Origin of the sequence: Borrelia sp. A-FGy1, assembly GCF_014084025.1 — a bacterium.
GTDB lineage: Bacteria > Spirochaetota > Spirochaetia > Borreliales > Borreliaceae > Borrelia.
In genome coordinates this window covers 570,267-685,609 of sequence record NZ_CP043682.1, presented here as the reverse complement: position 1 = coordinate 685,609, position 115,343 = coordinate 570,267, and the positions used below count along the sequence as shown (strand labels likewise).

At 27.1% G+C, this 115,343-nt stretch carries 80 protein-coding genes, 9 tRNA genes and 3 pseudogenes (2 of these 92 cut by a window edge); 33 read left to right on the top strand and 59 right to left on the bottom strand.

All coding sequences use genetic code 11. The features are described from left to right. The 3 genes in view from F0310_RS03170 to F0310_RS03160 are tightly spaced (at most 28 nt apart) and all read left to right on the top strand, a layout consistent with a single transcriptional unit that may run on beyond the window. Positions 1–110 carry the end of an ABC transporter permease gene (locus F0310_RS03170; protein WP_476577977.1) on the top strand. 697 nt of this gene lie to the left of the window's left edge, so the window shows 110 of its 807 coding nt (coding positions 698–807); its start codon lies beyond the left edge, outside the window; its stop codon occupies positions 108–110. A 10-nt stretch (positions 111–120) separates the two neighbouring features. Next, on the top strand, positions 121–912 hold the full coding sequence (locus F0310_RS03165; RefSeq protein WP_182117495.1) for an ABC transporter permease: 792 nt from the start codon (positions 121–123) through the stop codon (positions 910–912). 28 nt (positions 913–940) lie between these two features. Continuing rightward, complete coding sequence (locus F0310_RS03160) at positions 941–1,978, top strand: ABC transporter substrate-binding protein (protein WP_476577991.1); 1,038 nt, start codon at positions 941–943, stop codon at positions 1,976–1,978. Positions 1,979–2,023: 45 nt separating this feature from the next. Here the strand turns inward: F0310_RS03160 and F0310_RS03155 are convergent, their stop codons facing one another. The 3 genes from F0310_RS03155 to zwf all read right to left on the bottom strand — a co-directional run bounded on the left by F0310_RS03155 (position 2,024) and on the right by zwf (position 6,389). Next, positions 2,024–3,376 (bottom strand): Na+/H+ antiporter NhaC family protein, encoded by a 1,353-nt coding sequence (locus F0310_RS03155; RefSeq protein WP_182117493.1) that lies wholly within the window; start codon positions 3,374–3,376, stop codon positions 2,024–2,026. 27 nt (positions 3,377–3,403) lie between these two features. Beyond that, positions 3,404–4,744, bottom strand: coding sequence for a Na+/H+ antiporter NhaC family protein (locus F0310_RS03150; RefSeq protein ID WP_182117492.1), 1,341 nt, complete (start codon positions 4,742–4,744; stop codon positions 3,404–3,406). Positions 4,745–4,955: 211 nt separating this feature from the next. Then, positions 4,956–6,389 carry a glucose-6-phosphate dehydrogenase gene (gene zwf, locus F0310_RS03145; protein WP_182117491.1) on the bottom strand — a complete coding sequence of 478 codons (1,434 nt, stop codon included), beginning with the start codon at positions 6,387–6,389 and terminating at the stop codon, positions 4,956–4,958. 162 nt (positions 6,390–6,551) lie between these two features. On the opposite strand from zwf, the gene F0310_RS03140 reads away from it, so the two are divergent. From F0310_RS03140 to F0310_RS03120, 5 genes are all read left to right on the top strand, one after another. Then, a complete protein-coding gene (locus F0310_RS03140; protein WP_182117490.1) occupies positions 6,552–7,997 on the top strand; it encodes a nicotinate phosphoribosyltransferase in 1,446 nt (481 codons plus the stop codon). A gap of 8 nt (positions 7,998–8,005) precedes the next feature. Continuing rightward, on the top strand, positions 8,006–11,224 hold the full coding sequence (locus F0310_RS03135) for a PD-(D/E)XK nuclease family protein (protein WP_182117489.1): 3,219 nt from the start codon (positions 8,006–8,008) through the stop codon (positions 11,222–11,224). Positions 11,225–11,234: 10 nt separating this feature from the next. Beyond that, a complete protein-coding gene (gene recB / locus F0310_RS03130) occupies positions 11,235–14,696 on the top strand; it encodes an exodeoxyribonuclease V subunit beta (RefSeq protein WP_182117488.1) in 3,462 nt (1,153 codons plus the stop codon). Between the two features lie 16 nt (positions 14,697–14,712). Then, positions 14,713–16,539, top strand: coding sequence for an exodeoxyribonuclease V subunit alpha (recD, locus tag F0310_RS03125; protein WP_182117487.1), 1,827 nt, complete (start codon positions 14,713–14,715; stop codon positions 16,537–16,539). A gap of 47 nt (positions 16,540–16,586) precedes the next feature. Then, positions 16,587–16,660: transfer RNA gene (locus F0310_RS03120), tRNA-Asp, on the top strand. Positions 16,661–18,938: 2,278 nt separating this feature from the next. Here the strand turns inward: F0310_RS03120 and F0310_RS03115 are convergent. Further along, a complete protein-coding gene (locus F0310_RS03115; protein ID WP_182117486.1) occupies positions 18,939–19,664 on the bottom strand; it encodes a hypothetical protein in 726 nt (241 codons plus the stop codon). Positions 19,665–19,755: 91 nt separating this feature from the next. Here F0310_RS03115 and F0310_RS03110 point away from each other — a divergent pair, with 91 nt between their 5' ends. Next, complete coding sequence (locus F0310_RS03110) at positions 19,756–21,027, top strand: M18 family aminopeptidase (RefSeq protein WP_182117704.1); 1,272 nt, start codon at positions 19,756–19,758, stop codon at positions 21,025–21,027. 552 nt (positions 21,028–21,579) lie between these two features. Here the strand turns inward: F0310_RS03110 and F0310_RS03105 are convergent. From F0310_RS03105 to F0310_RS03095, 3 genes are all read right to left on the bottom strand, one after another. Next, positions 21,580–21,651 (bottom strand) — tRNA-Asn (locus tag F0310_RS03105). A gap of 81 nt (positions 21,652–21,732) precedes the next feature. Then, complete coding sequence (locus F0310_RS03100; protein WP_182117485.1) at positions 21,733–23,802, bottom strand: LysM peptidoglycan-binding domain-containing protein; 2,070 nt, start codon at positions 23,800–23,802, stop codon at positions 21,733–21,735. After that, positions 23,759–24,730 (bottom strand): hypothetical protein, encoded by a 972-nt coding sequence (locus F0310_RS03095; RefSeq protein WP_182117484.1) that lies wholly within the window; start codon positions 24,728–24,730, stop codon positions 23,759–23,761. Before F0310_RS03095 ends, F0310_RS03100 begins: the two co-directional genes overlap by 44 nt. 95 nt (positions 24,731–24,825) lie before the next feature. Here F0310_RS03095 and mfd point away from each other — a divergent pair. Continuing rightward, positions 24,826–28,174 (top strand): annotated as a pseudogene (mfd, locus tag F0310_RS03090) (transcription-repair coupling factor). A 13-nt stretch (positions 28,175–28,187) separates the two neighbouring features. Continuing rightward, the gene (locus F0310_RS03085; RefSeq protein WP_182117483.1) at positions 28,188–29,402 is read left to right on the top strand and encodes an acetate kinase; all 1,215 of its coding nucleotides are present in this window, start codon (positions 28,188–28,190) and stop codon (positions 29,400–29,402) included. A gap of 57 nt (positions 29,403–29,459) precedes the next feature. Here F0310_RS03085 and F0310_RS03080 read toward each other — a convergent pair whose 3' ends face one another. Both F0310_RS03080 and F0310_RS03075 read right to left on the bottom strand, forming a co-directional pair. Then, a complete protein-coding gene (locus F0310_RS03080; protein WP_182117482.1) occupies positions 29,460–30,005 on the bottom strand; it encodes a DJ-1 family glyoxalase III in 546 nt (181 codons plus the stop codon). A gap of 16 nt (positions 30,006–30,021) precedes the next feature. Then, positions 30,022–30,095 (bottom strand) — tRNA-Met (locus F0310_RS03075). A 497-nt stretch (positions 30,096–30,592) separates the two neighbouring features. Between F0310_RS03075 and F0310_RS03070 the strand changes: the two genes are divergently transcribed. After that, the gene (locus F0310_RS03070; RefSeq protein ID WP_232535959.1) at positions 30,593–32,137 is read left to right on the top strand and encodes a glycoside hydrolase family 3 N-terminal domain-containing protein; all 1,545 of its coding nucleotides are present in this window, start codon (positions 30,593–30,595) and stop codon (positions 32,135–32,137) included. On the opposite strand, the gene F0310_RS03065 is transcribed toward F0310_RS03070, so the two are convergent. Further along, positions 32,127–33,086 carry a DHH family phosphoesterase gene (locus tag F0310_RS03065; RefSeq protein WP_182117480.1) on the bottom strand — a complete coding sequence of 320 codons (960 nt, stop codon included), beginning with the start codon at positions 33,084–33,086 and terminating at the stop codon, positions 32,127–32,129. The two genes, F0310_RS03070 and F0310_RS03065, sit on opposite strands and share 11 nt — an antisense overlap. Positions 33,087–33,193: 107 nt before the next feature. On the opposite strand from F0310_RS03065, the gene cdd reads away from it, so the two are divergent. Then, positions 33,194–33,661 carry a cytidine deaminase gene (gene cdd / locus F0310_RS03060; protein ID WP_182117479.1) on the top strand — a complete coding sequence of 156 codons (468 nt, stop codon included), beginning with the start codon at positions 33,194–33,196 and terminating at the stop codon, positions 33,659–33,661. Between the two features lie 11 nt (positions 33,662–33,672). Here cdd and F0310_RS03055 read toward each other — a convergent pair whose 3' ends face one another. Next, positions 33,673–34,041 (bottom strand): hypothetical protein, encoded by a 369-nt coding sequence (locus F0310_RS03055; protein ID WP_182117478.1) that lies wholly within the window; start codon positions 34,039–34,041, stop codon positions 33,673–33,675. A gap of 103 nt (positions 34,042–34,144) precedes the next feature. Here F0310_RS03055 and F0310_RS03050 point away from each other — a divergent pair, with 103 nt between their 5' ends. The 3 genes from F0310_RS03050 (at position 34,145) to rpsD (ending at position 36,297) form a co-directional block, all read left to right on the top strand. Then, positions 34,145–35,509, top strand: a complete 1,365-nt coding sequence (locus tag F0310_RS03050) for a cation efflux transmembrane domain-containing protein (protein WP_182117477.1) — start codon at positions 34,145–34,147, stop codon at positions 35,507–35,509. 63 nt (positions 35,510–35,572) lie between these two features. Beyond that, positions 35,573–35,645, top strand: a tRNA-Met gene (locus tag F0310_RS03045). Positions 35,646–35,670: 25 nt separating this feature from the next. Then, positions 35,671–36,297: a 30S ribosomal protein S4 gene (gene rpsD, locus F0310_RS03040; RefSeq protein WP_182117476.1), complete on the top strand. Its 627-nt coding sequence runs from the start codon at positions 35,671–35,673 to the stop codon at positions 36,295–36,297. A 25-nt stretch (positions 36,298–36,322) separates the two neighbouring features. On the opposite strand, the gene F0310_RS03035 is transcribed toward rpsD, so the two are convergent. From F0310_RS03035 to F0310_RS02975, 13 genes and pseudogenes are all read right to left on the bottom strand, one after another. Beyond that, positions 36,323–36,472 (bottom strand): hypothetical protein, encoded by a 150-nt coding sequence (locus F0310_RS03035; protein ID WP_182117475.1) that lies wholly within the window; start codon positions 36,470–36,472, stop codon positions 36,323–36,325. Between the two features lie 42 nt (positions 36,473–36,514). Next, positions 36,515–38,923 (bottom strand): endopeptidase La, encoded by a 2,409-nt coding sequence (gene lon / locus F0310_RS03030; protein ID WP_182117474.1) that lies wholly within the window; start codon positions 38,921–38,923, stop codon positions 36,515–36,517. After that, positions 38,898–40,194, bottom strand: a pseudogene (gene clpX / locus F0310_RS03025) (ATP-dependent protease ATP-binding subunit ClpX). The gene lon and the pseudogene clpX overlap by 26 nt, the downstream one beginning before the upstream one ends. A 23-nt stretch (positions 40,195–40,217) precedes the next feature. Continuing rightward, a complete protein-coding gene (gene clpP / locus F0310_RS03020) occupies positions 40,218–40,802 on the bottom strand; it encodes an ATP-dependent Clp endopeptidase proteolytic subunit ClpP (protein ID WP_182117703.1) in 585 nt (194 codons plus the stop codon). 14 nt (positions 40,803–40,816) lie between these two features. Continuing rightward, positions 40,817–42,166, bottom strand: a complete 1,350-nt coding sequence (gene tig, locus F0310_RS03015) for a trigger factor (protein ID WP_182117472.1) — start codon at positions 42,164–42,166, stop codon at positions 40,817–40,819. A 47-nt stretch (positions 42,167–42,213) separates the two neighbouring features. Next, positions 42,214–42,285 (bottom strand) — tRNA-Gly (locus tag F0310_RS03010). Positions 42,286–42,291: 6 nt separating this feature from the next. Continuing rightward, positions 42,292–42,372, bottom strand: a tRNA-Leu gene (locus F0310_RS03005). Positions 42,373–42,434: 62 nt separating this feature from the next. Further along, positions 42,435–42,508, bottom strand: a tRNA-Arg gene (locus F0310_RS03000). 15 nt (positions 42,509–42,523) lie between these two features. Then, a tRNA-His gene (locus tag F0310_RS02995) sits at positions 42,524–42,598 on the bottom strand. Positions 42,599–42,694: 96 nt separating this feature from the next. Beyond that, complete coding sequence (gene pepD / locus F0310_RS02990; protein WP_182117471.1) at positions 42,695–44,116, bottom strand: beta-Ala-His dipeptidase; 1,422 nt, start codon at positions 44,114–44,116, stop codon at positions 42,695–42,697. 562 nt (positions 44,117–44,678) lie between these two features. Beyond that, a complete protein-coding gene (locus tag F0310_RS02985) occupies positions 44,679–44,858 on the bottom strand; it encodes a hypothetical protein (RefSeq protein WP_182117470.1) in 180 nt (59 codons plus the stop codon). Positions 44,859–45,591: 733 nt separating this feature from the next. After that, a complete protein-coding gene (locus F0310_RS02980) occupies positions 45,592–46,083 on the bottom strand; it encodes a chemotaxis protein CheD (protein ID WP_182117469.1) in 492 nt (163 codons plus the stop codon). A gap of 8 nt (positions 46,084–46,091) precedes the next feature. Then, entirely contained in the window at positions 46,092–47,285 is a 1,194-nt protein-coding gene (locus F0310_RS02975) for a D-alanyl-D-alanine carboxypeptidase family protein (RefSeq protein ID WP_182117468.1), read from the bottom strand. Between the two features lie 90 nt (positions 47,286–47,375). Here F0310_RS02975 and F0310_RS02970 point away from each other — a divergent pair, with 90 nt between their 5' ends. Continuing rightward, complete coding sequence (locus F0310_RS02970) at positions 47,376–48,866, top strand: lactate permease LctP family transporter (protein WP_182117467.1); 1,491 nt, start codon at positions 47,376–47,378, stop codon at positions 48,864–48,866. 237 nt (positions 48,867–49,103) lie between these two features. Next, positions 49,104–50,912 (top strand): integrin-binding adhesin P66 family protein, encoded by a 1,809-nt coding sequence (locus tag F0310_RS02965; protein ID WP_182117466.1) that lies wholly within the window; start codon positions 49,104–49,106, stop codon positions 50,910–50,912. A gap of 103 nt (positions 50,913–51,015) precedes the next feature. On the opposite strand, the gene F0310_RS02960 is transcribed toward F0310_RS02965, so the two are convergent. From F0310_RS02960 to F0310_RS02945, 4 genes are read right to left on the bottom strand one after another with little or no spacing between them, the layout of a single operon-like run. Continuing rightward, positions 51,016–51,768 (bottom strand): J domain-containing protein, encoded by a 753-nt coding sequence (locus F0310_RS02960; protein ID WP_346010447.1) that lies wholly within the window; start codon positions 51,766–51,768, stop codon positions 51,016–51,018. A 23-nt stretch (positions 51,769–51,791) separates the two neighbouring features. Beyond that, complete coding sequence (glyA, locus tag F0310_RS02955; protein ID WP_182117464.1) at positions 51,792–53,045, bottom strand: serine hydroxymethyltransferase; 1,254 nt, start codon at positions 53,043–53,045, stop codon at positions 51,792–51,794. Then, a complete protein-coding gene (locus F0310_RS02950) occupies positions 53,035–54,594 on the bottom strand; it encodes a DNA-binding protein (RefSeq protein WP_182117463.1) in 1,560 nt (519 codons plus the stop codon). The genes glyA and F0310_RS02950 overlap by 11 nt, the downstream gene beginning before the upstream one ends. A 3-nt stretch (positions 54,595–54,597) precedes the next feature. Continuing rightward, positions 54,598–56,031, bottom strand: coding sequence for a cysteine--tRNA ligase (locus F0310_RS02945; RefSeq protein ID WP_182117462.1), 1,434 nt, complete (start codon positions 56,029–56,031; stop codon positions 54,598–54,600). A gap of 229 nt (positions 56,032–56,260) precedes the next feature. On the opposite strand from F0310_RS02945, the gene murB reads away from it, so the two are divergent. Then, entirely contained in the window at positions 56,261–57,178 is a 918-nt protein-coding gene (gene murB, locus F0310_RS02940) for a UDP-N-acetylmuramate dehydrogenase (protein ID WP_182117461.1), read from the top strand. Position 57,179: 1 nt separating this feature from the next. Here the strand turns inward: murB and F0310_RS02935 are convergent, their stop codons facing one another. After that, on the bottom strand, positions 57,180–59,381 hold the full coding sequence (locus F0310_RS02935; RefSeq protein ID WP_182117460.1) for a methyl-accepting chemotaxis protein: 2,202 nt from the start codon (positions 59,379–59,381) through the stop codon (positions 57,180–57,182). A 176-nt stretch (positions 59,382–59,557) separates the two neighbouring features. Between F0310_RS02935 and F0310_RS02930 the strand changes: the two genes are divergently transcribed. The 3 genes from F0310_RS02930 to argS are packed head-to-tail and all read left to right on the top strand — an operon-like array spanning position 59,558 to position 64,120. Continuing rightward, positions 59,558–61,744 carry a methyl-accepting chemotaxis protein gene (locus tag F0310_RS02930; protein WP_182117459.1) on the top strand — a complete coding sequence of 729 codons (2,187 nt, stop codon included), beginning with the start codon at positions 59,558–59,560 and terminating at the stop codon, positions 61,742–61,744. A gap of 20 nt (positions 61,745–61,764) precedes the next feature. After that, positions 61,765–62,358 (top strand): hypothetical protein, encoded by a 594-nt coding sequence (locus F0310_RS02925; protein WP_182117458.1) that lies wholly within the window; start codon positions 61,765–61,767, stop codon positions 62,356–62,358. Then, a complete protein-coding gene (gene argS, locus F0310_RS02920; RefSeq protein ID WP_182117457.1) occupies positions 62,348–64,120 on the top strand; it encodes an arginine--tRNA ligase in 1,773 nt (590 codons plus the stop codon). Before F0310_RS02925 ends, argS begins: the two co-directional genes overlap by 11 nt. Before the next feature lie 22 nt (positions 64,121–64,142). Here the strand turns inward: argS and F0310_RS02915 are convergent, their stop codons facing one another. Together F0310_RS02915 and F0310_RS02910 are read right to left on the bottom strand one after the other, a co-directional pair. Continuing rightward, positions 64,143–66,074 (bottom strand): AMP-binding protein, encoded by a 1,932-nt coding sequence (locus F0310_RS02915; RefSeq protein ID WP_182117456.1) that lies wholly within the window; start codon positions 66,072–66,074, stop codon positions 64,143–64,145. A gap of 13 nt (positions 66,075–66,087) precedes the next feature. Continuing rightward, on the bottom strand, positions 66,088–66,798 hold the full coding sequence (locus F0310_RS02910; protein ID WP_182117455.1) for a CPBP family intramembrane glutamic endopeptidase: 711 nt from the start codon (positions 66,796–66,798) through the stop codon (positions 66,088–66,090). A gap of 1,250 nt (positions 66,799–68,048) precedes the next feature. Between F0310_RS02910 and rsmA the strand changes: the two genes are divergently transcribed. After that, positions 68,049–68,885, top strand: a complete 837-nt coding sequence (rsmA, locus tag F0310_RS02905; RefSeq protein WP_182117454.1) for a 16S rRNA (adenine(1518)-N(6)/adenine(1519)-N(6))-dimethyltransferase RsmA — start codon at positions 68,049–68,051, stop codon at positions 68,883–68,885. On the opposite strand, the gene pta is transcribed toward rsmA, so the two are convergent. Further along, a complete protein-coding gene (gene pta / locus F0310_RS02900; RefSeq protein WP_476577976.1) occupies positions 68,856–69,917 on the bottom strand; it encodes a phosphate acetyltransferase in 1,062 nt (353 codons plus the stop codon). The two genes, rsmA and pta, sit on opposite strands and share 30 nt — an antisense overlap. 101 nt (positions 69,918–70,018) lie before the next feature. On the opposite strand from pta, the gene metG reads away from it, so the two are divergent. Next, entirely contained in the window at positions 70,019–72,199 is a 2,181-nt protein-coding gene (metG, locus tag F0310_RS02895; RefSeq protein ID WP_182117452.1) for a methionine--tRNA ligase, read from the top strand. 19 nt (positions 72,200–72,218) lie between these two features. Then, positions 72,219–73,268, top strand: coding sequence for a lipid II:glycine glycyltransferase FemX (locus F0310_RS02890; RefSeq protein ID WP_182117451.1), 1,050 nt, complete (start codon positions 72,219–72,221; stop codon positions 73,266–73,268). Here F0310_RS02890 and murD read toward each other — a convergent pair. The 3 genes from murD to F0310_RS02875 form a co-directional block, all read right to left on the bottom strand. After that, positions 73,265–74,620 (bottom strand): UDP-N-acetylmuramoyl-L-alanine--D-glutamate ligase, encoded by a 1,356-nt coding sequence (gene murD, locus F0310_RS02885; RefSeq protein WP_182117450.1) that lies wholly within the window; start codon positions 74,618–74,620, stop codon positions 73,265–73,267. The two genes, F0310_RS02890 and murD, sit on opposite strands and share 4 nt — an antisense overlap. A gap of 24 nt (positions 74,621–74,644) precedes the next feature. Then, positions 74,645–75,988 (bottom strand): MATE family efflux transporter, encoded by a 1,344-nt coding sequence (locus tag F0310_RS02880; RefSeq protein WP_182117449.1) that lies wholly within the window; start codon positions 75,986–75,988, stop codon positions 74,645–74,647. Between the two features lie 185 nt (positions 75,989–76,173). Then, positions 76,174–77,514 (bottom strand): MATE family efflux transporter, encoded by a 1,341-nt coding sequence (locus tag F0310_RS02875; RefSeq protein WP_182117448.1) that lies wholly within the window; start codon positions 77,512–77,514, stop codon positions 76,174–76,176. Positions 77,515–77,631: 117 nt separating this feature from the next. Here F0310_RS02875 and F0310_RS02870 point away from each other — a divergent pair, with 117 nt between their 5' ends. Continuing rightward, positions 77,632–78,426: a M15 family metallopeptidase gene (locus F0310_RS02870; protein ID WP_182117447.1), complete on the top strand. Its 795-nt coding sequence runs from the start codon at positions 77,632–77,634 to the stop codon at positions 78,424–78,426. A 3-nt stretch (positions 78,427–78,429) separates the two neighbouring features. On the opposite strand, the gene recG is transcribed toward F0310_RS02870, so the two are convergent. The 9 genes and pseudogenes from recG to F0310_RS02825 form a co-directional block, all read right to left on the bottom strand. Next, positions 78,430–80,490, bottom strand: a complete 2,061-nt coding sequence (recG, locus tag F0310_RS02865) for an ATP-dependent DNA helicase RecG (protein WP_182117446.1) — start codon at positions 80,488–80,490, stop codon at positions 78,430–78,432. Positions 80,491–80,498: 8 nt separating this feature from the next. After that, positions 80,499–81,077, bottom strand: a complete 579-nt coding sequence (locus F0310_RS02860; RefSeq protein WP_182117445.1) for a YggT family protein — start codon at positions 81,075–81,077, stop codon at positions 80,499–80,501. 5 nt (positions 81,078–81,082) lie between these two features. After that, entirely contained in the window at positions 81,083–84,526 is a 3,444-nt protein-coding gene (dnaE, locus tag F0310_RS02855; protein ID WP_182117444.1) for a DNA polymerase III subunit alpha, read from the bottom strand. A 129-nt stretch (positions 84,527–84,655) separates the two neighbouring features. Then, a complete protein-coding gene (locus F0310_RS02850) occupies positions 84,656–85,831 on the bottom strand; it encodes a methyl-accepting chemotaxis protein (RefSeq protein ID WP_182117443.1) in 1,176 nt (391 codons plus the stop codon). A 196-nt stretch (positions 85,832–86,027) separates the two neighbouring features. Beyond that, complete coding sequence (locus F0310_RS02845; protein ID WP_182117442.1) at positions 86,028–86,615, bottom strand: hypothetical protein; 588 nt, start codon at positions 86,613–86,615, stop codon at positions 86,028–86,030. Between the two features lie 149 nt (positions 86,616–86,764). Continuing rightward, on the bottom strand, positions 86,765–88,363 hold the full coding sequence (gene pyrG / locus F0310_RS02840; RefSeq protein ID WP_182117441.1) for a glutamine hydrolyzing CTP synthase: 1,599 nt from the start codon (positions 88,361–88,363) through the stop codon (positions 86,765–86,767). 862 nt (positions 88,364–89,225) lie between these two features. Continuing rightward, positions 89,226–89,441: a hypothetical protein gene (locus F0310_RS02835; protein ID WP_182117440.1), complete on the bottom strand. Its 216-nt coding sequence runs from the start codon at positions 89,439–89,441 to the stop codon at positions 89,226–89,228. After that, positions 89,434–90,232 (bottom strand): annotated as a pseudogene (locus F0310_RS02830) (ATP-binding cassette domain-containing protein). The gene F0310_RS02835 and the pseudogene F0310_RS02830 overlap by 8 nt, the downstream one beginning before the upstream one ends. A gap of 58 nt (positions 90,233–90,290) precedes the next feature. Beyond that, the gene (locus tag F0310_RS02825) at positions 90,291–91,370 is read right to left on the bottom strand and encodes a glycosyltransferase family 2 protein (RefSeq protein WP_182117439.1); all 1,080 of its coding nucleotides are present in this window, start codon (positions 91,368–91,370) and stop codon (positions 90,291–90,293) included. A 205-nt stretch (positions 91,371–91,575) separates the two neighbouring features. On the opposite strand from F0310_RS02825, the gene pyrH reads away from it, so the two are divergent. Continuing rightward, the gene (gene pyrH, locus F0310_RS02820) at positions 91,576–92,265 is read left to right on the top strand and encodes a UMP kinase (protein ID WP_182117438.1); all 690 of its coding nucleotides are present in this window, start codon (positions 91,576–91,578) and stop codon (positions 92,263–92,265) included. An 8-nt stretch (positions 92,266–92,273) separates the two neighbouring features. Next, positions 92,274–92,357, top strand: a tRNA-Leu gene (locus F0310_RS02815). A gap of 131 nt (positions 92,358–92,488) precedes the next feature. On the opposite strand, the gene F0310_RS02810 is transcribed toward F0310_RS02815, so the two are convergent. The 7 genes from F0310_RS02810 to F0310_RS02780 form a co-directional block, all read right to left on the bottom strand. Further along, positions 92,489–93,832, bottom strand: a complete 1,344-nt coding sequence (locus tag F0310_RS02810) for a Sapep family Mn(2+)-dependent dipeptidase (RefSeq protein ID WP_182117437.1) — start codon at positions 93,830–93,832, stop codon at positions 92,489–92,491. Positions 93,833–93,941: 109 nt separating this feature from the next. Further along, entirely contained in the window at positions 93,942–94,316 is a 375-nt protein-coding gene (locus F0310_RS02805) for a response regulator (protein ID WP_182117436.1), read from the bottom strand. A gap of 37 nt (positions 94,317–94,353) precedes the next feature. Further along, positions 94,354–96,123 (bottom strand): BB0569 family chemotaxis protein, encoded by a 1,770-nt coding sequence (locus F0310_RS02800; RefSeq protein WP_182117435.1) that lies wholly within the window; start codon positions 96,121–96,123, stop codon positions 94,354–94,356. Next, positions 96,123–97,274 carry a chemotaxis protein CheB gene (locus tag F0310_RS02795; RefSeq protein WP_182117434.1) on the bottom strand — a complete coding sequence of 384 codons (1,152 nt, stop codon included), beginning with the start codon at positions 97,272–97,274 and terminating at the stop codon, positions 96,123–96,125. Before F0310_RS02795 ends, F0310_RS02800 begins: the two co-directional genes overlap by 1 nt. A 55-nt stretch (positions 97,275–97,329) precedes the next feature. Continuing rightward, positions 97,330–99,513, bottom strand: a complete 2,184-nt coding sequence (locus tag F0310_RS02790) for a chemotaxis protein CheA (protein WP_182117433.1) — start codon at positions 99,511–99,513, stop codon at positions 97,330–97,332. A gap of 26 nt (positions 99,514–99,539) precedes the next feature. After that, positions 99,540–99,851 (bottom strand): STAS domain-containing protein, encoded by a 312-nt coding sequence (locus F0310_RS02785; protein ID WP_182117432.1) that lies wholly within the window; start codon positions 99,849–99,851, stop codon positions 99,540–99,542. A 14-nt stretch (positions 99,852–99,865) separates the two neighbouring features. Further along, positions 99,866–100,405 (bottom strand): chemotaxis protein CheW, encoded by a 540-nt coding sequence (locus F0310_RS02780; RefSeq protein WP_182117431.1) that lies wholly within the window; start codon positions 100,403–100,405, stop codon positions 99,866–99,868. Positions 100,406–100,627: 222 nt separating this feature from the next. On the opposite strand from F0310_RS02780, the gene F0310_RS02775 reads away from it, so the two are divergent. The 3 genes from F0310_RS02775 to F0310_RS02765 all read left to right on the top strand — a co-directional run bounded on the left by F0310_RS02775 (position 100,628) and on the right by F0310_RS02765 (position 103,148). Continuing rightward, on the top strand, positions 100,628–101,206 hold the full coding sequence (locus F0310_RS02775) for a BAPKO_0422 family outer member beta-barrel protein (protein WP_182117430.1): 579 nt from the start codon (positions 100,628–100,630) through the stop codon (positions 101,204–101,206). 747 nt (positions 101,207–101,953) lie between these two features. Continuing rightward, positions 101,954–102,469: a BAPKO_0422 family outer member beta-barrel protein gene (locus tag F0310_RS02770; RefSeq protein WP_182117429.1), complete on the top strand. Its 516-nt coding sequence runs from the start codon at positions 101,954–101,956 to the stop codon at positions 102,467–102,469. Positions 102,470–102,629: 160 nt separating this feature from the next. After that, positions 102,630–103,148 carry a BAPKO_0422 family outer member beta-barrel protein gene (locus tag F0310_RS02765; RefSeq protein WP_476577990.1) on the top strand — a complete coding sequence of 173 codons (519 nt, stop codon included), beginning with the start codon at positions 102,630–102,632 and terminating at the stop codon, positions 103,146–103,148. Positions 103,149–103,150: 2 nt separating this feature from the next. Here the strand turns inward: F0310_RS02765 and gnd are convergent, their stop codons facing one another. Then, positions 103,151–104,545, bottom strand: coding sequence for a decarboxylating NADP(+)-dependent phosphogluconate dehydrogenase (gene gnd / locus F0310_RS02760; RefSeq protein ID WP_182117427.1), 1,395 nt, complete (start codon positions 104,543–104,545; stop codon positions 103,151–103,153). A gap of 130 nt (positions 104,546–104,675) precedes the next feature. Here gnd and htpG point away from each other — a divergent pair, with 130 nt between their 5' ends. After that, positions 104,676–106,523, top strand: a complete 1,848-nt coding sequence (htpG, locus tag F0310_RS02755) for a molecular chaperone HtpG (RefSeq protein WP_182117426.1) — start codon at positions 104,676–104,678, stop codon at positions 106,521–106,523. Between the two features lie 41 nt (positions 106,524–106,564). Here htpG and crr read toward each other — a convergent pair whose 3' ends face one another. The 6 genes from crr to F0310_RS02725 form a co-directional block, all read right to left on the bottom strand. After that, a complete protein-coding gene (crr, locus tag F0310_RS02750) occupies positions 106,565–107,134 on the bottom strand; it encodes a PTS glucose transporter subunit IIA (protein WP_182117425.1) in 570 nt (189 codons plus the stop codon). 2 nt (positions 107,135–107,136) lie between these two features. After that, entirely contained in the window at positions 107,137–108,858 is a 1,722-nt protein-coding gene (gene ptsP / locus F0310_RS02745) for a phosphoenolpyruvate--protein phosphotransferase (protein ID WP_182117424.1), read from the bottom strand. Positions 108,859–108,875: 17 nt separating this feature from the next. Continuing rightward, positions 108,876–109,136, bottom strand: a complete 261-nt coding sequence (locus tag F0310_RS02740) for an HPr family phosphocarrier protein (protein ID WP_182117423.1) — start codon at positions 109,134–109,136, stop codon at positions 108,876–108,878. A 156-nt stretch (positions 109,137–109,292) separates the two neighbouring features. Then, positions 109,293–110,156: an FAD binding domain-containing protein gene (locus F0310_RS02735; RefSeq protein ID WP_182117422.1), complete on the bottom strand. Its 864-nt coding sequence runs from the start codon at positions 110,154–110,156 to the stop codon at positions 109,293–109,295. Further along, positions 110,153–110,614 carry a hypothetical protein gene (locus F0310_RS02730; RefSeq protein ID WP_182117421.1) on the bottom strand — a complete coding sequence of 154 codons (462 nt, stop codon included), beginning with the start codon at positions 110,612–110,614 and terminating at the stop codon, positions 110,153–110,155. The genes F0310_RS02735 and F0310_RS02730 overlap by 4 nt, the downstream gene beginning before the upstream one ends. Next, on the bottom strand, positions 110,601–112,451 hold the full coding sequence (locus tag F0310_RS02725) for a hypothetical protein (RefSeq protein WP_182117420.1): 1,851 nt from the start codon (positions 112,449–112,451) through the stop codon (positions 110,601–110,603). The genes F0310_RS02730 and F0310_RS02725 overlap by 14 nt, the downstream gene beginning before the upstream one ends. A gap of 232 nt (positions 112,452–112,683) precedes the next feature. Here F0310_RS02725 and F0310_RS02720 point away from each other — a divergent pair, with 232 nt between their 5' ends. Further along, on the top strand, positions 112,684–114,432 hold the full coding sequence (locus tag F0310_RS02720) for a coiled-coil domain-containing protein (RefSeq protein WP_182117419.1): 1,749 nt from the start codon (positions 112,684–112,686) through the stop codon (positions 114,430–114,432). A 2-nt stretch (positions 114,433–114,434) separates the two neighbouring features. Here F0310_RS02720 and ligA read toward each other — a convergent pair whose 3' ends face one another. Further along, positions 114,435–115,343, bottom strand: partial view of an NAD-dependent DNA ligase LigA gene (ligA, locus tag F0310_RS02715; protein WP_182117418.1) — the end only. Its footprint extends 1,107 nt past the window's final position; 909 of the gene's 2,016 nt are visible here — the last part of the coding sequence; the start codon falls outside the window, past its right edge — the gene reads right to left on this strand; its stop codon occupies positions 114,435–114,437.

Sequence of the window (115,343 nt, the reverse complement as noted above, 5' to 3'; positions counted from 1 at the left end):
TTGTAGAAGACTGGAATACTGGAGCTGCAATTTCATTTATTGTAATGATAGTAATATTAATATTTAATCTTACAATACTTAAATTAATGCAAAAAAACAATGTAGAATAAGGACATCAATATGCTTAATATTTTAAAAAACACTTTTTTATTCTTTACATTTGGATTTATTTATTCACCCATAATAATTCTAATAATTTACTCTTTTAATGCAGGCGATCATGGATTTTTTTGGCAAGGATTTAGCTTAAAATGGTATAAAGAAGTTTTTGTATCACAGCAAATAAAAACCGTAATATATAATACTCTAACCGTAGCAATAATATCATCCCTAATATCTGTTATAATTGGCATTCTAGGAGCTTATAGTATCTATAAAACCAAAAATAAAAGAATCAAAATAATTTTGTTATCAATTAACAAAATACCAATAATTAACCCTGACATCGTAACAGGTATTAGTTTAATGACATTTTATTCAGCTATAAAAATACAATTAGGATTCACTACAATGTTAATGTCCCACATAATGTTCTCAACGCCTTACATAGTAATAACTATTCTACCCAAGCTATATTCACTTCCGGAAAATATTATTGATGCAGCTCGTGACCTCGGAGCATCAGAAAGTCAAATATTTAAAAACATAATATTTCCAGAAATAATTGGAAGTGTGATAACAAGTGGTCTTATTGCATTTACATTATCTGTTGATGATTTTTTAATATCTTTTTTTACAACAGGACAAGGCTTCAACAATTTATCAATACTTATAAATTCTTTAACAAAAAGAGGAATAAAGCCCATCATAAATGCAATTTCTTCTATGTTATTCTTTGTAATACTTATTCTTTTATTCATAATTAATAAATTTGTAGGAATTAAAAAATTAACAGCAGACACAGAAATTTAAACAAAAGGAGTTTAAAATTTTGAAAAAGATACTATCAGTACTAATTTTAATAGTTATATCTTGTTCTTCTAGAGAGAAAAAAGATACTCTTAATATTCTCAATTGGGCAGAATATATCGATGAAAACTTATTAGTTCAATTTGAAAGAGAAAATGATATAAAAATAAATTATGAAATTTTTAATAATAACGAAGAAATGATGGCTAAATTTAACAATATAAAAGGTTATTACGATATAATAGTGCCCTCAGAATATTTGATTGGTGAATTAGCAAGTGAAAATAGAATTGAAAAAATAGATCACTCAAAATTACCAAATGTAAGAGATAATATCTTAGAAGAGTTCACAAACTTAGAATATGATCCTGGCAATACTTATTCAATACCTATGTTTTGGGGAGTAATGGGAATACTTTACAACAAATCAAAAGTCAATATAAAAGATATGAAGGGATTCGACATATTATTTAATGAAAAATATAGCAAAGAAATTGCAATGTTAGACTCTCCAAAAGAAAACATTGGAGTTGCTCTCAAACAACTTGGTTATTCCTTCAATGAACATGATATATCTAAAATAAAAGAAGCTGGAAAGATTTTAAAAAAACAAAATTCCTTATTAGTAGGCTATTTCTCAGATATTGCTGCAAAATCACTCATACTTAATGGTGAAGTGTCTATCCAACTAACATGGAGCGGAGAAGCACAAGATGCAATCATAAAAAACCCAAATCTAGATTTTTATGCCCCTGCAGACACAAATCTTTGGATTGATGCAATAGCAATTCCATCAGATGCTCCTCATAAAGAACTTGCCTATAAATTTATTAACTTTCTTTATGAAAATGAAGCATCTTATTCAAATTTTCAAGAAACAAGATATAATTCGCCAAACAAAAATGTATTTATTCGATTAAAAGAAGAAGCAAAAAATAATAATAAAATAAAACTGTATTTGGAAGAAAAATTTCTTCCAAAAGATTTTTCAAAATTAGAAGTATTTAAACAGATCCCTAAAGAAGTAAAAGAAGAACAACTAAAAATATACATAGAATTAGCTTCATAAGCACCAATACCCAAAAAGGGGAACAAATTTTTTTAAGGTTATTTCTTACACTTTAGAAAAACGCAAAAATAATTCTCTAATCCCAAATCCAAATATAGATAAAATAATTATAATACCTAAAAATGTCTGATAAAATAAAAATGAAATTATATCAATTGGAGATATAGTCCCCTTTGCAAATTTTATTATACTTATCATGTGCATGCTGTACGGCAAAGCTCCTATTAAAGCACAAGAAGAAGCCGAAAGCAAGGCAGCACATCTCTTAGGACAAACTGAATTATTTTCAGATATATCTTTAGTAAAAGCCCCATTAACCAAAATAGCAAGACCACTATTCGCAAGAAATCCTGTTATCATAATTATTAGAAAAGTAACTGTAAATTCAGCACTCCTTTTACACCTAGCAAAACGCTTTAACTTATTTAAAACCCATTCAAAACCTCCATGTCTAATAGTCATATAGGAAACTCCTCCTGTAAAAATGACAAGAATAAGCATATCACTCAAATCTAAAAGACCCTTATTAATATTTTTAGCCATTGAAAGTAAGGTTAAATTACCATAAAAAATACCAATGCCGCCAGCAATCAATATTCCAAGAAATAAAACTAAAAATACATCCACACCTAAAAACGCAAAAGTTATAACAAAAAGATAAGGAAGAACCTTTAAATAATTAATTTCACTAAGCTCACCTACAAAATTAATATTTTCAACAGATGAGCCTACAATAGCAAAAGCTATTGTTGATAAAACGGCAGCAGGAATTGTCAAATAAGCTCCACTTTTAAAAACATCTTTAACTTTAACTCCTTGAGTACGACTTGCAATAATAATTGTATCTGATATCAAAGACATGCTATCACCAAAGGCACCTCCTCCAAGCACAGCACCTGCAACAATCGGTAATGGAATTCCACTTTTATTTGCTACCTCGAGTCCTATCGGAGTAATAGCTACAACAGTACCCATAAAACTACCAGTTGAAGTAGAAAGAAAAAGGCATATTAAAAATATGCCTGCTACCAATAAATTAGAAGGTATATATTTAAGTCCAATATTAGCTACCGTCTCAATACTACCTATCTCATTACAAAGATTAGAAAAAACACCAGAAATCATAAATATTAAAGAAATAAATATAATATCAAACTGAGCACATCCTTTAATAAATTCATTTATCTTATATGTAAATGAACCCTTAAAGAGAAGAAAAGCTACAATAACACCTAACAACATAGCAACTATTGGTGGCATATGATAAAAAGCCATTTTAACACCTTGAATTTTTAAAATTACTCCCGTTCCAATATATATAAAAATAAAAACAAGAAAGGGAATAAGACCTAAAAAATTTGGCTTTATATAAACATTAGTAGTATCCGTAGTATCCATTTAACCTCCTACGCTAATCAAATAAATCTAATTCTTAGTAAAAGCCCAAGAAAAATTTTTAATATCAAGACCAAACATAGATAAAATTACAAAAATTAATAAAAATAATTGATAAATTAAGAATGATATAACACCTATAGGAGAAACAAGACCATCAAAAATTCCTATTAAAACAATCATTTGTGCTCCATAAGGAATAAAACTCTGAAAAACACAAGAAAATATATCCAAAAGAGAAGAACTTCTATAAGAAGGTATTTTATTCTTAACAGATATCTCTTTTACAACCCTACCACAAATAAGAATAGCTATAGTATTATTAGCTAAAAAAATATCAAAAATAGAAACAAGTAAAGCAATCGCAAATTCTGCAGAACGTCTGCCTCGTATTAAAGTCATAAGCTTAACTAAAATCCACTTAAATCCTCCATTTTTAATGACAATAAAAGAAACTCCTCCCGTCAGCATTGATAGAAAAATTAAATCACTCATGCCTATAAACCCCTCACTAATTTTTTTCATCACATATAAAAATTGCAAATTTTCATAAAAAATACTAATAACACTTACAAATACAATACCCATAAATAAAACAAAAAAAACATTTAAGCCTAAAAGAGACAAAATAATAATAACAAGATAGGGCACTACTCTAATCAAATCTACTGAACTACTAAACAAAGATTCTATATTAGATAAATTATTTGAAAGAAAATAAAATCCAAAAAAAGTAAGTATAGCTGAAGGAAAAGCATATATAGAACTAGTCTTAAAAAGATCTATAATTTTACTGCCCTGAGTACGACTTGAAACAATAGTTGTATCTGATATCAAAGAAAGATTATCTCCAAATACAGAACCACACATAACAGCAGCAGCCATTAGATTTAAATTAATACTGACCTTACTTGCAATCTCAAAAGCAATAGGAGCAATAGCTACAATTGCTCCTACAGAAGTTCCTGATGAGAAAGAAATAAAACAAGTAACTAAAAATATCCCCGAAATAATCCACCTAGAGCCTATATATTTAAGCCCAATATTAGCAGCCGACTCAACACTACCTATTTCTTTACAAAGAGTAGAAAAAGCACCTGCCAATAAAAAGATAAGACACATCAAAATAATGTCATACTGAGAAGCACCTTCAACAAAACTATGAATTTTATCTTCAAATTTTCCTTTAAAACCAAAAAATCCTGTAATAGATGCAATAAGCATTGCAACACTTGCAGGAAGCTGATAAAAAGCCATTTCTATACCTATAAATTCTAAGTAAATTCCAGTTCCTAAATAAATTACAACAAAAACAATAAAAGGCAATAGCCCTAAAAAACTCAGTTTAACATTAACATCAAAATTCTTCATACAAAACATCCTTTAAATCCAAAATAGTAAATCAAATAAATTAATTACTTACAATCTAACAAATATATTTTCATAATTGTATAACAATTAAATCAATATTTTAGTATTTATTAAAAATAACGAATTTTGATTCAAAACAAATTAACAAACTGCATTACAATTATCATTTAAAAACTCTTTTATTTTTACATTAAATATTTAAATTTATTATTTACATACTGCGCCAAAAATGACCCTTTCCCAAAATCATATTTGCCTGTGGTGGTCCCTCAGATCCATAAAAATAATTCCAATTCTTAACATTTTCCCATTTATTAAGAATGTCTGATACAAATTCCCAAGAACTATCAATCTCATCATTACGAGCATACAAAGTTTTATCTCCTAAAAATGCATCAAGAAGCAAACGCTCATAAGATTCTCCAAAAAATTTACTAAATGAAGAATGATAAGAAAATTCCATATTGGCTTCCTGCATTTCATAATTATATCCTGGTCGCTTAGTATTAAACTTAATTTCAATTCCATCTCTTGGTTGAATTCTAAAAATCAAAGCATTTGACATATTATTTAAGCTAGTGTTAAAGAGAGTAAAATCAGGTTTTTTAAATTGAATATATACTTCTGAAAATTTTCTTACAAGTGCTTTTCCAGTTCTAATATAAAATGGTGTTCCAGACCAACGCCAATTATTAATAAATACTTTCATTGCTAAATAAGTTTCAGTATTTGAAGCTTTTAAAAATTCTGCTTCTTCTCTATACCCTTTCTTTAAAAATCCCTGTACTCGAGAACTCACGTACTGTCCTCTAATAATATGATTTTCAATTTCATCTTTTTTGAATTTTTTCAAGCTTTTTAAAACCTTAACCTTCTCATCATGAATAAAATTCGCACTAAATCCAATAGGTGATTCCATTGCAATAAGACTTAAAAGTTGCAAAATATGATTTTGAAACATATCTTTCAAAGCACCTGAAGAGTCATAATACTCAAATCTACCATCAACTCCTACTTCTTCAGCTACTGTGATTTGGACAAAATCTATATAGCGATTGTTCCAAATATTCTCAAAAATGGAATTCCCAAATCTAAATGTAAAAATATTTTGAACCGTCTCCTTACCCAAATAATGATCTATCCTATATATTTGATCTTCTTTAAAAACAGAATAAAGAAGTGAGTTTAAATACCTAGCTGCATCAAGACTGTTACCAAAAGGCTTTTCAAGAATAATCTTAGAATATGAACCAGTACCATTTAATGAATAAGGCTTTAAATTTTCAATTATTACACCATAAAATTCAGGAGAAGTTGAAAGATAATATACTATATCTTTTTTCTCCCCCAAAAGATTAAACAATCTAGAATAAGCCTCATCTTCTTTAAAATCTCCTGATAAATAAATAAAAAACTTCAAAAAATTATCTACTAAAGCTATTTCCTCTTCTTGCCACAAAGAATCTTTAACATAAAGTCTAAATTCATCATCAGTAAAAGTTGTACGTGAAAATCCAATAATCCTAAAATTGCTAATATAGCCATCCTTATATAAGCTAAAAAGAGAAGGAATAAGTTTCCTTCTTGATAAATTTCCAGTAATTCCAAATATTACAATATCAAAATCAGATATATTCTTTACCATCGCAAAATATCTCCAATAAAAATTATACTATTATCATCAAGCCAAAAACTATAGACTGATTTTAAATAAAAAATTATATATTATTTAATATTCAATTTAAGGGATATTTAAGCAAGACTATATATTAAAAAGCAAATATTAGCATGGTGTATAATGTAGAAAATGAATAACATGTCCTTATTTACAGACTTTTATGAACTTTCAATGATGAATGCTTATTTTGTAAAAAATATCAATCCAAAATCAAAATTTGAAATGTTTTTTAGAAAAACTCCATTTAAAAATGGATACATAATTCTAGCAGGAATGCAAACATTAGTTAATATTCTAAAAGAACTTCATTTTAAAGAAGAAGAGATTGAATATTTAAAAACACTAAACCACTTTGATAAGAAATTCCTAAACTACTTAAAAACACTTAAGTTAAACATAAAAATAACCTCAATAAAAGAAGGAAGAATTGTTTTTCCTTATGAACCCATACTAATTGTTGAAGGAAACTTAATAGAGCTTTTACTTATAGAAGGACTTATTTTAAACATCATAAACTTTGAAAGCCTTATCGCAACTAAAACATCAAGGATTAAAGAAGCTGGAGCTCAAATTTTAGCTGAGTTTGGTCTTAGACGAGCCCAAGGAATTAATGGGGCCCTTTCTGCAAGTAAAGCTGCCTATATAGGAGGTGCTAATTTTACAAGCAACGTGCTTGCAGGATATAAATATAATATTCCTGTTGCTGGAACAATGGCTCACAGCTGGGTAATGAGCTTTAAAAGCGAAGAAGAAGCTTTTTGGGAATATGCAAAAATATATCCACATAATGTAAGTTTGCTTATTGACACTTATGATACACTTAATAGCGGGCTTAAAAATGCAATAAAAGTATTTAAGTCTCTAAAGACAAAGGAAAGCCAAAATTTCTCTGTCAGAATTGATAGCGGAGACCTTGAATACTTAAGTAAAAAAGTAAGAAGAGAACTTAATGAGAACGGATTATATGAAGTCAAAATAATTGTATCTAACGAACTAGATGAAGAGATTATTATGTATCTAAACTCAATTAATGCTCCCATTGATTTTTGGGGAGTAGGTACCCATTTAGTGACTGCAAAAGGAGATCCAAATCTCTCAGGAGTGTATAAAATGATATCAATTAATCAAAATGGTGAATTTATACCCAAAATGAAAATATCAAATAATATCGAAAAATCAACACTACCCTCCACGAAAGGAATTGCTAGGGTATACTCTAATGAACAAATGATTTTTGACTTAATCTTTTTAAAAGAAGAAGAAGAAGAGATAAAAGAAATATTATCTTCTAAAAAAAAATTAACAATTTATCACCCCTTACAAGAAAATATGTTCAAAGAAATAAAAACATATGAAAACTTTGAATTTTTAATAAATACTAGCTTTGAAATTAATAAAATGAATCAAATATCAGAAATAAGTCTAGAACATCTAAGGCATAGAGCTCAAAATGATCTTAATCAAATTGATCATACATATAAAAGAATAATAAATCCTCACATATATAAAGTAAGTATTACAGAAAACTTAAAAAATTTAAGAAATAAACTAATTAAAGAAAGTAAAACTATATAAACTAATTTATGTACAAGATATACAAGACAAACAAAGTTAACGTAATTTATAACAAAATTCAAGAATTAATTAGGAAGGATGATATATTTAAAAAAGAAACCATTATTATTTTAAAAAGCAATATTTTAGAGGATGAAATTAAAAAATATTTAGCAACTTTAAATGAAGTTTCATATAATCTCAATATAAAAAAAAACATAATGAAAACAATATACAAGCTTTTAATAGAAAACCAAAATATTAAACATTTTCTTGAAAACAATACCCTACTTCTTTATTCAGAAACAGAAAAATTTATTCTATACAATATTTTAAAAGAAAATAAAATAAAAAGTATTAACCAATTCAAATCAACAAAAAATAGATATATTTTTGCCTCAAGAATTATACTCCTATTTCACAAATACTATGCTAAATTTTCTAAAATAATTGAAGTTTGGAGAAAAGATGAACTCTTATTTAAAGACAAAATCAATTCCAAATATGAATTAATACAAAAGGAAATGTTTCAAAAACTATTTGAAAACCAAATCAACATATTTGATTTATATAAACAAATAGAAAATGAAACAAAAAGCACACCAAAAAGCATTGAAACAAAAAAAATAATAATTATTGGAGAAACCAGAGAAATTGACAGAAAAATCTTATTTCAATTGCAAAAAATTTTCAAACTTGAAATACACGAATTAATCTTAAAAGATACATCATCTTACGAATCACCTTTAATAGAAGCACTGATTCCAATAAAAATAGAGAAACACAACTTAAAACTACAAATAGAAGAAGAAATTGAAACTAAATTATTTGAAGAGAATACCTTCTTGGCAAGCTTTAAAAATAACATTATAGCAGGAAAATCTCTATCAAATATAGATAGCAGCTTTAAAATAATAGAGGCAACAACACAAAAAAGAGAAGTAGAAATCCTTGTAAACAATATCATACATTCAACACAAAATCATAATTTAAAACTAAATGATATCGTAATAACTTGTCTTCCAAAAGAAATCGACAAATACCTTCCATACATAGAAGAATTTTTAAACAAATATGAAATTGACTTTGATATATTAAACTCTAAAGATATTTCAAAAAGCAAAAGTGTAAAAGCCTTAAAAAAATTAATGGAACTATTCATTTCAAATAGAGGTACTATCAGTAACTTTAACAGAAAAGAAATAATTGAATTTTTAAGCAATACTAAGGTCATGAGTAAATTCAATATATCAACAAATGAATTGCAACACTTAATAACTTTTAGCGACATAATGAATATTAATTTTGGAATGAATGATACCCATAAAGAAAACTTATCTTATGACAAAACCTTTCTAAATTCATGGGAAGATGGTTTTAACAGATTCTTAATGTCTGATATTTTTAATGAAAAATATGAAAATGAAAACTTTCAAGAAGATATAAGCTTTCAAGACCCAACTTCGATAATACAACTAATAACAATAATAAGAAGCCTATATGAAGATATACTCTACTTTAAAGGAAGAAAATACACAATATATGAATGGGCAGAAATAATAGAATTATTTATAAATAAATACATTAAACTCGAAGATAATGATAAAATTGATGAATACATAATCACAAGAATACAATACCTCAAAAATTTTTCAAGAGATTTTAATGAAAATCTTTATAAAGATTACATGGAAAAAGTCAAAGATAAAAAAGTTGAATTTGCCCTCTTTAAAATAATGTTTGAGGATAGTTTAGAACAAAAACCATATAAATCACTCAATCAAAATGTAGGCATAATTGTTGCAAGCTCTGATAAAATTGAGTATTTACAAAAATCTGAAATCCATTTTTTAGGAGGTGAAAAATTAAATTCAAACATAACCTTTGATAACATGAATTTATTAAATGAATATTATAATTATGCTAATGTGGAACAATATAATATCTCAAATTTAATTAATATAATTTTTGCAGCATCAAAAAAATTTTACCTCTATTATTCATTAAGCAAATCTCTAAATCCAGACATTAATAAACCCAAAGTAATACAAAAGATAATAAATTACATAAAAGACATGGGACAAGAATTAGAGATTGAAATACATCCAAAAGAAAACTATGATTTTGAATATTTTAAAGAAAAAAAAACTAATAACTTAATAAATTATGACATAAATGCCTTCAGTATTGCAGAATCATTAAAGAAAGGTAATTATAGAAAATTAATACAGAAAAGAATTAAGTTTAAAAAACAAATCTCATTAAAAATAAAGGATATCAATAAAGCTATAACTAACCCATACAAATACTTTTACGAAAAAATATTAAATGTACATATTAATGACATAAGTAAAATTAATGAAATCAAAAAAAAACAAGAAGAACAAATTATAGATATTCTTAGTTTTAACTACAAGTTAATGGAAAATTTTATGCCAATTTATGAATATATAAAAGATGAAACTAATGAACATCAAATACTTAAAAAAATAGATAGTACTATCAATCATCAAATACAGAAAGGCATAGTTCCTTTAAATTTCAAAAAAGAAACAATTAAAGAAGAGTTCATATCAAAATTCAAAAAGATAAAAAATAATATTGAAATAAACTTCCAAGAATTTTTTAAAGTGAAACCTATCAATATCAAATTAAATAAAATAATACCTATTAAAATAAAAGATGAAATACTAGAATTCAAATTAAATGGAACTCTTAAAAACATATGCAAAATTGACAATAGATATTATCACTTTTTTTTAGAAAAAAAAAGAAATAGCAGCGATTCAATTATTAGAAAAATAGACCTATATATAATAGGACTCCTCTTAAAAAGCAATATAGAGAATATGGATTCAATTCAAGAAATAAAAATCTCTTACGAAACTGCTAAGTTATCGATTGATAATAAATATGAAAATACAGAAATAAACATCCTAGATCTTGAAAATCTGCTAAAACAAATAGCATATATTTCAAGTTATCCTACTCCCATTTACAGAAATTTAATACATAAAAGCTTAACTAAAATAAAAGACATAAATGAACTTTACAATACCATAAAAGCACAAATAGAATATCCTCAAAAAAGTATTGCTCTTACAAAAAAGATGGAATATGTATTCCCTCAAAAAGATATATCATGGTGTCCTTATTATAATAGATTCCAAGATACTCATGATTTAAAGATAAATGGAAGTTTAGAAAAATTACTAAAAGACTTTTATATCAAATTTATGAAGACATAAAGTTAATTTTATGCAAGAAATATTAGATAAAATCAAATACAATCAAAAAATACTAATTGAAGCTTCAGCAGGAACTGGAAAAACCTATACACTTGAAAACACTATTACAAGTTTACTCATAAACAAAATATACTCTCCAAACGAAGTATTGGTGCTGACATTTACAAAAAAAGCAACAGAAGAAATGTATATTAGAATATTAAAATCAATTGAAAATGCATACAATAATTCAAAAACAGATAAATTACTAAAAGAAATTTATGAACAATCAAATAAAATTTTTATTTCAACTATACACAAATTTGCATTACATTCTCTAAATAATTTTCAAATTGAAACAGGAAACTTCTATCAATATAGAATAAAAGAAAATTTAACATCAGAAATAGATGAAATAGTCTATGAATTTTTAAGAAAAGAAGAACTACTTAAAAAAGAATTAGCAATAAATCATTATGAATTTGAAACCTTCAAGTCTTATTTTGCAAACACAGAAGAGATGATTAGATACATAAAAAAAATTTATAAAAGAGACAAAACAAAAGAACTTGGAGACTGGATAGAAAAGCAAACCATTTTTCAAAACATACTCATAAATAAAGACAAACTAATCTACGAATATAACTCAATAATAGAAGAATTAAACACAATGACTATAGAAGAAAAAAGAATTTTTCTTAATAAACATAATCAAGGATCTAAAATATCAGAAATAAAATATAAAAATGAACAGGACATAGTAAAAATAACAGAAACACTCATAAATAATCAATTCTTACACAAAATAATCACATCTAATATTAATAAAAGTACTACTCTTTCAGAAAAGGAAATATGGATTAAAAAATCCTTAATAAACCTTAACCACAAAACAAATATAGATATGAAAGAAAATCCAGATACAAAAACTCCCCAAAGAAGCAACCTCAGAAAATACATTAAGTTAAATTTTGAATATAAAATACTTAAATATATAGAAAGAGAGCTTGTAAATACCATTAATGTAACAAATACAATAGACCAAAAACACATAATGCTAAATTTTAAATCACACCTTGAATCTCCCAGCAAAAGCCTATTAAATTCAATAAAAAGTAAATATAAAATAATACTAATAGATGAATCACAAGATCTAGATCTTATTCAAATAGAAATATTTAAAATTCTTAACTCTTGTGGTATCAAGTTAATATTTATAGCAGATCCTAAACAAATAATTTATGGATTCAGAAATGCGGATGTTTCATTTTATAACCAAAGAATAAAGGACAAAATAAAGGAAGATGCAAAAATAACTTTAGGGATAAACTACAGATCAAATAAAAAGTTAGTTGAACCCTTAAATATTATGTTTAGCAACATATATAATAAAACAAAAACATCAAAAATTGAACAAATTGAATTTATTAGCTCTAAAACAAACCCTAAAAATGATAACAATAACATTTTTATAAATGATAAAGAAATAGAAGGAATAAACATAATAGAAACTGATAAGGGAGAGAATACCATACAAAAGACAGCCCTTACAATAAAATATTTGCTAACAAATGGAAAAATATACGATAATGAAAAACTTAGGAAAATTAAAAAGTGCGATATTGCAGTACTTTGTAGAACATCAAAAGAAATAAATTTAATAGACAAAGCACTTCAAAAACAAGGTATAAAAACAAATAAAACTGAAAAATCATTCTTTAATACAAAAGAGTTTAATGAAATATTCTATTTAATAAAATGTCTAGATAGAAAACAAGAATTTAAAACCCTAAGCTACGTATTGACCAGCAAAATAATAAATCTTCCATGGGAATTATATCTAAATTTTGTTGAAAGAGATGAAATCCACTACATAGAAGAATTCATTAGTGAAATAATATATTTACTTGAAAACAAACAAATAACAATAATAAAGGCAATAGATACAATTATATCAAACAAAGATTCTTGGATAAACCTGGCAAGAATTTTTAATAATCCATCTTTTACCGAATTTGCAATCACAAAAAAAAGCTATAGAGAAACACTCATAAACGAAGAAAAATTTGAAGAACTTAATAACTACGAAGCAAGCATAGACTTTATTTCTAAAATTTACCACCAAGAAAAAGATGTAGAATCATTAATATCTACCTTAGAAACACTTATAACTAATAAAGATTTTGAAGAAGACGAAGACAACACAAATATAAAAGACAGTAATTCTATAGAAATACTCACGATTCATAAATCAAAAGGATTAAGTCTTAATATTGTATTTTTAATAGGAGATATTCAAGACAATAAAAGTCAAACTTTGCTCAAATCATCTGAAACATTCTATAAGTTTTGTTCAGAAGACAAAATAGAATATGATTTTTTAAAATTAAAAAAAAATCAAGCATTTGCTAGCCTCAAATTCTTAAATGAAGAAAAAAATCTTTTTTACGTAGGAACAACTAGAGCTCGATTTGCTCTCTTTATCATCAATAAAGGCAAAATAATAAACATAATGCTAACACTATCAGAAATAAAAAAAATTGAAGGCATAAATTTAGACTTCAATGTATATAATTTAATTAAAACTTATCAATTAAATCAATTAGACATGAAACATAATACAAATATAAAATTAATTAAGCCAACACCAATAAATAAAAATTTATTTAGAAAAGAATATACACACAGTTACACAAGCCTTTCCTCACTGAATAAGTCTTCACACAATATAAACAAAGAAATAATAGATGATGCAGATTATAATAATGATGCTTCTTTTGTCAAAGAAATACTCCCAAAAGGCAAAGATACAGGGAATATTTTTCATGCTATTATGGAAGAAATAAATTTCAAAGATGCAAAAGGTACTTTTGTATCTTTTCAAAAAAAAAATATCAGTCTTATACAAAAAAAAATAAAACATTTCAACTCAAATCTAAACACATATGAGATACAAGAAACATTCACACAAATGATCTACAATATATTAAACACAAAAATTAAGCTTATTAATGCAAGACTATGTGATATTCAAGAATTACAAAAAGAAATGGAATTTTTAATAAGAATTAGCAACAAAACCAATAAACAAAAAAAGCTCTTTATAAGCTACAAAGATCTTGACTTAAATTTAAATGAAGGCTATATTAAAGGAATAATCGATTTGATATTTAAAATCAATAATAAAGTATACATTTTAGACTATAAAACAAATTACCTTGGACAAAGCATAAAAGATTATAATCTTAGAAACTTAAAAAAAATAATGATACAAGAACAATATGACTTGCAATACAAAATTTATGCACTAGGAATAAAAAAAATTCTTTTTAAGAATATAGAAAAATATAATAAAAACTTCGGGGGAATAATATATCTATTTACAAGAGCATTTAAAGAAAGAAAGAAAAATCAATCTAGAAATCAACACGGAATCTATACAGTTATACCAAATTTTAAAGAATTAGATCTAGAATACATACTTAAAACTTAAAGAATAAAATAAAAATATGAGAAATTATTTAGTCTTAAGAGAATTTTTAAAAGATAATAAGAGAAATTATTTAAATCCCGAGCTCAAAATTTATGAATTAATTGAAATATTAAATATAAAAATAGAAAATTACTACAAATCACATTTACTTATAGGTAAAATAAAAGACGAAAAACAAGAACATCTTACTATATTTCTAATATTTTTATTTAATTACCTCTCTAAAGGTCACCTTCGAGCTAATATTAATTTACTAATTGAAAACATTAAAAACACAATAGAGAATGCCTACTTTAGGTTAGACAAAGATGACAAATTTTATAAAAAATCAATAAAAATACTAAAAAAGCTTAACGAATTTACAAAAATAAACAAAATTAAAGAAACAATATTAAATTTAAAACAAAATAACATAATAAGAGACTTTAATCCATATGAAAAAATAAAAACTCCTTTAATAATAGAAAATAACATCAATATATACACTCAAAAAAATTTCAGAGAAGAAGAAGAATTAATTAAAAAAATAGATATAAGACTTAAAAATAGCAAAAGTAAAATCAGCAAAGAAAATATACAAAATATTATGAATAATTTAAATACTAAAGAATTAAGCGAAGAACAGATAAGCTCAATTCAAAAATCTTTAAAAAGTAACTTTTTTATACTAAGCGGTGGTCCTGGCACAGGAAAAACAACAACTATCAATTATATTCTAAAAGCAATTGATATCAATTTAAAAAATAAGCAAAAAGTAGCTCTCATAGCGCCAACAGGAAAAGCAAGCCAAAAGCTAAAATCAAGTTTAAAAGAAATATTTAAAAATCTTGAAACAGAATATGGTACAATTCAAAAATTATTAAAAATATCATTCATCAATAAAAATGATAAATACAATGAAAAGAATCCTTTAGAATATGACATAATCATAATTGATGAAACATCTATGATAGATGCAAGCAATTTATTAAAATTATTAAAGGCAATCAACATAAATACAAAACTTATCCTAGCAGGAGACAAAAATCAACTTCAATCAATATCTGGAGGCAACATATATGCAAGTCTCGTCAAAATAAAAGACATAAGTAATGAAAATGTAGAAATATTAAAAAAAAATTTTAGAAGCAATAATTCTATTAATTTATTAGCAGAAGCAATACACAAAGAAAATGAAGATTTAATTTTTAGCCAAATTAATAATAGCAGAAAAATAATTTTAAAGGAAATAAACAAAATAAACATAGAAAATGAATTATTCAATTACACAAAAAGTCTATACAAAAATTCCTATAATTTTAATCTTAAATTATTAACAGATGAAAAAATAGAGCATACTATTAATCTTCTTCTTAAGAAGATAATTCTATGCTCAAGAAACTTTGGGAAAGTTGGTACAAAAAGAATAAATGAAAGCATAAAAATGCACTTAAAAAAAATTTATGGTAACCTAATTGGGCAAATCATTCTTATTACTCAAAATGACTATAAAAATGATTTATATAACGGAGAGAGGGGTGTTATTTTTAAAGAAAATTCCAAATTTTACGTTTTATTTAAAAGAGAAAATGAAAAATATAAAAAGATAAATTTTAACTTAATAAACAAGTATGAACTTAGCTTTGCTACAACAATACATAAAAGCCAAGGCTCTGAATATGAAAATGTAATAATCATAATAGAAGACCATCCATTCTTAACAAAAGAACTACTCTATACCGCAATAACAAGAGCCAAGGAAAGCATAGAAATAATATCAAGTAAAGATATAATTAAAAACGTTAGTCGAAAAACAGTAGATAGAGATTCAAAAATATGGGAATACATAAACGCATTAAAATAAATTGACAAAGAAAAGCAAAAACAATATACTTTTAAAGTATTATGTTTGGGGGTGTAGTTCAGATGGTTAGAACGCCTGCCTGTCACGCAGGAGGTCGCGGGTTCGAGACCCGTCGCTCCCGATAGTTTAAAAACCAGAAATTTATCTTCTCTCAGAATAAGCCTTAACTGACAAAAATGGTTTGTATCTTAATTACTTTTTCTTGTCATGAGAATCACTACACAATAAATACTTAAATTAATCCTAGATAGGACTGTTAAAGGTTAAACTTTATTAAACATATCCTTTGGCATTTAATATTATAAAAATAATAAAATATCATGTTACTGAAGCAAGTGCATGATACAACACCCGCCCCCCCCCCAATTTAAAAAATGATGTAATAAAACTCCATTGCAACAAAATAACATACAAATTCACCAATCACAAATTCTTCCGGCCAAGGCCAATAGTATCAAGTGGATCAAATTTTAGAATAAAACTATACAAATGTTTCGTGCTCCTTTTCTACAAAAATAACTCTAACAATTCTATTAAGAGCATAATTAAATAAACCTTGCTAGCCAATATGATTACCTACGTTATATGCCAATTATCCAAATAAGCTTGGCTTAATACCAAAAAATAATTAATATATCATTATATAATTGCTTTATTTTACCAATCAAAAATAAAATCAAGCTCAATAATTATAGTTAAGTTCTTGTTAATCCCCCCCCCCTCACTTTTTTTAGATATATTTTACACCATAAATCATGCTTTATTTATCTTAAAATCAATAGAATATTCTACATGATTACAAGTAAATCAATCAACAAATTCAAAAGCTATACCGACTATATTAAAATTCTTTAAGGACCATTACTTACATTTATTCCCTTTCCCACCATCAAAAAAACTAATAATTAAGATAACATTTTTTATGAAACCCATCGTATACAACTATTTTACAATCAATAACAGGATTAAAAGTTAGATTATATATAAAATCATTTTTCTTATAATTTAGATAAAATAGATAAAATCATAAAATGAAATAATTCATATCCATGTACTATAACATAATATCTGCGGCAAGGAGCCTTTTGTGAAACATTCGTTATCTCAAAAAATGACATTATCAACTATCAATTTAAAAAAGACAATATAATTAAAAAATTACAACTATACCTAATAAAAATGATATCTAAAAGATAAAAAACTTCTATAAAAAATAGAAAAGAAAAAATAAACAGAACAAGGGCTTGAAAAACACATTAAAATGACACATACAAAAGAAAATTTAGTTAACAACTATAGAATAGCTAAATTGGCAAATCAAGGATAATAGATTTGATTTTAATAATTCTGATGCATAACTTTAAATTATTCCTTATAATATATACCAAAAGAGATTACAGGTAACACTCTTATTAAAGAATAATATCCTTAATAAAACATATTCAAAAATAAAAAATTAAAAGAAAAATTATAAAAACAAATGATTGATAAAACAGATTTTAGAAATTCCTTTAAACAGTAATACGAATAAGGTAAATAATAAATCTAACTATAAGAATTTTATCTTATCCTTAATAGTTTATCTCGTAGGAATACATGTAAGGATTGTATATATGCAGAGAGAATCAATCAAGCATCTAAAATTCACTCATATTGACTAAATTTAGAAATAAAATTAGAAACTAAGAGTCCCTATGACATTGAAAACCTAATAACAAAAAAAAGAAATAAAAAACAAAAATATACCCATTATATCTGGCAAAACTGTCTAGAAGGAAAGTTCTAATGTACATAAGCGATTAACTGAAATTCTTATGAAAGAAGGATACATAAGACAAAAAAGCTTATAAGCATTTAATCAACGGTTTCTAATTGATGCATAAATTTATAGTCTAAAAAGATAATAATTACAATATTATTCACGTTTTGAATTAAAGCATTTATTTAATTGATTCAATCTAAAATAAAACTGCAAATTGAAGATAATATCTCTGTTGTTGACCCTGAAACAATTATAAAATTCACGACAAGTAAAAGAAAAAAGCAGATATTATTAGGTGGAACACTAACAGGATTCACTCCCCTCCCCAAATATATAACCTTATGTATGTATAAAATCAATAAGACATACATCAGATTCAATCGGCATAAATACTATTTCAATTTATCCTTTTTCTACGCTCTAATATCAGATCTTAGAGAATCAGACCTTTAAAAGATAATACCTGCGCTGTAGCATTATTGGATTTTTCTCATTAGGAAAGCTTTGTTTGTATACCATACTTAGGATTAAATCTCTACTAAACTAATAGTAAGAGTATAATAATAGCTATAAATATTAGAGTTCATAAAAGAAGATATGAATTAATTCATATCTTCTTCATCAATATAATTTGACCTCAATAAACCAATCTTAATCTTATTGGGTTCTCTAGACTTAACCCTTTAACCATATCTAACTCAAATTCTAAAGTATTCAAATTAATTTGCCTAAATCCAAACTGATCATGTATTTTCCTTGAAGTCTTAATTTGAACTCTAATATTAGAATTATCAATAAGCTCATTTGCCCTGCTAGTAAAATCTGATAAAAAATAAACTAGAACATCTCTATATTCCTTTCCTGACATCTTAACTTCTTCTGAAGGAAGCAGCGCTGCAAGAGCATCATTTATATATTCTTTATTCTCATTAACAATCCTTGTAACATTTTTTATATTAATATCAATATCAATAATATTTTTGCCGTCTTTATTTTCCGCCCTTAACATTGGAATTTTATCTTTTTCTAAATAATCTTTGAAAATTTCACCCAAATTATCAAATTCAATAACTAACTTAATAGAATCCCCTTTTTCCTTAATCTCTAAAAGTTTTAGACCTGATTCTTGTCCTATATCTTTAAAATATTTTTTTATGTCATCTACAGGGAAAAGAGGCATATTAGCCACCTCTTCTCCTCCAAGAGTAGCCAAAAGCTCTTTCCTTATTCTTTCAAATTCTGACTTAACATTAAATACCACTGAAATTGTTCCGCTCATATTGTCTCTTAAATAAACTGCTGTATTTGCAGTACAAGAAATCAACATTAAAGATATGAACAACAATTTACAAAATTCTTTCATCTAATCTCCTTAACTATATATACATATATTAACTATTATAATAATATATAAGTTATAAAAAAATAAAATCAAAAATAATAGGAGATAACTAATAATGAATGATCAAACTCTAGATATATCATATTTTCAGAATTTATTAGATAAAAGTTTAACTCCTTATCATTTAGTAAAATATATTGAGGAAAAACTATTATACCACCTTAATGCTAGAGAATTAAGACTTGATGATAAATGGAAATTAGAAACAGGATATTACTATATTAAAAAAGAAGGCACTACTCTTATTGCGTTTAGCATTAACACCGACAAAATATATGAACCATTCTTAATAGCAGGAGCACACTCTGACAGTCCTGGGTTAAAACTTAAAATAGAGTCTACAGAAAATAAAGGAAATGTAGTTTCAAATCACATCGAAGTTTATGGAAATCCTATCATTTCCACCTGGACTGACAGAGATTTAACTTTAGCAGGAATTGTATACTTCAATAAAGATGAAATAATTAATTCTAATCTAATAACAATTGAAAACATTGGGATTATACCAAATGTTGCAATTCACTTAAACCGAAAAACTAACGAAGGATTTTCATATGACACCCATGAAAATATTATAATTATTACAAGTCTTAAAAAAAGTATCAAAGAAATAATTCTAGAAAAACTCAACATATTAGAAAAGGATTTATTGTCTTGCGACTTAATCTTCACATCATCTGAGAATTCTAAAATTATAGGTAGCGATGGTGAATTTTTAGCATCAAAAAATCTTGACAACAAATCTGGATGTCACGCCATCATGAATGCGTTCATTCATACAAACAATAGTCGAAATAAAGTAGCTGTATTTTTCGATAATGAAGAAATTGGATCATTAACTTCAAGAGGAGCTAACTCACAACTATTAACAGAAATATTAGAAAGAATTGATTGTGCTTTAAATTTGAAAAGAGAAGAACACTTGATAAAATTAAATAAATCATTCCATATTTCAATGGATGGTGCACATGGAATTCATCCAGGATATATAGACAAACATGATCCAAAATATGCAGTAGGCTTAGGAAAAGGTGTAGCTATTAAAAGCAATGCTAACTTTAAATATGCAACAACAGCAAATGGATGCTCAAAACTTAAATCATTAGCTATAAAGAATAACATTAGAATTCAAGAAATAATATTAAAAGCAAACATTAATGCTGGAAGTACAATTGGCCCTATTGCAAATGCCCAAACAGGCATTGAAACAATAGATATTGGAACTCCAATGTGGGCAATGCACTCTTTAAGAGAAACAATTGCGATATCAGACCACATAGAGGCAATCAAATTAATTAGAGCATTTTTTAAAAATTGGAATTAAATTCTAAAAATAATAAAATAAACGGTTGTAGTTGGTAGTTGAGAGAAAAAATGATATCAAGAGATAAAAGTAATATTTTAATTGTACTGAGCTGATACTGATAGTTTCTATCCTAAAATCCTAAAACAGAGACTATCAACATGATAAAGCCAGCAATAAAAGCAAATAGAATAACTATTCTTATTGATATCGATAAGGCTGATAGGTCGAAAAGGCCAGAGATTTAATTATAAAACAAATATAAAACAAAATAATAAAAGAATAAAAAATTCAAATAAAGATAATATCAAGCAAGCATGCATATCTTGAAATTAAAAATAAAGAAATTCAAAAATCTTCTATAATTGAAATAAAAAATCCCAATAAAGTTAAATAATTTTTCTAATAAAACACTTAAATAAGATTTAACATTATAAAAGTTAGCCTTAATGAAGCTAATCTAAAGAGATAACAAAAATACAAAACCATTTTCAACTAGAAGATGAAAATAACAAAAATAATTGAGGCGATCAAATACTTCAAAAGCAAAAGAAATAATCTACTCAATTAAAACTCCCCCAGAAGGATTTGAACCTCCGACCTAGTGGTTAACAGCCACCCGCTCTACCACTGAGCTATAGGGGAATAAACACTAAGAACATTATCCTAAATTGATTTTTTTTTGTCAATCAAATCTCAATTTTTCCATAAAATAATGAATTTACTTTAAGATAAAACCTTTAAAATAGCATCAGCAAGTATCCTAGAATCTTGGTCTCTAAGCTTAGCAGACCTAATTGCCCATGCTTCCTCATCAAACGCTAAATTCCTAACTTCAACCAAAAATCTAGTTTTAACCATATTATTTTTTAGCACATAAAGGTTTTGCCCCTTAATGTAAAAACTTCTCTTAAACCCCTTTGTCATTTTTTCAACAACAGCCTTAGAATGAGAATCTATACTCTTTCCTTCTTCATACTGATAATAAAACCCCATACTACGAGGAGCCCCAATACTATTATCGGCATGCAAGCTAATATAGAGAATGTCTTTTTCTTGAATATCTTTATATTTATTTACAAATTTATGCACAACAAACAGCCTTTTTTTTAAACCATCTTGAGTGCCACTGATCCAAGAATCAACTGTATCATTCTTATTTAAATCATAGTCATTATAAATTTCATTCTTTACATTAACAAATGTATTATTAGCAGATACACTATCTCTAATTAAATGATCGGGAGCTAAAATAGTAAGTTCAACATTAGCTCCATACTCTTTAAGATATACATAAAGCCTTAAGGCAATATCATAGACATATTCATCTTCAACAACAAAAATTTCATTACCAAGTCCATCTCTAGCCTTAACAATAGCACCAGGATCAAGTCCTCCATGACCAGGATCAATAATTATTAGCTTTTCTTTAAGATTATTATTCTTAACAGGCCTAGTTTTTACAAGATTTTCAAAACTCTTAAAAAGCTGCCTTGCTCTCTTATATGCATTAAGAGGCGATCGCCAATCTTCTGAATAAAATTCACTTGGTTGACTTATTTTTCTAGGCTTATACCAATAATAAAAATCTCCATTAACTTCAAATATAGGTATTTTAGGGTCTAAAACAACTAAAGAACTAATATCAAAAGAATCTCTCTTGCTTAAAAAATTAGAAAAGCTTAAATCTAATTTTTTATTCTTAACAGAAGGAATATTTGAAAGCATTCTAATTTTATTATCAGATTCATTATCTCTCTCTGAAGATTTTATTAAATCTTCTTCATTAAAAATATTAGATTCATTTCGATTATCACAAATCTTAAGTTTTTGTTTATAAGAAATATTATTACCACTTAAATTATTCCATTTTTTAAGTTCTTCAATCAAAACGCCATATTTACGGGCAATGCTATACAATGTCTCTCCAACAGATACCTTATGTAATATAAAATCTGGACTACTTCTCTTTTCTATCTTTAATTTTGAATCTCTAGAGCTCAATAAACTTTCTTCAACAAATCTTGAAACTTCTAAAATTGAATCCGCCTTTAAATTTATTGCCTTTTCCCCATTAAGATTAACAAGATGCTTAGAAGTAACACCATAAATGTATGAAATCTTACCAAGAGTTTCACCCCTCTTTACATAATGAAAATTAACATCACTTAAAGCCCTCTTTAAATATAATTTCTGTCCAATTATTAAATTTTGATTCTCCAAGGAATTGAGCCTTATAATATCTTCAATACTAACATTAAAATCCAAAGCTAATTTGGAAAGGGAATCACCCTTTTTAACCACATATGGCTTTAAAAAATCAGGTTCATCTACAATTAGTTTAGAAGCGACTTTAAGTTGTTTTAATTTCAAATTATTCCAAGCAAGCAACTCTTTTTCTTTAATTCCATATTTCTTTGCTATACTCTCAATGGTATCACCTTCTTTAACGATATGAATTTTTGATTTGCTAGGATTATTATTATTCATATTATATATTTCAACTTTCTTCTCCCTAACAATTTTATTATCATTGTAAGAAGTTGGAATAATTAACACATTCCCTAATTTAATACTATCAGAGCCAAGATTGTTTATCCTTTTAAGTTCTTTTATCGGAACTCTATATCTAAGAGAAATAGAATATAAGGTATCTCCTTTAACCACTTCATGTCTAAAATTAGCATATAAAACTAAAGAACTTATTATCCACAAAAAAATACTAAGTCCTTTAATTTCAAAAATTAAGTTCTTAATATTTCTCCTTAATACCAGTATTTTGAACGGCATAATCATAAATTATCCAATAATAATCATACTTCTTAAAGAAAAAAGTATAGCGTTTGGTTATATAGAAATGTCCATCATCAAAATATAAATCAGAAGTAACTTTCCCTGTAGAGTCTGTATAAGTTGTTTCAACAATAGAAAATTTACTAGGAATTTTTGAAATATCAGCACCAGTTCCACTCCACAAATATTCTTTATATTCTTCTAACATATTACTATAACCTGACTTTAATTCTTGCTTATAAAGATATGCTTTATTTTTGTCATTCAAAATCAGGCTCTCAATATCAATATATAAGAAAAATTTTTCTTTCTCTCCAAGACGTAATGCTTCAAATAAATATTCAACAATCTTATCAGGAGATAAGTTTACTCTCTTTAAAACACCCTGTATATTATGATCGGAGGACAAATTAGAAAAATCCAATTTCTCAGCTTTTTCATTCATATCATCTCTTTTAGGCTTCAAAAATAACGTAATAACATTAGATTCTATTCGTTTTTGCAAATCTGATATATCTGGGAAAAATACACCCTTTACAAAATAAACTCCATCTTTATCAAATTGTACAAATTGATTTAAACTCATCACCACAGAAAATTTTTCATTAGGCCTTAAAGTTAGTGTTCTAACAGGAATAGCAACATTCTTTGATCTATCCTTAACATACTCAATAGGCCTTTTAACTCTTATATTAGTAGTATCAGTAACATCAAAATCGAAACCAAAAGTATTAATATCTCCCATCTCAAGAGTAACCAAATCATTAGATGCATTAGCAAGCGAAACCTCAACAGAAATATTACTATTAATACGATAAATAGACTGATTGAAAAACTTCACCTTAAAATCAAGACCCTTGTAATCTCTAGAAAAAAGAATAAAAGGAACATAAGCAAGAAACAAAAACAAAAATAACTTTCTAAATTCCATAAACTCCTCAAGACTTATTACATTATATATAAAGAACCCGATAATAACTATAATATATAATATTACACTAAACTACAGAAACAAAAAGGTAAAATATGAATGCAGAAAAAGAATTAAGTCCTAGACTAAAAAATAACCATGATTTTAAAAAAAAAGAAAATTCATAGAACAAAAATACCATTTACATTAATAGGATGTGAAGGATTTTTAAGGCTTTCTTGATAAATAAAATAAAAGAATACAGTAAGAGCCATAGTGCCTTTTTAATAGCTAAAAACGAAAACATATCTAATGAAATTAAAGCTGATTTAACACAAATAACAGATAAAATCTATGAGCTAAGTTATTTCAATTCGATTACATACAAAGAAACTTGCTCAAAAAATAAAATCTTTAGTGAACAATTAAAATTCTTAATCAATTTTTATAAAAATAATCCTGGAATTTATATTGTTTCAATAAATTTTCTCCTTAGCAAAATTCCTAATAAAGAGAATCTATTTAAAAAAAATTTGTAAAATTTAGAAAGAAAAGAAAATAAACATAAAAACACTTGAAAAAAACTAATAAAATTAGGATATAAAAAAACAAAAAGAGTTACACTACCTAGAGAATTTAAAATAAAAGGGTGAGAAATAATAGATATATATATTCATTCGACAAAACAAAACCAATAAGAATTTATATAAATCTTGACAAAATAAAAGAAATAAAAGCATTTAATGCTTTTACTCAACTAAAAGAGAAGGTAATGAAATTTATGAATTTGAAATCACACCTAAAAAAGAATTATATGGGATAACTCAATAACTAAATTAAATAAACAAATAAAAAATGAAAATAAAGAATTATTTGAATACATCAAAACAAAAAATAATATAAAGACAGAAGAAACTTTTTATTCATTAATAGGAGATATATACTTAAGCCAAGAAACCAATAAAGACACTCCTATTATTAACTTTGAGTTCCCAAATTTTCAAGAAGAGATAAAAAGTTTAAAATAATATGAAAAACTTTATGATCAAGCAATAGAAATAAGAAAAAAAACAATAGCACCAAAAGAAATTTTAATCAATCCAAAAGATTTAAAATTATAGGCTAACATTTTTTTTCTCAAGATCTGAAAATATTCAAACAGAAGAATTTATAGAATTTCAAATTGAAAGCAAGTGTTAATTTCCTTTCAAGCACCAAGCACCATACTTACAAAAGACAAAATAAATCATTGGATCAAAGAAGGGTTTAGAGTAATAATTTCAGCAAAATCTAAATCACAAAAAGAAAAACTAAAATATCTCTTCAAAGATTTACCAAAAATAAAAATTGAGATTCTAAAAATATCCAGTTACCTTATAATCAAAAAAGAAAAAAATAGCCATTATTCTTGATTCTGAGATTTTTAATAGAAAACAAAAAATAAATAAAGATTTTGAATTATCAAAAACAAAAATTATTGACTCATTTACTGAAGTTGAAAAAATAGTTATGTTGTACATATAAATCATGGAATTGGAATATTCAGAAAGGTAAAAAGAATCAAAACAAGTTTACTTGAAAAAGATTTCATTGAAATTGAATATGATGATAATGAAAATTTATTTATCCCAATTGAACAAACACATCTTACCCAAAAATATATTGGGAATAATAATCAAAATATAAAACTAGATAAAATTAGCTCCAAAACATGAAAAAATAAAAAAGCTTATACAAAAAAAGAATTGATGAAATAGCAAATAAACTTGTTTCACTTTATTCAGAAAGAAAAATCATTAAAGAATTTAAATACCCTAAAGATAACAAATGGCAATTATTATTTGAGTCAGAATTTCCATATGATGAAACTCCAGATCAATTAACTGCAATATCAGAAATCAAAAAAGACATGATGAGCTTTAACGCAATGGACAGATTTTTATGTGTCGATGTTGGTTTTGGTAAAAATGAAGTAGCAATGAGGGCCGCATTTAAAGCTGTAATTAGCAAGAAACAGGTAGCAATACTTTCTCTAACAACAATTCTAACAGAATAACATTTCAATATATTTAAACAAAGATTTCAAAATTTTCCAATCAAAATTGCAATGATGAGTAGATTCGTAAAAAATCAATAGAAAGAGAAATTATTAAAAATTTATCTATAGGAGAAATTGACATAATAATTGGAACACACAACTACTAAAAATACTATTAAAGAGTTAATATATAAATATTTAGGATTAATCATAATGGACGAAGAGCAAAGATTTGGAGGAAGAGAAAAAGAAAAGCTCAAAGAAATTAAGGCATCTGTTGACTGCCTTTCGTTATCAGAAACTCCAATTCTAAGATCTCTTCATATGTCATTAATCAAATTAAGGGATATTTCTGCTTTAAGTATTCCACCTAAAAATAGAATTAAAATAGAGAATTATATAGAAGAATTTAACAAGTTTTAATCAAACATGCAGTTGAAAATGAACTTCCTAGAGGTGGACAAGTTTCTCTTGTAAAGAAAAACATTAAAGAGCTAGAGTCAATAAAATTGATTTTAGAAAAAATAATTTCCTATGCAAGAATAGTAGTCATTCATGCAAAGCTTACAGATGACCAAATTGAAAATATTATGTATGATTTCATAAAAAATCATATCAAATACTTCTAGCAACAACAATAATTGAAAACGGAATCAACATTGAAAATGCTAATATAATAATAATTAACAATGCTCATAGATTCGTTCTTTCACAACTATACCAACTAAAAGGAAGAGTTGGAAGAAGTTCACAAAAAGCCTTTGCTTATTTTTTATATAAAAAAAATTCCAGTTTAAATGAAAACGCCATTGAAAGATTAAAGTCAATATCTGAATTCTCAGATTTAGGAAACGGATTTAAAATTGCAATGAAAGACATGGAAATAAAAGGAGTTGGAAATTTACTTGGAAAAAACAACATAAAAAAACTGAATCTATTGGACTAGACTATTATCTAATAATGCTAAACAAAGCAATTGAGCAGAGAATAGGCAAGAGTCCTCAGGAAAACGAAATGATCATTGAAATTAAATATGATAGATACATTCCAATAGCTATGTAAATAACGACCGAGACAAGATATTAATTTATAAAAAAATTTCAGGAATTCAAAATGAAGAAGATCTGAAATTTACGACCGATTTGGTAACATCCCTAAATAACTAAACACTCTACTTAAACTAGCAGAAATAAAAATACTTGCAAAAAGTTAAATATATTAAGTTTAAAGGAAAGAAACGAATCATTAGAAATTAAATACTCAAGAATAAAAAGCATTCCTATCAAAAAAGCAATAAAAATAATAAAAGACAATCCTGCCATATTTAAAGTAAATCCAAAATATAAAAATCAATTTTTTTAAAACTCAATAATAAAGAATCAAATAAAATTAAATACATATACAAAAATCTCAACTTATTATTATAATAAAAGATAGAATATGAAAATATTAACAATTAACACAGGAAGTTCTTCATTAAAATTTAAACTTTACGAGTATGAAAGTAAACAAATATTAGTATCTGGAACAATTGAAAAAATAAAAGAAAGAAAATCAATAACTAAAATTAATACTAAAGAAATAATAAAAGAAAAGATAAATAATGGGATTAAATCACATAGAGAAGCATTAAAACAATTGGTTAAGATTTTAAAAAGTAAGGAATTAAAAATTTTAAGAAATCTAGATGAAATTCAAGGAATAGGGCACAGAATTGTACATGGAGGACCAGATTTTAAAAAATCAGTGATAGTCAACGAAAATATCTTAGCAGAATTAAAAAAAATATCTGAACTTGCACCTCTTCATAATCCAGCTGCAATCAAAGTAGTAGTAGAAACACTTAAAATATTTTCAAACGCAAAGCAAGTTCTATGCTTTGATACTTCATGGCACCAAACTATGCATACAAGTGCATTTTTATATGCTATTCCATATTCTTGGTATAAAGACTATAATATTAGAAAATATGGATTTCACGGATTGTCATATTCATACATAACAAAAAGAGTTGCTAAAATACTCAAAAAACCCACTAAAGATTTAAATTTAATAATATTACATTTAGGCAATGGATCAAGCATTAATGCCGTTAAAGGAGGTTTATCATATGATACAAGCATGGGTCTTACTCCACTTGAAGGCCTTATAATGGGAACAAGAAGTGGAGACATAGACCCTTCAATTATTACTTTAATGAGCAAATTACTAAACAGAACAACAAAAGAAATAGAAAAAATTCTTAATAATGAAAGTGGTATGCTTGGAATATCTTGCAAGTCAAATGATTTACGAGATATTTGGGACGCAATAGAAAACAACGATTATAATTCCAAACTTGCAGTTGAAGCAATGGCATATAGAATAAAAAAATATATTGGATCTTACCTTGCAATTTTAGATTTTAATATAGATGCATTAGTATTTACGGCTGGCATCGGCGTCACCGACTATGGAATAAGAGAACTAGTGTTAAAAGGTTTTGAAAAGGTAGGAATTGAAATAGACCATACAAAAAACAATCTAGCAAAATCAAAAAACACAGAATCTGATATCTCAAGTGAAAAAAGCAAAATAAAAATACTTATAATCCCAACAAACGAAGAACTAACTATCCTTGAAGATACTTATAAACTAATCTCAAAAAACGAATAAATAATTAAAACTATATCACTTTAAATAACAAAATAAATCAAACTTACTGCATTAAAGTTACATTAACACTTTTTGCTTAACATCTTCAACTGCTCGATTTCCCTTAATAATCTTAAGCAAGGTAAAAGCAAACTCAAAAACGGTACCAACGCCCTTAGAAGTAATGAAATTATTACTAATGACAACATTTTCATCTACAAATTCACCATCAGTAGTATTATCTTCAAATCCTGGATAGCATGTAAATCTATTTATTCCCAAAAGACCCTTTGCAGAAAGTACAATAGCTGGAGACGCACAAATAGCTGCAATAAACTTACCCCTTAAATTCATATGCATTAAAATTTTATCTAAATCCTTAGACTCAAAAAGATTGCTAGCACCAGGCATTCCGCCAGGAAGTATTATTAAGTCAAAATCATCTGCACTACAATCCGATATTTTCTCATCCACCCAAAAAGTAATTCCTCTAGACCCCACAACAACTTTATCATCATTTAAACTAACAAGCTTAACACTAACCTCACCCCGCCTTAAAATATCAATAGGTACAGTAGCTTCAATTTCCTCAAAACCATTCGCAAGTATAACACCCACTCTCATATATAAAACTCCTTGATGCTGATGGAGGGACTTGAACCCACGACAACTCGGATATGAGCCGAGTGCTCTAACCAACTGAGCTACATCAGCTTTTAGCCATTAAAGTTTATAAATTCAAATATATTTTGTCAATACAAAAATTATATATTTAAAGTGTAATTTTACTTTATCGAAAAGTTTAAAGTCAAAATAACTAATAAAACTTAAATTATAAAAGCAAAATTTAAACTATAACTAACAAAAATTAATAAATCAAACATTTTTAATATTTTAAATTATAATTAAATATAATAAAATTATATTTAATTATAATTTAAAATATTTTAATGAAAAATATATTGAAGCAATAAGTGATCAAAATAGGTTTATAGCTTTATTGAAATTGTTTTTAAATAATAAAAAGCTTAGATAAAAAATTTAAATAAAATCATATGCTTATGCATCAAAAATATAAATACAAAATTATTGTGAGTTAAATGAAGAAAGTTATTTATATTGTTATATTTTTTATCAATAATAATTGTTTCTCTTACAACTTTTGGTATCTAGAAGATAAAGAAAAATTAATAGACAAAATAGTTAATCAAATGAGTGACAAAGAACTATTAGGACAAATGTTCATGATAAGCTATCAAGGTGATATAATAACAAACTTTGCTCTTAATTTTATTAAAGAAAAAAATCTGGGAGGAATAAAAATCTTTGGGTGGAATGCCAAAAGCTTAAACATGCTAATAGAGAGTATAAATAAAGCACAAGCAATGTCTCAAAAAAATAGATTCAAAATTCCCCTATTTATTGCTACAGACCAGGAAGGCGGTTGGACACAGCATATCAAACTAACAACATCAAAAACAATAGGAAACCTTGGCATCACAGCCACCCTCTCCCCAAACGATTCTTACCTAACAGGATATTACATAGCAGATGAATTAAAGCGTCTTGGTATAAATTTAAATTTCGCACCCATAGTAGACATCTATACTCATGAAGATAATTTCACAATAGGACCAAGAACATATTCTAATAACCCACAGGTAGTTGCTTTATTCGCTCTAGCCTTTTACAAGGGACAAAAACAAGCAGGAATAATTTCAACAGCAAAACACTTCCCAGGACATGGAAACACAGTTATTGATTCTCATACAAAAATGCCAATAATAAACTCAAATTTAGACGAGTTGCTAAAAAATGAACTACTGCCTTATAAAGTATTAATACAGGAAAACATTCCAGTAATCATGAGCGGACATCTAGCATATCCAATGCTTACAAACGGCAAAGAAATACCAGCATCATCATCAATTAAAATCTTAAAGGGGATACTTAGAGAAAAATTAAAATATAATAATTTAATTATAACAGATGATTTATTAATGAATGCTGTAAGGCATAAAAACGAAAGTATCTACGATACAATTGAAAGAATCATCCGAACCGAAACAGATATCTTATTAATATCATTAAATGAAAACATACAAATCAACTCTTATAAAAGGCTCTTAACTCTTATGCAAAAAGATAACGAAATAAAAGAAAATATCATTAAATCCAATAAAAGAATACTTAGAGTTAAAATAGAATACTTAAAAGAGAAAAAAAATAAAATAGAAATTTATCCAAGTTATAAAAAGGCACAAGAAATACCAACTAATGAAGCCAAAAGCTTTTTTGAGCAAAGTACATTAAGAGGAATAACAAAAATTAGAATAGGAAAAAAAATTTCAAGGCATAAAAAAACACTTTTAATATCGCCTTATTATCAAATGATTTCAGAAGGAAAAAAATTATTTAAAAACAGCTCTGTTTATTACTATGACTACTATCCTCTAAACAGTATTAATTCAAATAAAATTCAAGAAATTAAAAAATTAATTGAAAAACATGAACAAGTTATTTTTAATCTATCAACTCCTGGCAGTCTTAAATACATAGAAAATTTAAAAGAATATAGAGATAAAATAAGTACTATTGTATCCCTTACACCTCAACACATAAAAACTCTAGACTGGATAAAAAATATAGTAATAGTTTATGGAACAACAAAGTTGGCATTTAAATCAGGTTTATTAACCCTGACAGAAGAATTTAATCCTAAAGGAACAATCCCTTTAACAAATTTTAAATCTTAATGCATTCCCTTATATATGAGATTATTTGATTTTCTAAAAGACTTAAAGAGCTCATTTTAATTTTAAATCCACTAGCATGTTTATGTCCACCTCCTCCAAACACTTTAGCAAGATTGCCGACATCAAAATAGTCTCTAGAACGAAGACCTGCTAAAATAGAACCATCTTCCGTTTCTTTTAAAATAACTAATATTTCATTATTTTCAACATTATTAAGAAGTGTATAAAATAACTCATTAACGCCACTAATATTAATATCTTTCTTAGAATCAAAAGGCAAAACAGTAATCAAAACTTTTCCATCAAAATAAGATTTAAGATTATTCAACATTAACCTAAGGATATCTATTGAAGATAAGCTCTTGACAGCCTCAATATAGCTATAAATATCCTTAAGATTTAAACCCTTAGAAACAAGTCTAGCTATCATTTCAAAAGGCTCAGGATCACTGTTTGATATAAATCTAAAAAATCCTGTATCTGTACAAAACCCAACTAAAATATACCATGCTTCTTCTTTAGTAACATCATATCCAAATTGCCTAACTAATTTCTCAATTAAAAAAGTAGTTGAAGGAGCTAAAGGGTCAATATAACTAGGAACATCTAACTTATCTCCCGAAGCATGATGATCAATAACAAGCATAGGCATATATTTTACATAAAAAACAAACTCATCTCCTATTCTATCAAAAATGGAACAATCTAAAATAATTACAGCATATTCTGAAGAATCAATATCAGGCCACTTCGATAAAAATTTATCTTTAAAAGGAATTATTTCTCTTCTATTAAAGGGTCCCTCATTAAGCATGATAGCTTTCTTGCCTATTCTAGATAAAAAAGAAGATAAGGCCAAAGAAGAGCCAATACAATCAAAGTCAGGGTCTTTATGTCCAATAATAATAAAATTATTATATTTTCTAATAAATTCAATAGCGACTATCATAAACAAATATTAACAAACTTTTGATACAATTGAAAATTCAACAGCAATTTGTTCAAAATCATAATTAAATGTTACAATTAAGTATTATAATACACTAAGGATTATAGTTGGAAAATATTAATCATATTAAAAAAGCATTTCAAATGGCTGAAAATGCAAGGAACAATTCATATTCACCTTACTCAAATTTTAAAGTGGGAGCTTGTATAAAAACCAAAAATAATTTGTTTTTTCAAGGCTCAAATGTTGAAAATGCAAGCTTTGGTGCTACTTCCTGTGCAGAACGAGGTGCTATTATAAATATGATATCATCTGTTGGAATACAAAAAATAGATTTCATTTTACTTACAACAATTCCAGAAACTATTCCATGCGCTATATGCCTTCAAGTAATGTCAGAGTTCTTTGATGAAAATACTAAAATAATCATCACAAACTCTGTTATATTTAATTCTAATCAAACAATATCAAAAACTTATATACTAAAAGACTTACTTAAGGTTCCATTTAATAAAGAAGAGATGTCAAGAATTTCATCAAATAATAAAAAGACACATTTTAAGCCTTGTGTATAAACAATAGAAAATCAACTCAAAATACCAAGAGAAACAATAGCACTAGCAAGTTCATTTAATTTACTAGATTCCAAATTCCCAGCAGAAGAATCAAATAAATCTAATATAAGCTTTTTCTCGTGAAGATTGAATTTGCAATCTAAACTTTCTAATGATAGAAATCTAATAATTGGTAAAAATTTATCAATAAAAGCATATATTCCCTCTTCAGAATCAAAATTTCCATAATAATAGCTAAATATATTCTCTAAAGATTTTCTATTAAAAATTTTTAAAAAATCATAAAAAACACTTTGAACGACTCTTGCATTATTGATAAAAATTTCATCTTGAGAAATAGCTTTTTTGCACTTTTTAACAAAAAAATGAGATTTTAACATAAATACCCATACTCAAAATACTAACCAATTCATTGAATATAAAAAAAAATATTGTTATACTCTCAAATAAAATTATGCAATAAAAGTAAGGAAAGGTACAAGTATGGTTAGGGTAATTAATAATAAAAATATTAATAAATATGAAAATTTAAATCTTCAAAATCTAGAACAAGACGAGTTCTTAGTAGCCTATATAGAAAATAATTTTAAAGTCATTTCATATACTAAAGCAAAAATAAAAGATAAAAAAATCGAAGTAAATGATTTTTATATCGATTCAAATTTTAAAGCAGAGGGAATAGAAAAAATAGTATTCAATAATTTAATTTATTATGGGAAAAAAAACAAAATAGAAAAAATTTCATGCAAAATTTCTGAAGTAAAAGAAGAGCTTATAAGTTTAGGATTTACAAATAACAATAACATATATAAAAAAGATTTAACACCTGAAATAAGAAAAGATAAATTTATAATGGGGATTGGACTTATCTCAGTATTGGCAGAAGTAGTATCAATTACATCTAAACTTACAGTGGGAATCCTTTTCAATTCATTCGCATTAATAGCAGATGCTTTCCACGTTTTATCAGATTTTATATTATCAACAATTACCTACTTTAGCCTAAAAATTACAAATAAACCAGAAACAATTCATTACCCTTACGGATATAAAAAGATGGAAAATCTAATATCATTTATTATAGGAATAATTATAATTATTGCAGGTTTTACAATATTTTTAAACTCAACAGGAATGAACAAAATAATTAGTCTTGGAGGCGAATCTGGATTCCATATTCATTATCATCCCAACCAATCTAAAGATAACATTAACGAACATAGTCATAATTACGCCCATTTTCATGACCATGATCATTCCCATTCTCATTCTAGCAATCATTATCAAGAAGATAAAAACAATATTCTCGAAATTTTTTCAAATAAATCTTTCAAAAAAAGCATTTGGATACCGTTAATACCCTTTATATTTTTCATAGTAAAAATAGTTGAATACTTAGTAAAATTTCAAATTGGGAAAAGATATAACAACTATTTACTTCTAGCATTATCATCAGCTGATAAAAACTGCATTTTCTCCCATGGAGGTACCACACTAAGCTTACTGCTTGCAAATTATGTATGGACAGGCTTTGACAAAATCATATCCATATTCATTAGTTTCATAATCATTAAAGAAGGACTACATGTAATACTAAAAAACGCTAATAAACTTCTCTCAAAACAAGATATAGATTTAAAAAGAGATATAAAAGGAACACTAAAAAGTGTTAACATAAATTTGAAAGAACTTAATTTATCTCACGAAGGCAATCATTTAAATCTTTATGCAAAATTAGACTTAAATCATGAAAGTGATTTAAAAAATTTAATACAACAAATAAAAACTACAAAAGAAATCATCAAAAAGCAACATAAAGAAATATACGAAATGTATATTTTAATATAACAAAACAAAATCAATTGACACTTTCATTAATGTTGTGTTAATATGCTTAACTATAAGGCGAGACGCAGGGTAGAGCAGTTGGTAGCTCGTCGGGCTCATAACCCGAAGGTCATAGGTTCGAGTCCTATCCCTGCTATATTTTTTTAAGAAATGGAGAATGAATGAATAGGAAAAATATAGCTAAAGGCAAAATGGTAAGAAGATTTGGTGTTAATATATTTGAACAACCAAAGTACGATAAACTGCTAAAGAAGAAACCTCATCCACCTGGAATGCATGGAAAATCTAGAAAAGGTAAGGTTACTGAATATGGAAAGCAGTTAATAGAAAAACAAAAGGTAAAGTTTGCTTATGGTGTAAATGAAAGACAGCTTACTAATATCTTCAAAGAAGCGAGAAGACATCATGGAGTTACTGGTCACAATCTTTTAGACTTACTTGAAAGAAGAATTGATAATGTTGTGTACCGTGCTGGATTTGCTATTTCAAGAGCCCATGCAAGACAAATAGTTTCACATGGAATCATCATACTCAATGGAAGAAGAGTTACAATTCCATCTATTACTTTAAGAGCTAATGATGAGCTACAAGTCAAAGAAAAAGATAATTTAAAAAAATTAGTTAGGTCTAACATAGAAAAAACACCATCTCTTAGGAAACTCCCAAATTGGATAGAAGTGAACGTTGATACTCTAAGAATAAAGGTAATTCGACATCCAGTAAGAGATGAAATACCTACTCTTGCTAATGAGCAAATGGTCGTTGAATATTACTCTAAGAGAGCATAGAAATAGTATAGATTCTTATACTATACTATTTCCCCTTTTTTTTCCCTTTAGTAAATCTTTTTTTAAAGCTATGACTAGAAAAAGGTGAAAAGTTATTCTTAGATGAACTTTTAGTAAGCCATTGAGCATTAAAAAATGCTCTACTGCCTGAAGGTTTTCTGACTCCATCTTTCATATAATACCCCCCCCCCATTAATAAATTTAATAGTATCAAGTTTTAAATAATATTTAAATAATCAAAAACTTCTTCTAAATGAGAAACATATTTAACATACATATTGTCCTTAATCTCCTCAGGAAGTCTAACATAATCTTTTTTATTATCTTTTGGAATTATAACCTTATTTATACCATTTCTGTAAGCTGCAAGTATTTTTTCTTTAATACCCCCTACAGGAAGGATAGATCCCTTAAGAGTAACTTCCCCTGTCATTGCAAGATCCAGAGGAACTTTTTTATTAGATAATATAGAAGCTATTGCTGTTGCTATAGTAATTCCAGCAGAAGGTCCATCTTTGGGCGTAGCGCCTTCCGGGAAATGTAAATGAATCTCAGGACTTTCATTTATATCAAAATTAAGTTTAGAGGAATAAGTTTTTACCACAGAATAAGCAAGTTGAGCGCTCTCTTTCATAACAGCTCCAAGACTACCTGTTAAAATAATATCTCCCTTCTTCTCAAACTTAATAGCTTCAACAGGAAGTATAGTGCCCCCATAATTTGTCCAAGCAAGACCATAAACAAAACCAGAAGAATCAACCTTAATCAAATTAAAACTATACTCAAAATCCATATAAAAATGGAAATTATTCATGTTAATTATTTTATAAATGCCAGGGATATCAGGATCATGAGTAAAAATTGAATTATTTTGATGCATCAAGGAACTAGGAAAATAAAAATTACCCTCTATTATATCTTCTCTAGTATAAACATGAAGCAATTCTCTTACAACCATTCTAAACAAATTGGTAAGCACCCTTTTCAAATTCCTAACTCCAGATTCCATGGTATATTTTTTGATTATGTGCAAAACAACATCATCTTCTATTTTTATATAAACTTTATTTAAAAAACTTTCTCTAACTATACTCGGAATTAAAAAATTCTTTGCAATCTCTAGTTTTTCAATATAAGAATAACCTTCTATTTTAATGATTTCCATTCTATCAAGAAGAGGCTTAGAAATTCCATGAAGAGAATTAGCTGTTGCTATAAATAACACATTAGAAAGATCATAAGGAATTTCCAAATAATGATCAATAAATTTGAAATTCTGCTCGCTATCTAAAACTTCTAAAAGTGCTGCCTCTGGATTTCCTCTATAAGAATTATTAATCTTATCTATTTCATCAAGTAGAATTACAGGATTAGACTTACCCGCCACTTTAATTGCATTGATAAAAACACCTGGCAGAGCCCCAAAATAAGTTCTTCTATGTCCCCTAATTTCTGCTTCATCTCTAACTCCACCAAGAGAAATCTTTGCAAATTTCCTAGAAAGAGAATTAGCAATAGATAACGCAATAGAAGTCTTCCCAGTACCAGGAGGCCCTACAAGGCATAAAACAGGTGCCCGAACTTTAGAATTAATGTGATAAACAGCCAAAAAATTCATTATTTTATCTTTAGCTTCGTTCATTCCATAGTGAGAATTTTTCAAAATCAATTCAATATCAACTAAAGAATTTTCCATAGCAGTATTTTCATTCCAAGGCAGTTCAAGCAACAATTCAACATAGCTTCTAATAATATTAGCATCTGGTAAATTCGCGTTCATGAATGACAATCTAGAAATTTCTTTTTCAATTCTTGATTTGATATCTTCAGGGATTTCTTTAGAATTTAATCTATCAACATAATCAGATTCTTCCTTCCCTAATCTTTTCTGTATTTCCTTAATTTGCTCATTTAAAAAATATTCCCTTTGATTCTTATTAAGCTTATCTTTAACTTTAGATTTAATATCCTTTTTAAGGATTAAAAGATCAATCTCAATATTTAAATTTATAATCAATTTTTCTATTCTAATCTGAATATCTAACTCTTGTAAAAGTTCTAATTTTACCCCATACTCTAAATTAACATTAAATGCTACTATATCAACAAGTTTAGAAGGATTATCCAAAAAATTAACATTCTCATCACTATCCCCCGTTTCTTTGGCAGAAAAATAGGATTTATAAGTTTCATAAACTTCTCTTAAATACCTAGAATAAATAAAAAGCTTACTATTAAATTTGTGCTCATCAGAAATAAAATCAACCTTTGCTCTAAAATAAGTATTTTTCTTAAGAATACTTTTTATAACAACTCTATCCTGACATTCAATTAAAACCTTTACTAAATCTTTAGCAACTTTTATAACCTGAACAACTTTTGTATAAGTACCAACAGAATACACATTTTTTAAATCAATCTTTCCAGAAATATTAGACTTTAAATTATCAACATAAGCAAATAAAATCAACCTACTCTCTAACATAGACTGATAGATAGCTTCAATAGCAAAAGTATCATCAAAAGTAGTCCATAAAATTACATTTGGGAAAAAAACATTTCGCCCTAAAAAAATAACTGGAACATCGTCTTTCTTAACATTAATTAGATTTAAAATTGATTTCATAAAGTTCTTTTGACCAAATTTTATTAACCTGCTTCACCCGTCAAAATTAAGGGTTCAATATTCTTATTTAAAACAGATTCTTTGGTAACAATAACTTTCTTCGCTTGTTTAACCGAAGGTATTTCAAACATAGCATGTTTAAGTAGCTCTTCTAAAATAGAACGCAATCCTCTTGCACCCGTATTCTTAATCATTGCCTCTTCTGCAATTGCATCAATTGCATCATTTTCAAATACCAGCTCAACATTATCCATCTTAAACATATGATAATATTGCTTCAAAATAGAATTATCTGGTTCAATTAATATTTTAATTAAATCTTTCTTTTCTAGCCTTTCAAGATAAGAATGCACAGGTAATCTACCCACAAATTCTGGAATGAGCCCAAACTTAATTAAATCTTCTATCTCTAAATATTTTAAAAAATTATCGTCTCTCATCTCTTTTCTATCATTAGATGAAAATCCAATAGAACTCCTACTAATTCTTTTCTGAATAATCTTTTCAAGCCCAACAAAAGCACCACCACATATAAACAGAATATTTTGCGTATTAATCTCAATAGTATCCTCATAAGGATGCTTTCTTCCTCCTCTTGGTGGTACATTGGCAACAGTACCCTCAATAATTTTCAGCAAAGCCTGCTGAACCCCTTCTCCAGAAACATCTCTAGTGATTGAAACATTTTCACCTTTTTTTGCAATCTTATCTATTTCATCTATATAAATGATGCCTCTCTCCGCAAATCCTATATCTCCATGAGCTGCATGAATAAGTTTAAGTAAAATATTTTCGACATCTTCACCTACATAGCCAGCCTCAGTAAGTGCTGTAGCATCTGCTATTGCAAAAGGAACATTCATTTCAGTAGCCAATTTTTTAGCAAGCAAAGTCTTACCGCTGCCAGTAGGACCCACAATTAATATGTTAGCTTTTTCAAGCTCAACTCCCCCTCCCCCATTAACTATACTACCCCTAAATATTCTCTTATAGTGATTATAAACAGCCACAGATAACACTTTTTTAGCATCTTCTTGTCCAATAATATACTTATCTAAATGATTTTTAAGCTGTCTAGGCGTTGGAAGCACTCTAGAAGATTTACCACTTAGAGATTTTTCTGTCTCTTCTTGAAAAAGATTGTAACATACTTTAGAGCATTCAAAACAAATAGCAACAGACCTTGCAGTAATCATTTTCCCTTCAACTTCAGTTTTACTGCGTCCACAAAAAGAACATCCTTCTATCTTTTGACTTTTACTTCTAGCCATATAAATTTTTATCCAAAACTAAATTAATTTCTCTCCAAAATATTATCAATAATCCCATAATCAAGAGCATCACTTGGTGTCATAAAGTAATCCCTTTCAATATCAATAGATAATCTTTTCTTAGAAACCCCTAGCTTACTAGACATAATATCTATTATTAATCTCTTAAGCCTGATAATTTCATTTGCCTGTATACTAATGTCACTAGCTTGCCCCCCTATTCCACCCCAAGGTTGATGAATCATTATTCTTGAATACGACAATGATTCCCTCTTCCCCAAAGTACCTCCTGCAAGCAAAAATGCAGCCATTGAAGCTGCCTGACCAATACAAATAGTCCTAACATCTGGTTTAATATATTGCATAGTATCATAAATTGCAAGCCCTGAAGTAATACTACCTCCTGGAGAATTTATATAAATATATATATCCTTGTTAGAACTCTCAGATTCTAAAAAAAGAAGTTGTGCAATAATTGTATCTGCCTTAATATCATTAATCTCACCACTCAAAAAAATTATCCTATCCCTCAATAATCTTGAATATATATCAAAAACTCTCTCATAATTCCCCGTATGCTCTACCACAGTAGGCACCAAAGTATGCATATACTCTCTTTTCATTATCCACCTATTTCATTCTTAATAAAATCTTTAAAAGAAATTTTGTTAAGCCTAATTTCCTTAACATTTTTTAAAATCTTATCTTTAACTTTTTTTCTCTTTATTTCGTCTTTTAAAATTTTCAACAAATCCTTTTCTTCATAAAATTTATGAATCTCTTCAAGGCCTATCTTTGCATCACATGCCTGTCTGATAAGCTCCTGTTCTAAATCAATATCTGTCACTTCTTCTATATCATTGTCCACCATCTTTTGTAAAATTAACTTAGACTTTAAATTTTTAATTACATTGTTTTTAAAAACATTATCTTTATCTTTCATTTCATTTAAAGAACTTCTTAATTGGTCAATACTAATCTTATCCCGTTCTGAAAATTTGATCAAAGCATTATTAAGTTCAACTTCAAACATGGAAGGAGGAATTTCTATGTTTAATTTTTCTGAGATATTAAACAATAACTTTGAAAGCTTAAAATCTTCCTCCTTTTCCTTCACAAGCTTTAACATATTTGTTCTTATATGATCTTTAAGTTCATCTAAAGTATTTAAACTATTATTGATATCTTTTGCAAAATAATCATCAAGTTCCGGAACTTCTCGTCTCTTAATATCTTTAATGGTAATCTTTAACCTTTTAACAGAACTAGCAAGTTCCCCAAACCTATAATCCTCTCCATAAATTTTCTTGACTATCCTTTCTTCATCCTTTTTCATTCCAATAATATCTTCATCAAAATCATAATAATTATTAGAATCACATACAGTAAAAACAAAATCTTGCCTTCTAGTTGATAAAATTTCCATCAAAGAATCATCAACTTCAACAAAATCCACTCTAACAATGCTACCTTTCTTAACACTACTATCCTTATCATCAACAATAACCGAATTTTTCGACTGCAATAATTTAAGTTCATCTTCAATATCAGAGTCAGAAATAATGACTTCTGGCATTTCTATCAAAATATTAGAAATATCCGGATTTTCAAATTCAGGATAAGCCTCATACAAAACAGTAAATTCAAAATCCTTATCAAAATCTATATCTAATTTATCACCTAGTATCTGAGGAGTAGCATAACTTAGCGGCTTATAAACAGCATCCTTGAAAAAATCTTCTAAAGATCTATGTATAATTTTTTGCACAGTAAGAGCTTTTAAATTACTAGAATATTTCTTCTCAATAATACTAAAAGGAACTTTCCCTACTCTAAAACCTTGTATCTTAAGTCTAGAAGAATAATCTTTCAAGAATTCGTTATACTTATCCTTAACAAATTCTTTAGAAATTTTAATAACAGCCTCCACCTTAGAATCTGGGAGTAATTTCACCCTATTACTTAATATCACACTATCCTCTAACAAAAATGAACTAATAGCAGCACTTATTTAACTTAAGCGAAAGACGGGATTTGAACCCGCGACTTTCACCTTGGCAAGGTGACACTCTACCCCTGAGTTACTTTCGCACTTCTTGCAGAAGGTGGGAGTCGAACCCACAAGCCAAAGGCACTAGATCCTAAGTCTAGCGTGTCTGCCAGTTTCACCACTCCTGCATTCTTAAAGGTAGTATACAAAACTTAAAAAGCTTTTTCAAGCATAAAACCTCTCATTATTTCGCATCCAGCAGGACTCGAACCTGCAGCCCTTGGATTCGAAGTCCACTGCTCTATCCAATTGAGCTATGAATGCATTGTAATAAATTTAAGGTGATTGACGGGACTTGAACCCGCGACAGCCGGAACCACAATCCGATGCTCTACCAACTGAGCTACAACCACCAATTATATCCAAATTACATGTAAGTTATTTTATATACATTTAAAATGTAAGTCAACAAAATTATACACACAAAACCAAGTAACATAAATATAAAGATTACAACTTCTCCAAACTCACCTTTAAGAAATTATAGACCCTAATAGTTGATTCAATATTAACTCTCTCTCTTGGCGTATGAGCAGCTTCAATCCAAGGCCCAATTGTAATTGAATCTATTCCACCAAATTTTGAAGATATTATTCCAGTCTCAAGTCCAGCATGAATTACAATAACTTTAGGGTCTTCTAAATACATACTTCTATATACACTCTTAAGATGATTTAAAAGCTTACTATCTTTATTTGGATTCCAAGAAGGATAATCATATATTATTTTAAAATTAGCTCCTGCAAGTTTACTAATTGCTATTAAATGACTCAAAACATAATCTTTCTCAATATCAGAAAATGACCTTATTGTAAATAAAAACTGATATTCATTATTTGTTTTTAACAGGCTAGCAAAATTTAGAGAAGTCCTAATAAGTTTCTTATCATAACTTTCAACCTTTTGAACTCCATGTAAAAATGCCATACCCATATTTAAAAACCTATCCTGATCCACATTTTCCAATACAATACCAGAAGAATCTACATTATTTATCACAATCTCAAAATCACAATCAAGGGTACACATCTCCTTTACTTTAAGCTTAAATGAGATTAACTCTTCCTCTAAAAAAGCATAATTCTCAGGATCAATCAATATGAGGGCTTTTGATTCTCTAGGAATTGAATTACTCTTGTCTCCACCAGAGATATATTCAACCTCAAATTCCATCTTTGATCTAAGTTCACTTAAAGCAAAAAACATCAATTTTAAAGAATTTCCCAAATCAACATGAATATCTGCGCCAGAATGCCCTCCTTTAAGACCTGTAAATAAAATTTCAACACCTACATCTTTCCTTTTTTGCCTATATTTTGGAATAAAGTTAATATTAACAAGACAAGAACCAGCACATCCAATCAAAAAATAACCCTCTTCCTCTCCATCAAGATTAATTAACATATTTCCACTACATAAATTAGGATCAAGGCAAACTGCACCTATTAAACCTATTTCTTCATCAACAGTAAAGAGAAGCTCTATCTCAGGATGCTTAAAACTATTAGCCTCACTCATAATAGCAAGCAGTATGGCAATCCCAATGCCATTATCAGCGCCAAGAGTAGTACCTGATGCAATAAAATATCCACTATCTTCAATTATATGTATAGGATCTTTTTCAAAGTCATGAACAACTGCCTCATTTTTTTCACAAACCATATCTGTGTGGGCTTGTAAAATAATAGGACCCATATTTTCTATACCATTAGCCTTAATCTTGACCATGATATTACCTATGCTGTCTTCATTAAAAGAATATCCAAATTTTTCAGCCTCATTTTTAATATAATTACTAATACCCTCCTTATTTTTTGAACATCTAGGTATTTGAGATATTTTTCTAAAATAATCAATTACAATACTTTCCATATTATCCCCTCCCTACTATAACCAAAAAGAGACTTAAGATTAATTACATTTATTTAACAAAATTTTATAACATTATAAAATAAATTTAAATTTATAAATAACATTCTTTATTTACTAAAAATTATCAACGATTAAACTTAAAACTCTTTTTAAATCTCTGAAATAGATCTTGAGAGAATTTTTTCTATTTATTATTTATTTTATTTCCTCTTAAAGATAGTAGCAATTAGCTACAAGAGACTCTCTAACTATTTTAAGATACTATAAAACCACTAACTTACTCTCTAAATTATGCTAATCATACTCAATTGTTTTAGGTGAAATACAAATATTATGCTCAACAACAAAGTGGATTATCAAATTAAATTCCCTTAGCCATATAAATAGTAATCAAATTAACATTGATGTTTTTATCTACATCATTTTACTTCTTTATCTGAAGAAATCTTAAGTAAAAGAAACAAAATTTTATACACTCCTTATGATTTGTTTGCTAAAATTCTGATCATAATTCAAATCTTCCATAATCTCAAAAAAACCGCCTTAAATATTAAATATTTTGTTATCCACAATAGATATTATTTTTTAAATACTCTTCCCCAATATCTGTTCTTATTAAATTAATTATTCTTAAAAGATCATAATAACTATTAGGATTTATCTTAATAAATTGTTTTTTAAAAGCCATTTCAATATCTTTAAAAAGAGAGTTCGTTCTAGATAAATTCAATACTTCTAACACCAATCTCTTCAAATTCAGAAAGATTAACAATCTCACTAAAAATAAACTCAGGATATTCTGAAATTCATTTTAAAAATACTCATTGTATCAGATTTACTCAAGATCATAAAGGCCTATTTTTTATTCTTATCTATTCTTATTATTTGAAATTAAAAATTAGAATCATTAAGAATATTTTTTTAGAAACGATAATTTCATTTAATATCTGCTTCACTAACACCAATAACATCTAAATATATTAAAATTAATTATTCAAAATATAACTATATCTATCTAAATATTTTTATATACAAGCTTTGCATTATCCTTTAATATCTCTTTAGATTTAAAAATAAGATCATCAAAATCATAAAGAATTGTAAAGATTTAATCACTCCTAATAAAATCTTAAATTTTATTATCGTCACTTTTAAGTTTATTTTAAAAAAACATAAGCTCATTTTTAAAATTGACATAGAATTACTAATAAAATTCAAAGATGCACCTTTATTAAAAAAAAGAAACCCAAAAGCATAAAAGTATTAGTTATCAAATTACTACTAAGATTTTCCTATAATATCCTGTAATATGTTTAATTTTCAGCTTTGTTTGCAAAGGTAAAACCAAAATTCCCTTCTACAAACACATGATTATTCTATAGCAACAATTATCGCTTGACACTTAATGAACTATAAATTATTAGAAGAGATCTATCAATACAAATAAGTGCCTCTCCTCTATATCTTAAACAAGATTAAAAAACCCTAGCTCCATCTGGATACTCCACAACAACCTTAAAGTTCTCAGGATAAGCAAAAATCTTTCTAGATTTAGATTGATTAAAATCTTTACTCAAAATAGGAATGCCATACTTAGATAACATACTAACTGCAAAATCTGCATTTTCAGACCCTACTCTTATTGTCTCCTTTGCCATGAAGTTAGCTCCTCCAAAAAGCTTAGCCTTAAGATTATTTTTTAATGACCCACTCTCTAACATAGCATCAATTAACATAGGAATAGCATAAACTCCATACCTACCCCTTTGCGAAAAATCTACTACTGAATCCGACTTCACTAAAACATAATGATTTACCCCAATAATATTATGTATCTCATCATGAAGTACAACAGATACACAAGAACCAAGTATTGTAGAAATAACTCTATTATTTGACACAAAAGCCTCACCTGGAACTATTATTGTAACATCTCTTTTCAACTTAAAATTAAAATGATTTAACATAAATTTCGTTACTCTCTTTTAAAAAAATTTCTAAAAAACTTATATACGCTATTTAAAAATCCTAATTTCTCAATACACTGGCCGTACAAATTTAACTCACCTAATTTATTGTTATCCAAAAAAAATTCAGCTTTCCCTACTATGTCATGCTCCTTAAGTGGAGCAACTAAATCTTTTATATAAAACTTTATATTTACTCTATTAAGCTCATCTCTAGTAAAAATATATTCAAAAGGCTTTCTAGAAGAGATATTGACCGTATCTACTTCCCCATTATAGATCCTTTCTTTTGATTTTAACATGAAAGAAAATTTAGAATAACTATTAAACCCATATTCAAATAATTTCTCTGCAATTAAGGCACGCTTTTTCTCACCAATATTTCCAACTCCTTTATCAACTCCTAAAATAACAGATATCAGCCTCATTCCATCTTTTTTAGCTGTAGCAACTAAATTTAACCCTGACTTTTTAATGTAACCTGTCTTAAGTCCATCAGCATAAGGATAACTATATATTAAAATATTTTTATTTTCCTGCTTTAAATTTAAAAACTTTGAAGTATGTGTATTACCTAAATTTTCAAGTCTTGGATAAGTAAAACTTTTAAGAGAATGTATTTTAAGCATAAATTCAAATTTTTTTATATAAGCTCTTGCAAACAATGCCATTTCCAATGCTGTAATTTTATTATCATTACTATGCCCTGATGCATCAACAAAATGCATATTCAAAAGACCCAAATTTAAAACATTAATATTCATTAAATTAATAAAATTATTTAAATTTCCTCTTCCTATAAATTCAGCAATTGCAACAGCAGCATCATTCCCTGATGCAATTATCAGCCCTTTAAGCAATTCCTCAAAATTTACCCTCTGTCCTTCTTCTAAAAACATTAAAGAAGAATTTAGCGGAGCATTGTAATATGAAGCATTCCTATTAATAGGTACTTTAATCCTAAAATCTATATTCTTTTTTTTTGCCTCAACCAAGGCAGTATAAATTGTGACAAGCTTAGTAAGAGATGCTGGTGGAAAAATTAGATTAGGATTTCTTGCATAAAGAACTCGCTTAGTGTCGCAATCAAGAAGAACAACCGACTTTGCGCCTTTTGTTAATCTTTCAATTTCAATAAAATCAACCGAAAAAATCTTTCCAGACAAAACTAAAATCTGTAGCATAGTATAGATAACTTTCATGCTATATCATTGTATATTATTGCATAAAATTTACTATAAACTTAAAAGATAAACTATAAATGGTAAATTTATTAAAGGAGTAGATTTATTATGAACTCTTATGATTTCATGAAAGCATTAGTACCAATATTAATAATAATAATTGGGCTTGGGATAATAAAAAAACCAGCCTACTACGTAATACCAATATGTTTAATGGTAACGATTGCATTAGTTTTGTTTGACAAAAAATTAGGAATAGCAAATACAAGTCTTGCAATACTTGAAGGAACAATAATGGGAATATGGCCAATAGTTATTGTAATTATTGCTGCTATTTTCACTTATAAAATGGCTGAAAGCCAAGATGACATGAAAATTATAAAGTCAATGTTATCTAATATATCCTCTGATAAGCGAATAATCGTTTTACTTGTAGCATGGGGATTTGGTAATTTTTTAGAAGGAGTTGCCGGGTACGGAACTGCTGTTGCAATTCCAGTATCAATACTAATAGCAATGGGATTCGAACCAATCTTTGCTTGTATTATATGTCTAATTATGAACACGTCTTCTACTGCATATGGTTCTGTAGGGATTCCTATAATATCCCTTGCTCAATCAACAGGATTAGATGTTAAATTATTATCATCAGATATTGCTTTACAACTATTTTTCCCAACAATCATTATACCATTTATATTAGTAATGCTAGTAGGAGGAGGAATTAAAGGCATATTTATACTCACACTTCTTTCAGGACTATCAATAGCAATATCTCAAGTTTATATATCAAGAGCATTGGGCCCCGAACTTCCTGGAATACTTGGAAGCATAATCTCAATGATAATAACAACAATTTATGTAAAATTTTTTGAAAAAAAAGATACTGTTAATACAAATACCAAATTACATCCAAAGCAATGTTTTCTTGCATGTCTCCCCTATATTTTAATAGTAACTTTTATAATAACTGTTTCACCACTATTTTACAGCATAAATAAATATCTATCATCAAACTTTAAAACTATTATTGAAGTTTATCCAGGTTCTGCTCCTCTACATTTTAAATGGATAACCTCACCAGGTTTATTAATTATTCTTGCAACAGTAGTTTCTTATTCAATAAGAAGAGTCTCTATATTTGAACAATTAAAAACATTTATACTCACCTTAAAAAAAATGGCGTTATCTTCATTCGTAATTATTTGTACAGTATCAATATCAAGGCTTATGACACATAGTGGAATGATAAAAACCCTTGCAGATGGTATTTCAATTATAACAGGTACTTTTTATCCATTATTTAGTCCATTAATAGGAGCTCTTGGTACTTTCTTAACAGGAAGTGATACTGTTTCAAATGTTCTATTTGGCAATTTACAAACACAAATTGCAGAAAATATTAATACTAACCCTTATTGGCTTGCAGCTGCAAACACAACAGGAGCAACAGGAGGAAAAATGATTTCACCTCAAAACATAACAATAGCAACCACAACTGCAGGGCTTATTGGTCAAGAAGGAAAACTATTGTCAAAAATAATCACATATGCTTTTTTCTATATTGTAATATCGGGAATCTTAGTTTATTTTTTATAAATTAATTATAATAAATATTAAATTAAGTGCTTAAATAAACAAGACTAACAAAATATTTATGTTAGTCTTATTCAATGATAAGCAATATAAACTAAAAAATACTTGAATTTTTATTTAAATATTAATATCATAAATTTACTAATACTTAAACTATTATTTAAATGTTGATTGATATCTCAAAATGCATTTTATTTAAAAGTTCTAATAAATTTAAATCTTACAATAAAGGAGATATGAATGACTAAAAAATTAATATCATGTGTTTTTGGTCTGCTATTAACCACTTTTACGCAGAGTTTTGCACAAGAAACAACAACAGAAAAAAATGAAATTAATTTAGATCCATGGAAACCTAAATTTGAATTTGAAAATACAAGTGAGTTTAGGCTAGACATGGATGAAAAAATTCCTGGATTGGAAAATAAAAGTAAAATAGGAATTAAGTTTCTACCATTTGGAAAAAATGCAGAATTGGGCAAAAATGATCCTTTCTCAGCTTATATCAAAATAGAAGATTTGGCCTTAAAAGTCGAAGGACAAAAGGATTCCACTTTTAAACTTGATTTAGGCGATATCATAACAAAAATAAAAATATATGATTTTTATATTAAAATGAATTCAATGACTGACTTTGATTTTAATCAAGAATCATTGTTTAGCTTTGCTCCTATAACTAGCATTAAAAGTGACTATTATGGGTTACCAAGTAATGATAGAGCTTTAAGAAAAACAATCCTTGCAAGAGGCACAGATAAAAAAATAGGAACATTACAATTTGGATATAAACTCCCACAATTAGAACTTATACTTGCTATTGGAGCAACAGGAACAGGTAACAGAAACCACGGCAAAATCCATGAAAAAGACACAGAGGAAGAAAAAAAGAAAAAAAAAGATAGACCTTATAACAATACTTATGCTGGTTTGCTTTATGGAACTCAAGTCAAATGGAGCCCAATAAAAAATGAATTAGTAAAAGACAGTCCAACTGTTATAGCAGAAACTCCAATTGAATTAAATTTTGGAGTTTCAGGAGCATTTGGAAATAAAACATTTAATAAATCATCAATAACATATGGATTAAAAGATAATGCTATTATTGGATCTGACTTATTTGTTCCAACTTTATCTAATCCATCTATTATGACCTCTCTTGGTCTTCAATACAAGATTGGTCTTACAAAAGTAAATAATAAGAACATTTACTTAATTTTACATACAGGAACTGATTTGGGGATAGATTTCTTTGCAAGCGATTTCTCCACATTTGGACACATATCCAAAAAAGCAAATACAGACGAAAAAAATAAATTCAATCCAGCAGAAAATAAACTTAACTTTGGTCAAGCTAGAAATACTAATTTTGCATTCTCTGTTGGAGCTAATATAGGCCTCGCTTGGAATAAAGACGAAGGGGAAAAAGAATCATGGGAAATTAAAGGAAAAGATTCTTACAACACAAGAATATTTGGAGAACAAGATAAAAAATCTGGAATTGGAATTGGAATTAATTATGGACAAAATTTATATAAACCCTCTTCTAGAAAAAAGTTAATAAACGATATTGCAAAAAAAGCATTTAAAACCTTAAATGTAGAAATCTCTACTTATGAGGATAATAAAAAAGGAATCCTTCCTGGGATTGGATGGATAATTTCAGGTGGAATTTATGACTTACTAAAAGAAAAACCTAATACAGATGATATTATTGCTCTTCTTAATCAAGATGCTACTGATACCAAGCAAGATACCAATAATATTTCATTTGTAAACGCTGCTAAGATTGGAGCTGCTTTATATGTTGACTATGCTATACCTGTAGAATCTATATCATCAAAAACATATATAACTCCATATGTAGGCACTCATATTTTAGGCTCATTTAAAGATTCAGATAAAAAATTATATCTAAAAGCCGGGATCGAACTAGAGAAAATAATAAAATTTACAACAATTACATTTGGGTGGGATTCAAATAATCTACTTGCAAAAAAAGATAAAATGGGAAGTGCATTTTTAGCATTCAAGGTTGCTTTTGATGAATAAAAAACAAATAAAATTATTTAAAGAATAAAAAATTATTTTATTCAAATAAAAGTATAATCTTCTGAGTTAATCTCTATTACTCAGAAGATTATGTATTTTCCCTTTATTTCAAATTTCTTTCTCTACATATCTTTTCATAAGCATCTCGAATTTTAATAAATTTTTCACTAGCCTCCTTTTGTTTCATAGGTTCATTTGCAAATCTATCTGGATGATATTGAATAACTAACTTTTTATATACTCTTTTTATATCATTATCACTAGAATCGTACTTTAAACCCAATACTTCATAAGGATTAATAATTTCTATTTTAATATCCTTATAAGTATTGTAACTTTCAAAATCAAGCTCAAGAAAAGAAATAATATAAAGAATAAATTTATCGCCATCTGAATTTCTATATCTAGCCAAATTATTAATTTCTTTAAGAGTCGAAACAAGCCAAATAAAAAGATCTCTATGTTGAAAATATCCAAGCTTTAATGCATATAATATTTTGTCTGCATTTCTGTTCTTAGTAATGGAAAAATGGAATATATTATAAAGCTCTGTTTTATGTCTTTCAGATAAATTTAAAGAATTAATGATGAAGTTAATATAATTTAACTGTTCTCCTGTCATTGATCCCAAAATAGAAATTAACTTAGCCATAAGCAAAAAAGATAACTTGTAAAACTCGAACTCTCTTACCTTAGAATGAAAGTAATCTCTTGTTGTATATACCTTAAATCCACCCAAAAGACTAGATATTATCAAAAAAACAATAAGCATGAAAAATATGCTTAAAATAAAGGGATTTAAAATAAAAATAAACAATATAAACAAAAAGAAAATTTGAAATAAATTAGATAACAAAACAAATAACCTATAAATTAAAATTAAGGCATACTAAAACTACTAATAAATTCTATAACTTCCCTCTTTATTTTCCTATATTCACCCTCTGATTTAGCTTTTAACGCCCTAATAATAAGGCTAGCAACCTTAAGAGCATCGTCTTTATCTAAACCTCTTGAAGTAATAGCTGCTGCACCTACTCTAATACCAGAAGTTATAGAAGGGTTTCTTGAATCAAAAGGAATAGTATTTTTATTAATCGTAATATTTACACCCTCAAGAATTTTCTCAGCATCAGCTCCTGTAATACCTAACACACCAAGATCAACCAAAAATAAATGATTATCTGTTCCTCCGCTAACTATTCTAAAACCCTCTGCACTAAAATAGTCAGCCATAATTTTAGTATTCTCTATTACTTTAGATATATAATTTCTAAAATCATCCCTTAAAGCTTCACCAAAAGCTATCGCTTTTCCCGCAATAACATGCATCAAAGGTCCTCCCTGAATACCTGGAAAAACGCAAGCATCAATAGAAGTCTCAAGTGACCTTTCCTTCATGTTAGAACTAACCATTCTCTTAAATTCTTTACCTGAAATGATTAATCCTCCTCTAGGGCCTCTTAAAGTTTTATGAGTAGTACTTGTAGTAAGATGCGCAACATCAACAGGAGAATTATGAAAACCTGTAACAACAAGCCCTGCCGTATGAGCAATGTCGCATAAAAGATAAGCAGAAACTTCATCTGCTATCTGACGAAACTTTTTAAAATCAATTTCCCTCGAATAAGAAGAAGCACCCGCTATTATTAAATTTGGTCTATATTTCTTAGCTAAGTCCATTACTTCATCATAATCAATAGTCTCAGTGTCCCTTGATACCCCATAAGAATAAGTATTAAAAAATATCCCAGAAAAACTAACTCTGCTTCCATGAGTCAAATGCCCCCCATGAGACAATTCCATTCCAAGAATTCTATCGCCAGGATTAATAAGGGCCATTATTGCAGCCATATTGGCTTGAGAACCACTATGTGGCTGTACATTAGCATAATTTGCCCCAAAAAGTTTCCTTGCCCTTGATATAGCTAAATTTTCAATTTCATCAACAACAAAACAACCTCCATAATATCTCTTTAAAGGATAGCCCTCAGCGTATTTATTAGTCAAAATACTACCTACAGCTTTTCTTACATTTGACGATACAAAATTTTCTGAAGCAATAAGTTTAATGCTTTCTCTCTCTCTTTTATATTCTCTTTCAATTAAATCAAATACATCTCTATCTATCATTAATATATTCCTCCAAAGTAAAACTATAATTCAGAGAATAATTATGATTTGTTAAGCTTTTATATTTTAACAACCCTAAATCTATATATTCATTAGACGGAAAATAATTATCAAAATCTTCCTTGTACCCATAATGGATATAATTCTCTGTCATATTCAAAAAATACTTAGAACTGTTCTTAAATACTACTGCATTTATTATATCAAAATAAATAAATCCAACTTGATCTAAAAAAAATTCAAACCAAACATGTTTTTTAAGACTAAAAGACTCAGAATCAAAATAAAATCCAACCGCTGTTCTTAAAGGTATTCCTTTTCTCAAAAACAACAAATTAGTAAGAATAATCAGATTATCTTTAGAAATTTCTCCTCTCTTAATAGATTCACCCAAACTCAAACTATTATCTGTAATCCTAAAATGCAATGTTAAAGCATCGATAATAGACTTAGATAACTTATAAGCTGACTCGCTGTCTATTTTGCTAATATTCAAAGTAATTGGATTTAAATCAAGTGATTCATAAGATAAATAACTACTCATTTTATTCAAAACATATGTCTTAAATTCATACATATCATGATTTTTATTTACTTTAATATCATATAAAGACTGTTTTTCCAAAATTTCCAAATTTAATCTATAAGTTTCAATTTCAAACTTTAAATAATGTTTATCAACTTTCAAACTTTCAAAAAATAAATTATTTAAAGACAGACTAGTACCCTCATTATTTGAAAATTTAATTTTCTGCCTTTCATTTTTAATTGGAACTAAATAAAAAACATTGAAGTTAATATCATCAAACTTAAGTTTAGTATCTTTATCAAAAGCCTGCACAAAATAAATTTTCTGAGATATCTTAAAATTTTTAACTTTATCTAAAGTCCACTTAAAAAAATTTGACTTAAAATTAAAGGGAACTTTATTACTCCTAACACCATCAATCAATAAAAAAATCTTACCTTTACTACGTAAAGTTTTTGGAGGTATAAATTCGATCTCATCTTTGGATACTCTTATCATATTTTGAGGAAGAACTTTATAACATTGTTGATTTGTTTGAACAAATATTTCAACAACAGAAAAATCTGAAGCTAAATTTCTACCTCTCAATATAACAGGTATATTAGTCATTAAACTTAAATCTTGAGTAGCGAAAAGAAATGGCTTATTATTTACTTCAAGCCTAACTGGTACTTGTCTCCTAATTACAAGAAAAAGCTCATTACTAAACCCCTGTTCGCTCCTTATAAAAACAAGACCCGAATTTATTTCATCCGTAATTCTAAAAACTATTTTCTCATCACTCCAACTAATAATGCTACTCTTCATTAAATAATTATCATTAATATTAATATCTCCTACCTTATTTCCTAAATAACGTCCTTTAATTACAATAACATTTTCATGTGATGCAGGAATAGGAGATATTTCATAAATAACAGGTTTCAAATAAAACAAAAATCCAGAAAAAATAAATAAACTCAAAAAAGCAAGAAAAATCAAGAATAAAACAAAATATTTGCCAATAAAAGATTTTGCCAATTCTTAACCTCTTTTAACCTTAGTTCCATCTTCTGTATCAATTAAAACAAATCCCTTAGAAATAAAATAATCCCTAATCTCATCAGCACGACTAAAATCTCCTCTTAATTTTGCATTTTGTCTCTCTTTTAGTAAAGAATTCATCCAATCATAAATATGTACATTATCTTTCTTAATAGCTTTTAGAACCTCTTTTCTTAAATTTAAAGACAAAACTTCATCAAACTTAAATGCAAGTCTAAGCTTTAAAAAAGCCTCTAAGTTATTGTCTTTAACAATATCCCACAGTAAAGCTAAAGCCTGAGGAATATTTAAATCAAAAGCTATTTTTTCCAAAAAATTATTATAATATTTATTTTCAAAACAAAGTTTATAAACCTTATTAAGTAGTGAAATGTCAAATTGGTTTAGTGAAGAATAAAGATAGACCAGCTTATTAAGCATATTTTCCCTAGCTATTTTACAAGCCCTAAGATTATCTAATGTAAATTTAAGTTGTGTTCTGTAGTGTGCTGTTAAACAAAAATATCTAAAGTCTAGAGGAGAAAACCCATAATTTTCTAGATCTTTAATGGTAATAAAATTACCCTTTGATTTTGACATTTTTTCATTTTCCATAATCAAAAACTCACCATGCACAAATAAATCACACCATGATTTTTTCAAATAACATTCAACTATAGCTATTTCATTTATATGATGAACTCCAATATGATCAACTCCTCCCAAATGAATACTAAGAGTTTCTTTAAAACAATCTAAGTTCATTGTAGCGCATTCTAAATGCCAACTTGGATAACCAAAACCCCAAGGTGAATCCCATTTCATTTCTTGGTCTTTAAATTTTGAATTTGTAAACCATAAAACAAAATCTGTTTTATTTTTCTTTGATACATCCATTTCAACTCTAGAAACAGAATTAAAAACTTTACTTGTACTAATACCAGCCATTTGACCATAATTTTTAAAACGAGAAGTATCAAAATAAACATTCCCATTCGCAAAATAAGTAAAATTATCCTTTTCAAGAACTTTTACAACTTCTATCATGCGAGTTACATATTTACTTGCAATAAGAACATTATCAGGACATACTATATTCAATTTTTCACAATCACGAAAAAAAGCCTCAGTAAAAAATTTACTAACCTCATGAACTGTAAGTCCTCTCTCTTTTGCAGCTTTAACTACTTTATCCTCACCTTCATCAAATTCACCTGTTAAATGGCCAATATCAGTAATATTCATTGAATAATTAACACTATAGCCTAAAAGCCTTAAAGTTTTAATAAGTAAGTCTTCAAAAATATACGTTCTAAGATTGCCGATATGCGCATAATTATAAACAGTAGGACCACAAGCATAGACCTTAGTTTCACAACAATTTTTTACCTCAGATATTTTTTTTGTCTTTGTATTATATAACTTAAGAATCATAAATCCTATCAAAAGCTCATTTTAGAAATGAACAAACTCAAAAACGAATTTTTCCTAAAAATCTTAACCCAACTTACTATAGTAGTCTATTATAAAAACCCTAATTTGACAAACTCATCAATAATGAAATTTATAAAATTTATAAATCTACTTAACAAGATAATCACTAAAAATTTAGGGCCTGGACCAAATTTGTAAAAATCAACTCTTTAGTATAAAATTTAAAAACATGTCTAAATATATCAATAATTTTCTCAAAAAAATCAATACTACTCCTACTAAAGAAAATCTTGCAAATTACACTACATATAAAATAGGAGGCCTTTCTAATATATTTTTAGTACCCAAAACCATAAAAGAAGCAGAAAACATATTTAAAAAAGCAATAGAGGAAAAAATTAAAATATTTATCTTAGGAGGAGGCTCAAATTTATTAATAAATGATGAAGAAGAAATTAATTTTCCTATAGTGTACACTGGTTATTTGAATAAAATCACACTTCAAGGTAATAAAATTACTGCTGAATGCGGAGCCAACTTTGAAAAGCTATGCAATTTTGCACTGGAAAACAAATTAAGTGGATTAGAATTTATATACGGAATTCCTGGCACACTTGGAGGTGCTATTTGGATGAATGCTAGATCCTTTGGAAAAGAAATTTCTGAAATATTAGATTTAATTGTTTTTGTAGATGAAGACGGCCAAACAATCTGTAAAAAATTTGAAAAGAATGAATTTTCATACAAAATTTCTCCATTTCAAAACAAAAATACCTTAATATTAAAAGCCACACTAAATTTATCGAAAGGAAGTAAAAAACATATCTTAAATATTATGCAAAATAATAAACAAAATAGGATAAATAGAGGTCACTATCTCTTCCCAAGTAGCGGTAGTACATTTAAAAACAATAAAAATTTTTTAAAGCCTACCGGAAAAATAATTGAAGAATGCAATCTAAAAGGATTAAAAATAGGAGAAGCATCTGTTTCACAATATCATGGAAACTTTATTATAAATAACAAAAATGCACGTGCCAGAGATGTTAAAGAAATAATACAAAGAGTAAAAAATGAAGTAAAAACAAAAACAGGTTTCTTACTTGAAGAAGAAATTTTATATATTGGATTTAAAGATAAAATTTAAATCAAACATACCGAAGTTCATTATTAATATTTTTAATAATATCTCTTATACTAATAACTTTTTCTTTAAATTCATTAACTAAAGCAATATTCTCTCGTAAAGGTTCTAATGCTTCCAAGCTCATCTTAGAAACCTTAAACTCACCTAAATCGTTATTTAAATTATTAAACTTTCCGTTAATAAAAAAGTAACTATTAAATATCTCCTTATACATATTTTTAGCATCCTTAATTTTAATATCATTAGATAAATATTTATCTTTAAAATATCCAATTTCTTTTATGTGCTTAGCAAGTGTAGCATTTATCCTTTCATGTTGAATAGAATTATTATTAACATTATCCTGTATATCCATAAAATTTTTATAAACACTATCTATCTCTGTACTTATAAGTGAAATAATACTATTAACTATTTTAAGTTCATCTTTGATAGTTGTTGAATATTTACTGGAATTTATGGCAAGCTTTCTAATCTCCTCTGCAACAACAGCAAAACTTTTACCTGCATTACCTGCCTTAGCAGCTTCAATAGCTGCATTCATTGCAAGCATATTTGTCTGACTTGATATTGATACTAAAAGTTTATTTGCACTCTGCAGATTATTCGTTTGTGACAAAAGCTCAGAAAAATTCATATTAATATTTTCAAAAATAGAATTTAATTCAAAAACTTTAACTTTTACACTTTCAATATTTATAGAATTTGCTACAACAACTTTATTAAAAATTTCAAGGTTTTTGTCTATTCCATAAAAAGCAATAGCATTTTCTTCAAATTTAGTAGCAATATCTGATACGTTTTTATTATGTTCGCTAATTGGATCAGATATTGATTCAAAATCTTTCAAAATATTAATTATTGTTTTTTCAAATTTAGAAAAAGTATCTCCTATCCTCTCATAAGTAAAAAGACTATTATTAGCCCTCTCTATTCTTTCTTCAGGAATGCTCATATCACTTAAATAAGTGTCTAACTCCTTTACATAATCTTTAATTTTATTAACAGCATTAGTAGCACTTAAAAAAAGGCTATCAAATTCAGAACTAATGTAAGAAAAAATAAAAGACCTATATCTAACCTCTACAGGAGAGTCAACTCCTAAAGCATCTCCTTTCACTCTTTTTTGATTAATCATGACCCTAAAATCTTCCATAATAGGTAAAATCAACCTATTACAAAGGTAAAATAAAATGAAAAAAGAGACAAACAAAAACCCTAAGAAAAACAATGCACCTGACTGAAACCCAACAGGGAGAGCACTTATATTAAAAATAACACCTTGAATAACAGCTCCTTCAATCTGAGAAGAATTTAATAAATAGGAAGAATTTCTATGTTTAAAAATAAATTTTGAAATATTAAAATCTGTCTTAATATAATTTACAGCTCTATGCAAAACACTATTCTCATAAGCTTCCGAAAAATTTCCAATGTTTATGTCACTAAAACTTAAAAGCAAAGGACTAAAGTCTCTATCAACAACAAAAAATTCATAACTTTTATTATTAGTCTTAAGATAAGAATTAAACTGATTTGCTATACCATTCAACAAATCTTCAAAACAAACCATAAAACATAGTATACCCATTACAATAGAATTATTATTAACAACAGGAATACTTACAACAGAATAAAATTTATTCTTAATTCTCTTATAGCTTGAATAATAAGCAACGTTATTTCTTGCAGGAACAAGATAAATAGGATCTTCTATAATATTATTTATACCCAAAAATGAAAAACTTTTATCTGAAAGTAGTACATTTTGTCCAATAGGAATATAAAAAATTCCTTCTAAAGAATTATTAGAAAAAGATATCCCCTCAAAAATCTTACTTACCTCATCAAATTCTTTTGAATTTAAAAATAAAGCACTGCTTGTGTTCAAATCATACATAGATTTCAAATCAATACTTGAAATAAAACTATTTGAAGCATTATGCAAAATATTTAAAACATTATTATCCTTAGCAAGATTATTAAGAACATCCTTAGCATACTCATATCTATTTTTAAACCGATATTCCACATTACTTGAAAACAGATAAAAATCAGACCTAACACGTTCAATATGTTCATTTTTATAATTTAAACAGGATTGTCCTATAAATAGCAAACCAAAGCAAATAAAAACAAAAAGTAGAAAGTAGAGAAAAAACTTCATATTTTTTAATTTAATATCTACTAAATCATCATTCATAAACTCTCCAAAATTAAACCTATATAAACAAAGCTTACTAACATATTAGACATCATATGAATATACTAACAAGAATAATTATTTTATTATTCAAATATATGTATATAATTATATAATAAAACATATATAATACTAGTTGGTTATAATATTTTCTAAAAAGTTTTGCGAGGATTCAAGTGAAAAGAAAAAATTCTAGTTTCACTCTTTTTTATAAGTTTAATATTGCTATATTAATATACACAATAACTATTGCTGCTACTACTTTTTTGCTATTAAATTACGGATATAAGAAGGTAATAACTAAAGAGCTTAAAAATTTCACAAAATTTGTCAATTATATTATGACAAAAAGCTTTGTTGATGATACAAAAAATACATTACAAGCGATTGACGAATTTATCATAAATTACAACAATGCATCTAGCAAGCAAAAGAATCAGCATCTTAAAAGCATAATGTATATAAACAACTCTAGCTTGTCCTCTTCTTACATAAAGATAATAGAATATGTAAATGAAAATGGAAAGGTATTGTATTCAAGCGATGATAAAAGAGTCAACTCCCAGATAAATTTAAAAGAAATTAAATCAGATAATTTTATAAATAAAACTCAAATAATTGCATTGCACAAAAACTTAATAAAAATAAATAATAAATACTATATACCTATACTTTATAAGATAGCAGTAAGAGACAAAGAAAATATATATAACACTTATAATACTGGATATGTAATCCTATATTTAGATATACTAGAACACATAAAACAATTAAGAAAAACCATATTTATGCTGCTAGAAAGATCTGTACTAGAAAAGTTAAATCAACATAATCAACATAACAGTTATCATTACTTCAAAATATATGCTATTAATAATCAAGGTGAAGTATTTGGAGAACAAAACGAAGACACATTCGAACACATCAAACTATCTATAGATAACCTATTTGAACATAATCCTAAAATAACAAATAAATTAATAAATTCAATATCTAGAAAAAAAAGCAATATTATTACTAACCATGACAATAACATAATCTCTTTAACAAGAATCACAACTTCATCTTGGTATATAGCAATACAAATGAACTATAACAATATATTTTCAAATGAACTATACAAAATTAAATTGATGTCAATATCAATAATAGCAGTGCTAGTAATAATATTCATTATTATAATGATAAACATTATCAAAAAATTAATCATAATAAAAATAGAACATTTAAATGAGGTAATTCCAAAAGTTAAAGACGGAGATTTGACAGTCAAGATTGAGTCAAAGGGGAATGACTCAATAAGTTCTACAATAAATCACTTCGGATATTTCGTCGAAAATTTAAAGAATGTAATAAACTCATTACAAGATAGAGTTAAATTATTAAAAGATAATGGAGATCTGTTATTCAATGAAATAAATAAAGCTTATAGTACTATAACAAATTCGAATAAATATATAGAAAAGACACAAGGAGAAGTAGAGAAACAAGTTGAATTTATTTCAAATACAACAAACACAATAGAAAGTTTGTCCAAAAACATTGCATCTCTTGATAATTCAATTGAAACTCAAGCTGCTAGCGTTGAAGAATCATCATCTGCTATTGAAGAGATGATAGGAAGTATCCAATCTGTTACAGAGATAACACAAAAAGCTGCAAAAAGCACAGAAGAACTTAAAATATTTTCAGACGACGGTCGTAAAAAGCAAGAAGAAGTTATTATGCAAATTAAAGATATTTATAAAAATTCAACAAGACTTCAAGAAGCAAATGCTCTAATATCATCTATTGCTAGTCAAACAAACCTACTTTCAATGAACGCAGCTATTGAGGCATCTCACGCTGGTGAAGCTGGAAAGGGATTTGCAATTGTTGCAGAAGAAATTAAAGATCTTGCAGAACAGGTTACTTCACAATCAGAATCAGTTGCAGCATCAATCAATGAAATCATGGATTCTATCAATAAAACAGTCAAAACATCTGAACTTACAAATAAAGCTTTCAATCAAATATTTGATTCAATAAATCTTGTGGTTCAAGTTATAGAAGAAATAAACCACACTATGCAAGAACAGTCAATTGGTAGTCAGGAAATTTTAAAAGCTTTAAATACAATGAGAGAAATAACATATGAAGTAAAAATTGGTTCAAATGAAATGTTTAGAGGAAATAAAGAGATTATTAATACTGTTTCTGTTCTAGAAGAAATTAACATAACAGTTTCGAATTCAATGAAAAGTCTAAAAGAAGAAATAAAAAAGCTCATAGGAGCAATTGAAAGCATTAAAACCTTTGGGGAAGTAAATACAAGTCATATTGTAGATATTAATACAGATACAAATCAATTTAAGACAAAATAAAATTGTTAAAGGTAAAATTTATGCAAAAAAAAACATTTTATGTTACAGAAAGATATTTAAAAACTCATTTAATGCTCTTTCCAATTTTTGCTTATACAAAAAACTTCCCAGAAGGAAGCATAATATCCATTTGGATATCCATCTGTATATTATTACCAGCAATAATTATTAACCAAATAGAACTAAGAAATCAAATACTAGGAATTTACTTATTTATAATAGGAATTATTGTTAGTTTAACTTATCTTTTCATGTATTATACAACCCCTATAATTTATAACAATTTAAAGTTTTCAATTCCCATTTTAATAGTGATAATAATATCATTTCACAAAAATGAACCTTTTAAAACTTTAAAAGAACCTTTAAGGATATTACAATATTCTAAACTACCAATATTAACATTCATATCTTTAAGCTCAATAATTTCACTCTTTAGAGAAATAATAAATACTGGAAATTTAAAGTTTTTCAATATAAAAATACCAATAATTAAAGAACTTAGCATAAATAAAATACCAACTTATAGCTCAAATGTTTTCTTAGTAGCATCTTTAATCTTTTTATTGATTAACACATTAATAAATAAAAAAGGGAAAAAGAATGATCAGTAAAATAAAAAAAGATTTAGAAAATAAAATTACTAAAACAATAAATAGACTTGCATTAAAAAAAAATATTAAATTAAAAAAAATAACTACAATAATCCAAAAACCTCCAAATAGCTCTTTAGGAGATTTGTCAATCTTAATATTTGAATTTAGTAAAATATTAGGGCTTAGCCCATCTGTTATTTCAGAAGAAATAGTAAAAGAGATAGGATTGAAATATGAAACTAAACCAATGGGACCTTACTTAAACATTAAAATCAAGAGAAAGGAATTTATCCGAGATACAATTAATAAAGTCAAAAAAGAAAAGGAAAAATACGGAACAAATAATTTCCTTAAAAATAAAAAAATAGTAATAGAATTTTCAGCCCCAAACACAAATAAGCCACTGCATGTAGGGCATCTCAGGAATGACATTATTGGAGAAAGTTTATCAAGAATATTAAAAGCTTCCGGTGGAAATATAATAAAAATAAATTTAATAAATGATAGAGGTGTTCATATTTGCAAATCCATGCTTGCTTACAAAAAATTTGGAAACAATATAACGCCTGAGTCTTCTTGTAAAAAGGGGGACCATCTAATAGGTGATTTCTATGTGAAGTACAATGAATATGCAAAAGAAAATGCCATAGAAGCAGAAGAAGAAATACAAAAATTACTATGTAAATGGGAAGAAGGGGATATAGAAACAGTCAAACTCTGGGAAAAGCTTAACAAATGGTCAATTGAAGGAATAAAAGAAACTTATAATCTTACAAACATTACATTCGATAAAATTTATCTTGAAAGTGAAACATTTGAAATTGGTCGCAATATTGTACTTAAAGGATTAGAAAACGGGTTATGTTATAAAAGAGAAGATGGAGCAATATGCATAAAAATACCTTCAGAAGAAAATGAAAATGAAAATAAAAAATTTAAAGAAAAAGTTCTATTAAGAGCAAATGGAACATCTATTTATCTTACTCAGGATTTAGGGAATATAATAACTAGGAAAAATGAATATAACTTTGATGAAATGATTTATGTTGTTGGAAGTGAACAAATTTATCACTTTAAAAGTTTATTTTTTATTGCAGATAAGCTAGGCATTACAAAAGAAAATAATTTAATACATTTATCTTATGGAATGGTAAATTTACCCGAAGGTAAAATGAAATCAAGAGAAGGCAATTTCATTGATGCTGATCACTTAATTAATGATTTAGTAAAATCAACTATAATAGAAATAAAAAAAAGAGCTACAAATGAGAAAGATATTCAAATACAAGATATTCAAAAAACTGCTCTAGATATATCAATAGGAGCTATTCACTATTATTTACTAAAAACAACAAGATATAAAGATATATTATTTAATAAAGAAGAAAGCTTATCATTTATTGGCAATTCAGGGCCCTATATTCAATATGTAGGGGCAAGAATTAATAGCATACTTGAAAAGTATAACAAATTAAAATTACCCAAAGAAAGTATCAATCTAAATTTATTAAAGCAGGAAAAAGAATGGGAAATAATTAAAATTATTTCCGAGTTTGAAGAGCACATAATTAAAGCTACAAAAGAATTAAATCCCTCATTACTAACTCAATACTCTTACTCACTTGCAAAAAGTTTCAGCACATATTATCAAGAAACAAAAATAATAGATACAAGAAACCTTGAACTTACAAATTCAAGAATAAAATTATCCGAAATTGTTTTACAAACAATTAAAAACTGCATGAATTTACTAAATATTCCTTATATGAAAAAGATGTAAAATTAACAAGCTTAAGTATAGATCACATTAGTTCAAAATCATCCTTACTAAATATTGACATTATCTTTTTATGATACTTTTCCATTATATAATATCTCTTAAGCTTAAGAGTATTAGTAAGTTCTTCACCAATAACAAAAGAATCTTTTAACAAAACGAATCCCACTATTCTCTCGTAATTCTTAAAACCAGACTTAGGGTTAACTATATCTGAAATACATTTAGAATAAAGCTTGTTAACGACTTCACTAGATAATAAATCATCTCTCGAAGAAAAAATTTTTCCATTAGAGTTTGTCCACTTTTCAAGTGATTCAAAATTAGGCACAATAATTGCTCCTAAGAACTTCTGGTCTTGCCCAACAATCATAACATTCTCAATAAGCAAAGATTTTGATAAAGCTCTTTCAATAGGTTCAGGCTCAATATTTTCTCCACCTCTTAATACAATTGTATCCTTACTTCTACCAACAATTGAAATTTCATGACCAATTGTTACACGAACCAAATCACCTGTTTTAAGCCATCCTTCTTTCGTTAAAACATCTTTTGTAACAAGTTCATTTTTAAAATAGCCACTCATAACTTGAGATGATTTTATCCAAAGCTCACCCTTCTCACCAGGCAACAAAGAATTGTCATTACTGTCAACTACTCTATATTCAATATCCGGAAGGAAAGGCCCAACTGTTCTAGCAATGGGACGATTTAAACGCCTAACACTTAAAACAGGACCTGTTTCTGTAAGACCATATCCTTCAAGAACCATAATACCAACTGCTTTAAAAAAATAATCTACATATTCTACTAAAGCTCCTCCACCAGATATACCAAATTCAAACCTTTTCCCAAGCGCTTTCCTAATTTTTTTAAAAACTAAAAGATCCCCTAAAAATTTAAAAGGAAATATCAAAATTAATCCTAAAAGAAAAATAAATTTCATAAAAAAAGAAACCAATAAATTTGATTTCCTATATGCAGGAACAAGGTCCAAAAATTTCTCTTTAAGCTTTACATAAATAATTCCAATCCTCAGAAAAACGCTAAATAAAACTCTCTTTACAAGAGACTCCGACACCTTTTTAATAACACCAATCCTTATTCCTTCCCAAATTCTTGGAACAGAAATAACTGCATGAGGATTTAAAGCTGCAAAATCTTTAAGTAAAATTGGTCCAATAGGCTTTGAGTAAGCAATTGACATTCCCTTAAGAGCAACTATATATTCACAAGCCCTTTCAAACGAATGCCAAAGCGGTAGTATAGATATCATTATTTTTCCTGGTTTAAGTAATGGAAGATAATCATAAATCCTATCTACTTGAAAAATAAAAGACTCATGACGAAGCATAACACCTTTTGGAAACCCAGTTGTTCCTGAAGTGTATATTATAGTAGCAAGATCATTGCCCGATCCCTGATCAAGCTCAGTATGAAATATCTTAGGATTATTGTTCAAGTAATCACCTCCCACACTTAACAATTTCTTATAAGAAGTTACTGTAATTAATCCTAACTTTTCTTCATAAAGCTTATCATCATCGATAACAACAATATGTTTAACAAATCTAAGATCTCGATTTTTAGATAGCACCTTTTGAAATTGTTTCTCATTCTCAACAAAGACAAAACCAGATTCAGAATGATTAATAATATATAATAATTCATCCTCAGGCGAATCATTACCTCTTGGGACATCAATACATCCCAAACTCATAACAGCAAGATCAATTATAATCCATTCTCTTCTGGAATCAGAAATAAGCGCTACTTTCTCGCCCCTCTTAATGCCATAATGAAGAAGGCCAGATGCAACACTCTTAACCTCATCCCAAAAATCAGAATATATCTGCTTCTTAAAATCTTTAGATTCATTATCCCTATAAATAAAAATATCAAGATCACCATAAAGTTTGACAACTTCATTAAAACGCTTAGGTATAGTATCTAGCATAAATCCTCCTCAACTAACTTAACATAAAGGCCACAATACTAACAGTAGTATTATAAAAACTATGAACTAAGCTTACATAGTATACATTTTTATATCTTAAATAAATAAAAGCCAAAATAAAACCAAGAATGAATGTAACAAATGTACCAATAAAGCCATAATAAATATGTCCAGATGCAAAAATGATACTGCTAAAAATAGTAGAAATAAATGAGTTAAATCCCATCTGTTTAAGTTTAGTAATAATAAAAGATCTATACAATAATTCCTCAACTGCTCCTGTAAAAAAAGAAGTAATAGCCATCAAATAAAGCGTTTCTTTACTACCCATATTCCATCTAAAACTACCAATATCCATCTCAACCCAAGACCTCCATGAATTTGAGAAAAAATATTCAAAACATAAATAAGTAATAAAAAACAAAAAAATAATAAAAATAACAAGACTAATAAAAATTAAAAATGCTTTCCAAATAAAAACTAACCTAAATTTAGGTATATAAAATTCATCTCTAAAATAAGTAGTACTTGTTAATTTGGCAAAATGTAAGATAAAAAAAATCAAAAAAGTACTATATAGCCAATAAACATAATGATTTCCACTAAAATTCCAAAGATTTTCATCAATGCTAGCAAAAGGAGATATATGAGTACAAATAATATAAGCTAGAAAAAGTTCTAAAATAGCATATCTGATGGGGTATTTATTATTTAATAATTTCATAATAAATTATTAAATATATATGTAATATTGTCAATTCTTATCTAATTGAATAAAACCATTTGGTATACAAAAAGAAATAATCTTAAAAAGAGATTTGTAGTGATTTTATCATTTGTTATAACTGAATTAAATCTGTTAATGCAATATTACTTGAATTTAAATATCATAAATTTGAATTTAAACTTAATATTAACGTTTTTAATAAAATTTTTACCTCTCATTCATATTTATGTTTAGAATAAATTAACTATTAATCTTTAAGACCAGCCTAAGCTTTAAAAGCTTGATAATTATCCATAAAAACAAAAACATTACTTATATGCTAATATATTTGAAAACCAAAATTCAATCAATATATGAATTTATAGAATAACTAAATCCATATTCAAGAATATTAAAATTAAATATAAAATCTAATATACAATCAATATTAAAACAAAAAACTCAATTTATTAAAAGATCGATAATAACAAAAATCAGAGAAAAAAGAAAACAATATGATAATTTATTAAACAATTTTTAATCTAATAACGCTTTATTCACATTTTTTAAATGTGATCTACTAAATAAAATAAATCAAACACTAAAATCACTAGTTTTAAATATAATTATTCTCAATTATCTAACTTTAACAGAATGCTCGCTGCCCCCTATCCTAAAGAGCCTATCATGATAGAAATACTTATGCTCTATAAATTAATTTACTAAGAACATTGCATATTAATTTAATAATTAAGCTATAATTTTACCACAAACAATAAATTCAGCAGGATTCAAATTATCTTAATTTAATGTATTTGACATATAAATTTCTCTTTTACTTCTTAAATAAAGATATAACTTAAATGAGATTATATCTTCGATTTTTATAATATTTTCAATTTAAATTAGAAAAACTCATCTTACTTATACTAAAGTTTCAATCTTCTGTTAATATCAATCTTTTCAAATCTAATAGTTACCCTTTATAATATTATTAATAATAAAAACATCAAGCTTATTTTTTATAAATTTAATACATATATCTATTTTTATTATTTGGCCCAATAAATATTTATATTTTTAAGGTAACAAAAGAAACAGTACTTTTTGTATTAGAAAATTTGCTACCATTCAAAATACCAACATAGACATATTTCTATTTTTAAGCATGTTAGTAACTTTTACATAATCTTTAAACTAAAAGTTAAAAAGAAAGATATAAAAAATTAATCGTTCTTAGACTGCTCTATATGTTATTATTAGTATCTATGGCCATAAATTATAACAGCATAAACAGCATAAAAACTGAACTTGATAGAAAAAATATAGCTCCAAGAAAAATATGGGGACAGAATTATTTAATTAATGAATACATAAGAGAAAAAATAGTAGATGCACTTGATATAAAAGAAAATGAAACAATCTGGGAAATAGGCCCAGGCCTTGGTGCAATGACAATTCTTTTACTTAAAAAAACAAATTTTCTAACTGCTTTCGAAATTGATAAAAAATACTCAGAAATTTTAAACGAATATTTTAAAAAATTTAAAAATTTCAAATTAATAGAAGGTGACTTCTTAAAAACATATAAAGAAGAAAAAAAAAGTGTTAGTAAAATATTTTCAAATCTACCTTATAACATTGCATCAAAAGTAATATATAAGCTTATTGAAGACAAAATTTTAAATCAAATGGTATTTACAGTTCAAAAAGAACTAGCAGATAGAATGCTTACAAAGAATGGCACCAAAACCTACTCTTCATTCACAGTTTTAGTCCAGTCACATTTTAATGTAACTAAAATCATGGACATTGATAAGAATAATTTCTATCCAATTCCCAAAGTAAAATCTAGCACTATTAAGCTTATTCCCAAAGAACTAGAAATTAAAAAATTTAAAGAATTCAATAAATTAGTGAGAACAGTATTTACAAGCCGTAGAAAAAAACTTAAAAATACAATTATCAATTTAGTTAAAAGTGAAAAAATCCTTAAAGAAGAATTTTTAACAAATTTTCTAGATAAAAGACCAGAAGAGATTTCCGTTGAAGAATTTATTGAAATTTCAAATAAATTAACTACTTATCATGAGGGCACTTGTTAATACAATATCATCTACAGAACATCCCCTTGAAAGATCACTAATATTCATTTCAAATCCCTGCAAGAAAGGCCCATAGGCTTTAGCAAAAGCTAATCTTTCAACAAGCTTATACCCAATATTTCCAGCCTCCAAACTAGGGAAAATCAACACATTTGCAGCACCAGCAACTAAAGAATTAACGCACTTTTTATCGGCAATGCTTTTAATTAAAGCTGCATCAAGTTGTAATTCTCCATCAATAATCAAGTCTTTATATTTACTTTTAACAATCTCTAAAGCACATTGAACCTTTTCAACTTCTATTGAATAGGCTGATCCTTTTGTAGAAAAACTTAACAGAGCCACTCTTGGCTCTACGCAAAAAATATTCTTAAAAGAATGTGCACTTTGTATTGCAATTTCTGCAAGTTCTACACAAGTGGGGTTAATAACTACAGCACAATCAGCAAAAAGTAAAATGCCCTCATGTCCAAAATAAGTACTGTTATTCATGCCATAACTGCTATAAGTATCCATAAGCATAAAAGACGATACAATTTTAGTATCCCTAAACTTGGGAAGAACAGTCAATGCAATTCTTAATACCTTGCTCGAAGATGACAAAGAGCCACAAACACAAGTCTTAACTTCACCTAATCTTACCATCATCATAGAAAAAACAATTTCATTTAAAATTTCAACTCTAGCTTTGCTTAAAGCCACTCCTTTATTTTGTCTTAAAATAAAATATTCATCTAAATATCTACTTAAATCTTCAAAAGAATTAGGATCTATCACTCTTATCATTTCTAAAATACTATCTTCAGATCCTATAAGTTTTCTTAAACTTTTCAAAATCCCATCTCTTTGTCCAATAAGAACTACAAATCCTGCTATTCTCTCTCTTAATACTTCAATCGCTGCCTTTAGAATTCTAATATCACTACTCTCAGGAAAAACTATGCTAGCCCTATTCCCATTTTTTATAACACTTTCTCTTGCTCTACTAAATACATAATCTTTAAAATTAAAAGAACTCATATTACTCCTCATATCATTTTTAATGAAAATATAACTATTTAGTAAAAATTTATAATATAATAAATCACATTAGCATTAAAATATTACAACGAAAAGGAACAAATTTTAAAAAAATGAAAAGCAAAAATTTAGTTACAGCCGCACTGCCATATGTTAACAATATACCTCACCTTGGTAACTTAGTACAATTGCTATCGGCAGATGCATTTGCAAGATATTCAAGGATGATGGGAATTGAAACACTTTATATATGTGGCACAGACGAATATGGAACAGCCACAGAAACTAAAGCTTTAATTGAAAAAACTACTCCTGAAAAACTTTGCAACAAATACTATGAAATACATAAATCAATTTATGAATGGTTTAACATCAAATTTGACATTTTTGGACGTACAACTAATCAACACCACAAAGAAACCGTACAAAATCTATTTTTAAAATTAGAAGAAAATGGATATATTCTTGAAAAAGAAAGTGAACAATTTTTCTGCGATTATAATTCAATTTTCTTAGCAGATAGATATATAATCGGAGTTTGCCCAACTTGTGGAAATAATGCAAAAGGAGATCAATGTGATTACTGTTCTAAACTATTAGCTCCCGTTGACTTAATAAATCCAAAATGTATAATATGCCAAAATATACCCATTTTAAAAAAAACCAAGCATTGTTATCTTGACTTACCAAAAATCAAAAATGAACTTGAAATTTGGATTCAAAAAAGCTCACAAGACTGTAATTGGAATACAAATGCTATTAAAATGACAAATGCATTCTTAAGAGATGGCATTAAAGATAGAGCAATTACAAGAGACCTTAAATGGGGAATACCAGTACCAAAAAAGGGATATGAAAATAAAGTATTTTATGTTTGGTTTGATGCACCTATTGGATATATATCAATTACAAAAGAAATTACAAAAAATTGGGAAGTTTGGTGGAAAGATAATGAAGATACAAACCTAGTACAATTTATTGGGAAAGATAATATTTTATTTCACACAGTTATATTTCCAGCTGTAAAACTTGGAAGTAAAGAAAATTGGACAATGCTCAATAAAATGTCCTCAAGTGAATACTTAAATTACGAAAATCTTAAATTTTCAAAATCTGAAGGAACAGGGATATTTGGAAATGATGTTATTAGTACAGGAATACCCACTGATGTCTGGAGATTCTACATATATTACAATAGACCTGAAAAGTCTGACTTTCAATTTATGTGGGATGATCTCTTAGAGAGAACAAATACTGAACTTATTGGTAACTTTTCAAATCTCATTAATAGAGTATTATCTTTTTACAAAAAATTCTTTGGAAATAAAATAGAAGAAATAGATATCAAAAAAGATTTTTGGAAAGAAATAAATCATAAATATGAAAGAATTATAGATTTTTTTAACAAAACAGAACTAAAAGCAGCGCTAAAAGAAATTCTTGAAATTTCAAGCATGGGTAACAAAATATTTCAAGACAGAGAGCCATGGAAAACAAAAAACAGTAACCCTAATGAAACAAAAGAGCTTTTGATAAATCTAATATACTTAATAAGAGATTTATCAATTTTAATCTCACCCTTTATCCCTCAAACAAGTAATAAAATAAGAAAATTTTTTGGAGAAAGTTATGAAATTTCTAATAAATTTTTAGGCACAAATTTGGGTTTAAAAACAATTAAGACTACAGAGGTTTTATTTACAAAGTTAGAAAAAGAATTAATTGATAGTTTAAAATTAAAATATTCAGGAGGCAAAAACATGCAAGATCAACAAACAGAAAATCCCGTAAAATTATTTAGCGAAAAAGTGTTTTTAAAAGTTGTAAAAGTAAAAAAAATAGAGAGAAACCCAAATGCAGAAAAATTATTCATATTAAAGCTAGATGACGGATCTCCTAATGACAAACAAATTGTAAGCAGCCTTGCAGACTACTATAAGGAAGAAGAATTAATTGGAAAACATATTATAATAGTTGACAATTTAAAAACTGCTAAGTTTAGAGGGATTAAATCTGAAGGAATGTTAATTTCAACTGAAGATAAGAATAAAAACTTTAAAGTAATAATTATGGAACATTTTAAAGATAATCCTACTCCTGGTGAGCGAATAATACTTGAAATCGACACTGCTGATAAATTAAACTATCCATCAAAGATTAGCATAGATAAATTTATGCAAACTCAAATTGTAGCAGAGAATGGAGAACTTAAAATAAATGGAATTAACTTAATCCTAGAGAAATCCAGAGAGAAAATACTCTCTAAAGAAATTAAAAATGGAATAGTTCGATAAGCTTGACCTAGATCAACCAATGAATATCAAAAAAATTGAAATAGAAAATCTAAATGAAAACTATCTTCAAAGTAAATTATGGGCACTTGTAAAAAAAGCCTCAGAAGAAAAAAGCCCATGGAAAGCAATAGCTATAAACAGTGAAATTTTTAACAAAATTCTTGTGATGCAAAGAAAATTATTTGGAAATTTTTACTTAGCCTACATTGCTCATCCAGAGTTTTCAAACAAAAAAATTGAAGAAATTAATATAGATGAAATCAATTTTCAAATTAAACAATTTAGCAAATCTATAAAGTCATATTTGCATAAAAACACCATCTTTTTAAGATTTGACTTAATGTATTATACATCAAGAAACTTAAAAGAAGACTATATTCCAATAAAGATTAAACTAAAAGGACTTCAAAAATCATTTGACGACATACAGCCCTTAAATACAACGATAATAAATCTAAAAGATTCATTAGACAATATTCAAGCTAAAATGAAAAAGAAAACAAGATACAATATTAAACTTAGTAATAAAAAAAAACTCAAAATAATAATAGATGATGAATTTAAATATTTTGATGAATTTTACAGACTCCATGAAGAAACAGCTAAAAGAGACAAATTTGCCATTCATTCAAAAGATTATATAAAAAATTTGATACAAGAATTTAAAAAAGATGAAAATTCAAATATCAAATTAATAATAGCCCTATATAACGAAAAACTCATATCTGGCATAATTGTTGGCATCTATAAAGAAAAAGCCACATATCTTTATGGAGCATCAAGCAGAGAAAACAGACACTTAATGTCTAATTATGCAGTGCAATTTGCTACAATACAAGTACTTAAAAATCAATCAATAAAAGAATATGATCTCTTAGGTATTCCTCCCACTGCTAATGAAAAACATCATTTATTTGGTCTATTCCAATTTAAAACTGGGTTTGGAGGAAAGATTATTCACAGGATTGGATGCTATGATTTTATTTACAACAAATTTTTATATAAAATCTATAGAATTATTGAAATATTAAGATTTTTTTACTACAAAGTTATAAAAAAAAGACTTTAAATCATATTATTTACTAATTTCTTAAATTGAAAACCTCTATCAAACTCATTTTTAAAAAGTTCAAAAGATGCACTAGCCGGTGAAAATAAAACTATATCATTTTGAACAGAAATTTCCCTAGAATAATAAACACATTCCTCTAGTGAAGAAAAGATAAAATAATTAATATCATTTTCTTCTAAAAACTTAATGATTTTTAAATCAGCGCTTCCTCTCAATAAAATCCAAGTTTTAACCATACCTAAAATTTCACTAAAAATTAAAAAATCAAGTTCTTTGTCAGTTCCGCCAACAATAAGATTAATAAAAACTCCATTTTCCTTTAAACTTTTAACAGAAAGAACTGTAGAATCAGGAATTGTTGATGCCGTATCATTATAGTATTTAACACCATCAATTTCTCTTACAAGCTCTAACCTATGTTCAATTCCATCAAAGCAATCAACAACATTAGAAATAAATCTCAAATCCAATTTTAAGTAATATGAAATAAAAATAACAACTATCTTAGATATTAATAAAACAAGCTTTGTTTCTCTAAGAGTAGTTATCAACTCATCATTTAGATAAACTTTGTCATTAAAAAAATAAAAAATATCATTTTTAAAGCTTAAAGGAACTTTCTCTGAAAATAAAACAACTTTCAAATCTATCTTAAACTTATAAAAGTAACTATAATAAGCTCTATCTTGAGATATTAAGATCCCTGATTTCTGATTTATAAAAACTTTTGATTTATCTTTTATATAATCATCAAACCTTGAATAAAAATTTTGATGATCATGGTAAATATTTGTAATAATACTAACAATAGGATTTAAATTTTCAATATTATGCAGTTGCCAAGAAGAGAGCTCTAAAACTATAGGAGAAATAGAATCAAGATCGTCCAAAAAACTTAAAGGTGATATCCCAATATTACCCCCCAGTTTAACTTTTGGATATTTAGTGGCTAAAACTTGATGCAAAAGAGATGCCAGGGTTGATTTACCTTTAGTTCCTGTAATAGCAATTATTGGATTTTTGTTAAACATTAAAAATAAACTAATATCTGTCTCAACTCTTCTTGCGAGCTTTAAATATTTATTGTCAAAGCCCACGCCAGGATTCTTAATAACAATATCTGCATTCTTAAAATCATTTTCATCATGATAACCTAAAACAAATTTTATCCTATCTCTAAATTCTCCTAAAGACTTTATGCTTGGCTCTAATTCCAGCGCACTCTTCAAGTCAGTTATTACTAAATTAGCCCCATGTTTTAACAAAAATCTTGAAACAGCTAGACCTCCTCCATTAAGACCCAAACCCATAACTAAAAAATTTTTAAATTTTATTTCATCTAAACGCACAATAAGTTAATTATAACAAAATAATTAACCTGTTTTAACAGGTTTAATCCACTTAGCACTATAAAAATAAGGCAAAGAAATACCTAATTTAATTACATCTTCAAGAGTTGGAATGAAAACAATGATTTCAAATGGAAACTGAGTGTAATGTGCCAAGAAATATGCAATAGGTATTGTATAAATCAAAGTTACAGCAGCTTCCATAATAGCTCCAAAGTTTGGATCCGCTCCCGCACGGAAAAATCCAAATAAATATTGAAATGCAAGGGATGTAAATAAAGCTGAAATAGAATAGTACCTTAGCATAACCCCAGTAAGATTTGAATACTCTAGTTCATAAAAAATATATGGAGAAATAAATGACAAAACTAATAATATAAAAGAAGTAAGAATAGCAAGTACAATTCCTATTTTAGCTAAGTATACTGCAACAGACATTATTTCTTTTTTATGATTATGCATTTCATATCCCATTACAATATTAACAGAAAAGCAAAACGCATTAACTACATTAAATCCCATAAAATAAGTAGAAAAAGTTATGCTATAAGCTGCGTACTTAGCAGTATCAATTCTTGCAAAAATAGCAATTAAACCAAAATATCCCAAATACCAAATAAACTCATTTAAGAATATTGGAATAAAAAACCTAATTAATTGAAAAAATATAACGGGATTGATTTTTAAATTTTTACCTTCAAGATAAAATTTCGAATTCTTATTAAAAACAGTGTAAAAGACATAAAAAATAAGTTCAACACCACGAACTAATGTAGTAGCAATAGCAGCTCCCACTACTCCCATAGAAAACATAAAAATAAATAAATAGTTAAAAATCACATTCAAAATAACAGAAATAACAGAAGTAATAACCTGAATTTTGGTTATTTTAACAATTTTTAACGAATTTGCGATAATTCCCTTAACAACTGCAAATACAAAAGAATAAACAGCAATATCAAGATAATCTATTCCATAAGAGATAGCCATTAAATCATCAGAAAGTAAACCAAAGAAAAAGTATGGATAAAATAATGAAATAAAAATAAATACAAAGGAAAAAAATAGAAGAATTAATATACTAATAAAAAAGGTATTTTTAAAATCATCGATATTACCCTTAGTATATTGTCTTGTAGCCATTATATTATAGGCTCCCATTACAGCAAAGGCAATAGTAATAAAGAGTTCGAAAAATTTATTAGCAAGAGATACCCCAGCAACAGGATAGTCTCCAAGATAAGATACCATAATATTATCTGTAAATGAAACAACATTAAATAAAAAGAATTCAATAACCGTTGGAACTGCAATACTTAAAAGGTCTCTATAAACACTACTCTTCTTAGATTCGCTTAGCGAATACATAACCCCTCCTCAGTACAAAAACAGTAAGTTTGAGATTTTCAAAAAAATAAAAGTACTAAATTAAAACAAAACCACTATAAAAAGATAGAAGGAATTCGTTTATTAAATAAAATTAAAATGAATTTAAAATTCATAAAAAATCCTAATAATAATTAATTATAATATATCTTAATAGGTTAAGTCAGCTATTCATATTGAATCTCCCTTATCCAATTATCTTTAAAAAATTCTATTAAAATAAATACGCTTTTAATAATCTCTTCAAGATTAACAATAAAAACTATTAATGGAAATCTAAATTCTGTAAAAAAAACCAAAAAATAAGCAACTGGTAATGTATAAAAAACTATTACTCCTACTTCAATACAAAAACAAATATTTGGAATCCCGCTAGTTCTAAAAATGCCAACAAGTACTTGAGATGTAAATCCTTTAAAAACAACAATGCTAGCAAAAATAGAAATAAAAACACCAACAAGTTCAGGAGTATCTAGATTGCCAAAAATAACAGGAACAACTCTAGATATTAAAAGAAGAATCAAGGCTACAAAAAATCCTAAAATAACTCCAATAATAGATAAAAATATTCCAAGTGCCTTAACATGATCTCTATCTTTTACCATAAAATGCCCAACAATAACACCAGTCGCAACTCCCATCCCATGCATTAAAACAAAACACAAATCCAAAATATTAGATGCAACCGCAAAAGATGCATATTCACTGCTTCCAAGTCGAGCATAAAAAGCATGTAAAATAGTTATGCTTAAAACCCAACCAATCTCATGTAGTAGTACAGGAATAAGTATTTTTAAATTAGCTACTTTTACACTCTTTGTAACAAAAAAATCTTCTAACCTAAGATGATAATAAGACTTTATATTAAAAATATTGTAAAGCAAATAAAAAATAAACTCAATAACCCTAGAGATTAAAGTAGCATACGCTGCTCCGCTTATTCCCATACCAAATACAAAAATAAATATGTAATTAAAAACAATATTAACTAGTACAACAACTATAGTTACAATCAAAGGTATTTTTATATCCTTAGAACTTTTAAAGCCCATAGCAGACAAGAAAGAATAAGACATAAAAATATAGGAAACAGAGATAACTTTTAAATAATCTATTCCAAAATTTAAAGAACCTTTCTCTTTTATAAAAAGACTAACAATTTCTTTTGAGAAAATAAAGGATATGTAAAAAAAAGCAATTCCAATAGTTGTGCCAATTTTCAAAGCATAAGCAAATGCTTGTTTTACATGCTCAAACTTTTTCTTAGAAAATGCCTGAGAAACATAAGCACTAAGAGCAGTACCAAGCCCAAATACAATAATAAAGAAAAGAAAATTTATCCTATTTGCAAGAGAAACCCCTGTAACTTGAGGAGATCCTAAATAAGAAATCATATAATTATCAAAAAAAGTTACCAACTGGAACAAAAAAGACTCAAAAGCTGTAGGAATAGCTAATGTGAACAGTTCTTTTAGTATAGAATTATAATTACCAAACTTCTTTAGCATATCCTGTCCATTTTACCACTTTTATAAATAAAAAATAATTTAAATTACAAATTAAAACTCATAAAATGTTTATCTTAACAAAACAATCAAAATAAAGTATATTATAGTTATATTTTTATGAAATTATTATACATTTTTTTATTAATGTGCTTAGTTCATATCTTAATTTTACAAGCAATCAACATATCAAAACAAGACTTAGAAAGTATGCTTAATATTGTAAAAGAAATAGATCCATCTCTTCAAAAACAAATTATAAAAACCCCAATTACATTTTTAAAAGAGATAAAACCACTCCTTGAAGCAGAAAAGAATAATCTTTTATTGCAAGTAAATAAAAAATTTCCAATCCCCGAAGGATATAAACCAACTGATTTAGTCTATTTAAAAGACTTTAAAGAATTAAAAGATATTGGCAAAAAAAGCTTAAAGTTAAGGAAAATATTAATAGAAGATTTAATTAACCTCATTAAAGAAGCAAGTAAAAATGGGTTTGCTATTAAAATAGTATCAGCATATAGAACAAAAGAATATCAAAAATTTTTATTTGAACACAATGTGAAAACCTACGGATTAAAGCTAGCAGAAAAACAATCAGCAATGCCTAATCATTCGCAACATCAATTAGGAACAGCTATAGATTTCGTCGAAATAAATGATAACTTACTTGACACAAAAGTTGGAAAATGGATTTATGAAAACTCATCAAAATACGGATTTTCTTTATCATATCCAAAGAATTATGAAAAAGAAACTGGATACAAATCAGAGCCTTGGCACTATATGTACATAGGAAAGCAAGCATGTATTATTCAAAAAAAGTATTTTAATAATTTTCAATATAAATTTCTTAAATTTTGGAATGAACACAAAATAGAAATTTCAGATTTAATTCAAAAATATACAAATTAAAAATTATTCTTTATTGACTGTTTTTAAATATGAAAACAAAAGCTTATCTAATAATTCAACATCCGCTTTATTATAAAAAGATTTATTTAAAAAAAACAAATTAAGCTCCTCTCTCATCAAACTTATGATATCTTTATGCTCAGCAAAATCAGCAATTTTAAGTTTTAAATAACCAGTTTGTTCTAGTCCAAATAAATTACCAGGTCCTCTTAATTTAAGGTCTTCTTCTGCTATTTTAAATCCATCTATATTCTCTTTTATAGTTTTGAGCCTAAACTTCCCTGCTTTTGTTAGAGGTTCTTTATAAAGCAAAAATAAAAAAGATTTCAAACTACCCCTGCCAACACGACCTCTAATTTGATGTAAAGTAGAAAGTCCAAACCGCTCAGCATGCTCTATTACCATGCAAGTTGCATTTGGACAATCAATACCAACTTCAATCACACTTGTTGCAACCAAAATATCTATTTTTTTTGAATAAAAATTATTCATAATTTCTTCTTTAGCATGCAATTCAAGCTTGGAATGAATCATTTCAACAGAATATTCAATAAAAATATTCTTAAGCTTTAAACACATACTAGTAGCATCCTTTAAATCAAATTTTTCCGAAGCTGTTATTAAGGGATATACAAAATAAACTTGATGTCCCTTTTCAAGTTCATTTTTTAAAAAATCATATACCTTTTCTTCATTACCATGTTTGGCTAAATAAGTAGTAACAGGAATCCTGCCTGTAGGTCCTCTCTTAATTAAAGAAACTTCAAGTTCGCCATATAGAGTTAAAGCTAAGCTTCTAGGTATAGGAGTTGCTGACATTAAAAGAACATCTACTTCTTTACCTTTATTCTTAAGTTCCTCTCTCTGTTCAACACCAAACTTATGTTGCTCATCAATAATAACATAAGCTAATTTTTTAAATGCTGTGTCCTGAGAAAAAATAGTATGAGTCCCAACCACTAAGCCAGCACTACCATTTCTAATTTTTTCCAAAATGTCTTTCTTTTCTCTCTTCTTTAATCCACCCGTTAAAAGAACTATGGAAACATTAAATTTACTTAATATGCTTGCTAAATTATTATAATGCTGTCTTGCTAAAAGATCAGTAGGAACCATAAATGCAACTTGATATCCAGCCTCGATTAAAGGAATACTTGAAAGAAAAGCAACAAGAGTTTTGCCACTTCCAACATCACCCTGAAGTAATCTATTCATTGGTCTATTACTCCTAAGATCATTAATTATCTCATCAATTGAAATTCTTTGATCTCTTGTAAGTTTAAATGGAAGACCCGAAACAATTTGGTCAAGCAAATTTCTCGACAACTTCTTTTTCTCTCTCTCAAAAATTGAATAACTGTTTCCTCTTGAAAAAAATTGAAGCAAAAAAATTTCCCTATAAATTAAAGTTTTCTTTGCTATATCAAGCATTTCTAAAGAACTTGGGAAATGAATCTCATTTAAAGCCTCATGAAGCGGCAACAATGAATATTTACTTATTAAAAACTCAGGAATATCTGAATGCCCAAACTTCATGAAATAAATAAGAGCTTCCTTTACATAAGAAGATATCTTTTTAGAAGTAAGTCCTTCACTAAGAGAATAAATTGGCATAATCTTCTTAAACCTTTCAGGATTATAACTAAAAGATTCACTATCGAAATTAGAACAACTCCACATTTGAGTATAATCACTGTAATTAAACCTGGAATAAATATAAAATTTTTGTCCTACTTTAAAAAAACTTTCTAAAAATCCTCTATTAAACAAAAGAATCTCAAATATTTCATCATTTTCACTTTGAGCTATAAGTTTTAAATTTTTTTTAAAATTTCCTCCAAGATTTCTATGCTCTAAAACAGTAAAAATTGTCATAATTTCACAATTTCTAACTTCCAAGGGATCGGGAAAAGTTCGTATATTTTGACGATCTTCATATTTTTTAGGAAAATATTCTATGAGTTCTTTCACATTTGTAATTTGAAGAGAGGACAACTTATCAATCCCTTTCTTACCAAGACCACTTATACCATTTAAATCATATTGAAATTCATGTAAAAACATTAAAATTCCTAAAAAGGTACGTAAGTTGCTAGGATACTAATAGCAAGTATAGCTTGTTCAAAAATAATTATAAATGCTATAAGCAATGCACATGCCAACATAAGATTTAGAGAATAAGACATGTATTTATCTGTTACTATATTATTTATCTTAACAGATAAGGGAATTAATAATGAATCAACACTTCTCATGAAATCAGTATCATCAAACATATGTAAAAACAAAAAGATTAATCTTAAAAAAAAGAAAAAAATAAGAGCAAAAAAAATACTTCTAACTATTCCCCATATTTCAATAATAAACAATACAATAAATGTCGAGAGCTTATAATCACCATAAGATAACATTCTCTCAATTATTGTAAGAGTAGTAAGAGCTGCAATTGGTGAAAAATCATGCATGCCAAGCCTAAAAAACCTAACTCTTCTAAAAATGGATAAAAATGGCTCTGTTACATTGTATATAAACCTAAAAAATGTATTAGTATTAATTCCTGAGGATACAAGCCAACTAAGAATAATTCTAATTAAAATTAAAATTCTATAAATGCTCAAAAAGATAATTAAAGTTTCTACTATCAAAATCAATCCTCCTAATCAAACCAAACATCCTCTACTATCTCATGACGTTTCAACTCATTAATCTTAAATTCATCCGGTTTAAAATTTAATATTGAACCCATTTTTAGCTTTAAATCTTTATTATTATTGCATAAATAAAGATAAACCTGTGAAAATCCAGTATTATCTTCAAGCTTAAAGATATTATTCTTTAGAGAATAAAGAAGATTAGAATTATTTAATCTTTCATTAAAAAATTTAATATGAAGATTATTAATCTTATTAAAAGAAAGTTCTTCAATACTTAAAACTTTTTCAACAACTATTGAAAATTTATCTCTACCAAAAGTAAGTTTTCCTATAACTCCAATTACATTATCTTCAATAAGCAAATGTTTATATTTCTCATAATTATCAGCAAAAATCACAATTTCCATTACGCCTTTAAAATCTTCAATAACCCCAAAAGCCATTCTAGAATTGCTCCTCTTGTTATTTATAATTTTTATTGAATTTAAAACACCGGCAAATTGCACGATATTATTTTTCTTAATGGCAAGTTCTTCTAAAATATTTAAAGTGGAAAAGTTTTCTATTGCTACTCTATATGGATCAAGAGGATGTCCAGATACATAAAACCCTAAAAGTTCCTTTTCAAATTTTAAAAGCTCAGAATAAGAATATTCTTCAAAAAAATCATAATTAAAGCTTTCCTTTACAGCATTACAAACTCCAATATTTCCAAATAAACTATTCTGACCAAGTTTCTTATCTTTTTTATCTTTAGATACAATTTCTATTAATCTATCAAGATTTTCAATAAGTGTTCTCCTGTTTTGATCAAGACTATCAAAAAGACCAGATTTTATTCCAGATTCAAGAAATTTTCTATTTATCACTCTATCATCTATTCTTCTAATAAAATCTTCAAAAGATTTATATTTTCCATTCTGTTCTCTTTCAGAAATAATAAGGTCTACTATACCACCTCCAATATTCTTAATACCATTAAGCCCATAAGAGATACTTGATTCCATTACACGAAATTCTCTAAAAGACTGATTTATATCTGGTTTTAAAACATTTATACCCATAGATTTTGCTTCCTCAATATAATAAGAAAGCTTTTCACCATTATTAATCTCATTTGTTAAGTTGGCAGCCATAAAATTTTCAGGATAGTTAGCTTTAAGATATGCTGTCTGATAAGCTATTAAAGAATAGGCAGCTGCATGAGACTTATTGAAACCATAACCCGCAAAAGGTTTTAAAAGTTCAAATATATCACTTGCAAGGTTTTCGTCATAACCTTTAAGAAGTGCACCTCTTAAAAAATCTACCTTCATTTTATTCATTTCATCTTCTTTCTTCTTTCCCATAGCACGTCTTAAGATATCAGCTTTTCCAAGGGAAAAACCTCCAATAATTCTTGCAACCTCCATTACCTGTTCTTGATAAACAATAACTCCATAAGTTGGTCTTAAAACTTCTTTCAAGTCAGGATGAGGATACTTAATTTTTTTAGTTCCCACCTTAGCAGCAATAAATTGAGGTATAAATTGCATAGGACCTGGACGATAAAGAGCATTTAAAGCTATTAAATCTTCAATACTATCTGGTTTAGCTTCCTTTAAAATCTGTTGCATACCTTCCGATTCAAATTGAAAAACAGATGCACTGCGTCCTTCAGAAAGCATCTTAAAAGTTTTACCATCATTATCAGAAATAGCATCTATTCTGAAATCAGGATTAACGATTTTAATTAAATTTTCTGCATTTTTTATCAAAGTTAATGTTTTAAGACCAAGAAAATCCATCTTAACAAGCCCACAATCTTCTAACAAATCCATTGTATACTGGGTAGAAATAGTATTTTGTTTATAGTCTTTGTAAAGTGGTACATAATCTGTCAAGGGTGTTCTAGAAATAACAATACCTGCTGCGTGAGTTGAAACATGTCTATTCATTCCCTCAAGCACAAGAGCTGCATCTACCATCTCCTTATATACAGGACTTTTATTAAAATATCCTTTTAAAGTCTCATCTGCTAAGACTTCTTTTAAAGAAACTTTTGGACCATCAGGTATAAGTTTGGTAAGTTCATTAGACTCAGTAAAAGGAATATCAAGTACTCTTCCGACATCCTTAAACACAGCCTTAGGCTTTAAAGTCCCAAATGTAATTATCTGAGCAACTTTATCCTCACCATATTTTCCTGTAACATACTTTATAACCTCGTCTCTACGCTCAAAACAAAAATCAATGTCAAAATCAGGCATAGACACACGTTCAGGATTTAAAAATCTCTCAAAAAGAAGATTATATTTCAAAGGATCAATATCTGTAATTCTTAAAGCATATGCAACAATTGAACCTGCTCCAGAACCACGACCAGGCCCAACTGGAATATCATTATCATGAGCAAATTTAATAAAATCCCAAACAATTAAAAAATAAGCCTCAAATCCCATCTTAATTATTGTCGATAGTTCATACAAAGCACGTTCTTTAATGCGCTTAGTTATATTTCCATATCTAAAATCTAAGCCCTCAAGCGTTAAGTGCTGTAAATATTGACCAAGTGTATTAAACTCGCTAGGTATCTTATATTCAGGGAAAATAGGACCTGGAAATGTTATCTTAAAATCATTACACTTCTCAGCAATCTTTACAGTATTTTCTAAAGCTTCTGGCAAATCTTTAAAAAGTTCACACATCTCTTCTTGAGACTTAAGATAAAACTCATTGGTCTCCATCTTAAGTCTATTAGGATCGCTTCTCTTAGTATTTGTTCCGATACAAACAATAATATCTTGAGCTGTTGCCTCTTCTTTATTCACATAATGAGAATCATTAGACACAGTTAATGCAACATTAAGTTCTCTAGAAAAATCAATTAATTTCTCATTAACAATATCTTGTTTCCTAATCCCGTGTCGCTGTAGTTCAAGATAAAAATTATCCCCAAAAATACTTTTAAACCAAAGAATTTCATTCTTTGCATCATCAAACCTATTAGCAATAATTAATTGAGGAATAATCCCACCAATACATGCAGACGTACAAATAAGGCCTTCAGAATATTTTTCAATATCATTTTTATCTATTCTAGGACGATAATAAAATCCCTCAAGATAAGAAATACTTGTAAGTTTTAATAAATTCTTATACCCTATTTCATTCTTAGCAAGAAGAATTAAATGATAAGAAGGCTTTCCTAAATAATCATTCTTCTTTATGTGCTTTGATGTACTTGACATATAAGCTTCAATACCAATTATGGGCTTTATTCCAGCTCTCTTTGCTTCTTTATAAAATCTAATAGCACCAAAAAGATTACCATGGTCTGTCAATGCAACATGAGACATATTATGTTCCTTTGCCTTTGCAACAATATCTGTAATTTTAGCAGCGCCATCTAGCAAAGAATAATCTGAATGAACATGCAAATGAATAAATTTAACTTTTAAGTTCATGACTAACTTATTTTATCAAAATAAAATCTGATTTTTAATAGATATATACCTTAACTTAACCAAATGTGAACAATGATTACTAACCAAATTACTCAAAATATTAGTATAAAAGTATAAAGAAAATTAAGTTTATACAAAAATACTAATACCTTGACTATCTAATTCAACTACTTTATTCTTAACATACTCAAGTTTTTTAATCATTTCTTCTGATATATCCTCAGCTTGAGCTAAAAAATCACTTGCTCTTTTTACATCAGTATCATCAAAATCATCCTTTGTAAATATTTTCAATATATCAATACCAATTTTATGTATACTCAAGCAATAAGAATAGATTTCTTCCCAAATCAACTTGATACTAGCATGTTTTGGTACAAGACCTTTATAAAATAAACCAAATCCATGTTTCATGTAATCTGTTTGAATAGCCATACACTTTTGATTTTCTACAACTAATCTTAAAATATTAATCCAAGATATTTCTTCTGAAATGATAAATTCTAATTCCTTTAAAAACTCATCATTAGAATACATAAAAGTATCAGAGCAAGATAAAGAATCACAACTTCTTGTCAAATAACAAAAGCTAGCTTCAACGCTTTCAAGATTATTAATTAACATTGAAAATTCTTCTTTCTGTCCAATAAAATGCTTAAATAAAGCTCCAAGAGAATCAAGTTCTTCAAGAAAACTTGAGAAAAACTTATCAATATCTAATTGCAAATCTTTAATATTATTAGAAATTAAATCTTTAGAAACTTCTTCGATTTCTTTAACAGAAATCATATTCATAACACTCTTCGCCTGATCTGAGAGCCGCTTAATCTCATCAGCAACAACAGAAAAGCCTTTCCCATATTCTTTTGCTCTAGCTGCTTCAAGTTTAGCGTTAAGAGAAATCATATTAGTTGCACCCAAAAAACTATTTACTGTTTCCAAGCTTCCTTGAACACCCACAATAACATCAGTAATCTTTTTCAATTTTTCTTCATTGTTATTTATAATAGTATCAAAAATGAAACTTATCTGCCTACGAGCTTCACTAGTCATCTTAACAAGAAGATCAATTATTTTATTAAAATTATCAAAATTACAAAAAAGATTTTTATATAAAAATTCAATTCCAATCACCATATTGCTAATAGAAGACTTCGCATGATAAAATCCTTTTATCAACTCTTTAACTGGAGCCTTATACTCATACACATGTAAATCTTTCTTTTTATCTTGAATATTTTCCAAAGACTTAGATTCTTTAACCATACTATTATTTCTTTTATTAAAAAGTGAAAATTTTTGCATAAAAGGAATTTTACCACAAAAAAACCTTTTTTCTAGAAGTACTAAGACAACTTACTTAAATGATTTTTTTAAAATACAGAAAACTAAAACCATATCACCTATAAAATACTATATCTAGCCTATGAAAGTTAACTTTATTTAAAATAAATAAATCATATTCTCCAATAAAACTTAATTCTATTTAAGATTAAATATCTTAATTATTCTTAACTAAAGAATATTTACCCTTTATTTTATTAAACTCAAATAAAATATCTTTATAAGCAAAAAACTTCATAAAAACACTAATAAAATCTTCTAGCTTAGCTTTCACTTCTGGTAAATAAAAATCATTATCAAATTTAAAAATATCACTTGATTCTAGTATAATTAGTTCTTCATCTTGCTTTAAGATAACTTTCTTTGGCTGCCAAAAAAGAACATTAACTTTATTACCTTGAATAAAAAATCTCTCAAGTTCATAATTAAGATCACTCTGGTCCGTTTTTGCTTCAATAACACCAATAATAACACATCTTTCATAATCTAACCTCTTAATAAGAACTGCATCTGTCTGTGCTATTTTTCCTGCAATATCAAGAGAAAATTGCTCTTCAATCTCATACTTCTTATTAAAAGGAAGATTTGCTATTTTTCTAAAAAGATTAAGAAGTATATACTTTGTACTCATATCTTTATTACTTGGTCTCAGACAGGGTATTTTCATTCTATATTTAAGCTCATCAAAAAAGTATTTAACCAATCTTTTCATTGCAATTGCCTTCTTAATATCTTCTTCTTTCATATTGGCCCCCTAATAAACATTCCATAATAATAGTTCTATAGATTATAGTATAATACCTATTAATATATTAAAGAAATAAATAATAATTAACCTTGATTCCTAAAATATAAGAATATTAAAATAAATTTTAATCACATTCATCAAAGACATCAAAGACAAGCTTTGATTAACCCTAAAAAGAGTTTTGACGGTTTCTCTAGCCTTGTAATGAGCTCAGGATGAAACTGACAGGCCACAAAAAATTTATTTTTTGGAATTTCTATTATTTTTACTATTTTAAAATCCTCAGAAAATCCAGAAATAACAAGACCATTTTCCCTAAACAAATTAATATAATTATTATTAACTTCATATCTATGTCTAAATCTTTCAATAATTTTATCTTTTCCATAAAGCTTAAAAGCTAAAGTATTCTTTTCTAAAAACACAGTATAACCTCCAAGTCGCATTGTAGCACCCTTGTCTTTTAATTCTTTCTGTTCTGGCAACAAATGAATTACAGGATTATTTATAAAATTACTCTCAATATTCTCTTCAGTATCAGCATCAAGTATTCCACAAACATTACGAGCAAATTCAATCACCGCAAGTTGCATCCCAAGACAAATACCAAGAAAAGGAATATTATGCTCTCTTGCATATTTAATTGCAAAAATTTTACCCTCGTATCCTCTACCACCAAACCCACCAGGAATCACAAGACCATCTATACTTCTTAAAACTTCTTCATCAAAATTGGTGCTGTCAATTATAGTTGTCTTAATTAAAATATCTAAATTAGCAGATACATGAGTTAAAGACTCAAATATCGATGCATAAGAATCACCAAGTTCGGCATATTTACCACAAATAGCAATATTTATTACTCTCTTAGGAGATATAAGATTTTTTTTTATTACACTTACTAATCTATCAAGCTCTCCTATCTTAGGCCTAATATTAACTTTCAATTTAAAACCCAAGATTTCATGTAATCCCTGTTTATAAAAAGATATAGGGATTTCATAAATAGTTGCAACATCTATATTATCAATAATAGAAGTAGCGTCAACATTACAAAACATCGCTATTTTTTGCCTTATTTGTTTTGTCAAGAGCTTAGAACTTCTTGCAATAATTAAATCTGGAAAAATTCCGGCTTTATTTAGAGTCTTTACGCTCTGTTGAGTAGGTTTAGATTTTTGCTCATTTATTCCTACAGGACTTGGAACATAAGTTAAATGAATAAAAGCAATATTATTACTTCCAAGTTCATATCTTATTTGTCTCATAGCTTCAATAAACAAAATATTTTCCATATCTCCTACAGTACCTCCTATTTCAATCACTAAAAGCTCACTAGACTCTTCTTTAGCTATTTTAAAAATTATATCCTTTATCTCATCAGTAACATGAGGAATAAGCTGTACTGTTCGTCCCAAATATTTTCCATGTCTCTCATTGTCAATAATATTTTTATATATTTTACCCATCGTAATGTTCCAACTAGACTTAGCATTTAAATTCAAAAATCTCTCATAATGACCAAAATCCATGTCAACTTCTCCGCCATCATCAAGAACAAAAACTTCTCCATGTTCAACAGGATTAATAGTGCCAGGATCTGCATTTAAATACCCATCACATTTAATCGGAGTTATCTTTAAATTATCCTTAAATAACCTTGCAATACTTGCCGATGTAACCCCTTTCCCTATTCCGGAGATTACACCTCCTGTTACTACCAGAATCTTTAGCTTATTTTTCATTAACACCCCCTAAACAAAATACAATAATAAACACTAAATTTTATAAAATACTTCAATAGCCTATATTTTTGTATGATATATACAATGGCTAAAGATCATATATCTTCGACAATTAAATTCTTTATTTTAATAGAATCAAGAAATATGACCTTCAAACTTAAGTGTAGCAAAAAATTTATCTTAAATATTATTAAATAAAAGAGCTATGTATTAAATTAATATAACTACCATATCTAATGCTTCTTAAGCATTAATATAATAAATAAAGCTAAAGATACTATTAATAAAGAGAATAGCAAAGAAAAAAATAATCCCAACAAAAATAATAAATTAGTTGTACTGTTTAAATTTCCTAAATTTTTAAGAATAAAATATGGAAAAATACAAAAAAAATGAAAAATACATAGAACTAGAATTAAATAAAAGCAAATAATAGCCTTTATCTTTAAAACTAAAATTATATATAAATTTAAATAAATCATTATTTATAAATAACGTAACAAAACTAAAAAAATTCTAACAAGATATAAAACAGAATACTTAAAATAATAGCTTTTAAAAAAGGGTAACTTTTAAGTAAAATCCTAGATATTAAAATATAGAAAAGGCAATTAAATAACTGATATAGGTTATTTTAAAATCTTTAAAAGACATTAAATAATTTGTTATTTTAAAAAACACTATCTAATAATACAGTAAAATTTATACTCAGATAATAACAAAGAATTAAAAACAAAGGTAAACTAAATAAAAATTTAAAAAAACAAAAAATATCTCTCTAATGTATTTAATGTAGACACAGGAAAAGATAAATAAAACACGATTGCGAATGAATCATGAATTGAATTATAATGTTCAAACATCATATATATATTGACGTAATGTATGACAATACAAAAAATAAAAATATTATTCCATCAATAATATGACTATCAATTAAACTAAAGTCATAATAAAAACTTAAAAAAAGTATTAAAGTAATAGTACCAAAGATTGCAATAAAATAATAAAAATATAATCTTTTATTATAAAGAAAATCCATATTTAAAAATTTAGAAAATCTTTTCAAGTTAAACATCTGTTAAACCCCTTGTTTTACAACTAGTAACATATAAAAAGAAAAACTCAAGGTCCATATTATTACCGCTAGTATCAATTTCTAAATAAAGTGCCTTAAAACCATCTCTTAATTTTTCATAATAAAGCTCTTCTCCACCAAGCTTATCTACTCGATTTTAACTTTATAGTTTTTATTAAAATAAGATATTGAATCTGAAAAAAGAATATTTTTATTATCAATAATAGTTAAATGATCTACGATACTACTAAATCCCTAACATTATGACCTGTAATAAAACCATTCTGTTTTTTAAGCTACTTATGACATTTCTAAAAACATTCTTTGAAGCAATGTCAAGACTATTTGTAGGTTCATCAAATATCAAAACAGGAGTATTTATAGCAATAATACCCTCTTTTCACCACATGAAGAAGATTCAAGTCTAAGATTAGCATCTAGCTTAAATTTAAATAAATACTCCTTTAAATTTTCTCCTTGAAAATTCAGATAAAATCTAGACAAAGATTTACAATAATCATCTAAAGAAAGGTTGAGTAACTTAAATTCTTATGGAATAAAAAATAACTTCTCTAAATTTAAAGGATTTCTTGGAAAAACACTTAAAGAATTAAATAAAATTTTCCAGATGATGAATTTAAAAGGAAACTAATAAGCTTTAACAAAGTAGACTTATCTACTTCATTTTTGCAAAGAATCAAGTAAGTTTGTGGAATTGAAAAAACTAAATTTAAATCTGAATAAATTTCATGCTTCCCATAAGAAAAAATATCTAAACATTTTATGCTCACCCAACTCTCCCTAGTATTAGTGGTTATCAAACATAGCGAATATTACTTATAAAAAGTATTAATTCTTTAAAAAAATTCTATAAATAAATATAGAAAAATTAACATAGAATGCTGAGCTAACATTCCACACCTTTAGCATAACCCTTGGCAAGATTTGAATCTGGTTAAATTTAGAAGACTCCTGCAAACTTACATAGTGCTCTCTAAACTCTTCAAAGCTTTTAATTTCATTGAGAACAGAAATAAGCTTTGCTTTATAAGCCCTATAAATAAGTTGATCTTTAATGCTCCAAACTACAATGTAAATCTGCTTAAAAGATATAAAATAATAAAGTTGTAAATAAAATTTTTTATAAAGTTCAAAATACTTATCAAGAATTTTCTCATCCCTTAATAAATTTTTTATCAGTTCAAGAGTAGATCTCACTCTACCTATTACACTAATTGAAGAGCTTGAACTTCCTATCCTTTGGAAATTAGTATAAAAATAATTATTAACAAAAGAAACTTTACCTGATTTTAAAAAAACATGAACCAAAAAAACTAAGTCTTCTAATATTACATTATGTAAGCTAATATTATGATTTAAAATTAAATCTCTTCTGATAAGCTTATCCCACAGCGTACCCACAACAAAATTTCTCTTAGAAAAACTAGCAAAAACAGTCGATAATAAATTCTCAAAAGCTTCTTTTCCAGTTATAGTATAATTGGGAAAAGGAAGTAAAGACTTTCTTTTTATATTCCTTGCAAGAAAATAAATATAAAACTGAGAACAAACAACATCTGAATTATCTGCCTTAGCCCTGTTATACAGTACTTCAAGCATAGTACTTTCAACCGTATCATCGCTATCCCAATAAATTATATACTCTCCTTGAGCCTTCTCAAATCCAATATTTCTAGAAGCAGCTATTCCCATGTTTTTCTGTTTAACAATTCTTATAAAGTCATACTTATCTGCATACTTTTGAGCTATTTGCAAACTATTATCGTAAGAACCATCATCAACCAATATAATTTCTTTATCTCTTAATGTTTGATTAACGGCATCCTTGATTATCAATTCAAGAGTCTTATCTGAATTAAAAAAGCAAATAATCACAGAGACTTTATACTTATGCATAACATCCTCCAAAATAAATATTACTCTATAAAAGTCTACACAGAACAATTTACCATTATTAAAAACTTTTTATATCATAACATCCAAGCAAATATTGTACAGTATAGTTACTGAATTTACATTATTTTAAACCTATTTTCAAATAAACTTCATTTATAATATATAATACAAGTTAAAATTGAAAGATATAATCCTTATTAAAGAAAAAGGAGTTTCTGTGCTTAAAATAATTAGCCTTGGAGGCGGTTTAATTAATCCTGATAAAATCAACATAGAATACATTAAAAATTTAAGAAATCTTATTTTTAAATGGATAAAAAAAGACAATAGAAGAAAAATAATATTAATCACAGGTGGAGGAAAAACAGCAAGAGAATATCAAATTTCTTACAAACAAATCAATCCTGCATTTGAAGATGATGACCTTGATGAAATTGGAATTGAAGCTACCAAATTAAATGCTCAACTTATTAGCAAATCAATGAAGCCACTCTGTATTGATAAGGTTGTCAGTGACCCCTCTAAAGACTTTTCTTTTAAAGGAAACATACTAGTTGCTTCAGGATGGAAGCCAGGATTTTCAACAGATTACATTACAGTAAAATTTGCTGAAAAGTTTAAATCAAATGAAATAATTAATTTAACCAATGTAAATCAAATTTATGACAAAGATCCTAAAAAGTTTAATGACGCAAAAGGTTTGAGCAATATTACTTGGAATAAGCTACAAGATATTGTTGGAAAAAACTGGGTACCTGGGTCAAACTTACCGTTTGACCCAATAGCAACCAAATTAGCTTTAAAACTTAGCCTTAAAGCATATATTATAAATGGAATTGATATTAAAAATTTAGAAAAAGTTTTTAATAAAAATGATGATTTTTTAGGAACTATTATAGTAAAATAAAACTTATCATCGGTATGGCGGAATTGGTAGACGCGTCAGACTCAAAATCTGATGAGGGCAACTTCGTGTCGGTTCGACTCCGACTACCGGTATTTACGATAATACAAATATAAAATAAAAATCTTATTAATTATCCAACAAAAATTTGTTGTTACTTTTAAATAGCAACCAATTTAAAATATAAAAATTACTAACTAAATTCTCAAAAAATGAAAATCTAGGTCTACTCATTAAGTCTTTTAATAGCTTCTTTATAAATTGAAACAAGCTTTAAAAGATCACTTTCTTTCATATATTCATTAGTTTGATGAGCCGTACTTACTGATCCGTTAAATAAAGGACCAAATGCAACACAGTTTTTTAAAGCTCTAGAATAAGTTGCACCTCCAATAGCAATAGGTCTAGCATAACTTTCTCCTGTAAAGTCTTTATAAACTTCAATCAAAGTTTTGACAAAACTGGAATCAGAATCAATATACATAGGGTCAAGATAAGAGACTTCATTATAATTTAAAGAATAAGGAATTAAAGAATCCTTTATCAAACTGACTAAATTTTCTTTCTTATAATCTACAGGATATCTCATATCAAAAGACAAAACTTGATTAGAAGTTTTAGATAAACTCATTTTTGTCAAACAAAGAGTAAGTTTTCCAGACTTCATATCTCCTAGAACTTTACCAAACAATTTTTCACCATTAATAGTAAATCCAATTTTATCCTCAAAAAATTTAATAAAATTAGCATATGCCCCTAAAGTTTTAATAATACTCAATGCATAAGGCGCAACATTAACTCCAAGCTCTGGCAATGAAGCATGAGCAGCAACGCCACGAATAACAACATTATTTTCACAAAATTTATATCTAATACTATCTCCAAAACCATCAAGTAAACTTCTAAAGTCATCTTTATTAAAATCTCTAATCTCAAAAGAACACTCTTCAGGAATTACATTATATCCAGTACCAAGATTAAAATCCATAAAAAATTTTTCATTACTAATAATATCAAACTGTAATAATCCTTTTTCAGCATTAACAACTGGAAAATCTGCATCAGGAGTAAAAGAAAAATCAGGAAGTACTTCTCTCTTCTTATAATGATCAATACATCGCCATAAAGTTTCCTCATCTGTTCCAAAAATAATTCTAAATTTTTTCTTAAAAGCAAATCCCTCCATAGCTAATAACCTAAAAGCATAAAGAACAGCTACCAAAGGTCCCTTATCATCTAAAATACCTCTAGCATAAATATTTCCATCTCTAAAATTCAATTTAAAAGGATCCGATTGCCACTGAGACACGTTTCCAGCATCAACAACATCAACATGCCCCAAAATACCTATAAGTTCTTTACCTTCTCCTATATCAGCAAACCCATAATATCCATCCTTAGCTTTGTAATCTTTAAAACCAATACCTTGGGCTATTGCCAACACTTTATCTAAACATAAATCAATTTGCTCACCAAAAGGCTTATTTTTCAAAGGAAAGCTAGTTATACTATTAAACTTAATCAATTCTCCCAAATCAAAATAAAACTGTTCTTTTAACTTAAAATTCATAAAATAGCTCCCCTACAAAATTAAATACCTACGTTTTATATTTTTAAAATATAATCAATTAATCAATTGTACATAAAGCAAAATCTTAAATCTATTTTAGAAATAAAATCTAAAATATTTTTGATATCGTTTGCATAAGAGTAGTTGGATTAAAAGGTTTAACAAGCCAACCAGTAGCCCCAGCCTTACGTCCTTCATCAACTTTTGATTGTTCAGATTCAGTTGTAAGAACAAGTATTGGAACAAAACTTCCAAATTCTCTTATCTGTTTAATTACCCCTATTCCATCCAAATTAGGCATATTTATATCCGTAATAATAAGATCAAAATCTTTATCACTTTGTCCAACGGCTTCCTTAAACTTAGTTACACCATCTAATCCATCTTCTGCCTCAGAAACTCCAAAACCATTCTGTTCTAAAATATAAGCAACACTTTGTCTAATAGCCCTATTGTCATCTATGACTAAAATCCTTTTTTTCATGTGATACTCCTAAAACCTTTCAATAAGTATATAAAAATTAAAATAAAATTACACTACCCTCATCTAATGATTGAACATCTTTTTCATCTTCAATAAGAGACAATAAATGCTTTTTGTGTATAAATAAAGTAAACCTATTAGCAATTCTTCGAACAAATTCCTTGTCATCAATCTCGACAGAGCTAATACCATTCTTAACTAACTCTGAGTTAAGCTCATAATTAATATCTTTCTCTATATTAATTATGAGCTTTTCTATATCTAAAAGACAACTTTTTAAATTCTTAATATTGTAAACTTCTATCTTTATTTCTTCAAATATTTCTAAAAAATCAACTGAAAATATTTCATAAGATAAAATCTTATCAATAGCTATATTTTTTATCTCAATAATATTATTCTTAATCTCCATAAACAATTTTTTAAACTTATTAAAATAATTTTTTTCAAGATAAAATCTATTGTCATAATCCTTTACAACTTTTTCAAAGAAAAATATTATTTGATCTAAGAACTCTCGTCCCTTATTAATATTTAAATCAATATTCCCAATAATCTTCGACATCTCAGATATATTACCTTCCATATCTTCAAGTTCAATCCTCTTTACAACCTCTATTTTAGAAGCTATATTAATATTTTGAAACCTAGCAGAAATAGCTGCAATATTTGAAAACATAAATTCTAAAGACTTAACAAACTTAATCTGTTCATAATAAAGACTTAAAAAATTGGAATTATTCTTTTCAACATCATCTATTCTCTTAAGTAAATTCAACAAAATAACTGAAAAAGATTCTACTGTTCTTGCTATATCAATATGTAACGAATTTTCCGATTTTAAATCATTAATAGTCTGGATAGATGAAATAGAGATATCAACAAATTCTTCAAATACAGATAAATTTTCATCTAACTTGCTAATAACATCCCTAACTATCATTTTAGACGTGTCTGTAAAAATAGACAAAAATTTCAATTTCTGAAGTTCACTTATATCTCTAAATTTAAAAACATCAATATTTGAATACATAATATTTAAGTGATATAAAGATTGAGTAAGTCTATCTTGAAACTGAAGATAAGAGACAGCATTTACAAATTTGAATTTAAACTCATTAAGTATATCCAATATACTATCATAAAAAGCAATAACTTCTCCAATCTGCCCTGAAAATTCATCTATATTTTTCATCAAATTATCTTTAAATTCTTCAAGAATTTTATTCTCAGCAATATTATTTTCGCGTACCTGTTCCTTAGCACGATCAAGCCCAACCTTAATATCCCTCCCTCTGCCAGTAAGCTGGTCTGCCTGCTTGATCATAGACTGAGTCAAAATTTTAATTTCATTTGTAATATAAGAAAAAGCTCCTCCTGCTCTACCAGCTCTTAATGCAACAGTTAATGTATTAATAGACATTATCTCCATATCAAGAGAACTTTTTTTCATCTTTTCAATAACATCTTCAAGTATTTCTATATCCTTTACCTTATCTTTTATAATGCTAAACTGAGTTTCAAGTGAATCCGTTGAAGAATTAAAGTAAGATACAAAATCATTCAATACTCTTATTACTTTATAAATGAAATTATTTAAAGAATAATCATTATCAATATCAAGATCAGAAATAAAACCAACATTAAAAGATAAATCTTTAATATCTTTTGAAAGTTTCTCTATTAACTTAGGAATTGATTTACTTAAATTTGAATAAACCTGCCTTGATTTAACATCAAAATTTTCAAGCTCAGAAAATAATTTACTAATATAAAGGTCAACATTTAAATGCTTATTTTCACTCATTAAGATCTCCTTAAAATATATTCTGATATTTTATTTAAAGGAAGAATCTTATCTACAGCACCTATTTTTATTGCTTCCATAGGCATTCCAAATACCACAGATGTTGTTTGATCTTGAGCAATATTATATGCACCACTATTCTTCATCTCAAGCATACAAGTAGCTCCATCATCTCCCATTCCCGTAAGCATAACCCCAATAGCATTCTCTCCAACATACATAGCAGCAGAACGAAACAATACATTAACAGACGGCTTGTGCCTACTAACTAAAGGACCATCTAATAAATTAACAAAATAGTTTCCATTGCCATATTTTACAATTAAATGATAATTACCATTCGCAATTATTACAAGACCCGGCTTTAAAATATCTCCATCCTCAGCCTCTTTTACATCAACTTCAACTTCATTATTTAAGCTTCTTGCAAAAGAAGTTGTAAATCCTCCTGGCATATGCTGAACAATAACAATAGGAGGAGAATCTTTTCTAAAAGACTTTAAAAATACTCTTAAAGCTTCAGTTCCCCCAGTTGAAGATCCAACAAAAATCACTTTTCCCGTTTTTTGTCTATTAATAACACCCTGATATTTTAAAATAACATCTGGATCATTTTTGGGAGCAACATTAATAACATCTGAAACTTTATAACTCTTTGTTACACTAGATATATACGTATTAGATTTTCTAATCTCAGGCTTAGTAGCAAAATCAGGAGCTTTAATCCTTTTAACATCAAAAGAAGTAATAAGTTTTTTATTCCCAAGATTTTTAACTTCCTTTTTGACTAAATCCAAATAACTACTTCTAAATAAGTTGACAGTAAGCTTAAAATTAAGTTTATTTATTATTAACTTGACTTTATCTTTCTTAGACTCAATTAATCCAAAATTTGGAGAAACCTCATCTTCTGCTATAAATACAACAGGAAGCGAAATATTATTAAGAACATTATTAAGAGCATTTCCAAAATTAGACCTAGCTGTATTTTCATCAATAATAACTAAATCAGGAAACTTCTGTAAAAAAATATTAATAAGGTTCAAAGAATTAGAACCCGGATTTAACACTTCAACATCTAAATCTTTATTAAAAGCTCTAACAAAAACTTGTCTTATTAGGCCCTGATTATCAACTATCAATATCTTCATTATTATCTCTTGGTATACTTTACATTAACAAAACCAAAAATACATAATAAGTATACTATTTCATAATTTTAGTTATAGTATCAATATCTATTACTAACGCTATACTACCGTCTCCAAGTATTGTAGCTCCAGAAACTCCTTCTACCCTAGAATAAACTTTACCTAAAGCTTTTATAACAGTTTGATGCTGACCCAATACTTGATCAACTACAATCCCTATCTTACCACTATTAGTATTGACAACAACAACATGTTCACTAGAACTTTTTTCATTAGATATCTCAAAAAATTCTCGTAAACGTATATAGCTAATCATACTACCTCTATAATTCATAACATTATTGCCACTATCAAGCCCGCATTTATTATACGTCAATTTATCAGCCTCAAGACAAGACTCAACACTAGAAAGAGGAACAATAAAATATTCTTCTTTTACTCTAACTAACCAACCCTCAATAATAGCCAAGGTCAAAGGAAAGATTAATTTTGTTCTAGTGTATTTTCCAAGTTCACTCTCAAGAATAACATTTCCTCTCAAAGACTCCACCTGTTTCCTAACAACATCCATCCCAACTCCACGTCCAGATATACTTGTCACAGCACTAGCCGTTGAAAATCCAGGTTCAAAAATTAAGTTATAAATGTCAATTTCAGATAAGGTTTTTGAAACAGCTTCAGATATTATATTTTTCTCTATAGCCTTTTTAATTATTTTACGCCTATCAAGTCCCCTACCATCATCCTCAATAACCACAATAACAGAATCACCAGATTGATGCGCAGAAAGCTTAATAACTCCTTTAGGATCCTTCCCAGCATCCACTCTCTCATTAATTGATTCAATACCATGGTCAATTGAATTCCTTATTAAATGCACTAAAGGCTCATTTAACCTCTCAATAATACTTTTATCAAGAACAGTATCTCCACCCTGAGTTTGATAAAGGATTGATTTTCCAAGCTGAGAAGATAAATCTTTAACTATTCTTTGAAATTTTACAAATAAAATTTCAATAGGAACTGTCCTAAGTCCTGTAGTATAATCTCTAAGCTCATTAATAAGCAAAGAAAATTCAGCAGAAATTGAGTTTAAAACATTGCTATTTCTATTTTCAGATTCCTTTGCAAGCTTAGATTGAATTGTCACAAGTTCACCCACAAGGTTTACTAAATGATCTAATTTTTTTGAATCTACCTTAATACTTGCAATATTCACTTTACTCTTAGCACTAACATCATTAAAATTAAAGCTACTACTATCTCCCACCCTAGAAGCAGCTGTTTTATGTCTAATTTCTCCTGGTTTTGCCTCCCCTCCATTTTTTCGCTTCACATAAGAAGTCTCATTAGGCTTTTTTTCCTCTTTAGATTCACTTGTATTAGCTACTAAGGAATCAAATTCATTTTCAGGTATTTCATAAAATTCATCAACTTCTTCAACAACAATTTTTGATTGATCATTTAAAAATACAAAAACATCTTCAATAGAACTTTTACTTTCTTCTGTTTCTAATTTTATTTCCCATTTAACATAAACATTATCAGGAGATATTAACTCCAAATCAGGAATATCCCTTACTCTAGCCTTAATTTGTCCATTACCCAAATTCAGTATCTTTTTTAGTAAATTAATTGGTTTATGACCATGAAACAAAACCCCCCTTGCAGGCAAGAAAAGAATTTTATAAATTCTAGTTTCAATATTTAAAGCCTCATCTTCAAATCTATCTTTTATAAAAGAACCAGATACAGATCTCTCTACCTTTAACCCACTAAATGAATCTAAATGAAATTTTTTATTAGAGTCTGAATCCAATTCACTACCAGTACCAAAATCAACAGAAAATCCTATTCCTATCTTAATTGTTTCTATTAATTCCTTTTCTCGAGCCTTAAATTCAACCTCGTCAATAGCCTCATCTCCTTCAATCAGCTCACGAATAAAATCAACTGCCATTAAAGTAGAATCAATAGTAACTTGATTAAATTCCTCAGAACCTTCTTTAATAGGATCAAGTACAGTCTCTATCTCATGCACAAGAGAAGCAGTAAAATTAAATCCAAACATTCCAGCGCTACCCTTTATTGTATGGAAATTCCTAAAAATAGAATTAATAACTTCTTGTCCTGATTCAAACTCAATATTAAGAAGTGCTTGTTCAATATTTGAGATGTTTTCTATAGACTCTTCTTTAAAAGAATCTTTAAATTTATCAATCATATCTCTACTATCCATAAGTTTACCTTTAAATATATATAAAACTAAAATTCAATCAAACTAAGCCCAAGATTTAAATTATCAACATCCTCAATATCATTTAAAAAGCCACCATATAATAACGAACTTAAAACTTCATCAGATGGATATTCTATCTTTATAAATAAATTCCTACTCTTAGCATATTTATTAGAAGCATATAAAATTTGTATAAAAGTAATATCAATTTTTTCTACCCTTGAAAGGTTTATAATAAGAGTATCTCTTTCTTTCATCTCTTTAAAAATATTTAAAAGATCTTCTTTAACTTTAAAAATGCTATTTATTACAAGTTCTCCCTCTGGCTTATAAAGCATAACGTTTTAAACTCCTATCTCTCATTATTAGGATCATATATTGTAGTATTCTTAAACTTGGAGAGTTCCTTAATATCGAATAAATTTTCTATATCAAGAATAATGATAAATCTATTTTTACTTTTCCCTATTCCTGAAATAAACCTCGCATTAAATCCCGTACCAACCTTTGGAGTATCATCAATATCAGAAGGGTCTAATTCAAGAACCTCATTCACATAATCTACCAAAATACCAAGATTAAATTCATCTGCCTCATATGTTAGTGTTAATATAATGATATTTGAAGCATTAGCATCCTTATTTTTCTTAATCTCTTCTTTATTTACCTTGCGCTCTTCCATACCGAATTGCTTTCTAATGTCTATTATTGGGACTATTTTACCTCTATTGTTGATTATTCCTGCCATATAATCAGGAGTTCTTGGTATTTTTGATATTCTAGTATACTCTAATACTTCAACAACATATTTAATCTCAATAGCATAAAGTTCATCCAAACTAAATAAAAGATATTGACTTAACCTACCTTGTAAATCTGTCTCTAATTCCATAAACGCCTCTTAATGTAGAACTAATAAATAAATAGAATATCATAATGTTAATTACTTTAATCTCACATTATTTCATGTACTCTTAACTATCAATTATAAATCAAAAATTTAAATACTAAATAAACGATTAAATAAACATGAAATAATGTTAAAAGATCTTTTATAATAAGCGTATAAGCTAACATTTGATGATCTAATAAGCTTGTTCACTAAAAAATATAAATGTTGAATAAAAAATTACTATTCATATCTTTTTTATTAATAATATTCACTTACTATGAACACATATCTTCAAAAGAAATGCTAGAAAATAATTCTACTAAACCCACAATAGAAACTACTCTTAGTATTAAATCAAGAGAAAAATTCGGCTTTGGATTTTTATTCCCATTTCCAACAGGCATAGAATTTAGTATAACAACTTTTGACATTGGTATAGGAATAATACATACAAGCATTACAAATCTCTTCTCAAAAGAATTTATGTTTCATACTTATACTCATTACATATTTTCAGATTTATATATTGTAAATGCTTTCTTTTTCCTTATGGGCGTTGGTTTATTTTTAGAAATTGGTAAAATAACAGAAATATATGAACAAAAATATTATTCAGGAATTAGCTATAAAATTGGATTATCTATTCCTTTTGGTATAAAGTATAAAGCATTAAATGACACCTTTGAAATTAATGCAAAGTATTCGATTGCTCTTTTTATTGGTCAAAATTTTAGTGAGCAATTTATATTCCCAATAAGGGGAGATCTTTCTGTAGGAATCAAAGTATGGATTAAAAATTAAATCGTCTAAAATGGTGAGATTAGCATAATCAATTGATTTTTATATTCTAGAACTACATATCCTATAAAGGTGAAACAACTGTAAAAAATTATAATAATTTTAATATTGATGTTTTTCTAAAATTCTATTTCTTAAAATTCAATATTAACAGCAAAAGCAAATTTGACATAGGTCTTTAGTATTTCTTACTATATTTATTAGTAATTAAAGATTGAAAATGTTGATATAGATTTTGCTATTTATAATAGCTTAAACAATTCTATTCAAAAGAATGAAAAACTTTATGTTTTGCATTAGACTGCGCCTTTACAAGAATATCTCTTCCAAGGAATAGCTAATATTATATATTTTGTTGTTATATAATGAGCCTATTATAGCGCCCTTTTCGGTCGTTCTTAAGATAGAAAATTAATCAAGAACACAAAGATCCAATAAGTTTAAAGCAAAATTACCTTTATTTTTAAACCTCTTAATGTTTAATCAGTGCGTAATAAAAGATTAGATTTATTTTTAAAAGCAGCATTTGTTCTTGAGACAAACACTTAAAGGAGTGAGATTTAGATAGAAATTATTCTAAGAAATTGGAATTAGATTCTGGTTGGTATAAAATCACAGATATATAATAACGAAAAGGTATTCTTGCTATTTCTATTATTACATATCTAAAATATCAAAACTTACATAGTTTAGTTTTAAAATGTTTAAGTATATACTTAACAAGTAGAGGTTATAAGGATAAAGAAAATTATGAAAAAGATGACATTAATTTTAATCTTATCATTAATTATTTTTAATGCTTTTGCTGAAGATTTATATACAAATAGAAGGTCTTTTAGTTTTGGAATTATTGGCCCCTTTCCAAGCTCAATTCAATTAAATTTGGGCCCAAATATTGAATTAGAGGTAGGTCTTTACAATGGATTGAGAAATTTATTTCAAAACATTGATACAATATTTTCTTCTTTGGAATTTATTACTCCTACATATAATTTATTAGAGGAATCTAAAATTATAGATTTTGCACTAGGAATTGGTATTTATGGGTTATGGTGGATATCTGAATGGAAAAATACTCAAACAGTTTATAACTCGATAAATATTGGAGGACGATTGTCTTTTATTCTAAATTTTTCAATTAGTCAAAGATTATTTGACATCTTCTTAAAAGCAGGGCCTGGTATCAACCTTTGGGGCAAAGGTGGAAATTTGATTCAAAAATGGGAAATATTTGCAACACTTGGACTCAGATTTTGGATTATATAAATCCTCCAAAAACCCTAGCAAAATAACTATTTATTAAATTATAATTAAAACAAAAGGCTTAGTATAACTAATAAAACTATATTTATTTTTTAAACTGAAAATATAATATAATAACAAATTACTAACTAATGGAGATCTAATGCAAAAATCAATACTAATAATGTTACTGTTATTAATAACATGGACTAATGCGATTGGAAGAAATTCTTATTTAAACAGAGGAATAGGATTTGGAGGCAGTATAGGAAATCCCATTTTCAACTATGCCATGTCCTTCCCATTCATTGATATTGAAATAGGATACGGAGGTAGTAACGGAATAAATTTATCCGGACATAAAATTAATTCAAAAAAATATGATTTAAATCTATTTGCACTTGTAGCTCTAGATTTAATCTTAACAACACCCTTGATTGAAAAATTATCTATTGGATTGGGAATTGGAGGAAGTCTACATATAGCATATCACAAACCAGATTTAATAAACATTCAATTAGGATTTGGATTTAGAACACCAATTGCCATTTTTTATGACTTAACAGAGCAAATAGAAATAGGATTTAAAATAGCACCTTCAATAGAATTTGTATCAAACACAAGATCTCTTGCATATCACCTTCTCTACTCAGGACTTAAAACAAACATAATGGGAGGAATATTCGCAAAATATTATATTTAAAATTATTGCCAAGTACTATGAAAAAATTCACCTAGCTTTGAATCCAATCTTTCAAATTTATGCGAACCAAAAAAGTCCCTTTGAGCTTGAATTAAGTTAGCTGGTAAGTAATTGGTAGAATAAGAATCTAGAAATGCAAGACTTGCATAAAACACTGGCAAAGGTATCCCAATTTCGCTAGCCTTTGATACTATCCTTCTTAAGGATTTATGATGCTTTTTAATTATTTCCAAAAAGTAATCATCAAAAAGCAAATTAATAAGATGAGGATTTTTATCATAAGCTAATTTAATCTTTTCTAAGAAAACACTCCGAATTATGCAACCCTCTCTCCAAATCAAAGAAATTTTTCCCAAATTTAACTCCCAACCATAATTAATAGAAGCTATCTTAAGCATCATAAATCCCTGAGTATAAGCTAGTATCTTTGAAACCAAAAGAGCATAATAAAGATCTAAAATCCAATCACTAAGGTCAAATTCAAAATAACCTACATCCATTTTAAGAATATCACTAGCTATTACTCTTTCATGTTTTAATGTTGATAAAATCCGTGCAAACAAAGATTCAAAGATCAAATTTGCGGGCACACCCGTTTCAATAGCCTCAATTGAAGCCCACTTCCCAGTTCCTTTCTGACTTGCAACATCTAAAATCTTATCAAGCAAACATTCGTTATTTTCCTTATATTTCAAAATGATAGAAGTTATCTCTATTAAATAACTAGAAAGTTCTCCTTCACTCCACTTTTCAAATACTTCTGCAATCCTTAAATTATCTAAATTAAAAGCTTTTTTCATAAAAAAATATGTTTCACTAATAAGTTGCATATCAGAATATTCAATTCCATTATGAATCATCTTTACATAATGTCCAGCTCCATTATCACCAATATAGGCAGAACAAATATCTCCCATTCTTGTCCTAGCAGCTATCTTATTTAAAATAGGTTCAAGTAATTCATAAGCCTTTTTGCTGCCACCATACATCAAAGAAGGTCCAGTCCTAGCTCCCTCCTCACCTCCTGAAATCCCAAGTCCAACAAAATAAATATCTTTAGAAAATAATTCTTTTTCTCTTCTCATTGTATTTTTATAATGAGAATTTCCACCATCAATAATAATGTCAAACTTTTCAATTAAAGGCAACACCTGTTCAATTACTTTATCCACAGCTGAACTTGCTATCATTAAAATAATTTTCCTAGGTTTTTTTAAACTTTTAATGAAACTCTCGATATCTTTAAATCCATTAATCTTTTTATGAGGATTGTTTATAAGAAAAACTTCAGTCCTCTCATTATCTCTATTATAAACAGAAACATTAAACCCACTATCAGCTATATTTAAAGCCAAGCTACTGCCCATAACACCTAATCCATAAATACCAACATCCATCTTATTATCCCCTATTTTAACTTTTTATTTGAAACAAATCCACTTTATTCATTATTTATTCATTATTTTTAGATTATGTTATATTATAAAAAAAGTAAAGATTAAACTAAACGAAAGAGGAGGGAATTTCATGAAAAAACAATTTGACACAGAAGTTAATGATTTACTTTATTTAATAATACACTCACTTTATTCCCATAAAGAAATATTTTTACGAGAATTAATATCAAACGCTTCTGATGCAATTGACAAACTTAAATTTTTGAACTTAACAAACGAAAAATTTAAGAGTATTAACTTAGATCCAAAGATAGAAATAAGTTTCGATGATAAAACCATTAAGATTAAAGACAATGGCATTGGAATGAATGAAGAAGACCTAATTAATCATCTTGGAGTAATTGCAAAATCAGGAACCAAAGAATTTATAAATAACTTAAAAAAAGATGAAAAAAAGGCCTCAAGTTTAATTGGACAATTTGGAGTTGGATTTTACAGTGCTTTTATTGTGTCTGAAAAAATTGAAGTTAAAACAAAAAAAGCCTTAGAAGATAATGCCTATATCTGGTCTAGTGACGGTAAAACCGGGTATGAAATAGAGGAAACAGAAAAAGATGATATAGGAACTGAAATAACTCTTTTTCTTAATGAAGAAGGTACTCAATATGCTAATAAATGGAAAATTCAAGAAATTATAAAAAAATATTCAAATCATATTAATTATCCTATATTCATTAAATACAAAGAACCTTTAATGAAAGATGGAAAACAAGAAGGATTTGAAGAAAGGGAAGATAAGGCAAACGAATCTATGGCTATTTGGGTAAAAAACAAAAATGAGATTACTGCTGAAGAATATAATGAATTTTATAAAAATATCAGTTTTGACTATGAGAATCCACTCATCCATATCCACACAAAAGCCGAAGGGAGCATTGAATATATCAATCTTTTCTATATTCCAAGCAAAGCTCCTTACGACTTATACTATCCAAATCCTAAACCCGGTGTAAAGTTATTTATAAACAGAATTTTTATTACAGATTCTGAAGGTAGTTTACTTCCAAATTATTTGAGATTTATAAAAGGAATAATAGACTGTCAAGATTTACCTCTAAATGTAAGTAGAGAGATTCTACAACAAAATAAAATATTATCAAAAATAAAATCATCTTCCGTAAAAAAAATATTAAGCGAACTTGAAAAACTAAGCGAATCAGATTCTTCAAAGTTTGATGTATTTTCAAAAGAATTTGGAAGATGCCTAAAAGAAGGGGTTTATTCTGATTTTGATAATAGAGAAAAGCTTATATCTTTAATTAGATTTAAGTCTTCTAGTGTAAATGGACTTACATCATTAAAGGAATATAAAAAAAGAATGCCTGAAGAACAAAAAAGGATATATTATATAACCGGAGGAAAAGAAAATATACTCAAATCTAATCCTATTGTAAATGCCTATAAACAAAGAGGATATGAAACTCTAATTATGGATGATGAACTTGACGAAGCTATTTTAAATTTCATCACAGAATATGACGGAATAAAGCTAAAAGCAATAAATAAAAACGAAACAAGTGACGAATTAAAAGATGAAAACTTTAAAAAAACCGAAGAAGAATTTAAAGATATCTTATCAAAAGTAAAAGAAATACTTAAAAACGATGTCAAAGATGTCTTGCTATCAGCTTCACTAATAAAAGAACCATCTGCAATCATTATTGACAGTGGTGACCCTACATATCAAATGCAAAGAATTATGTTATCAATGGGACAGGAAATCAAAGAAACAAAGCCTATCCTTGAACTCAACCCAAATAACAAGATAATTCAAAATCTAAAAAACTTAGATAGCGAAAATTTAGAAAAGATAAGTATTATTCTTCTTGAAGAGGCAATGATAACCTCAGGCTTACCCAGCAAAAATCCAAGCCAATTTATAAATATAATAAATGAAATTTTAGAGAAAAATATATAATAAAATAGGAATACCGGGGTCTCCTCTAAGATCCCATCATCCTATTTCTTAACTCTAAGTACTAAATCTTTACCAGCTTCAACCGGTTTGGTTTGAGATATCTTATTTCTAATATCTTCTGTTAAAGAAGTAGAAGAAGGTACAATATATTCAGACCCATCATCAAGCCTTCCAAATACATACTCAATACTTGAAACCTCATCAGAATTTGCAATAACAACTGGAGTAATTACTGACTCTGCATGTGTCTTTAAATAGTCAAGGTCAATCCTAATAACAACATCTCCCTGTTTTACACTAACACCTTCTTCAGCAACCCTTGTAAAACCTTTCCCATTTAAATTAAGAGTATTAATACCAAAGTGCACAAAAATTTCAACGCCTTCTTTAGTTTCAAGACTAAAAGCATGATTTGTTTTGAAAATCTTACCAATAGTTCCATCACAAGGTGCAACTAACTCACTACCTGTAGGGATAATAGCAACTCCATCTCCAACGATCTTTTCAGCAAACGCTTCATCTGGTACCTTATCGATTGAAACAACCTTCCCACTAACAGGTGCTATTAAATCCAAGATAACGATCTTTTTAAAAAAATCTAAAAATCCCATAATTAATCTCCTATAAATTTATCTAAATATTTTAAAGTCTCTGACTCTAATTTACTATTCAATACATTATTAGCTAATTCACTTAGCTCAGATATTGTATATTTCTTTAGTAAATATTTAATTCTAAGTGAAGCACTAGGCACCATACTCAAAGATCTAAATCCAAGACCAACAAGAATTAAAGCACCAGCTTCATCGCCTCCTAGCTCCCCACAAACGGACACATCAATTCCATAACTATTGCCAGCATCAAGAACATTCTTAATTAATCTTAAAACAGCAGGATTATATTTATCATATAAATTTGATATCTTCTGATTACCACGATCTACTGCCAAAGTATATTGAGTCAAATCATTAGTCCCAATACTAAAAAACTTCAATTTACAAGAAAGCTCAGAAGCAATTAAAGCTGCTGAGGGTGTCTCTATCATACAACCTACTTCCAAATTCTCATCAAAAGGTAAATTTCTAGACTTTAAACTTTCTTTAGCCCTTCCTACAAAATAATCAATTATATCAATTTCTTCATACCTAGTAAGCATAGGTACCATTATTCTTACCTTTCCATAATGACTAGCCCTAAAAATTGCATTGAATTGAATTTGCACTAAATCTTCATAGTCCATATACATTCTAAGAGCACGATATCCTAAAAAAGGATTATCTTCTTTTGGAAAATGGATATAAGGTATTTCCTTATCTCCTCCAATATCAAGAGTACGAATAGTAACAATACCTTTCTTCTCAAGAGCCTCTACAACTTTCTTATAAGCCTCAAATTGTTCATTCTCTGTAGGCGGCTTTACAGATTCCATATATAAAAACTCTGTTCTAAAAAGACCTATTCCCTCTAGCCCATATTTATTAACATAAAAAATATCCGAAGGAGTTCCAATGTTGGCCTTTAAAGTTATTATAACTCCATCCTTTGTCTTTGCCTTCTTATTTTTTAAAGAAAAAAGCTCTTTTTCAACTTCATTATGCTTCAATATTTTATTCATATATTTATTAATTTCACCAGATGATGGATTATTAATAACCATAGAAGAAAATCCATCAATTATTAACTTATCACCATCCTTAATATTATTAATATCTAGAGAAGACATAACAAGGGCTGGAAGCCCTATTGTTCTTGCTAAAATAGCAGCATGAGAAGTCTCCCCACCAACTGTAGTTAAAAATCCTTTAACATAACTTAAATCAACTTGCATTGTATCAGAAGGAGTCAATTCCTCAGTAATCAAAATTATATCTCGCTTAATCTCAGAAAAATCTGTGATCTTACCTAAAATATTTGAAATGAGTCTATTTCTAATGTCTCTAAAATCAGAAGCTCTCTCTTTCAAGTAAACATCTTTATAATCTTCCATTCCCTTAATAAGTTCCTCAAAAGATAAATAAACAGCCCAAGCAGCACCACAATTTTTATACTTAATAAAAGTTAAAACAGTATCTGAAAGCTCATCATCTTCAATAATTAATATCTGTCCCTCAAAAATACCTTCCTTATCAGCACCAAGTTGATTTACTGCTTTCTTTCTAAGATTTTCAAGTACAGAAATAGCCTTAAACTTAGCTTCATTAAACTTTCTTATTTCATCATCAATTTGAGAAGAGCTAATCTTTGATTTATCAATCAGATTATCAAAATCTTTTCTAATAAAAAGAGCCTCTCCTATGCCTATACCCTTAGATATTCCTTTCCCTGATAAAGTCATACAAAACCTTCCAAGCTCTATTCTTTAAAAGATTCAATGAGTTCAGCAAGCTCAGTAGCAGCCTTCTCCTCATCATCGCCATCAGCACAAACCAAAATTTTTTTGCCAGAAGATAATTCTAAGGTCTGTAAACGAAACAAGCTTTTACCGCTAACAGATTTTCCATCAGCTTCCACAGTTATATCACTAGCATATTCCTTAGCTTTCTTTACAAATGTTGATGCTGGTCTTACATGTAAGCCATTAATAGCATTAATTTTAGCTTCTTTTTTTACCATAAACTTAAGAACTCCTCTTTTCAATAATTATTTTTATAAAACATTAACAAACTAACATTATAATACATAAAAGCGATTTGATAAATTAATTCTATTGGTTTTATATAAAACTACACTAAAAATTAATGATTATTTAATATTTCTAATTTTTTAAGATCAAAAATTAACCAATGTATCAAAATAAAAATTTTTTATAAGCTTCATGTTCCTCTCACCAAAGCTAAAATTTTTCATATCTCGAATATTTCTATCAAGCATCTTAAGAGAATCTTCAATTTCAAACATAGACAAAGGTAAAGATTTATTAAGAAGTAAAGCCTGAGAATCTCTTAAAGTAATAACCTTATCATCATAAAATATTTTCATTAAAAAATCACTTATAATATCTCTCTTAACATTTAAAAGCACACAAATAAAAATAATTTTTGTATATTCTAACATTTCAAATGAAAAAGTATCAACAAATACCTTGCCATAAAAGCTCTTGTTCCACAGATTTGTAATTGGAAATTTTAATTTAGTCAAAAATAAAATATTGCGTTTCTGTATGTAATCATCCCTATTAATATTATAAGCATTATAAGTATAAGTTTTTTTAGTCAAAACATTTTTAAATTCAAGTTGAGCATCAAGACTCAAAAATAAAGGATGTAAATCAAAAACGGTACTTTTATAATAAAATCCATTAGCAATATTAATACTATTCAAATATATTTTATCATTCAATTTTGAAATAAACTCATAAAACAATCTTGGTATATTCCTCTCTCCAAATTGTAATATTTCATTATAAGTAACACATGGCCCTATTTCTAAAAAATTACTTTTAAGCGATATTTTTTTAAATCTTTCAAAATTATTAATTAAGAATAAATTATTTATATAATTCCTTTTCTTTAAAATTTCAATATTTTTATGAAAATCAATTTCGTTATATACGATATAGTTATTCAACTCTTTATCAAACAAACCAACAAGTGCATTAAAGTTTTCTGGATAATATACTCTTGCTCCACTCATTTTCTTTCTAATTCTTCTAATCGTAAATAGATATCTAAAAAAGTATTAATATCAATGCAATAACATTTTAAAGTATTATAATATCCTAAAATATCTGTTCTAATTATTATTTTACTCTTCAAAAAATAATAAAATAGTAGTGCATTAGATGAAAAACAATTTTCACAAAACCCAAAATCATTTTCTAATAAAATCTTAACTAAATTATTATAAAAAGATGTATTCTTTAAACCTTCAATAGTCATAATACTACTTCCATTTAACATAAAAGCTGGAACTAAAGATGAATATACTGGTTTCAAATTTAAAAGAACTAATGAAAAATTATTATTAATACTCTTAATTAATTTTTTCCCACCTGAATAAAAAACATCTACCAAAAGATCTCTAGTGCTCAAAGAAAGATCAACACTTTTCGAAAGACTTTCCCCATTTAAATTAAAACTAATTAGTATCAATTCTAATACTCCATCTATTTAAAACATCTTCAATCTCAACAGGAGTCCTAGATAAATTGAAATCAAAAGCTTGAATTAAAGCTGTCCTAATTGCAGCAACAGATGCAATAAATAATGCTCTAAAAGAAAAAAAATGTGTTCCTTCTTCCACAAAGTCAAATATCAAAGAATCATCAATATTATAATTGATTTTCCCAAAAACATAGTTAGCTGCCAAATTAAAAACAGAAAACGCACGTTTATTATTTAGTCCAATTCTATCTATCTTGCCATGTTCAACAAAAAAAGTCACATTACTAAATGTAACTTTAAAAGAATATATTTCTATATCAATTTCAAGAGAACATGCAATTCTAAATTTAGTATCCGTGTTTAGAACAAAATCTTGTTCAATCATAACAGGATATTCACCTTTAAAACTTCCACCAATCATTAAAGAAAGATTATCCTTAACAGTTAAAATTGCCATTTCAATAAAATAAGATTCTTTAATAAATTCACCATATCCAATATTATCTGTAAAAGCATCACTAACAAAAAAACATACACTATCATATGAAAGATCGAAGTCCCTAGATAAAGTATTCTTTAAATAATTCATTAAATTGTAATCCAATATTTTATAAGGAATAAATACATCTAATTTATTCTTATGCAAGCTCATAGAAATAACTTTTCTACTTCCAAAAAAAATAGAGTCTAGATCTAAAAAACTAAACCCTATTCCTTTTCTCTTTGTATCCAATATCCCATATGTATTATTTAAACTTATAGAAGATGATTTTCTCATGATAGAATTTTTACAATCTATCTGTTCAAAAAACTTTAAAAACACATCATATTCTTCTTTAATATGAACTAACAAATAACTAATAGGATCAATTGAAAAATTCACTGCAAGATTATAAAAATTTGAATAAATAAAGTTATAAACAGATGTTTCAAATAAAAAGTGATTATCATAAAAAAATACAACATCACTTTTGAGTTCTATGAAGTTAATATGTACATTCAAATCAAAAAACAAATTATTAAAAATATGTTTGAGATACTTAAAATAAAATTTATACAAAAAATTTAATGGTCTATTGATTTCAACATCTAAAATAATCTTTGAAAGTTTATTTTCTACTGACAAACAATTAACAGCTGAAAATTTTAACTTCAAATCCTCTGATATTAAAAAGTGTCTTTTATAATAAACAATATTAACTCTTCTCTTAAGCCTAGTAGCAAGCACTACTCCTTGTAAAACGGCATTAAAAGAAATTGGAAAAAGAGAAGCAATACAATAATCATTAAAAGCATTAATAATTATATTATCCGCACTAATATAAAAATTCTCACTAATAATCTTCTTTAAAAGAACAATCTTATCAACATCCGCATCAATTATTAGACTATTATCTTTAAACGAAACTCTAACTAAAAGAAATTCATTACAATAATTTACATAATCTGAAAATTCATAATAAGAGCTGTTTTCTTCTAATTTATCAAATTCCTTCAATATTGATTCAGAATAGTTTTCATTCTGTTCAATTTTCTTGAGTTTAAAAGAAATATTTTCTTCTGCTTCTAATAAAGAATCTAAGTCACTAGAATATAATACCAAAGGAATTTGACCTTCAAAGTCTATTTTATTATCAAAAAGCTTTAAATTAAAGTCATCAGAATCAACAATATCATCAAATTTTAGGACAATATTATCCTTATAACTTATGCTGTAAACCTGATCTTTATATTTATCAGAAAGCGTAAAATTTTCAATGATAGAATTTCTACTATTACAACAAACTGGCAAACCCCAAATTTCGTCCATATTTTCTAAATTCATGCAAACCAAAAACCTAAAAAATAAAATATATAATTATCTTTTAATTAAAATTATTATGACATAATAACAGCAAAATTACTATGTAAGTAAAAAATACTAATGATATGCGTTTAGTCTACTTTATTCTAAAAGCATTAATATATACCCTAAAACCTTTTTTTTGATAAATTTCAAAAATTATGATAATATCAATTTATAAAAATAAACATCAATAATTTTTAATAGGATATTTATGAATAAAGGTAACAAGAAATTTTTAATCCTTCTAAAATTTTTTGTGCTATTTTCATGCCCATTAATCTTTGGAAAAGCTGAACCTGAAGTAAGTGATACTATAATAAATCCTTCTGAAGTTTATATTCCCAAAGAAGATTTAAATGAAGATTTCAAAAATAAAAACTCAAAAACTCCAGAAGAAGACTCACTAACTAAGCCAACTACTTTTAATAATGAAAAATCAAATAATCTTGAATTTAAAGATTTGGAAGAACTTCAAAGATTAGATAATAGTAAGTCAAAAAACAATAGTCTATATGGCAAAGAATTACAATTTCCAAAATACTTAAAACAAAAAAAATCTTCCTTTGAACAACCGAATGTGAATGATTTAAAATCAAGATCAAACATAGATGAATTAAGAATTAGAATTGAAAAATATGAGAACAAAATAGAAAACTTAGAAAGGCTTTTAAACAATGAAAATATAAAATCTATTCAAAGAAAGGACGAAGAATATAAAGCTCTGGCAAAAAGTCTAAAACGAGAAATTGAAGAAATAAAATTCTTAATTAATAAAAAAGAAAATTTACTAAGCAATAACTCCAAACAACAAAAAAACACTTACAAAGAAAATGTACAAAAATATGATAATAACAACGAGGAAACATATGATTATAATCAAAAAAATTACATACCAAATACAAGCTATAATTATAAAATAGAAGATAATAAATATTATAAAAAAAAACCACAGCATTTTCATTCAGAAGCACAAGTAATAAAAGAAATTAATGACAAAATTACTAATAATGAAGATGCTATTAACAATAATTCTCATATGATTAAGGAAATTAATGACAAAATTACTAATAATGAAGATGCTATTAACAATAATTCTCATATGATTAAGGAAATTAATGACAAAATTACTAATAACGAAGATGCTATTAACAATAATTCTCATATGATTAAGGAAATTAATGACAAAATTACTAATAACGAAGATGTTATTTTAGATCTTCAAAAAGAATTAACAAATTTACAAAAAAGTAATAATTTAGAAGATATTGAGCTTAATTTATCTTCTATAGAAAAAATAATAAATGAACTTAAAGAAAAGATTGAACAAACTGAAAATTTATATAAGGAAAGTGAAGATAAAATTAACAACAATCAAAATGAAATAAACGTATTAGAAAAAAGATTAGAAAAAAATGAAAACACTATTTCAGCGCTCCAAGAAAAGTATAAAAATAGAAACCTTTTAACAAAAGAACACAAAGAAGCAAAAAACAAACAAGAAAATGAAATCTCAAAAATACAATATAAAAATAACTTTAAAGAGCAAAACAAAAAAAATAAAACAAAAAATACAAACCAACTCAGCCAAAAAGAACCAACAATTAAAAAAATAACTCACAAAAATACTGAAAAAACAACCGGAATCAAACCTGCTTCCTTTCAAATATATCCAGATAAATATTTAAATAACTACAATTTTAAAGGAAAAGGAAATAATTTTGCTTTCAGAAAGCCCGACAAATATTATGTTGAAATAGAACCAACAAAAAATCTATATAGAGCAAAAGAAATTTATAATTTGATTTCAAAGCATCATATTAAGAATTATTTCATTAACCCATCATTAAAACATAAAGAGACTTTTTTTAGAAACCTAATAGAAATAGAAAATACAAATGAAATAGATTCACTATATAAAAATCTAGAGTCTGATTTTAAAGATATAAGAATAATAAAGTAAATTTAATCATCTGATGATATTAGACTTTTAATATCAGAAAAACTAATGATTTTAATACCCAAATCAATAGCTTTTCTCACTTTCAAGCCAGGCTTCTCTCCAACAAGCAAAAAATCCAAATTCTTAGTAACTGATTTGTTAAAAAATGCACCTCTCTTATTCATCTTTTCAATAAGAATGTGCCTAGGATATTCTTTAAAAGAACCTGTAATACAAAATTTTTTCCCATATAAAAAAGTGTTATTTAAACTATGATTTGTATCATCTTCTTTCATTCTAAACCCTAATTCCTTAAAAAAGTTGAATTTCTTCAAAACATTTTCATCATTAAACGACTCAATAATATTTAAAGCTATTCTTTCTCCTATTCCCTTGATCTTCAAAAGCTCTACAAGAGCCTTATCTTTATCCTTACAAAGAGCACTAATCACATCAAATGAATTTAAATTATTAGCAATTAGTAATTCTATTGTATTTTCTCCAACCTCTTTAATGCTCATGCTAAGAAATAGTTTCTTAAATGGTTTCTTCTTGCTGTTTTCAATTGAATTTTTTAATTTATCTACTTTCTTAAACTTAAACCCCTTTAAATTAATAAGTCTATCAAAATTAAAAGTATAAAGATCAATTTCTGAATATATAAAATTCATTTTAAAAAGAAACTCAATTGTTTTATTTGAAAGTCCTACAATATCCATACATTTCTTACTACAAAAATATTTTATCTGCTCAATAATCCTAAAACGACAACTCTTATTTTCACAAAAAAGGTGAGCACCCTCTCTCATTAAAGAAATACCACAAGAAGGACAACTATCCGGAATTTTAAAACTACCAACAGAAAGTTTTTCAACAACTGACTCAATGGCTGGAATTACATCTCCACGCCTTGAAATTGAAACAATATCTCC

Bases quoted from the DNA above. Each gene is read 5' to 3' on its own strand.
- crr (WP_182117425.1), bottom strand. From the start codon at position 107,134: ATGGGATTTTTAGATTTTTTTAAAAAGATCGTTATCTTGGATTTAATA.
- F0310_RS03055 (WP_182117478.1), bottom strand. From the start codon at position 34,041: ATGTTAAAATCTCATTTTTTTGTTAAAAAGTGCAAAAAAGCTATTTCT.
- F0310_RS02735 (WP_182117422.1), bottom strand. From the start codon at position 110,156: ATGAGTGGAGCAAGAGTATATTATCCAGAAAACTTTAATGCACTTGTT.
- F0310_RS03115 (WP_182117486.1), bottom strand. From the start codon at position 19,664: ATGAAAGAATTTTGTAAATTGTTGTTCATATCTTTAATGTTGATTTCT.
- clpP (WP_182117703.1), bottom strand. From the start codon at position 40,802: ATGCATACTTTGGTGCCTACTGTGGTAGAGCATACGGGGAATTATGAG.
- dnaE (WP_182117444.1), bottom strand. From the start codon at position 84,526: ATGAACTTAAAAGTTAAATTTATTCATTTGCATGTTCATTCAGATTAT.
- lon (WP_182117474.1), bottom strand. From the start codon at position 38,923: ATGAAATCAATTTTAAATCTAATTAATGTTAAGAAAGACGATGTTCCA.
- F0310_RS02980 (WP_182117469.1), bottom strand. From the start codon at position 46,083: ATGTTAAATCATTTTAATTTTAAGTTGAAAAGAGATGTTACAATAATA.
- zwf (WP_182117491.1), bottom strand. From the start codon at position 6,389: ATGGTAAAGAATATATCTGATTTTGATATTGTAATATTTGGAATTACT.
- F0310_RS03065 (WP_182117480.1), bottom strand. From the start codon at position 33,086: ATGATAGTCGCTATTGAATTTATTAGAAAATATAATAATTTTATTATT.
- F0310_RS02805 (WP_182117436.1), bottom strand. From the start codon at position 94,316: ATGAAAAAAAGGATTTTAGTCATAGATGACAATAGGGCTATTAGACAA.
- F0310_RS02875 (WP_182117448.1), bottom strand. From the start codon at position 77,514: ATGCTAAAGAAGTTTGGTAATTATAATTCTATACTAAAAGAACTGTTC.
- F0310_RS02720 (WP_182117419.1), top strand. From the start codon at position 112,684: ATGAATAAAGGTAACAAGAAATTTTTAATCCTTCTAAAATTTTTTGTG.
- F0310_RS02925 (WP_182117458.1), top strand. From the start codon at position 61,765: ATGCAAAAAAAAACATTTTATGTTACAGAAAGATATTTAAAAACTCAT.
- F0310_RS02975 (WP_182117468.1), bottom strand. From the start codon at position 47,285: ATGAAAGTTATCTATACTATGCTACAGATTTTAGTTTTGTCTGGAAAG.
- F0310_RS02835 (WP_182117440.1), bottom strand. From the start codon at position 89,441: ATGTTTAACTTGAAAAGATTTTCTAAATTTTTAAATATGGATTTTCTT.
- F0310_RS02945 (WP_182117462.1), bottom strand. From the start codon at position 56,031: ATGATTCTTAAGTTATATAATACAAAGACAAAAAAAATATCTGAGGTA.
- F0310_RS02850 (WP_182117443.1), bottom strand. From the start codon at position 85,831: ATGCAAAAATTTTCACTTTTTAATAAAAGAAATAATAGTATGGTTAAA.
- F0310_RS03135 (WP_182117489.1), top strand. From the start codon at position 8,006: ATGTACAAGATATACAAGACAAACAAAGTTAACGTAATTTATAACAAA.
- F0310_RS03035 (WP_182117475.1), bottom strand. From the start codon at position 36,472: ATGAAAGATGGAGTCAGAAAACCTTCAGGCAGTAGAGCATTTTTTAAT.
- htpG (WP_182117426.1), top strand. From the start codon at position 104,676: ATGAAAAAACAATTTGACACAGAAGTTAATGATTTACTTTATTTAATA.
- F0310_RS02915 (WP_182117456.1), bottom strand. From the start codon at position 66,074: ATGCTAGATACTATACCTAAGCGTTTTAATGAAGTTGTCAAACTTTAT.
- F0310_RS02890 (WP_182117451.1), top strand. From the start codon at position 72,219: ATGAATATCAAAAAAATTGAAATAGAAAATCTAAATGAAAACTATCTT.
- recG (WP_182117446.1), bottom strand. From the start codon at position 80,490: ATGTTTTTACATGAATTTCAATATGATTTAAATGGTATAAGTGGTCTT.
- F0310_RS02880 (WP_182117449.1), bottom strand. From the start codon at position 75,988: ATGTATTCGCTAAGCGAATCTAAGAAGAGTAGTGTTTATAGAGACCTT.
- F0310_RS02910 (WP_182117455.1), bottom strand. From the start codon at position 66,798: ATGAAATTATTAAATAATAAATACCCCATCAGATATGCTATTTTAGAA.
- F0310_RS03080 (WP_182117482.1), bottom strand. From the start codon at position 30,005: ATGAGAGTGGGTGTTATACTTGCGAATGGTTTTGAGGAAATTGAAGCT.
- pepD (WP_182117471.1), bottom strand. From the start codon at position 44,116: ATGGAAAGTATTGTAATTGATTATTTTAGAAAAATATCTCAAATACCT.
- rsmA (WP_182117454.1), top strand. From the start codon at position 68,049: ATGGCCATAAATTATAACAGCATAAACAGCATAAAAACTGAACTTGAT.
- recB (WP_182117488.1), top strand. From the start codon at position 11,235: ATGCAAGAAATATTAGATAAAATCAAATACAATCAAAAAATACTAATT.
- argS (WP_182117457.1), top strand. From the start codon at position 62,348: ATGATCAGTAAAATAAAAAAAGATTTAGAAAATAAAATTACTAAAACA.
- F0310_RS03095 (WP_182117484.1), bottom strand. From the start codon at position 24,730: ATGGAATTTAGAAAGTTATTTTTGTTTTTGTTTCTTGCTTATGTTCCT.
- F0310_RS02965 (WP_182117466.1), top strand. From the start codon at position 49,104: ATGACTAAAAAATTAATATCATGTGTTTTTGGTCTGCTATTAACCACT.
- rpsD (WP_182117476.1), top strand. From the start codon at position 35,671: ATGAATAGGAAAAATATAGCTAAAGGCAAAATGGTAAGAAGATTTGGT.
- F0310_RS03100 (WP_182117485.1), bottom strand. From the start codon at position 23,802: ATGATTATGCCGTTCAAAATACTGGTATTAAGGAGAAATATTAAGAAC.
- F0310_RS02725 (WP_182117420.1), bottom strand. From the start codon at position 112,451: ATGAATTTAGAAAATATGGACGAAATTTGGGGTTTGCCAGTTTGTTGT.
- F0310_RS03050 (WP_182117477.1), top strand. From the start codon at position 34,145: ATGGTTAGGGTAATTAATAATAAAAATATTAATAAATATGAAAATTTA.
- F0310_RS02790 (WP_182117433.1), bottom strand. From the start codon at position 99,513: ATGGATAGTAGAGATATGATTGATAAATTTAAAGATTCTTTTAAAGAA.
- F0310_RS02800 (WP_182117435.1), bottom strand. From the start codon at position 96,123: ATGAGTGAAAATAAGCATTTAAATGTTGACCTTTATATTAGTAAATTA.
- pta (WP_476577976.1), bottom strand. From the start codon at position 69,917: ATGAGGAGTAATATGAGTTCTTTTAATTTTAAAGATTATGTATTTAGT.
- murB (WP_182117461.1), top strand. From the start codon at position 56,261: ATGTCTAAATATATCAATAATTTTCTCAAAAAAATCAATACTACTCCT.
- F0310_RS02810 (WP_182117437.1), bottom strand. From the start codon at position 93,832: ATGAATTTTAAGTTAAAAGAACAGTTTTATTTTGATTTGGGAGAATTG.
- F0310_RS02765 (WP_476577990.1), top strand. From the start codon at position 102,630: ATGTTACTGTTATTAATAACATGGACTAATGCGATTGGAAGAAATTCT.
- F0310_RS03155 (WP_182117493.1), bottom strand. From the start codon at position 3,376: ATGGATACTACGGATACTACTAATGTTTATATAAAGCCAAATTTTTTA.
- F0310_RS02775 (WP_182117430.1), top strand. From the start codon at position 100,628: ATGTTGAATAAAAAATTACTATTCATATCTTTTTTATTAATAATATTC.
- ptsP (WP_182117424.1), bottom strand. From the start codon at position 108,858: ATGACTTTATCAGGGAAAGGAATATCTAAGGGTATAGGCATAGGAGAG.
- F0310_RS03070 (WP_232535959.1), top strand. From the start codon at position 30,593: ATGAGTGACAAAGAACTATTAGGACAAATGTTCATGATAAGCTATCAA.
- F0310_RS02785 (WP_182117432.1), bottom strand. From the start codon at position 99,851: ATGCTTTATAAGCCAGAGGGAGAACTTGTAATAAATAGCATTTTTAAA.
- pyrG (WP_182117441.1), bottom strand. From the start codon at position 88,363: ATGAAAAATAAGCTAAAGATTCTGGTAGTAACAGGAGGTGTAATCTCC.
- F0310_RS02780 (WP_182117431.1), bottom strand. From the start codon at position 100,405: ATGGAATTAGAGACAGATTTACAAGGTAGGTTAAGTCAATATCTTTTA.
- F0310_RS02795 (WP_182117434.1), bottom strand. From the start codon at position 97,274: ATGAAGATATTGATAGTTGATAATCAGGGCCTAATAAGACAAGTTTTT.
- F0310_RS03165 (WP_182117495.1), top strand. From the start codon at position 121: ATGCTTAATATTTTAAAAAACACTTTTTTATTCTTTACATTTGGATTT.
- F0310_RS02845 (WP_182117442.1), bottom strand. From the start codon at position 86,615: ATGAAAGAAGAAGATATTAAGAAGGCAATTGCAATGAAAAGATTGGTT.
- F0310_RS03085 (WP_182117483.1), top strand. From the start codon at position 28,188: ATGAAAATATTAACAATTAACACAGGAAGTTCTTCATTAAAATTTAAA.
- glyA (WP_182117464.1), bottom strand. From the start codon at position 53,045: ATGATAGATAGAGATGTATTTGATTTAATTGAAAGAGAATATAAAAGA.
- gnd (WP_182117427.1), bottom strand. From the start codon at position 104,545: ATGGATGTTGGTATTTATGGATTAGGTGTTATGGGCAGTAGCTTGGCT.
- F0310_RS02970 (WP_182117467.1), top strand. From the start codon at position 47,376: ATGAACTCTTATGATTTCATGAAAGCATTAGTACCAATATTAATAATA.
- F0310_RS02935 (WP_182117460.1), bottom strand. From the start codon at position 59,381: ATGAATGATGATTTAGTAGATATTAAATTAAAAAATATGAAGTTTTTT.
- recD (WP_182117487.1), top strand. From the start codon at position 14,713: ATGAGAAATTATTTAGTCTTAAGAGAATTTTTAAAAGATAATAAGAGA.
- F0310_RS02770 (WP_182117429.1), top strand. From the start codon at position 101,954: ATGAAAAAGATGACATTAATTTTAATCTTATCATTAATTATTTTTAAT.
- F0310_RS03150 (WP_182117492.1), bottom strand. From the start codon at position 4,744: ATGAAGAATTTTGATGTTAATGTTAAACTGAGTTTTTTAGGGCTATTG.
- F0310_RS03140 (WP_182117490.1), top strand. From the start codon at position 6,552: ATGAATAACATGTCCTTATTTACAGACTTTTATGAACTTTCAATGATG.
- F0310_RS02740 (WP_182117423.1), bottom strand. From the start codon at position 109,136: ATGGTAAAAAAAGAAGCTAAAATTAATGCTATTAATGGCTTACATGTA.
- F0310_RS02870 (WP_182117447.1), top strand. From the start codon at position 77,632: ATGAAATTATTATACATTTTTTTATTAATGTGCTTAGTTCATATCTTA.
- metG (WP_182117452.1), top strand. From the start codon at position 70,019: ATGAAAAGCAAAAATTTAGTTACAGCCGCACTGCCATATGTTAACAAT.